Origin of the sequence: Sphingomonas sp. LY29 (genome assembly GCF_035593985.1) — a bacterium.
GTDB lineage: Bacteria > Pseudomonadota > Alphaproteobacteria > Sphingomonadales > Sphingomonadaceae > Sphingomicrobium.
On sequence record NZ_CP141587.1, the window covers coordinates 1 to 111,165 of the forward strand.

A 111,165-nucleotide genomic window follows, 5' to 3' on the forward strand; every position below is an offset into this window, starting at 1 on the left:
TGTCAAGCCGATTTATTTCACCTCGATGAAAATTCGGTGCTTGAACAACGGCGCTCACACTTTCAGAAAGCTGTCTCCGGTAGCGATTTTCGAGCCGGGGGGCACATTTTCCAACGTCGGTTCCGGCGCGCGATCTCATCGTGCGCAAAGTCGATGCGTGTCTGGAAAACACGAGATTGTGGGAGGCGCGGCGTAGTGCAGGAGGGTCGGGAGAATATGTCTGTGTCCGATCCGGAAAGCGTCGCCGAAGTACCCGCACCGCTCGAGGCCGCTTGGGAATCGATTCGCGCCGGCCTTCGCCGTGATTGTGGAGCCCGCACCTTTGACGGTTGGCTGAAGCCCGCCGAACTTGGCGCCTTCGACGGCGACTCGGGCGAGCTCGAAGTCGTCATGCCCAGCAAGTTCATGGCCGATTGGGTCGAAAGCCACTTTGGCGATCGCCTGTCGCTGGCCTGGCGCACGATGCTTCCGATCGTCCGGTCGGTGAAGATCGTGCCGGCAAGCGACGGACCGCGTCCCGCGCCCTTGCTGATTCTGGAAGAAATTCCCGAAGCGCCGCAGGCACCGGCGGTTCGCGACCCCTCCGCTCCCAATTTCGATGCGCGTTATCGTTTCGACACTTTCGTCATCGGCAAGGCGAACGAAGTCGCAGCCACCGCGGCGCGTACGCTCGCCACCGCGGACAGCGTCGCCTTCAATCCGCTCTTCCTCCACGGCGGCACCGGTCGGGGCAAGACCCACCTTCTCCACGCCATCGGGCAGGCTTTCCTGGAAAAGCAGCCGGGCGCGCGAGTCGTGTCGATGTCGGCCGAAAAGTTCATGGTCGAGTTCATTCGCGCGCTAAAGAACAACGATGTCATCAGCTTCAAGGGCCGGCTGCGCTCGGCCGACCTGCTGCTGATCGACGACGTCCAGTTCATTGCCGGCAAGGATTCGACGCAGGAAGAATTCTTCCACACGATGAACGAGATCATCACCGCCGGTCGACGACTGGTGATTACGTCGGACCGTGCGCCGCAGGACCTCGACGGGATCGCACCGCGTATCCTCTCGCGCCTGTCATGGGGCCTCGTCGCGGATATCAACCCGGCCGAGTACGAACTGCGGCTCAACATCATTGAATCGAAGCTCGGCGCGCTTCCGGGCATCTCGATGCCGCGCGCCGTGGTCGAATTCCTGGCCCGTCGAATCGCAAGCTCTATCCGCGAGCTCGAGGGCGCGCTCAACCGCATCGCCGCTTACGCGATGATGACCGGTCGGACGATCGACGTCCCGTTCGTTGAAGAGGTGCTGGCAAACGTCCTGCGCGCCAACCAGCGCCGAATTTCGATCGACGAGATCCAGACGCAGGTCGCGGAACATTATCGCATCCGCAAGGCGGAGATGACCTCTGCCCGCCGTGCGCGCGAAGTTGCCCGCCCGCGCCAGGTGGCCATGTATCTGTCGAAGCAGCTGACACCGAAGTCGCTGCCGGACATTGGGCGCCGTTTCGGCGGCCGTGACCACACGACCGTCATCCATGCGGTCAAGCAGATCGAACGGCTCCGTGCTGGCGACTCTGAGCTCGACGCCGACATCCGCCTGCTGACTCGCCAGCTCGAGGGCTGATCGACCGCGAGCGCGCAACGCGAAAAAAAGGCCCGCCCGGCTTATGCCAGGCGGGCCTTTCTTTTGCCCCGCTCCCGCTCGGGAGACTGTTAGCGGCGGACCTGCTGTTCTGGCGGAACGGTGATCTTCACCACTTCGCCCGACCGTCCCGGGAAGCCCGTGAACATCGCCTGCACCAAGTTCGGCACGAGGACGCCGAGGTTGTCGGTGGTCGACCGCGCCTGCGCCTGGCCCTCGAACAGCGACTGATTGGTCGCGCGGCTGCGGATGTCGAGGTCTAGCTGGCTACGATATTCGGTGTAGCTGTCGACGCGCCCGCCGTAACGGCCGTACCAGAACGGATCCTCCCACCCGTAAAAGAAGGGCGAGCGACGACCGTAATATCCGTAGCGCGAATAATAGGGGCGTCCGTAGAACCCGCCGTAGAAAGGATCGCTGGGGAAGGGATCGCGCACGTAGACCTCACGACCGCGATCAACCCCGTAGCTCAATTGGACGATCATCATGGCACTCTCGGGCGACGTCGCCGGGCGATAGCCCTGCGCGCTCATCGCATTGGTCACCATGTTCGCGTAGCGAGTGAATTCCAGCCCGCCGCCTTGAGCGGCGCCTTGTCCCGGCACGACGTAAAATGTCTGGCCTTGCGGCGCAGGCATCGCCTGATAGCGCGAGACTTTAGTCGGAAAGCCGGTAGCGCACGCCGAAAGGCCAAGCGCGGAAACGCCGAGCAGGACTGCCGCAGCAAATTTGTTGAGACGCATTTCACCACCCATCGAATCGGAAATTTTCCGTTGTAGGACGGGCGTATAGCATGAGCCGTGCTGAATAGGCGATGAAGGCCCTGTGTCGGGCAATCGACATCCTAGTGGCGAAGCCCCACCGCGCGATAGGCCTCGGCAAGGGTCGGGGCGCCGACGGCCGCCGCTTTCTCCGCGCCTCGAGCAAGGATCGCGTCGAGGGCGGCCTCGTCGGTTCGAAGCTCGATCAGTCGCGTTCGCAGCGGCGACAGCAGCGCGATGACCGCGTCGGCAAGCGCCGGCTTGAACGCGCCGAATCCCTGACCCGCGAAGCGCGCCAGGATCGCCTCCCGCGTTTCGCCGGTCACGGCCGACATGATGCCGACGAGGTTGCGCGCTTCGGGTCGGGCTTCGAGCAGCGCGGGGTCGTCGGGCAATGACTCGGGATCAGTCTTCGCCTTACGTACCTTTTGCGCGATGAGGTCGTCGTCGTCGGTCAACTGAATGCGGCTGGCCTCCGACGGGTCGGACTTGGACATCTTCGCCGTTCCGTCGCGAAGCGACATCACGCGTGCCGCGTTCCCGCCGCCGATGAACGGTTCGGGCGCCACGAACAATTCGGTGTCGAAATCATTGTTGAACTTCAGCGCGATGTCGCGCGCCAGCTCGATATGCTGCTTCTGATCCTCGCCGACGGGGACGTGCGTCGCGCGATACAGCAGCACGTCGGCCGCCTGGAGCACCGGATAGGTGAACAGGCCGACGCTCGAGCCTTCCTTGTTCTTGCCTGATTTCTCCTTGAACTGCGTCATCCGGTTGAGCCAACCCATGCGGGCGGTGCACTGGAGGATCCATGCCAGTTCGGCGTGGCCGGGCACTGCGCTCTGGGCGAACAGCGTCGATTTGTCGGGGTCGATGCCGCTGGCGATCAGCGCGGCGGCCATTTCGCGCACGTTGGCGCGCAGGGTCGCCGGACTGCCGTCGACCGTCAGGGCGTGAAGATCGGCAAGGAAGAAGAGGCACTCGGTCTCTTCCTGCATGCGGACCCAGCGGAGGATCGCTCCAAGCAAATTGCCAAGGTGAAGGTCGCCGGTGGGCTGAATGCCCGAGACGACGCGCATGGGGGTGTCGGTCATTCAGCGGCTTTCTTGCGGCGCATCAGCGTGGCGATCGCCTCGCGGTCGATCCCGCCGATGATCCAGGCGACAGCGAAGTAGACGATGGCGCCGGTTCCGACGAGCGCGCCCAGCCCGATCACGCGTTCGAGCACGTTTCCGAAGAACAGGTCCCCAGCGACTGCCTTGATGCCATAAAGAGAGGCAGCCATCGCGGCGGCCGCGATCAACTGCCGGACGACGCGCCCGACCAACCATCCGGGCATTCGGAACTGGCGCCGGGCGTAGAGTATCCCGAACAGCAGGAAGAAGTTCACCCACGCGCTCGCGGACGTCACCGTTGCGAGGCTGTAGATGCCGATCCGATCGATCAGCAGAAAATTGGCGACCACGCCCATCGCCAGCACGCCCATCGCGATCCGCACGGGGGTCTTGACGTCCTTGCGGGCGTAAAAGGCGGGGGTGAGCACCTTGACGAGAACGTAGGCCGGGAGGCCCGTCACCAGGATTGCGAGGATGTTACCGGTGATGCGCGCGCTTTCGACGCTATATTCGCCGCCCTGATAAAGCGCGCCGATGATCGGTCCCGATGCGACCGCCAGCGCCAGGGTGGCGGGGAGGGTGAGCAGCATCGACAGGTCGAAGGCGCGGGCCTGCACGTCGGCGGCCTCAACCTCGTCCTCCCGCGCAATCGCCTGGCTGATCGCTGGGAGGATCGCGACGCCGAGCGCGGTGCCGATGATCGACAGCGGTAGCTGGTTCAGGCGGTCGGCGTAGCTGAGATTGGTCAGCGCGCCTTCGCCCAGCCGCGACGAGAAGTAGGCGTAGAACAATTGGCTGATCTGATAGACGCCGGCGGCAATCGTGGCGGGCAGGATAAGGACGACCAACTCACGCACCGCAGGGGTCATGCGCGGCCGTCCGAAGCGGAGATGGATGCCCGCCTTGCGCACCGCCCACCAGCATAGGGCGAACTGCAAGATACCACCGGCCAGCACGGCGATCGCCATGGTGCGGACAATCTCGATCTTGCCCGAAGGCGCAACCAGCAACGCTACGATCAGCGCAAGGTTGAGCAGCGCAGGCGCGAAAGCCGCGACCGCGAAGCGTGTCAGGCTGTTGAGGACGCCCGACAGGAGGGCGACGAGACTGATGAACAGCAGATAGGGGAAGGTCCAGCGCGTGAGCTCGACGGCAAGGTCGAACTTGCCCGGGACGTTCTGATAATCACCAGCGACCAGCAGCAACACGCTCGGCATCGCGATGACGAAGATCACCGTGACCAGCAGCAGTGCCGGCATAAACACCGACAGGATATCGTTCGAAAATTGCTGCGCTTCCTCATGCCCCCCGGACTGCAGCCGGCGGCTGAACAGCGGGACAAAGCCCGACGAGAAAGCGCCTTCCGCGAACAGGCGGCGGAAGATGTTGGGAAGCAGGAAGGCGAGGTTGAACGCGTCGTTGGCGTGGCTCGCGCCGAGCAGGCGACTGGCGATCATGTCGCGCGCGAATCCAAGCACGCGACTGACCATCGTCAGCCCACCGATCGAGCCGATCGCGCGGTAGAGGTTCATCCCCCGCCTTGCCCGGACTTAGGCGTGGCCGACGGGCGGTTCGCCGTCACCGCCAGGCTGACCCTGGGCCTGCCCCTGCGCGTCCATCTGCGACATGTAAGCCGCGCCGAAATCGATGGGGTCGAGCAGCAGAGGCGGGAAGCCGAGGTTCTGGATGGCATCGGCGACGATCTGCCGCGCGAACGGGAACAGCAGGCGCGGAGCTTCGACCAGCAGGAACGGCGCGAGAGCGTCTTCCGCGATGTTGCGGAAAGCGAACAGGCCGGCATAGCTGAGGTCGACGATGAAGTGCGTGCCACTGTCGGACTTGGCCGAAACCTCGATCTTCAGGATGACTTCGTGGACGTCGTCGGCGACCTTGCCGCCATTGATTCCGAACTGGACGTCCAGCGTCGGCTGTTCCTGCCACTGGAAAACCTGCGGGGCTGACGGGCTCTCGGCCGACAGGTCCTTGATATATTGCGCGACGGTCGATGCCTGGGGCGCGGTGGCCGCATCGGTGGCTTCGGCGCCAAGATCGATGTCGGTGGTGGGATTGTCCTGGTCGGCCATGAAACTTCCTTGTGCGATCAACGTCGTGGAGCAGCGCTAAGGGGAAGGAGATGCCCCAGCCGCAGCGTGCTCGCGCCTAGCAGGCGGTCCTGCACGGTGCAATGCCGCGACGGTGCGATGGACTGCCCTTTGAAACTGCGTCGTTTCTACCCTATGTTGGTGGCCACATTTCCATCGTTGAAACGGACGATCCTTTGGCAACCATCGTTATTCTCGCGCTCGTCGCACTGTTTATCGGCCTTAGGCTCTACAGCGTTCTGGGCGAACGCACGGGGCACGAGCAGCCGATCCTGCGCCCGGCAGACACCGACGCCGATGCGCGCATCGACAAGTCGGCTTCGCCTGTCCGGGCGGCGGTCGCGGGCGTTCCGGTCGATGGGGACGACATGGCCTATCTGCCAACCGCGGGACCCGGCGTCCGCGCCATCCTTGCCGCCGATCCGACGTTCGACGTCGCCCGTTTCCTCGAAGGGGCAAAGTCTGCCTATCGCCTGATCCTCGACTCTTATTGGAAGGGCGACCTCGAAGCGACGCGTCCGTTTGTCGACGGTCACGTCTTCGACACTTTCAAGTCGGCGGTCGATCAGCGTGCCAAGGACGGCCTCGTGCTCGACAATCGCCTCGTGTCGGTCGACGAGGCCGTGATCGCAGGCGCCGAGCTTGAGCGCACGGTCGCGCTGATCACGGTCCGGTTCGAAGCTGATATCGCCGCGGTTACTCGCAATGCCGAGGGTGTGGTCGTCGGCGGATCGATGTCGGACGCGGTGCAGACCCGTGAACGCTGGACCTTCCGCCGCGATCTGGCGCTGGGCGACCCGAACTGGACCCTGGTCGAAACCGACGACGAAGAGTGAGCGTCTTGTTTCGCGCGGCCGCGCTCTCCGCCACGCTGCTTCTTGCTGCCTGCGCGATGCGCACGCCGCCGCCGGCTGAACCAACGCCTCCTCCAGTCGTGGTGGCCCCGCCGCCGGTCGTCGTGCCGCCTGCACCGCCGCCCGCCGCCAACGCTCGGGCTGCAGGCGTCACGCTGGTTGCGCCGACCGCGATCAATCCCGCGCGCGCCGAACGCGCGCTCGCGGCATTTCGCGCGAGCTGCCCGGCAATGCTCAAGCGTCGTGACCAGACGCAATTGACGACGGCGGCCGATTGGCAGCCGCTTTGTGACGAGGCGCGTACATTGGCGCCCGGCTCGGCAGCCGCGTTCTTCCAGAACCGGTTCGACTGGCTGCGCGTCGGTAACGGCGATGCCTTTGCGACCGGATACTACGAGCCTGAAATTCGCGGATCGCGCACCAAGGCGCCCGGTTACGAGACGCCGGTTTATTCGCTCCCCAGCGATCTGACCCGCTGCACCCGCGCCGATGGCCAGACGGGACGGGGCCGCCTCGACGAGACAGGCGCATGCGTCCTCTATTTCACGCGCGCCGAGATCGAGGACGGCGCCCTGGCCGGGCGTGGGCTCGAGATGGCTTGGGTCGCCGACCCGATCGACCTCTTCTTCCTGCAGATCCAGGGCTCGGGCCGACTGCTGCTCCCCGACGGCGGTGTCATGCGTATCGGTTACGAGAACCAGAATGGCCGCGAATATATCGCCATCGGCCGACTGCTGCGCGAGCGCGGCATCCTTGCAGAGGGCAAGGCGGGGATGAAGGAGATCGTCGCGTGGATGCGCGCCAATCCCACCGAGGGGCGCGCGTTGATGCGCGAAAATCCAAGCTACATCTTTTTTCGTGAACTGACCGGCGCAGGACCGCTTGGTGCAATGGGCGTGGCGGTGACGCCGCAATCGACCGTCGCGACCGATCCGTTGTTCGTGCCCTTGGGCGCACCGGTCGTCCTGTCGATGGAGCGGCCGGAAGCGTCGGGATTGTGGATCGCTCAGGATACCGGTGGCGCGATCAAGGGCGCCAATCGCTTCGACACGTTCTGGGGTGCCGGCGCGGCGGCCGAAGCGACCGCTGGCGGAATGTCGTCGAAAGGCTCGGCCATCCTCCTGTTGCCCAAGGGCGCGGCGGCGCGTGCGCAAGCTCTCCGCTGAAGAGGCGGAACTATGGTCGCGGGTCGCCGCGACCATCCGGCCCTTGTCGCGTGATCCGGTCGAACTCCCGACCAAGCTTCCCAATCCCACGCCAGTAGCGCCTGTTCCGCCCAAGACTGTGAAAGGCCGCGTCCCGCCGCCACGCGTCGTGGTCGCTCCGGCGGCAGTACCGCGAACCCTGCAGCAAGCGACCCTGGACGGGGGATGGGACCGGCGGCTCAAGACCGGACGCATCGACCCGGACCGAACGCTCGATCTTCACGGCCACAATCTCGACCGCGCGTGGAATGCCATCGACGTGGCGTTGGAGGACGCCATTCGCCAGGAAAGCCGGGTCCTGTTGCTGATCACCGGTCACGAACGTCGCGGCGAGCCGCCGTTGGTGCGTGGGCGCATTCGCGCGGCCGTCCACGACTGGCTCGCTCATTCGCGGCACGCCCGGCATATCGCGGCGGTGCGCGGCGCCCATCCCCGGCACGGGGGCGGGGGCAGCCTGTACATCATCCTGCGCCGACCCGGCGCTTCCACTTTTTCTTAACCCAGTCTGTTTATGACGATCGCGTCGGCGCCGGTGGGGCGCGAGGGGCGGGATCATCAGGACGGTGAAGGACGGGTCTGCACAGAAGGTCAGCAACGCGATCCTCTCCGGGCTCGCGGGCGTCGCCTCGTTCCTGTTCTCGCTCGGCGCTTTCCTGACCATCACCAGTTTCAACGAGCAGGTCGTTGCCTCGATGTTGGCGGGCGCCTTCTGCCTGTTGATCAGCTACATCGCCTCTGAACGACCGAACAGCGAAAGCGCGCGGGCGCTCAACGCGCTCGGCGATCGCCTCCTGGCGGTCGAGCAGGGAGACCTGACCAGTCCGACGCCGCGGATCGTGCGCGACGCCATGCCTAAGCTCGCCACTGCGGTCGACAGCCTGTTCGCCGAGGTTCGCGCCTCGATCGAGAACGCACACGCGCTGGGGATGTACGACCCCGTCACGTCCTTGCCCAACCGTCTGCATTTCCGTGCCGAGGCCGACAAGCTGCTCGCCGCGCGCAATCCCGACACGATGGCGGCGATGCTGTTCGTCGACCTCGACCGCTTCAAGAACGTGAACGACAGCCTTGGTCATGCCCGGGGTGATCAACTGCTGATCATGGTGGCCAATCGGCTTCGCGTGGTGGTGACGGCGGAAATGGGCGAAAGCAGCGCCGCCCGACCGATCCTCGCTCGATTGGCCGGCGACGAATTCACCGTATTCTTCCCCGACATCGGCAGCAGCGCCAATGCGGAGCGCGCCGCGCGCCGGATCGCAATGGCAATCAGCGAGGCGTTCGAACTGCAGGGCCATAGCATCGACGTGGGGGCCTCTGTCGGGGTCGCGCTCGCCCCGCACCATGGCAGCGCGATCGAGACGCTGATGCGGGCGGCGGATATCGCCATGTACCGTGCAAAGAGTGCGGGTGGAGGGCGATTTTGGCTGTTCAGCGAGGAATTGGCCGAGGAGCATCAGCGCAAGATCGAGACCGAGGCTGCCTTGGGCGAAGCGGTCGAACGCGGCGAGTTCCTGCTGGCCTTCCAGCCGCAGCTTTGCCTGGCAACCGGTGAAATCAGCGGCGCGGAAGCGCTGCTGCGCTGGAACCACCCTCGCGAGGGCCTGCGGCAGCCGGAGACGTTCATTCCCGTGGCCGAGCAGACCGGCTTTATCGGCGAAATCGGCGATTGGGTGATGGCCGAGGTCGCGTCGATGCTGGCCGAGTGGCAGCCGCAGGGTATGGCGCGCCGGATCGCGTTCAACGTAAGCCCGCGTCAACTCGACCGCTCCGATTTCTTCGATCGGCTGCGTGCCGCATTTGCACAGGTGCAAGTCCCGCTATCGCTGATCGAGGTAGAGTTCACCGAGTCGGCAGCGATGCATTGCTCCGACCAAGTTCTCGCGGAGATCGCCTCCCTCCGAGCCGATGGCGCCTGGATTACGATCGACGACTTTGGCACCGGTTATTCAAACATCGCCCGTTTGCGCGCGATGCCGCTCGACCGGGTGAAGCTCGATCCCTCGCTGATCGTCGACCTTGAGAAGAACGAACAGGCGCGCGACGTCGTGCAGGCGGTCATCCAGCTCGTGAAGAGCGTCGGTGCCTCGATCGTTGCCGAAGCGGTCGAGTCGACGGCGCAAGCCGACATCCTGCGGGCGATGGGTTGCGAGACGATCCAGGGCTTCGTGTTCGCCTATCCGATGTTCGAGGAAGAGTATCTCGCCTGGATTGGCAACGCAGAGCGCGGCAACCGCGACGTCGCCTAAACGAATAAGCGTGTCAGGATCGAGCGGTAGATCAGCGCGAGATTGCGGATATCCTCGACCGCGGCATGCTCCCCGACCTTATGCATCGTCGCGTTGGGAAGGCCGAAGTCCACCACCGGGCATAGTTTGATCAGGAACCGCCCATCGGACGTTCCGCCGCCGGTGGAAAGCGAAGGACGTTGTCCCGTCACCTCCTCGATCCCGGCGACGACGAGATCATAGAGTTCGCCGGAAGGGGTGAGGAACGCTTCGCCGGAGATCAGCGCCCTGACGGTCGCCTCGGGCGAATGCTTCGCCACGACGCGACGGACCTCGTCGACCAGATCCTCGCCGCGCTGAAGATTGTTGAAGCGGATATTCAACCGTGCGCCGGATCGGCCCGGGATCAGGTTGGTCGCGCCAGGGGGCGCGGAAATGTCCGTGAATTCGAGGTTCGATGGCGGGAAGGCATCGTTGCCGTTGTCGATGACCCATGCGTCGAGCTCCGCGACAATGCGCGCAAGGACCGGTACCGGATTGTCGGCGCGGTGCGGATAGGCGACGTGTCCCTGCGTGCCCGGGACGTCGATCCACATGTTGACCGAACCGCGTCGGCCGATCTTCACCGTGTCGCCAAGCCGCGCTTCGCTGGTGGGCTCGCCAATCAGGATCATGTCGGGCCGGATGGCGCGCTCCTCGAGCCAGTCGATGATGGCGACCGTGCCGTCAGTGGCAGGACCTTCCTCGTCACCGGTAATCAGCAGCGAGATGGTGCCCTTGTCCTGTGGAAGGTCGGCAACCGCCGCGACGAAGGCGGCGATCGCGCTTTTCATGTCGTTCGCGCCGCGCCCGGTGAGGATACCGTCTTCGATCCGAGGTTCGAAGGCGTCGTGGGTCCAGCCTTCGCCAGGCGGCACGACGTCAAGGTGACCGGCGAAGCCGAAGTGCGGACTTCCCGACCCACGCATCGCGACCAAATTCTCGACTGGTCCATCGGGAGCTTCGCCGCGCAGGAAGCGATGCACCTCAAAACCGAGCGGCCGAAGCGATTCCTCGAGCACGTCAAAGACCTCGCCAACCGCCGGCGTGATGCTGCGGCAGGCGATCAGACGCTGGGCAAGGACGACGGGATCGACGTTAGAAGTCATGCCGATTGCCTAGAAATATGGGCGTTTCGCCGACCGTGTGGAGAGCGTCGAGAGGGAGGGGAGGTCGAGGCACGGCGCTGGAGTGGCAAATCATGCATCGTTCGTAGCGCGCCGGCGGCAGGGAGGACAGGGGGAGGCAGTTGGAGGTTAGTCCTTCGCGGCCGCCTCATATTCCTCAATAACCCATGGCTCGTCCTGAGCGAGCTCGATCCACTCGACGACGTCGGCGCGATGCAGCACTGCCTCCATGTAGGTCGCGGCGAAGGGAGGGACGGGGACGCCATAGGTGACGAAGCGGGTCACGACGGGCGCGAACATGATGTCCGCGGCGGTCCAGTCGCCGAACATATAGTCGCCCGATCCGCCGAATCGCGCGCGCGCCTGCATCCACAGGTTGAGGATACGGATGACTTCCGCCTCGACTGCTGGGGACAGCGGGACCGTTCCAAAATTCTTGCGGACGTTCATCGGCAGTTCGCGGCGTAGATTGCCGAAGCCCGAATGCATCTCGGCGGCCATCGACCGCGCCATGCCGCGCGCGCTTTCGTCGGCGGGCCAATATTTGTCGCCACCGACTCGGTCGGCAAGGAATTCGATGATCGCCAAGCTATCCCAGACGACGCAGTCGCCGTCCCACAGGATCGGCACCTTGCCGAGCGAGGGCGCGAATTCGTCGCCTTCGCGGCGCTGCTCCCATGCTTCGTCGAACAGCGGGACGACCAGTTCCTCGAACTCGATCCCGCTCTGCTTCAGGGCGAGCCAGCCGCGCATCGACCAGCTGGAATAAGCGCGGTTGCCGATGATTAGCTTCACGACAGCACGGCTTCCAGGATCGCGGAACGAAGTTCGGGGATGCCGCGGCCGGTTTCGGCGGACGTCGGCAGGATCAGCGGATGGGCCGCGGGATGCTTGGCCGCTTCGACGCGAACCCCTTCGATCGTGCTTTCCAACTCGGTCGGTTTGATCTTGTCGCCCTTCGTCAGGACGAGATGGTAGCTGACCGCGGCACTGTCGAGCATGGTCATGATCTCGCGATCGACGTCCTTAAGCCCGTGACGCGAATCGACCAGGACCAGCGCGCGCTTGAGTACCTGGCGGCCGCGCAGGAAGTCGTTGATCAGGAAGCGCCAGCGCTTGACCATGTCCTTGGGCGCTTCGGCAAAGCCATAGCCGGGCATGTCGACCAGCCGAAAGACCAGCGGCTTGCCCACGTCGAAGATGTTGAGTTCCTGCGTCCGCCCCGGCGTATTCGACGCGCGCGCCAGCTTGTTGCGGTTCGTAAGCGCGTTGATCAACGACGACTTGCCGACGTTGGAGCGTCCGGCAAACGCGATCTCCGGCGCGTCGGGCGCGGGGAGGTGCTCAAGCGTCGGGGCCGACTTCAGGAAGTCGATCGGCCCCGCGAACAGCTTGCGCGCGCGCTCCGCAAACTCGGCGTCATGCTCGTCGGTCATTTCTTGACCACGGTCGCGACCGCGTCGACCTCGGTCGGCGGGGTCATCTCATGATCGTAGCGGTAATAGAGCCACTTCTGCTGCGCGATCGTGAGTAGGTTGTTGACGAACCAGTAAAGCTGCAGGCCTGCGGCGAACGGCGCCATCACGACGATCAGGACCCACGGCATGATCGAGAAGATCTGCGCTTGAACCGGGTCGGTCGGCTGCGGGTTGAGCTTGATCGAGATCCACTGCGTCACGCCGACCAGGATCGGCAGCACGCCGATCGCCAGCAGGTGGGGCGGGGTGAAGTCGAGCAGGCCGAACAGGTTGACCGGGGTCAGCGGGTCGGGGGCGCTCAAATCGCGGATCCAAGCGACAAACGGCTGATGGCGCATTTCGACGCTGACCATCAGCACCTTGTACAGCGCGTAGAAGACCGGGATCTGAAGCAGGATGGGGAGGCAGCCCGCCGCCGGATTGATCTTCTCAGTCTGGTACAGCTTCAGCATTTCCTGCTGAAGCCGAGGCTTATCGTCCTTGTAGCGTTCTTGGATCGCCTTCATCTTTGGCTGAACGCGGCGCATGCCGGCCATCGAGCGGAACTGCTTGTCGGCGATCGGGAACATCAGCAGCCGGACTATGAAGGTCAGGCAGATGATCGCCACGCCGAAGTTGCCGGTGGCGTGAAACAGCCATTGCAGCAGGCCGAAGATCGGCCGCATGAACCATTCGAACCAGCCCCAGTCGATCGACTTCGACAGGCGGGTGATCCCGCGAGTCTCGGCGGCGTCGAGCTGGCTCTTTTCCTTCGCGCCGGCGAAGAAGTGCGTCTCGCCACTAACCGCCTGGCCCGGCGCGACGATGAACGGCGCACCCGCGTAGTCGGCCTGATAGGCGCCCGACGGCGTGCGCTTCAGGCTGGCGGCGAAGTTGGATCCGTTGGCGGGCGCCAACGCGGTCAGCCAATATTTATCGGTGAAGCCGAGCCAGCCGCTCGACGCGTCGCGGGTGATCCCGGCGCGGTCTTCGTCGAGCGTCTCGTAATTGACGTCATAGTCGGCGGTGCCGTTCAGCACCGACATCGGCCCGACGTGCATCGTCCACCCGTCGGCGTCCGTCGACTTTGCGGCCCGGCTGACGAGGCCGTAGCTGCGCAGACCCACTGCGCTGGGCGACAGGTTGGCGACGCGCTGGCGGATGGTGAAGAGGTAGCCGTCGTCGACCGAGACGATCTGTTCGAAGCGCTGGCCGGTAGCATTGGTCCAGCTGAGCGAGACCGGCTGGGCCGGAGTCAGTACCGGCGCGCTGGCGGTCCAGACGCTGTTGGCATCGGGGGCGGCGACGCCCTGTCCGACCCAGCCAAAACCGCCGAAATAGGCATCGCGCGCGCCGGCCGGGGTTAGGAGGCGAACGGCGGGGGAGTCCTTGGCAAGGCCTTCGCGCTGGCGGACCAGGGTGAGATCGTCGAAGCGAGCGCCCTTCAGGTTGATCGAGCCGTTGACGCTGGGCGTTTCAATGCGGACGCGCGGCGTTTCGGCAAGGACGACGGCGCGGTCGCGGATCGCGCGCGGGCTGTCGGCGGCGGGGTCCGCGGAAGGTTGCGGCAGGGGCTTCACCTTGCCGTTCTCGACGGTCTGGGTCTGCGGGCCCGAGGTCGGCCAAACGCTTTCGGACAGGAAGCTCCAGCCGATCAGGACGAGCGCGCTGAGCACGATCGCCAGCATCATATTGCGATTGTCGTTCACTTCGAATGGCGTCCTTGTCGTGTCACGGGACCGGATCGGGCCCTTGCCCGCCCCAGGGATGGCAGCGCATGATTCGTTTGAGGGCCATCCAGCCCCCTTTCGCGGCGCCATAGCGCCGAAGAGCGGTGATCGCATAGGCCGAACAACTCGGCTGGAACCGGCAGGACGGCGGCAGGACCTTGCTTGGTCCTAGCTGCCACCCGCGCGCAACAAGAATGAGGGCGCGGGCAATCATCGGGAGAGCTTCGCAAGAGCGCGGCGGAGGTCTTCGGCCAGCGTCTGGAAGTCGCGTTCGATCCCGCCGGCCCGGCCGATCAGGACATGGTCGGCGCCGGCGAGCGCATGATCGGGAAAAATCGCGCGGGCGAGTTCGCGGAAGCGCCGCTTCATCCGGTTGCGGACGACGGCGTTGCCAATTTTTTTGGTCACGGTGTAGCCGACGCGGACCGTCGCATCGTCATCGCCGCGCGGGCGGACTAGCAGGACGAAACCGGGCATGGGAGCACGCTTGCCGCGATTGGCGGCGAGGAAATCCGAACGCCGGGTAAGCGTGATTAGGCGCTGAGCTTCTTGCGGCCGCGAGCGCGGCGGGCGTTCAGCACCTTGCGGCCGCCGACAGTCGCCATCCGGTGACGGAAGCCGTGACGCCGTGCGCGGACGAGGTTGCTCGGCTGGAAAGTGCGCTTCATCGCTCATGCCTTCGTAGATCTAATGAAAAGGGCCGCCGAAGCGGCCTCTGTTGCGGGCGCCGATACGGGGGCGTGTGGGCAAAGTCAATGGATTCGATCCGCCGGGCGCTCGGGATCGCCGGGCATTTCCGGTGGTGCGGCGGGCGGCGAGGGGAGGTGCGCGCCGACACCTGAGCCGTCGCTTGCCTCGTCGAGCGGCGGCAGGCCCTCTGCTTCACGCTCCTTGCGGATTTCCTCGCGGCGCTTTGCGCTTTCGCGGCGCAGGCCCCAGTCGGCCCATCGACCCGCCTTCGGCTGCCAGCGTTTGAAATGAACGTAGCGCCGCTTGGCCCACATGCTGGTCTTCAGCACCATCGCCAGGCCGATCGCAAAGACAAAGATGCCGCCCGGACCGGGGATGACGCCAGCCAAAGGCGATAGCAGGATGAGCACCACGCCGACGACGAAGATGCTCCATTCGACGGCAGGGTGATCGATGAACGCCTGCCACTGGTCGCGCGAAATCATCGCCGCCATGTGGGTCGTTTCGTTGGCGGCGACAAGGGGAGTTGCGTCGCGATGCAGGGCCGCTAGGCTGGACGAGCCGAGCCAGGGGGAATGTTGCGTCGAATGATTGAAGGCGGCCGCTGATGGTCGCGACCGTGGCGACCGTCGCCTATCTCGGTCTCGAAGCCCGTGCGGTCGAAGTGCAGGTCCAGCTGTCGAGCGGACTGCCGCGTTTCACCATTGTTGGATTGCCCGACAAGGCTGTTGCGGAAAGCCGCGAACGGGTCCGCGCTGCGCTGTCGGCGATCGGATTGGCCCTGCCGCCCAAGGTCATTACCATCAACCTGTCGCCGGCCGACCTGCCGAAGGAAGGGTCGCACTTCGACTTGCCGATCGCACTTGGGCTGCTGGCGGCAATCGGGGCCGTCGATGCGGAAAGCCTGTCGCACTATGTCGCGGTCGGAGAAATGGGTCTCGATGGACGGATTGCCGCTTCACCAGGCGTGCTGCTGGCGGCGCTGCATGCGAGTTCTCGAAGCATGGGTCTGATCTGCCCCGCGGCGCAGGGCGGCGAAGCCTCGTGGGCGGGGCAGGTCGAAGTGCTGGCCGCCCCGGACCTTCTCGCGCTGATGTCGCACTTCAAGGGGACCCAGTTGCTGCGGCCACCCGAACCGGGCGAAGCGGAGGCGCCGGTGGCTGGCCCCGACCTTCGGCAGGTGAAGGGTCAGGAAGTCGCGAAGCGCGCGCTCGAGATCGCGGCGGCCGGCGGGCATAATCTGCTAATGAGCGGGCCACCGGGCGCGGGGAAATCCCTGCTGGCGTCGTGCCTGCCGGGGATCCTGCTCCCGTTGGAGCCGGCCGAAGCACTTCAAGTGTCGATGGTGGCCAGCGTGGCGGGGGAGTTGGAAGGGGGGCGGCTAAAGCGGCGGCGGCCGTTCCGCAGTTCGCATCACTCGGCATCGATGCCTGCGCTCGTCGGTGGCGGGCTGAAGGTCCGCCCGGGAGAAATCAGCCTCGCGCATCTCGGCGTGCTGTTCCTCGACGAATTGCCGGAGTTCCAGCGTGGGGTTCTCGATTCGCTTCGACAACCGATTGAAACCGGCAAAGTGAGCGTTGCGCGGGCGAACATGCACGTGACATTTCCCGCGCGTGTGCAGTTGATCGCGGCGATGAACCCGTGTCGCTGCGGGCACCTCGGCGATCCGGCGCTGGCTTGTGCGCGGGCGCCGCGATGCGCGGCCGACTATCAAGCGCGGGTGTCGGGTCCGTTGCTCGACCGAATCGATCTTCACGTTGACGTACAAGGAGTCAGCGCGGCCGACTTGACCCTGCCACCGCCCGCTGAGGGAAGTGACCAAGTCGCAGGCAGGGTCGCCGCGGCGCGCCAGGTCCAGTCGCGGCGCTTCAACGGGTCTGGCGTGCGAACGAACGCCGAGGCCGACGGCGAACTGCTCGATTCGATCGCGACGCCCGACGAGCCGGGACGCAAGCTTCTCGCCGATGCGGCGGCGGCGATGCGGTTGTCGGCACGGGGTTTTCACCGCGTGCTGCGCGTGTCGCGGACGATTGCCGACCTCGCCGGGGCCGAACAGGTCGGGCGCATCCACGTCGCCGAAGCGCTCAGCTACCGTCGCCAAGCCCCGCGCAACTAGGACTGGCGTTCGCGATCACACAGGATAAGTTCACACCAATTGTCAGGGGGAAAATGGAAATGTCACCAATCGACTGGGCCACCCGGCCGCTTAAGAAATACGCCACCTTCTCGGGTCGAGCACCGCGCGCCGAATATTGGTGGTTCTACCTTCTCTCGATCATTCTTTACCTCGTGGCGACGGTCATCGACTCCTTGCTCGGCCTCTCGATCATCGGACCGTACGGACCGGTCACGTTGCTCGTCGCCGTGGGACTGCTCATTCCCTACCTCGCCGCGACGGTTCGCAGATTGCACGACCGCGACCACACCGGTTGGTGGGTGCTGGTCCCGTTCCTGCCTTATGCCATCGTCATCGCCCTCGTAGGCCAGGCCGGCGGAGACCTGACGTCGAGCACCAGCGTCGGGGCAGTCGGCATTCTCACCCTCGTCGCCGGGATCGCGGGTATCGCCCTGTTCATCTTTCTCGTCCTGCCGGGCACCAAGGGACCGAACCGCTACGGCGAAGATCCTTACGGTCACGACGTGACGGAGCGCCCACTCGTTTGATTGCTTGTCGCTTGCCCGGCAATTTGTCCGTGCTAAAGGCGACGGAAGTGCCCCTGTGGCGGAATGGTAGACGCGCTCGACTCAAAATCGAGTTCTTCACGGAGTGTCCGTTCGAGTCGGACCAGGGGCACCATTCCCATGACCATAATAAGCGTGGCGGTAGCCATAGGGTCGCTAGCGCCCGTTAAACGGACTGCTAATGTCCGCGAATGGACAGCCATCTTCGTCACTCTCCTGATTCGCACGAGCATGAGATGGAGACGCTCGATCTCAAGCGGGTAAGGCTGCTGGCCTCGCTGACGCTGATCGGCGGCATTGGGCTGATCCTGGCTTTTCCGTTCGCGTTGCGTGCCGGAGCAGAGTTTTTCCTTCCGGTGACCGCGGCGCTGGTGATCGCGATCGCGCTGGTTCCCATGCTCGAATGGTTCGAGCGGCGCGGCCTAAAGTCTGGGTTGGCCGCCGTCCTGTGCGTGCTAATCTTTCTGGCCATCGCCATCTTCGCCTTGGCGGCGATCGTAATCCCGGCGATCGACTGGGTCGTGCTGATCCCGCAGCGGATCGACCGCGTGACGCAAGCGCTGGCGCCCTTGCTCGACCTCTATTCCAACCTCGAGAAATTCGTCGATTCGACTGCCGCCCGGATTTCGATCGAGGCGGACAATGCGCGCACCGTCAGGGTCGAAACTCCCAACTCGATGCTGGGCATCATCACCGCGTCGGCGCCGCACGCCGCGGTGCAGCTATTTTTCGCGCTGCTGGTGATTTTCTTCTTCCTCGCCGGCTGGACCGGCATGCGCAAGCGCACGATCGTCAGCCGGGGCAGCTTCGAAGGCGCGCTGACGACGGCACGAGTCATCCAGCAGGTCGTCGATGCGACCTCGACCTACATCGGCACGATCACCGTCATCAACGTCACGCTGGGCGCGCTCACGGCGCTGATCCTGTGGATGCTCGGCATGGATTCGCCGATCATGTGGGGCGGCATCGTCGCGGTGCTCAACTACATCCCCTACCTCGGCCCGATCGCGGCCTCGCTTCTGCTAGCCTTCGGCGGGCTGATGACCTTTGCCGACCCGTGGGCGGCGCTGCTGCCACCGGCCATCTTCGTTGCGCTTCACATGATCGAGGCGAACGTCATCACGCCGATGATCGTCGGCAAGCGACTGACCATCAATCCGCTCGCGATCCTCGTCTCTCTGTCGTTCTGGGCGTGGGTCTGGGGAACAACCGGCGCGCTGCTGGCCGTGCCGCTGCTGATCATCTTCAAGACGATCTTCGCGGCCGCCGGCGTTCCCGACATCGCTGGCTTCCTGTTCGAGGACGGGACGCTCACCCATGTCGGCGAAGATGAAGAAAAAGAGGATTAGTCTTGTTGACAGGCAATAGGGCCTGACCTAGTTGCCCGCCACACCGCATCAGCGGGTGTAGCTCAGTTGGTTAGAGCGCCGGCCTGTCACGCCGGAGGTCGCGGGTTCGAGCCCCGTCACTCGCGCCATTTTCGCCTTGTGGAAATGGAACGCCGGCGTTTCCGCCGATCCCGATCATTGAGTGGGTTTTGGGCTTTCGGGAGCCTTGCCGAATGCCTGTTGCGGCGCGGCCTGCGGGGCGCTTCCACCGTCGAGCGCATAGCGCAGATTGTCCGACGCCGCGCTACGATCGACGTATGGTGTGACCTTGACCTTTTCGACGGCTTCGCGCGCCTGCGGCGTGAACAGGACGCGGACGCGCCCGCCTTCCTTGGTCACCTTGGCGCCATTGGCCTCCAGCTTCGTGACTTCGGTCGCTTCGGCGGTCAGGATCGCCGACGGAGCGGTCTCGGGGACGCTCAGCGCCGCCATGCGAAGCGCGGCCGGATTGGCCTCACTCGTCGACCAGCGCTGCGTAAACGCCGCGGGACGACCCCAATTGCCCGCCCAGCGGTAGAAGAGGTGCGCGCCCTCGACGCGGGTCTTCGTCAGGCTGGAGGCCCAATACGGAACGACATAATTGGCGTGATAATGGGTGGCGTTGCCGACGGGGGCGTAAACCTCTCCCGATAGCGCCGCCGCGGCGACGCGGCGGGCGCGATCCCACAAAGCCGGGACGGGGCGGCGCGCCATCGATCCGTCGCAAGTGAAGGTAAACTGGCAACCGGTCTGACGGGTCGAACCTTCGTAGACGACGCCGCACACGCTGTTGGGGAAGGCGGGGTGCCGGACGCGATTGAGGACGACCTGCGCGACGCCGCGCTGCCCCTCGGTACTTTCCTGCCCTGCCTCGTAATAGATGGCGCTGGTCAGGCATTCGGTAGCACGAGCGCGCGCCTCTGCGCTGCCGTTGCCAAACACGAATGGCTGGGCAGGAGGAACGGGGCCGCTGATCAGCGGAATCTGGGCATTCACCGCGACCGCGGTTTCCGGCGACAGCGCGCGGATATCGGTCAGAAGCGGTTTCGGCGGCGCGACTTCGTCGACGGAGGGACCGATTTTCAACTCCGGAAGCGTCGGGGTGGCGCCGACTGCGCCCGCGACGGCGAGCATTCCAGCGACGGTCAGCAGTCCAAGCGCCGCCGTTTCACGCGGATGCGTTCGCCATGGCCGCGTGGGCTGGAAGGGAAGGGTCGGGGTCATCAGGCTGAAGCGAAGAAGTGGGTCGCCGATACCCGATTTTCAACGAATCGTCGATGAACGGCCCTTATTGGCCTGTGAACCGCCCGGTCTCGATCCACCGCAGCAACGGCTTTAGCGGTGCGATCCATGCTATTCCTGCGACGAGATAGAAGAGGGCCTGCAACAGGACGGGCCACTCCCCGATCGTGCCCGAGAAGCTGGCGATGACTCCCATCCAGGCGCCGATATAGGCAAGGATCAGGAAGATTCCTGCGGGCTTGCGCCATGACGGCTCGTTCATCGAAACATCTCCAGTCCGTCGGGCGAGGCGAAGCCGTCGAGCGGCACGTCCCAAGGGTCGCGGGCAAAAGCGAAGTCGAGGCGCTGTAATGCCCAGCCAAGACCGATCAATCGCGCGCCTCGCTCACGAAGGCCGGGAAGGACTCGGTCGTAGTGACCGCCTCCCTGGCCGATCCGATAGCCCGCCGGATCGGTCGCGACCAGCGGGATGAGAATGACCGCCGGGTGGAGTTCGGGTCGCTCGACCGCCGGCTGCGGGATGCCGTGCGGACCTTGGTCGGTGGCAGGTCCTTCGCGGAAGACGAAGCTGCTGATTCCGGCGTCGAAGGTTGGCAGGGCGTGGCGTGCAGCGCGGTCAAGGATGAGGGCAGGGTCGATCTCTCCGCCGATGGCGTGATAGCCCCCGACCGCCGAAGCGCCGGCCAGCAGCGGCGAAAGATTATCCGCCAGGCGACGCTCAAGCTCGTCGCGCTGTTCTGCGGACAGCGACGCCACGAACTTCCTGCGCGCGGCGCGGACCGCGCGACGTAGCTCGGCCTTGGTCATGGAGGGGGCAAGTGACGGGACCACCTTGGCCGTTTGCCGGAAATCCTCTGACGCCACAAACGTCAGGTGGGCACCGTGTGCGTCGGACCCCATCGTACCCGATGTAGTCCGGGCAGGGACAGCTCCCTTGGATCGGAAATCGCCTCAGGGATGTTCAAAGCTCGTACGAGGCAGAACCCGTCTTTGCCTATCTAGGCGTTGCGGTCGGCTTCCTCAAGAGTGTCGGCAATCGATTCGAGCCGCTCTGCGATACGATCGGTTCGCTCGACGAGGGCGGGGTCGAGGGCCTTGGGCAATTCGACTTCGCGCCCGTCTACGATTTGGTCGGCGAGAAGCAAGGCCGCAAACAACAGCTGCCGCGATTCGCTCAGTGCTCCGAGGCCTGCAAGCGCCTCCCGGCTCTTGGCGTCGACCAGTGCGCCGGCGGCGCGGAGATTGTCTTCCTCGCCGTCGCGGCACGCGACGCGGTAGGGACGACCGGCGATGGTGAGTTCGACTTCGGCCATTACTCGGCACTTTCACGCAAAAGCGTGTCGAGGTCGGCGAGCGCGCGCGAAACCTTGCCGCGAAGGGCGTCGTCCTTGCCGCGGTGCATGGCTCCGCGCTGGACCGAGCGTTCGATCCGGAGCAAGGCGCGTTCGGCTCGATCGAGCGCCTGTTCTAGCGGTGCGGTGTCCATCCGCCGTGGACTAGGCAGATTGATTGCGTGCCGCAAGGCGGAGGCGAGGTTGACGATGTGCGACCGAGCGACAATAGGCACCAACTTATCGACCCGCCGAGTCCGGCGGGCCGGTATCCCATGGAGAATGCATGCCGACGCAACGCCGACTCGCTAACGCCATCCGCGCTCTTGCGATGGATGCGGTCGAGGCTGCCAATTCGGGCCACCCGGGAATGCCGATGGGAATGGCCGATGCCGCGACCGCGCTGTTCACCCGTCACCTTAAATATGATCCGGCCGATCCGCATTGGCCCGACCGCGACCGCTTCGTGCTGTCCGCGGGTCATGGATCGATGCTCATCTACGCGCTGCTCCACCTGACCGGCTACGCCCGGCCGACGATGGATGACATCCGCAATTTCCGCCAGCTGACCAGCCCGTGCGCTGGCCACCCCGAGAATTTCCTTCTCGACGGCGTTGAGGCGACCACCGGGCCGCTTGGCCAGGGACTGGCGATGGCGGTCGGAATGGCGATCGCGGAGCGGCACCTGAACGCAGTCTACGGCGACGATCTGGTCGATCATCGCACCTTCGTGATCGCCGGCGACGGCTGCCTGATGGAAGGCGTCAATCACGAAGCCGCAGGCCTTGCCGGCCATCTGAAGCTCGGCCGCCTGATCGTGCTTTGGGACGACAACCGCATTACCATCGACGGATCGACCGACCTCAGCCGCAACGAAGACGTCATGGCCCGCCATGCGGCGATGGGCTGGCACACCGTCGAGTGCGACGGCATGGACAGCGCGAAGGTGTCGAAGGCGATCGACGAGGCGACCGCGGACATGCGACCCTCGCTGATCCGCTGCAAAACGATCATCGGCTACGGCGCGCCCAACAAGCAGGGCACGTCGGCGACGCACGGTTCGCCGATTGGCAAGGACGAGGTCGAGGCCGCCCGCAAGGAACTGGGCTGGGCGTCGGAGCCGTTCGCGATCCCCGACGACGTCGCCAAGGGCTGGCGCGATGTCGGCGCTCGCGGTGGCAAGCTGCGCGCCGACTGGACCAAGCGCCTCGAGGCGAGCGGCAAGGCGCAGGAATTCACTGACCGGATGAAGGGCAAGGTCAGCGACGAGTGGCTGAAGCCTTATCTCGACACGCTCATCTCCAATCCACCCAAGGTCGCGACGCGCAAGTCGTCGGAAATGGCGCTCGAGGCGATTAACGAGGTGGTCCCCGCCACGATCGGGGGTTCGGCCGACCTGACCGGGTCGAACAATACCAAAACAAAGGCGATGCTGCCGCTGGATTCGTCCAACTATGGCGGGCGATACATCTATTACGGGATCCGCGAATTCGGCATGGCCGCGGCGATGAACGGAATGGCGCTTCATGGCGGTGTCGTGCCCTACGGCGGCACCTTCCTCGTCTTCTCGGATTACAGCCGACCCGCGATCCGCCTCGGCGCGTTGCAGACTGCCAAGACGATTCACGTGATGACCCACGATTCGATCGGGCTCGGCGAGGATGGTCCGACCCACCAGCCGGTCGAGCATCTGCAATCGCTTCGCGCGATCCCGGGCCTGACCGTGTATCGGCCCGCCGACGCGGTCGAGACCGCCGAATGCTGGGCTGCGGCGCTGGCCGATGACGGGCCGAGCCTGCTTGCCCTGTCGCGGCAGAATCTGCGCCCGGTCCGGACCGAGGCCGCGCCGCAGAATTTGTCGGCGCTCGGCGGATACACGCTGCGCAAGGCTATGGCGGCGCGCCGCGTCATCCTGATCGCGACGGGCTCGGAAATCGAGATCGCGCTCGACGTCGCCGACAAGCTCGAAGACGCTGGCGTGGGCGCCGACGTCGTTTCGCTGCCTTCGTGGGAGAAGTTCCTGGCGCAGCCCCGCGAGTACCGCGATTCGGTGCTTCCCGACGTGAAGCCGGAGGAAATCCTGCGCGTCTCAATCGAGGCGGGCACGACCTTCGGCTGGGAGGCGCTGACGATGGTCGACGGCCTCCGCTTCGGGCTCGATCGCTTTGGCGCCTCGGCACCCGCGCCCGATCTCTACCGACATTTCGGCCTGACCGCCGATGCGATTACCCCCCAAATCCTGGAGACGATCAAGCAATGACCAAAGTCGCCATCAACGGGTTCGGCCGGATCGGCCGCCTTGTCGCTCGTGCCATCCTGGAGCGCGACGACCATGACCTCGAACTGGTCGCGATCAACGATCTGGCCGACGCCAAGGCGAACGCGATGCTGTTCAAGCGCGACAGCGTCCATGGTCCGTTCCCGGGCGAGGTGAGCGCCGAGGGCGACACGATGATCGTCAACGGCAAGCGCATCAAGGTCACCGCCGAGCGCGATCCCGCCAAGCTTCCGCACCGGGAACTCGGCGTCGATATCGCGCTGGAATGCACCGGTTTCTTCGCTGATCGCGATGGTGGGCAGAAGCACCTCGATGCGGGCGCCAAGCGCGTGCTGATCTCCGCTCCGGCGAAGGGCGCCGACCTGACCGTCGTCTACGGTGTCAACCACGACAAGCTGACCGCCGACCACACGATCGTGTCGAACGCCAGCTGCACCACCAACTGCCTGGCGCCGGTCGCGAAGGTGCTGAACGACTTGGTCGGCATCGAGCGCGGGTTGATGACCACGATCCACGCCTACACCAACGATCAGAAGATCCTCGACCAGATCCACAGCGATCCGCGCCGTGCGCGCGCCGCGGCGATGTCGCTGATCCCGACCACCACCGGCGCTGCCCGCGCGGTCGGGGAAGTGCTTCCCGAACTGAAGGGCAAGCTCGACGGATCGTCGGTCCGCGTCCCTACCCCGAACGTCAGCCTGGTCGACCTGACCTTCACCCCGGGCCGCGACACGAGCGTCGAGGAGATCAACGGCGCGCTGAAGGCTGCGAGCGAGAGCGGTCCGCTCAAGGGCGTGCTCAACTTCACCGACGAACCTTTGGTATCGATCGACTTCAATCACAATCCGTCGAGCTCGACGATCGACAGCCTCGAAACTGCGGTCATCGAAGGCAAGCTGGTCCGCGTCGTCAGCTGGTACGATAACGAATGGGGCTTCTCGAACCGGATGATCGACACCGCCGGGGTGATCGCGAAGCTGATCTAATGGCCGGCTTCAAGACGCTCGACGACCTGCCCGCCGACCTTGCTGGCAAGCGAGTGCTGGTGCGGGTCGACCTTAACGTGCCGATGGACGGGGCGTCGGTGTCCGACGACACCCGTCTTCGCGCGCTGATGCCGACGGTGCTCGAATTGTCGGACCGCAAGGCGATTGTCCTGCTGCTGTCGCACTTCGGGCGACCGAAGGGCGAGAACCGCCCCGACATGTCGACCGCGCAACTGGTCAAGCCGCTGGCCGACCTGACCGGTCGATCCGTTCGGTTTATCGAGGACTGCCAAGGACCCGAAGCCGCGCGTGCGCTGACGACGATGCTGCCGGGGAACATCGGCATCATGGAAAATACGCGCTTTCATGCGGGCGAAGAGAAGAACGAACTCGCCCTCGCCAGAGGCATGGCGGCGCTTGGCGACTATTACGTCAACGACGCCTTTTCCGCTGCGCATCGCGCGCACGCCTCGACCGAAGGCGTGGCGCACTTGCTGCCGTCGTTCGCAGGACGAGCGATGGAGGCCGAACTGAGCGCGCTGCAGAAGGCACTTGGCGATTCCGAGCGGCCGGTCGCAGCGGTGGTCGGCGGCGCCAAGGTGTCGAGCAAGCTCGCCGTGCTCGGCCATTTGGTCGACCAGGTCGATCACCTCATAATCGGCGGTGGGATGGCCAACACCTTCCTCGCCGCGCGTGGGGTCAGCGTCGGCAAGTCGCTGGCCGAGCATGATCTGGTCGGAGAAGCCGAGGCGATCTTCAACCGCGCCGACGAGGCGGGCTGCACGATCCACCTTCCGTACGACGTCGTCGTCGCGAAGGAATTCGCCGCCAATCCGCCAAGCGTTCGAACCTGCAACGTCCATGAGGTCGCCGACGACGAGATGATCCTCGACGTTGGGCCGGCGGCGGTCGAGGCGCTGGGAGACGCGATCAAGAATTGCCGGACGCTGGTGTGGAACGGCCCGCTTGGCGCGTTCGAGACGCCGCCGTTCGATGCAGCGACGGTCGCGCTGGCACGGATCGCGGCGGCGCTGACTAAAGACGGTGGGCTGATATCGGTCGCGGGTGGCGGCGATACCGTCGCCGCCCTCAACCACGCCGGCGTCGCGGCGGACTTCAGCTTTGTCTCGACGGCGGGCGGTGCCTTCCTCGAATGGATGGAAGGGCGCGTGTTGCCGGGGGTCGCGGCACTTTCCCGCTAGTCGGTTGCAAGTGTGGGGGGCGCCCGATAGAGGCCTTCGCATACGTATGCACTGACAATGACAGGGGAATTCATGACCGTGACCGCCGACGCCCGCCGCCACCACGACGCCATGCGCGAGCAGATCGCGAAGGGGCAGGGCTTCATCGCGGCGCTCGACCAGAGCGGCGGTTCGACCCCGGGCGCTCTCAAGGGTTACGGCATCGAAGCCGACGGCTGGGCAAGCGACGACGAGATGTTCGGCCTGATCCATGCGATGCGTGAGCGGATCATCACCTCGCCCTGCTTCAACGGCGAAAAGGTCATCGGCGCGATCCTGTTCGAACGCACGATGGACGGCGAGGCGGGCGGAAAGCCAGTCCCCGACGTTCTGTGGGAGCGCGGGGTGGTGCCGTTCCTGAAGGTGGATAAGGGCCTTGAGGACGAGGCCGACGGCGTCAAGCTGATGAAACCGATCGACGGGCTTGGCGACCTGCTCGACCGTGCGGCCGAGAAGGGCGTCTTCGGAACGAAGATGCGATCGGTGATCGAGCGTGCCTCGCCGACCGGAATTGCGGCCGTCGTCGCTCAGCAGTTCGAGGTCGCCAAGACGATTATCGACCACGGCCTGATGCCGATCATCGAGCCCGAAGTGTCGATCAAGAGCGAAGATCGCGAAACTAGCGACCAGATCCTTCGCGACGAAATCCTTAAGCACCTCGATACGCTTCCCGATGACCGCCAGGTCATGCTGAAGCTGACCATCCCGGCGGTGGCGGGCACGTTCGATCCGCTGGTCGACCATCCGCGCGTCCTTCGCGTGGTTGCCTTGTCGGGCGGGTTCAGCCGTGAGGAAGCTTGCGCAAAGCTTGCCCAGAACCGCGGCATGATCGCCAGTTTCAGCCGCGCGCTGCTGTCCGATCTTCGCCATCAGATGAGCGACGAGGAATTCGACAAGTCGCTCGGTCTGGCCATCGACGACATTCACGCCGCATCGGTGGCGTAAGGCCTATCGCTGGAAGGCGAAGGTGAAGCGGTAGGCGACGGGGTCGTTGGGCACGTCGGCCTGCTTGCCCGGTTGTCCGGACACCAGCGTCAGTGTTCCGCCGGTCACTGGCGTCGCCACGCCCAGTGTCATGTCGTGGGTCGTTCGGCGACCTGCCGCCTCGACCTCGGCGCGAACAATAAGGCGCCCGGCCCACACGCACAGCGCGTTGATCGGACAGCGACTGTCTTCGATGACCGCCAGCGGCCGAACTCGAAGCAGACCCGCCTGTGCAGTCTGACCAAGCCCTGCCGTCGGCGAGGCGGCGGTCGGCATGGTGGCGCATGCGGTTAGCGCGAAGGCGGATAGGCTGAGTAGCAGTTTCATTGGACGCATCATCCCCATCGGCTAATGCACGCGCCATGAACGATGACGATTACCTGGACGAAGTCGACCTGTCCGCCTTTCCGGCTCCCGATCGACGCGAGCCGAGCGAACTGTACCTGATCAGCCCGCAGGATGTCGGTGGCGCCTTTCCGGATCGACTGAAGGCCGCCTTTGCCGGCGGTCCGGTGGCGGCGTTTCAGCTTCGCGTGAAGGACAGCGATCCGCACGAACTGGCGCGCTTGGCCGAGCCGCTACAGCGTATTTGCGCTGATCACGACTGCGCCTTTATCGTCAACGACAGTGTCTCGCTCGCCAAGCGGCTTGGCGCGGATGGCGTTCATCTGGGGCAGAAGGACGGCGACGTCCGCGACGCCCGCGCCGAACTGGGGCCGTCGATTCAGATCGGCGTGACCTGCCATGACAGCCGTCACCTGGCGATGGAAGCAGGCGAGGCAGGGGCCGACTACGTTGCCTTCGGTGCCTTCTATCCAACCACGACCAAGCCGACCGAGCATCGCCCTGATCCGCGACTGCTAAGCTGGTGGGGGACATTGTTCGAGATTCCGTCGGTCGCGATCGGGGGGATTACGCCGGATAATGCTGCGCCGCTGGTTGCGGCTGGGGCCGACTTCATCGCCACGTGCGGGGCGGTCTGGAATGGCGATCCGACGAATGTGGTCCGCCGTTTTCACGAGGTCCTGCGCCGCTAACTATAAGCTTGGATCGTTACGGCGACCCAATCGTTCGACCGCAAACCCGCTCGTAGTGTCGGGCTTGTGGAGAAAAACATGCTTCGCTTTTATTTGGCCGCTTCGGTCCTCGCGCTTTCGCTTGGTGCCTGCACCGTTTCCGACGGCAATGACGAGAATAGCGCGGCTCCTGTCGCCGAAACCGCTGAGGCCGGGTCGTCGGTCGATGCGATGGGCTCGAACGACAATGCGACCGCCGCTCCCGCCGCCGAAGACAAGGCTCGCCCGCTGATGCAGGCGCAGGTCGTGCTCGACCGGCTTGGCTTCACGCCGGGCGTCGTCGACGGAAAGATGGGCCTTTCGACCGTCAACGCGATCAAGGGCTTCCAGGAATCGCGCGACATGGAGATCACCGGCAAGCTCGACGCGCCCACGCAGCAGGCGCTGGCCGAGTGGCAGCGCATTCCCGCCACCCGTGTTGTGACGATCACTCCCGAATTCGCGAATGACCAGTACATTCAGATCCCGGAGGACCGTAAGGAACAGGCGAAGCTTCCCAAGATGGGCTATGCCTCGCTGGCCGAGAAGCTGGCCGAGCGTTTCCACACGACCGAAGCCGTCCTCGCCGAGCTGAATCCGCAGATGCTGGCCGGCGGTCAGCCCCAGCCGGTCGATCCGACCGCGACGGAAAATGCTTCGGCTCCTGCTCCAGCTCCGGCAATCGCCTACGCAGCGGGTATGGAAATCCGGGTGCCAAATATCGGCGCCGACCGCTTCGACGCCGCTTCGGTGAAGGATGCGAACTGGTCCAACACGCTGCGCATGCTGGGCGTCGGCACCGCGCAGCCGACCGCCGCGAAGATCGTCGTCGACAAGTCGGACGAGGTGCTTCGCGTGCTCGATGCGAACGGCAAGCTGCTTGCGCAGTTCACCGCCACCATGGGGTCGAAGGAATATCCGCTTCCGCTCGGCACATGGAAAATCCAGGGCACGGCCTACAATCCGCCTTGGCAGTACAACCCGGCCCTGCTGTCGAATGCCGACAAGTCGGATCCCAAGCTCGAAATCCCCGCCGGTCCGAACAATCCGATTGGCATCGTGTGGATGGACTTGTCGAAAGAGCATTATGGGATTCATGGGACCGATAGCCCGGATCGCATCGGCCGCGCCGAATCGAACGGGTGCATTCGTCTGACCAACTGGGATGCGGCCCGGCTCGCCCAGATGATCAAGCCGGGCATCGAGGCGGTCTTCCAAGCCTGAGGGAGCAGCAATGACGGCCTTTTTTCGTCGATTGGGATGGGTCGTCGTTCTTGGCGTGCTGCTCGTCGCGGCGATCGTCTTCTACGTCGGCATTACCGGAAGCGGGATGACTGGCGAGGTCACGGCGGTGCGCGACCGCAGGGTCGTCAATCCTGCCGGCGATGCACCGGCGACCGTCATCCCCGGCGTGACGGTCGGTCCGGCCGGACTGGCCGTCCCCGTTGCTGGCGTAAAACCGCGCGAGTTGATCGACACCTTCAATCAGGCAAGGGCAGGCGGCGCTCGCGTCCACGATGCAATCGACATCATGGCTGCGGAGGGGACGCCAGTCGTCGCCGCCGCTTCCGGTACCGTCGAAAAACTCTACTATTCACAAGGGGGCGGGGGCATCAGCGCCTATGTCCGGTCAGAAGACGGGCGCTGGAACTACTATTACGCGCACCTCAGCGCCTATGCGCCTGGACTCCGGGAAGGTCGGCGCATCTTCCGCGGTTCACCGATCGGCTATGTCGGGCATACCGGCAACGCGTCCCCGGACGGACCGCACCTGCATTTCGCGATCAACCAGATGGCCCCGAGCGAGAAGTGGCACCAGGGATCGCCGATCAATCCCTATCCGCTGCTTGCCGGAAACCGCCCGGCACGCTAGGGCGCGCGTCTTATTTCGACGGCTGTCGGCGACGGCGACCGTCCGGCTCATTCAACCTGTTCAAGCATATAGGCGATCACCCATGAAGATCAGCGGCGTCGACATTCGTCCCGGAAACATCATCGAATATGAAGGCGGCATCTGGCGCGCGGTGAAGATCCAGCACACGCAGCCCGGCAAGGGCGGCGCCTATATGCAGGTCGAGCTCAAGAACCTGATCGATGGCCGCAAGAACAACGTCCGCTTCCGCAGCGCGGAGACGGTCGAGCGCGTTCGCCTCGACACCAAGGATTTTCAGTTCCTGTTCGCCGACGGCGACATGCTGACCTTCATGGACAAGGACACCTACGAGCAGATCAGCCTGCCCAGCGACCTGCTCGGCGACGCGTCGGCGTTCCTCCAGGACGGCATGGACGTCGTCATGGAGCTTTACGACGAGCGCCCGATCAGCGTTCAGCTGCCCGACACGATCGAAGCGACGATCGTCGAGGCCGACGCGGTCGTGAAGGGGCAGACCGCCAGCTCCAGCTACAAGCCCGCCGTGCTCGACAATGGCGTGCGCGTGATGGTCCCGCCGCACATTGGCGCCGGCACCAAGATCGTCGTCGACGTCTACGAGCGCACCTATGTGAAGCGTGCCGACTGATGGTTTCGCATTCCGGTCTGATCACGGTGATGCAGCGGGCGGCGCGTAAGGCGGCGCCGCGGCTTCGTCGTGACTATAATGAAGTCGAACAACTTCAGGTCTCGCGCAAGGGGCCGGCCGACTTCGTGTCGAATGCCGACAAGCGCGCCGAGGCGACGCTGATCGACGAACTCCGCTACGCTCGGCCCGACTGGGCGATCCTGACCGAAGAGTCGGGCGAGCTTGAGGGTGACCCCGACAAGCCACGCTGGATTATCGACCCGATCGACGGAACCACCAACTTCCTCCACGGCGTGCCGCACTTCGCAATCTCGATCGCGGTCGAGGATCGCCGCGCCGATGGCCGGACCGAGATCAGCCACGGACTCGTCTATCAGCCGCTGACCGACGAAAGCTTCTGGGCGGAAAAGGGCCGCGGAGCGTGGCTCAACGAGCGGCGCCTTCGCGTTTCGGCGCGCCGGGAAATGACCGAGGCGCTAATCGGCACCGGAATGCCGCACTTCGGACGCGGCAACGTCGCGCGCTGGTCGCGGATCTTCGGTGCCATCGCTCCCGACGTGTGCGGGGTCCGCCGCAATGGCGCCGCCAGCCTCGACCTTGCATGGGTCGCGGCGGGTCGGTTCGACGGTTTCTGGGAAGACGACTTGGACGTGTGGGACACCGCGGCGGGCGTCCTGCTGGTGAAGGAAGCCGGCGGTTTTGTCAGTGATTATCGCGGACAGGATCGCATGTTCGAGCGGCGTGAATATCTCGCGGCGAATGGCGAGCTTCACACGAGACTCCACAAGCTATTGGCAAACTCACTCCGCTAGCCTGCAGGGACGGGCCGTCGTTCGGGCGGCTCGCTTTCTTGCGAGTCATTCTCACTGCTCGGATGCTTGCCCGCGCGGGGGCGGCGTCCTAGAGAGCCCGCGAACCTGTCACCCCCCGGGAGTCCCCGTCTTGGCCAGTGTTGCCGCCGGATATCTGCCGATCCTGTTGTTCCTGATGGTCGCGTTGGCGCTGTCGGGTGCTTTCGTCGTGCTGCCGATGATCGTCAGCCGCCTGACCGGCACGCATCAGCCGAACCCCGAAAAGCTCAGTGAATATGAGTGCGGCTTCCCCGCGTTCGAAGATAGCCGTGCGCAATTCGACGTTCGTTTCTACCTTGTCGCAATCCTGTTCATCGTGTTCGACCTTGAAGCGGCGTTCCTGTTTCCGTGGGCTGTCAGCCTGGTCGGCACCGGCTGGGCCGGTTGGGGTGCGATGATGATCTTCCTCGCCGAGCTGAGCCTTGGCCTTGCCTATGCGTGGAAGAAGGGAGCGCTCGAATGGGAGTAGCATTGAACCCCACGCCGCCGGTCGACCTGTCGCCCGAAGAGCAGGCGAAGTTCGAGGCAATGCGCGCTGAGCTCGACGAGAAGGGCTTCATCGTCGCGAGCCTTGACGATCTCGTCACCTGGGCGCGGACCGGCAGCCTGTGGTGGATGACCTTTGGCCTCGCGTGCTGCGCGGTCGAGATGATCCACGTCAACATGCCGCGCTACGACCTCGAGCGCTTCGGCGTCGCGCCGCGCGCCAGCCCGCGTCAGAGCGACGTGATGATCGTCGCGGGAACGCTGTGCAACAAGATGGCCCCGGCGCTGCGTAAGGTCTACGACCAGATGTCGGAGCCGAAGTACGTCATCTCGATGGGCAGCTGCGCCAATGGCGGCGGGTATTATCACTACAGTTATAGCGTCGTTCGCGGTTGCGACCGGATCGTGCCGGTCGACATCTATGTTCCGGGCTGCCCGCCGACAGCGGAGGCGCTCCTGTACGGGATCATGCAATTGCAGCGGAAGATCCGCCGCGAAGGGACGATCGACCGGTGAGCGGGCATCTTCCCCGGATCAAGGAGCGCGTCGGCTTCGCTGAGACGTTCGCGAGCGCTCTCGGCGCTTCGTGCCTGTCGAGCACCGACCATGTCGGTGAGCTGACGATCACGGTCGCACGCGATGCGATCGTCGAGGCGTGCCGCATCGCACGCGACCAGTTCGGCTATCAGCAGCTGATGGAGATCGCGGGCGCGGACTATCCCAGCCGGGCGGAGCGGTTTGAGGTCAATTACCACCTGCTCTCGATGACCGAGAACCACCGTCTGCGTTTGAAGGTGACGACCGACGAACAGCTGCCGGTGCCAAGCGTGACCAGTCTCTGGCCGGTTGCGGGCTGGCTCGAGCGCGAGGTGTTCGACCTTTACGGTGTCGCCTTCTCCGGTAATCCCGATCTTCGCCGGATTCTCACCGACTATGGTTTCGAGGGGCATCCGCTCCGCAAGGACTTTCCGCAAACGGGCTATGTCGAGCTTCGCTATTCCGAAGCCGAGAAACGCGTGGTGTACGAGCCGGTCAGCCTGCCGCAGGACTTCCGCAGCTTCGATTTCCTGATGCCCTGGGAGGGCGCCGAATATCGCCTGCCGGGCGACGAAAAGGCCGAGGGTCAGACCGCCGCCGCTCCGTCGCCGGCCGCCGCGCCGACCGGCCCGACCAAGGTCGATGCGAAAGCCGGGCCGGGCGATCCCAAGGTAACCGAGAAGACCGCCGACACTGGCGCCGGCGCTCCGGCCAATGCCGAGGCCAAGAAGGCGGCGCGCAAGCCCGCTGCGGCCAAAGCGGCATCGGCGGGCGGCAAGGCGTCCGCTACCGACGAACCCAAGCCCGCGACACGCAAGCCGCGCGCGAAGAAGGACGACGCATGACGACCAAGGTCGACATCATGGTCGGCGCCCCCGAAGCCGGCGACGTCACCGCCGGCGACGAGGCGGTGCAGAACTATACGATCAACTTCGGTCCCCAGCATCCGGCTGCGCACGGCGTGCTGCGCCTGATCATGGAGCTGGACGGCGAGATCGTCGAGCGGGTCGATCCCCACGTCGGGCTGCTTCATCGCGGTACTGAGAAGCTGATCGAGTATCGCACCTACGCGCAGGCGCTGCCTTACTTCGACCGGCTGGATTACTGCTCGCCGATGTGCATGGAGCATAGCTACGTGCTTGCGGTCGAGAAGCTGATGGGCCTCGAGGTGCCGCTTCGCGCGCAGTATATCCGCGTGTTGATGGCGGAATTGACCCGCATCTCGAATCACATGCTCAACCTTGGCGCGCACGTCATGGACGTGGGTGCGATGACTCCGAACCTGTGGCTGTTCGAAGTTCGCGAAGACACAATGCAGCTGTACGAGGCGGTGTCTGGTGCGCGCATGCACGCCAACTATTTCCGGGTCGGTGGCGTTCACCAGGACATTCCCGAGAAGGTGCTGGCCGACATCGCCGCCTTCCTCGACAAGTTTCCCAAAATTTTCGAGGATGCGATCGGCCTCGTTGCCGACAACCGCATTTTCAAGCAGCGCAACGTCGACATCGGCACGGTCAGCAAGGAAGACGCGCTGGCGTGGGGCTTCAGCGGCCCGATGATCCGCGCGGCGGGCATTCCTTGGGACCTTCGCCGCAGCCAGCCTTACGAAGTCTACGACCGCATGGACTTCGACATTCCGACCGGCACGCGCGGAGATTGCTACGATCGCTTTATGGTTCGGGTCGAGGAAGTTCGGCAGTCGGCGCGGATCATGCGCCAGTGCCTGAAGGAAATGCCGGCCGGCCCGATCGGCAGCCTCGATCGCAAGGTCTTTCCGCCCAAGCGTGCGGAGATGAAGCAGTCGATGGAAGCGCTGATCCATCACTTCAAGCTCTACACCGAGGGCTATCACGTGCCTGCGGGCGAAGTGTACGTCGCGACTGAAAGCCCCAAGGGGGAATTCGGCGTCTACCTCGTCGCCGACGGCACCAACAAACCCTATCGCTGCAAGATCAGGCCGACCGCGTTCAGCCATCTGCAGGCGATGGATTTCATGATGAAGGGCCACATGCTCGCCGACACCACCGCGGTCCTGTCCGCGATCGACGTCGTCTTCGGGGAGTGCGATCGCTAATGGCCGACCGTCACTTCGCTCATGATACTCCCGAGCTTCGCGCCGAGTGGGATGGGTTTGCCTGGGACGCCGTACGCGCCTCGGCGGCGGCGGACATCCTCACCCGCTACCCGGCGGGCCGACAGGCGTCGGCGTCGATCCCGTTCCTCGATCTCGCCCAGCGGCAGGTCGGCGCAATGACGGGGACGCAAGGCTGGCTCCCGATCCCGGTGATCGAGTTTGTCGCGCGTGAACTGTCGATGCCTCCAGTGCGGGTGATGGAGGTCGCGAGCTTTTACACCATGTTCAACCTCGCGCCGGTCGGTCGTTTCCACGTGCAAGTCTGCGGCACCACGCCGTGCATGCTGCGCGGATCGGACGATGTTCTCGCCGCCTGCTTCAAGCGCGGCATGAAGAAAGGCAAGACGACCGCCGATGGGTTGTGGACGCTGACCGAGGTCGAGTGCCTCGGTGCATGCGCCAATGCGCCGATGGTTCAGATCAACGACGACAATTACGAGGATCTGACCGAGGACAGCATGGGCGAGGTGCTCGACGCGCTGGCGTCGGGGCAGAAGCCCAAGATCGGCCCGCAGGTCGAGCGACAAACCAGCGCGCCCGAAGGTGGACCTTCGACGCTCAAGAAGATGGCCGAGCGCAATTACGACTATCGGGGGCAGTGGTAATGGGCGAGGTCCAGAAGAAGGGATTTCCCCTCGTTGGCGCAATCTTCCTCGCGCTTGGCGTCTACAAGCTGTTGACCGGCGGGGACTGGGTGGTGTGGATCATCCTCGGCGCGCTGCTGGGCGGCCTGGGCGCGCTTAGCTGGAAGCGGGACGCAGAGCGGTCATGAGCATCGTTGCCATTCTGATCGCGCTCGTCGCGGCTTTCCTGGTGTTCAAGTTCGTCACGGGTACGATTAAGTTCGTCGTGCTGGCGCTGATCGTCATTGCCGCCATTTACTTCGTCAGCGGAGGGCTCGGCGCATGACCGGCATCACCTCGCTTCAGGACAAAGACCGGATCTTCACCAACCTCTATGGCTTTCAGTCCCCGGACCTGAAGGCCGCGCAGGCGCGGGGCGACTGGGACAATACCGCCGACCTGATCAAGCGCGGGCATGAAGCTATCATCGAGGAAGTGAAGTCGAGCGGCCTTCGCGGACGCGGTGGCGCGGGCTTCCCGACCGGCATGAAGTGGAGCTTCATGCCCAAGGAGCCGACGCCCGGCCGTCCAAACTTCCTGGTCATCAACGCCGACGAAAGCGAACCCGGAAGCTGCAAGGATCGCGAGATCCTGCGTCACGATCCTCACAAGCTGGTCGAAGGCGCGCTGATCGCGGGCTTCGCGATGCGGGCTCGGGCGGGCTACATCTACGTTCGCGGCGAATTTATCGTTGAGACCGCGGCGCTGCGCAAAGCGGTGGCCGAAGCCTACGAAGCGGGCTTGCTCGGCAAGAACGCCGCCGGATCAGGCTGGGACTTCGACCTGTTCGTGCACCGCGGCGCGGGCGCCTACATCTGCGGCGAAGAGACCGCGATGCTTGAAAGCCTTGAAGGCAAACCGGGCAAGCCGCGCCTTAAGCCGCCATTCCCGGCCGGCGCAGGCCTCTACGGTTGCCCGACCACGGTCAACAACGTCGAGAGCATTGCCGTCGTCCCGACGATCCTTCGCCGCGGGGCCGCTTGGTTCAAGTCGTTCGGTCGCGAGAATAATGCCGGCACCAAGCTGTTCCAGATCAGCGGCCACGTGAACAAGCCGACCGTCGTCGAGGAAGCGATGTCGATCAGCTTCCGCGAACTGATCGACAAGCACGCGGGCGGAATTCGCGGCGGGTGGGACAATTTGCTCGCGGTGATTCCGGGCGGCTCCTCGGTCCCATTGGTCCCGGCCGCCGAGATCGCCGATGCGCCGATGGATTTCGACGGGTTGAAGGCGGTTGGATCGGGCCTCGGCACCGCGGCGGTCATTGTCATGGACAAATCGACCGACATCGTCCGGGCGATCAGCCGCATAAGCTACTTCTATAAGCATGAGAGCTGCGGCCAATGTACGCCATGCCGTGAGGGCACCGGCTGGATGTGGCGCGTGATGGAGAAGCTGCGCACCGGCGATGCCGAGGTCGGCATGATCGATCAGCTTTATGACGTAACGAAGCAGGTCGAAGGCCACACCATTTGCGCGCTTGGCGACGCTGCCGCGTGGCCGATCCAGGGCCTGATCAAGCATTTCCGTCCGGAGATCGAACGCCGCATCGCCGAACGCGACGGCGCGATGCAGGAGGCGGCGGAATGAAGCTGATCCTGGGCCTTGCCCTGATTGGGATTATCGTGCTCGCCGTCACAATGCTTCTGCGTCGTAGTGGCCCGCGAATTACCACCATCGAACACCGTCGTGACGACGAGGAAGGCAAGTAATGCGTCTTTTCTCCTATCTGCCGGCCGTTGCCGGTCTGATCTTGTCGATGCAGGCGACCGAGGCTGCTGCGCAAATGGGTGGTGGTCGGTCCGGGATGTCGACGGCCGCTCCGCTCACGAACGTCAAGCCGTACAAGGAATTGCAAAACATGGGCGCGTGCGTGGCGCGCTACGAACGGAAAAAGGCGCTGACGCTGATCGCGACGGTGCCAGGGTCGAAGGATGAGGAGGCGATGTTTGATCGGCTGTTCTTCGGCGAACGTGATACGTGCATGCCCGGCGGCGCGCAGATGGTCATGCCAGTAATTTTTGCGCGCGGTGCGCTTGCTGAAGGACTGTTGAGCGTCGGCGGCGTGCCGGACACCCTTCGTCTCAAGAGCTCGGCGCCGCAGGAGGTCAAGGACCTCCATGGAGCTGCGCGTTGCTACACATCGGGAAACCGCAACGCGGTCGCTGCGCTGCTTAAGACGACTCCGGGAAGCTCTGAAGAGATCAAGGCGGTAGCCGGTCTCTGGAACGACTTCCGTACTTGCATGCCCGGCTTCAACGTTCGCTTGAACGCCCCTTGGATCCGCTTCCTTCTGGCCGAGGCGCTTTTGCGCCTTGAGCCCGGAACGACTGCGTCCGGAGGATAAAGATGCCCAAGGTTACAGTCGACGGCGTCGAGATCGAGGTTCCGCAGGGCGCGACCGTGCTGCAGGCGTGCGAGCTTGCCGGCAAGGAAATCCCGCGCTTCTGCTATCACGAACGGCTGAGCATCGCCGGCAATTGCCGCATGTGCCTGGTCGAGGTTGCGCCAGGGCCGCCCAAGCCGCAAGCGTCGTGCGCGCTGCCGGCCGCCGACGGACAGACCATCCGTACCGACACCGCGATGGTCAAGAAGGCGCGCGAAGGCGTGATGGAGTTCCTCCTGATCAACCATCCGCTCGATTGCCCGATTTGCGACCAGGGCGGCGAATGTGACCTTCAGGACCAGGCGATGGCCTATGGTCGCGGTCATTCGCGTTACGACGAGTATAAGCGCGCGGTCGACGACAAGTATATGGGACCGATCGTCAAGACGGCGATGACGCGTTGCATCCAGTGTACGCGTTGCATCCGCTTCGCCGACGAAGTCGCGGGCACGCCCGAGATGGGCATGCTGTTCCGCGGCGAGGATAGCCAGGTCACCTCCTATCTGGAGAAGGCGCTGGTCAGCGAATTGTCGGGCAATCTGGTCGACCTGTGCCCGGTCGGTGCGCTGCTTTCAAAGCCGTACAGCTTTGAAGCGCGGCCGTGGGAACTCCGCAAGGTCCCGGGCATCGACGTGATGGATGCGGTCGGCACCAATATCCGGATGGATGTGCGCGGGCGTCAGTTGATGCGTGTGTTGCCGCGGATCAACGACGAGGTGAACGAGGAATGGGCGCACGACAAGACGCGTCACCATGTCGACGCATTGGTGCGCGGTCGTCTCGATCGCCCGTGGGCTCGCGTTGACGGCAAGCTCCAGGAGACGACGTGGGGCGAGGCGCTTGACCTGTTCGCGGCGAAGTTTCGTGAGGCAGGAGCGAGCGTCGCCGCGGTCGCTGGCGACCTTCTCGACGCCGAGACGATGTATGCGGCGAAGGCGCTGCTCGCGGGGGCGGGGTCGTCGCTTCTCGAGGGTCGACAGACCGGGTTGGACTATGACGTAACTTCGCTAGGCGCGGTGCGGTTCAACACGCCGCTGGCCGATCTGGAAAACGCCGACGTCGTGCTGCTGGTCGGCAGCAACGTCCGCTGGGAAGCGCCGCTGGTCAACACGCGCCTCCGCAAGGCCGTTCGCCGCGGTGCGAAGGTCTATGCCATTGGGCCGCAGGTCGACCTGACCTATGACGTCGAGTGGCTTGGCGACAATTTGTCGTTGCTTGGCAAGCTGCCGAAGGCGGCCGCCGACGCGATCACGAGCGCCTCAAGGCCAGTGATGATCGTCGGGCCGGGCGCGCTCGGTGCCGGGGCACTTGGCGCCGCGGTCAAGGCGGCAGCTCCCTTCGTCAAGGACGGCTGGAACGGCTTCAACGTCTTGCATACCGCGGCAGCGCGGATGGCGGGGCTCATGCTCGGCTTCGCGCAGGCCGGCGGGATCGCCGACCTTGAGAAGGCATCGCCGAAGTTGGTCCTTCTGCTTGGTGCCGACGAAGTCGCTGCCGGCCACTTCAAGGGCGCTTTCAAGATTTACGTCGGTCACCACGGCGACAAGGGCGCGGCGCAGGCCGACCTCGTGCTTCCGGGTGCCGCCTACAGCGAAAAGCATGGCACTTACGTCAATATCGAAGGCCGTGTGCAGCGGTCGGAGCGCGCGACCTTCCCGCCGGGCGATGCCCGCGAGGACTGGACGATCCTGCGCGCGCTCAGCGACCTCGTCGGCCAGCCGTTACCATTCGACCGCTTCGACCAACTTCGCGCCGCGATGATCGCCGATACTCCCGCGCTGGGTCAGGAAGGCATCGTCGACTTTGGTTGGAGCCCGCCAGCACTTGGTGGCGAGGTGTCGGGCGCGGTCACTTATCCGATCCAGGACTTCTACCTGACCAATGCCATCTGCCGGGCCAGCCCGACGATGCGGCGTTGTTCGGAGGAATTGGTCCGGGGCAACGACTATCTGGAGGCTGCGGAATGACCGCGACGTTCCAGAATTGGGGGATGACCTACGATTGGGCGTGGTTCGTCGCGACCATCGTCGGCATCCTCGTCATCGCGTTGCCCCTGATGCTGGCGGTGGCAATGGTCATATATGCCGAACGCAAGATCTGGGCCGCGATCGCGCTTCGCCGGGGACCGAACGTCGTCGGGCCGTTCGGCCTGTTGCAGAGCTTCGCCGACGGCTTGAAGGTATTCCTGAAGGAAACCATCATCCCGTCGAGCGCGAACAAAGGCCTGTTCCTGATCGCGCCGATTATTACCTTCACGGTCGCGCTAATCGTGTGGGCGGTGGTGCCGTTCGACGTCGGCGTGGTGCTGACCGACATCAACGTCGGGCTGCTCTACATCCTCGCGGCGTCCTCACTGGGCGTGTACGGCGTCATCATCGCGGGCTGGGCATCCAACTCAAAGTATCCATTCTTCTCGGCGCTGCGTGCGGCCGCGCAGATGGTCAGCTACGAAGTGTCGATCGGGTTCGTCCTGATTTGCGTCGTGCTCTACTCGGGCACCTTCAACCTGACCCAGATCGTGCTGCAGCAGACGGGGAACAGCGGATTCGGCTTGCTGAACGGTTTTGGTTTCGAGCCGCTGCTGTTCCCGATGGCGATCGTCTTCCTGATCAGCTCGATGGCCGAAACCTTCCGCACGCCGTTCGATCTGGTCGAAGCGGAGAGCGAATTGGTCGCGGGTCACCAGACCGAATATTCAAGCATGTCCTTCGCGCTGTTCTGGCTTGGCGAATATGCCAACGTCATCCTGATGTGCGCGCTCAATGCGATCCTGTTCTGGGGCGGGTTCCTGCCGCCGCTCAACATCGACCTCATTCCGTGGTTCGACGTTCCGGGAATCGTCTGGCTGCTGCTGAAGATGTGCTTCTTCTTCTTCGTCTTCGGTTGGGTGAAGGCGACGGTGCCGAGGTATCGTTACGATCAGCTGATGCGGCTTGGCTGGAAGATTTTCCTTCCGCTCAGCCTGTTGTTCGTGGTCCTGATCTCGGGCTGGCGGATGTTCACCGTTTACGGAGTGCCGGCATGATCGCGCGCACCATCAAGGCGTTCACCCTGTGGGAATTCCTCAAGGCGCATGTCGTGACCTTGAAGTATTTCTTCAAACCCAAGGTGACGATCAACTACCCGTTTGAGAAGGTGCCGCAGAGCCCCCGCTTCCGCGGCGAGCATGCGTTGCGCCGTTACCCGAATGGGGAAGAACGCTGCATCGCGTGCAAGCTGTGCGAGGCAATCTGCCCCGCGCAGGCGATCACGATCGAGGCCGAACCGCGCGACGATGGTAGCCGCCGGACGACGCGATACGACATCGACATGGTCAAATGCATCTATTGCGGCCTGTGCGCAGAGGCATGCCCCGTGGACGCGATCGTCGAAGGACCGAATCTCGAATTCGCGACCGAAACGCGCGAGGAACTGCTGTACGACAAGGCGAAATTGCTGGCCAATGGCGACCGTTGGGAAGGGGCCATCGCGGCCAACCTTGCCGCCGACGCGGCCTATCGGTAGGGCGCGCGCCAACCCATGATTGCCATCCTCGCCTTTTACCTGTTCGCGACGCTCACCATCGCTTCGGCGGTGCTCGTGATTTTCGCGCGCAATCCGGTTCACAGCGTGCTGTGGCTGATCGTCGCCTTCTTCAACGCCGCGGGCCTGTTTCTGCTGCTTGGGGCCGAGTTCATCGCGATGCTGCTGGTCATCGTCTACGTGGGCGCGGTCGCAGTGCTGTTCCTGTTCATCGTCATGATGCTCGACGTCGACTTTGCTGCACTCCGTTCTGGCTTCACGCGCAACCTGCCATTCGGTCTGCTGATTGCGCTCGTCTTGCTGGCCGAGATTGTGATCGCGGTGTCGGCCTGGAAGGCGGGACCGGTTACCGGCGCACCGGTGCCGACGGGCAACGTCCAGCCCAACATCGTTGCGCTTGGCGAGATGCTGTACACGCGCTTCCTGTTCCCGTTCGAACTTGCCGGCCTGATCCTGCTGGTCGCGATGATCGGCGCGATCGTGCTGACGCACCGCAGCCGCGGCGACGTTCGCGGCCAGAAGGTTTCGCGCCAGGTTGACCGCGTTCCGGGCGAAGCGACCCGCAACATGCAGCCCGGCGTGGGCGAGGGGATGTCGCTGTGATCGGCTTGACTCACTATCTGACCGTCGCCGCGATCCTCTTCACGATCGGCGTGCTCGGTATTTTCCTCAACCGCCGCAACATCATCCTGATGCTGATGGCGATCGAGTTGATCTTGCTCGCGGTGAACATCAACCTCGTCGCGTTCAGCGCCTATTTGGGCGACCTGACCGGCCAGGTATTCGCGATGTTCGTGCTGACCGTTGCTGCGGCGGAGGCCGCGATCGGCCTCGCCATCCTCGTCATTTTCTTCCGTCGCCGCGGCTCGATCGCAGTCGACGACGTCAACCGGATGCGCGGCTAAGATGCACCCCATCGTCCTGATCGTTTTCCTGCCGCTAATCGCCGCGCTGGTCGCGGGGCTAGGCGGTCGCGTGATCGGCAAGCCGGCGGCGAAGATCGTCACCACCGGCGCGCTATTCATCTCCTGTGCGCTCAGCTGGCCGATCTTTCTGTCGTTCCTGGGCGGAAGCGCGGAGGCGCAGGTCGTTCCGGTGCTCGACTGGATCCGGTCGGGCGCCATGGTCGTCGATTGGGCGCTTCGGGTCGACACGCTGACGGCGGTGATGCTGGTGGTGGTCACGACGGTGTCGAGCCTCGTCCACCTCTATAGCTGGGGCTATATGAGCGAGGATCCCAGCCAGCCTCGCTTCTTCGCATGTCTCTCGTTGTTCACCTTCGCGATGCTCATGCTCGTGACCGCGGACAGCCTCGTGCAGATGTTCTTCGGATGGGAAGGCGTCGGCCTCGCGTCCTACCTCTTGATCGGCTTCTGGTATCACAAGCCCTCGGCCAACGCCGCGGCGATGAAGGCGTTCGTCGTCAACCGCGTCGGCGACTTCGGCTTTAGCCTCGGCATCTTCGGAACGTTCCTGGTCTTCGGAACGGTCTCGATCCCGGCGATCCTCGCCGCCGCGCCGTCGATGGCGGGTTCGACGATCGGGTTTGCCGGCATGACCGTCGATACGATGACCTTGCTCTGCCTTCTGCTCTTCGTCGGTGCGATGGGCAAGTCGGCACAGCTCGGCCTCCACACATGGCTTCCCGACGCGATGGAAGGTCCGACCCCGGTCAGCGCGCTGATCCACGCGGCAACGATGGTCACCGCCGGCGTCTTCATGGTCTGCCGCTTGTCGCCGATGTTCGAAGTGTCGCCGACCGCACTGACCGTCGTCACCTACGTCGGCGCCGCGACCGCGATCTTCGCAGCAACCGTCGGCACGGTGCAGAACGATATCAAGCGCGTGATCGCCTATTCGACCTGCAGCCAACTCGGCTACATGTTCTTCGCCGCCGGCGTCGGCGCCTATGGCGCGGCGATGTTCCACCTGTTCACGCACGCCTTCTTCAAGGCGCTGCTGTTCTTGGGCGCGGGCTCGGTCATCCATGCCATGCACCATGAACAGGACATGCGGTTTTACGGCGGGCTGCGGAAGGAAATTCCGCTGACGTTTTGGGCGATGGTTGCCGGCACGCTGGCGATTACCGGCGTCGGCCTGTTCGGGATCGGGTTCGCGGGCTACTGGTCCAAGGACAACATCATCGAGAGCGCGTTCGCCAGCGGCAGCGTGCACGGCGGGTTTGCTTATTTCATCGGCATCCTCGCGGCGCTGTTGACGAGCTTCTACTCGTGGCGACTGATCTTCCTGACCTTCTTCGGCAAGCCACGCTGGGCGGGCAGCGAGCACATCCAGCACGCGACACATCACCACCACGAGGATGAGGCCGAGGAAGTTTCAGATCACGACAGCGCGCACGACCATCCGGTCAAGGCCGTCGATGGGACCGCGGGCTATCACCCGCACGAAAGCCCGTGGACGATGCTGGTGCCGCTCGCGTTGCTGTCGATCGGTGCGATTTTCGCCGGGCAGATCTTCCATCATGCCTTCGTCGATGCCGAAGGCGGACTGGAATTCTGGCGCGGCAGCCTGGCCTTCGACAGTCATCTTGCGCATGCGGCGCATGAAGTACCGGCCTGGGTCAAATATTCGCCGTTCGCCGTCATGCTGATCGGCCTCGCCATTGCCTATCGCAACTATATTGCCCGACCCGACGCGCCGGCGGCGTTCGTCGCGATGTTCGGCGGGATTCACACCTTCCTGATGCACAAATGGTATTTCGACGAATTGTACGATGCGATCTTCGTTCGCCCTTCGATGGCGCTGGGCCGCTTCTTCTGGAAGCGCGGTGACGAACAGACGATCGATCGCTTCGGGCCGCACGGCGCGGCCACCTTGGTGGGCGTCGGCAATCGGGTCACCGCCCGACTGCAATCCGGCTACGTCACCAGCTATGCGCTCGTCATGCTTCTCGGCCTGATCGGCGCCGCCACCTGGGTGTTCTGGTGGGCTCGATGAACGGACTTCCCTTGCTGTCGATCCTGATCCTCGTTCCGCTCCTGGCAGGCGTGATTGCGCTGTTCCTGTCGGCTAGCGGAGCGCGATGGATCGCGCTGCTGGCGACGCTGGTGAACCTTGGCCTCGGCATTCTGATGTGGTCGGCGTTCGACCCCGCCGGGCCACAGTGGCAGTTCGTCGAGAACGTCAGCCTGGGCAGCACGCTGTCGTGGGCATTGGGGATCGACGGCATCGCGCTGATGCTCATCATGCTCAGCGTCTTCCTGATGCCAATCTGTATCGGCGCTTCATGGCGCGCGATCGAGAAGCGCGTGCCAGAATATATGGCAGCCTTCCTGCTGATGGAGGCGCTGATGATCGGCGTCTTCGCGGCGCAGGATCTGCTGTTGTTCTACATCATGTTCGAAGGCGGCCTGATCCCGATGTACCTGATCATCGGCATCTGGGGCGGTGCCGACCGGATCAAGGCCAGCTACAAGTTCTTCCTCTACACGCTCGCCGGGTCGGTGCTGATGCTGGTCGCGATGCTGGCGATGATCCTGACCGCGGGGACCAGCAGCATTCCGGAACTGATGGCCTACGACTTCGCGCCGTCGCTGCAGTGGTGGTTGTGGCTTGCCTTCTTCGCGAGCTTCGCCGTGAAGATGCCGATGTGGCCGGTCCACACCTGGCTTCCCGACGCGCACGTTCAGGCGCCGACTGCTGGCTCGGTCATCCTTGCCGGCGTCCTGTTGAAGATGGGCGGATACGGCTTCATCCGGTTTAGTCTGCCGATGTTCCCGGAAGCATCCGCGCAATTCGTGCCGTTCGTGTTTGTCCTCAGCGGGATCGCGGTGGTTGTCACCAGCCTGATCGCGCTGGTCCAACACGACATGAAGAAGCTGATCGCCTATTCCTCGGTCGCGCACATGGCATTCGTGACCTTCGGCCTGTTCGCCTTCAACCGTCAGGGGATCGAGGGCGCGCTGATCGTGATGCTCAGCCACGGGCTCGTGTCCGGTGCCTTATTCCTGTGCGTCGGCGTGATCTACGACCGCCTGCACACCCGCGAAATTGCGCGCTACGGCGGGCTGGCGGACAACATGCCGATCTATGCGCTGCTGTTCCTGCTGTTCACTATGGCCAGCGTCGGACTGCCCGGGACCAGCGGCTTCGTCGGCGAGTTCCTTAGCCTCGTCGGCACCTATGAGGTGTCGAGCAGGGCCGCGATCGTCGCGACGACCGGGATCATCCTGGGCGCGGCGTACATGCTCTACCTTTACTGGCGCGTCTGTTTCGGGACGCAGCGCAATGCCGACGCGGCGGCGATGAAGGACCTCGACGCACGCGAATTGTGGCTGCTCGCCCCGATCGCGGCTGCGGTGCTGTGGATGGGCGTTTATCCGGAAAGCTTCCTGCGGCCCATGCGTGCCGACGTCGGGCGCCTGCTCGAGCGGATCGAGCGGTCAAAGCCGGAAGGCGACGCGCATATCACGGCCGGAAAGCCGGTCGCGGCCGCACCCCATGACGCGGCGGAGTCGCACTGATGAATTTCGCCGCCATTCTTCCGGAAATGATCCTTACCATCGGCGCGATCGTGCTGATGATGGTCGCGGCCTTTGCCGGCAAGCGCGGAGCGTCGCTCACGACGTGGGCATCGGTCGTCCTGCTGCTGGTCGCCGCAGTGACACTGGCGGGCGCGCCGCAGACCGACGGGCCGCTGTTCGGGGGGCTGATCGTTGCCGACGCCTTCGGCGCGTTCGGCAAGTTGCTAATCTATCTGGCCGCCGCGGTCGCAATTGTGGCCGCGCACCACTGGTTTGAACGCGACTTCGAGCATGCCGCCGAATATCCGGTGCTGGTCTTGCTGTCCGCGGTTGGCATGTCGGTCATGGTCTCGTCGACCAACTTGATGACCCTCTACGTCGGCCTCGAATTGCAGAGCCTGTCGGCCTATGTACTCGCTGCCTATCGCCGTACCGACGACCGGTCGGCGGAGGCGGGGCTGAAGTATTTCGTCCTTGGAGCGTTGGCGTCGGGAATCCTGCTTTACGGCATCTCGCTGCTGTACGGCTTCACCGGAACGACGCAGTTCGAAGGCATCGCCGCCGCCTTTGCGCGCGACGGAGACGCTTCGATCGGTCTTCTGTTCGGCTTGGTGTTCACGCTCGCGGGACTGGCGTTCAAGATCAGCGCGGTCCCGTTCCACATGTGGACGCCCGACGTCTACGAGGGCGCACCGACCCCGGTGACGGCATTCTTCGCGTCCGCTCCCAAGGTCGCGGCGATGTTGCTCGGTGTTCGCCTGTGCCTCGACGCGCTCGGCCCGGCGATCGACGCTTGGCGGCAGATCATGACCTTTGCGGCGCTGGCTTCGATCCTGCTTGGTGCGGTGGCGGCCTATGGGCAGACCAATATCAAGCGGCTTCTCGCTTACTCGTCGATCAACAACGTCGGATTTGCGTTGATCGGCTTGGTCGCGGGCGGCGTTGCGGGAGCAAGCTCGGTCCTCTTCTACATGACCGTCTATGTCGTGATGACGCTTGGCGCCTTCCTTTGCGTCCTCCGCATCCGCGGTGAGGATGGCGAGCCGCTGGAAAGCATCGACAGCCTGTCGGGCTTGTCGCAATCGCGACCGGCGCTGGCGGCGGGTCTCGCGATCTTCATGTTCAGTCTGGCGGGCATCCCGCCGCTGCTCGGTTTCTGGCCAAAGCTCGTCGTCTTCCAGGCGGCGATCGGCGAGGGGCTCTACGCGCTTGCGGTGGCCGGTTTCCTCGGCTCGGTCATCGGTGCTTATTACTACATCAAGATCGTCAAGGTGATGTATTTCGACGCACCCGGCCGCGCGCTGGCCAAGGGCGGTAACCGCCTTGAGGGCGTTCTGATCGCGCTGGCCGCGCTGTTCGTGTCGCCACTCGGCTATCTCCTGATTGGTCCGCTCGGCGACATGACCGATCGCGCCGCGGGGTCGCTGTTCTGAGCCGAATCCGGATCGTCGAGCGAACAGGCTCGACCAATTCGGACCTGTTATCCGACGACCAGGCAATTGAAGGCGATTGGCTGATCGCGCTTGTTCAGGATGGCGGTCGGGGCAGGCATGGCCGCGTCTGGCAGAGCGTCGATGGCAACTTCCTGGGGTCGACCTTGGTTCAGGTCCGCGCTGGCGATCCCTCGTCGCCGGCATTGGCCCTTGCGGCGGGCCTGGCCCTGATCGAGGCACTGGACAGCGTCGCTTCCGCAGCTCCTTTGTCGCTCAAGTGGCCGAACGACCTGATGCTCGGCAACGCCAAGCTTGCGGGCATCCTGCTTGAACGATCAGGCCAGCGGATCGTCGCGGGGTTTGGCGTCAACCTCGCCGCCGCGCCCGAGATTGGCGGTCGCCGTACGACTGCGCTTGCGCCACTGGCGACGATAGCACCGCAGGCATTTGCGCCGCTGCTGGCGGCAAGCTTCGCGCGGATGCTGGCAAGCTGGCGTCACTCGAATCCCGCGTCGTTTGCCCAGGCCTGGCAGGCGCGGGCGCATCCGATCGGCACGCCACTCGAAGTGCACAGCGGGCCCGGGCAGCGCGTTGCGGGTCGCTTCGCGGGGATTGAGCCCGATGGGGCGATGCGCCTCACGCTTCCCGATGGCGCCACCGAGATCGTCCGCGCGGGCGACGTCAGCTTCGCGTGACCCTCGCCATCGCGCACAAGTCGGTCTAGGGGTCCGCCATGCTGCTCGCGATCGATGCCGGGAATACCAATCTTGTGTTCGCGCTGGTCGACGACGGCGGGGAGATTCGTGCCCGCTGGCGCATCGCCACCGATGCGCGCCGGACGGCCGACCAATACGCCGTGTGGCTCTTCCAACTGCTCGAACTCGAAGGCTTTCCCAAGGACGCGGTGACAAAGGTCATCATCGGCACCGTGGTCCCTCGCGCGCTTCACAATCTCGAGGTGCTCGCACAGAAGTACTTCAAGGTGACGCCGCAGGTTGCGGGGCAAGGCGAAGCGGGATGGCCGATCGCACTCGACGTGCCTGATCCTTCCAGTGTGGGTGCGGATCGCGCGCTCAACGCCATCGCGGCGCATTCGGTCCATGAGGGCGACCTTGTCGTCATCGACTTCGGCACCGCGACGACCTTCGACGTCGTCGATTATTCGGGCGCCTACAAGGGCGGCATCATCGCGCCCGGGATCAATCTGAGCCTCGATGCGCTCGTATCCGCGGCTGCCAAGCTGCCGCGCATCGCCATTGAAGCGCCGAAAGACGATAGCGTTGTCGGGCGCACCACCGAACACCAGATGCAGATTGGCGTCTATTGGGGATATATCGCGATGATTGAAGGATTGGTTGGCAGGCTGAAGGCCGAGATCGGGCGGCCCGTCACGGTCATTGCCACCGGAGGACTCGCCATCCTGTTCGACAAGCACACGAACGCCTTCGACGCGGTCGAGGATGACCTGACCATTCGCGGCCTCGCAATGCTCGCGCAGAGGACCGTGCGATGACCCCGGGCGAAGAGCTGCTGTTCTGCGCGCTCGGCGGGTCGGGCGAGATCGGCATGAACGTCAATCTCTACGGCTGCCGCGGCAAGTGGATGATGGTCGACCTCGGCATCAGCTTTGCCGATCACGACTATCCGGGCGTCGAACTGATACTGCCGGACCTAGAGTTCATCGAAAAGCGGATGGACGACCTAGTCGGCATCGTGCTGACGCACGGTCACGAAGATCACATCGGCGCGCTGCCCTACATGGCCGCCGACCTCAAGGTGCCATTGTACGCCACGCCATTCACGGCCGGGCTGATCGCGGGGAAGCTGGAGGAAGAGGGGCTCACCGGTCAGGTGAAACTCCGCGTCATCGAACGTGGCGGCTCAATCGACCTCGCGCCGTTCCGCGTTACCTACGTTCCGCTCGCGCATTCGATACCCGAATCCAACGGGCTGGTCATCGAGACGCCGCTCGGCACGGTGTTTCACACCGGCGACTGGAAGCTGGACGAAGCGCCTGTCCTCGCCACGCCCGCTTCTCCGAAGCAATTGTCGGCGATCGGCGATGCGGGCGTGCTCGCACTGGTCTGCGATTCAACCAACACTTTCCAGGCCGAGCCCTCTGGAAGCGAATCGAGCGTCTACGACGGCCTGCTGCAGGAAGTGACGAATGCGCTCGGCCGCGTCGTCGTCACGACCTTTGCGTCCAACGCGGCGCGGCTTGATACGCTCGGCCGCGTTGCCGAGGCCGCCGGGCGGCGGATCTGCGTTGCGGGGCGGAGTCTCGATCGGATCCTGAAGGTCGCCAAGGCTACCGGATACCTGCGCGACTTCCCTGAGCCCATCCGCTTCGACGAGGCGATGCGGCTGCCGCGCAACGAGGTGCTGATCGTCGCCACGGGCGGGCAGGGTGAACCGCGCGCGGCGCTCGGTCGGATTGCGTTCGACACGCACGAGATCAAGCTCAAGGAAGGCGACACGGTCATCTTCTCGTCGAAGCAGATCCCGGGTAACGAGGTCGCGATCGGCCGGATCATGAATGCCCTCAGCGAGCTCGGCGTCCTGATCGTGACTGAGCGCCAGGCACACGTCCACGTGTCGGGCCACCCCGGTCGGCCGGAACTTGCGGCGATGTACAAGTGGATCCGGCCGCAGATGCTCGTTCCTGTTCACGGCGAACCGCGCCATTTGCGCGAACAGGCACGCTTCGGTCTGTCGAACGGAATTCCCCAGGCCATCGTGCAGGAAAATGGCGACGTCATCCGCTTGGCGCCCAAGGGCCCGAGGAAGATTGGCGACGCGCGCGTTGGCCGATTGGTCCTTGATGGCGACGTTATCCTTCCGGCCGACGGCGCGACGATCGGTGAGCGGCGCAAGATCGGCGTCAACGGCCTGATCACCGTCACCATTCCGATGAGTCGCAACGGGCGCTTGGCCGGTAATCCGCTGGTTCGACCGTTCGGCGTACCGGTCGAGGCCGATCGCGAAGACTTCGTTGCTGACGCTTCCGACGCGGCCGCGAAGGCGATCTCGGGCGATCAGACCGATGAGCGGATGCGTGAGGCGGTGCGGCTTGCGGTCCGGCGCTGCGCAACCTTGTGGACCGGCAAGAAGCCGATCGTCGACGTGACGCTGCTCACGCTCGACTGATGGGCATCGGTTCGGCCCTCGCGGTCTATTTCCTGTTCTGGGTCGGCGCGGCTTTCCTGCTGCTTCCGTTCGGCGTTCGCACCGACGAGGAAGTCGGTGCCGAGCTCGTGCCGGGTCAGGCCGATAGCGCGCCGCATAAATTCGATCTGAAGCGCCACATGCTGCGCGCGTCGATCGTCGCGCTGGTGCTGTTCGCGATCTACTATGCGAACTGGGCGTTCGAGTGGGTCACCGTCGACGATCTCGACTTCTTCAACCCGCCCGCCGCGCAGGACACGATCTAGCGGCGGCGTTCGACGGCTTGGGCGAGGGCGGCATAAAGCTTGCCCATGTCGCTCGACATCAGGGTCACCGCAATCATCCCGCCGTCGCGCTCTGCCAAGACCCGGCGCAGCATTGATTCGAAATCGTGGACGTAGCGGTCGACCGACCCCTTGAACTCGACGTCGCTTTCATATTGCGCGGCGATCGGACGGCCTTCGCTATTGTCGAGAAGACGCACCGCTCGGCGGGTGAAGATCCCGCGATTGCCCTTGAGGTAGCTGGTCCATGCCTTTTCATCGACCTCGTCGCTCAAGATTTTCTGGACGTCGATCGAGGCGCTGTTCATCGAATCCATCAACAGCGAAACCCGGCGCGCGAACTCCTCGCCGCTGTCCTTGCGCTGCGCTTCGCGGTTGCGCTCGATATGCGCTTCGAGCGCGGAGGCGCTCTGGCCGATCGAAAGCATTTGCGAGGTCAGGCGATCGGATGCTTCTCGAGCCGTCTCGACCGCGCGCGTCGCGACTTGGTCGAGCTCGATCAGTTTCGATTCGACGCCTTCGCGGACCGCCGCTTCCAGTGCCTCGCGAGTGGCACGTCCCAAATGATCCGCGCTGTCTGGGATAATCTTGGCGATTGCCTCGCGCGCTCGTTCGGCGGCATGGCTCGCGGCCTCGCGCACCTGCATCAGCGCGGCGACCAGAGCCGGGCCGGTTTCGCCTGACAGACGGCCGGCTTCGCCGCTCGTCGCGACGATGGCCGCGCTTAGCTCGGCAAGACGCTGCTCTGCTTGTCCAACGCCAAGGTCCACCGTCGTCATCAGCGCCGCGAGGCGGTCCTGCTGCTCGGAGATGTTGGTGGCACCCGCCTCGATCCTTTCGGCCGCGACCGACGCGTCGCTACGCATCGCATCGAGGTGAGGACGCGCGGCCTCGGCCGAATGGAGCACGCGCGCCGCGCTCTCTTCGGCGTCGCCAAGAACCTTTGCGAGTTCGTCCTGCAGGACGAGACCGAGACGGCCAACTCCTTCCTGCAGATTGGCGGTTCGCTGTGCCAACCCATCGATCGAGCCGTCCTGCGCAGCTGTTGCGCTGGTCAATTGCTCCAATTCGCCGCGAAGACGATTGAGCGCGACCTGAACATGGCTAGCACGCTCGTCACCCGCCTTCGCCAATTCGAAGAAGCGTTCGTCGAGGGCGACGAGGCCCGCGTCGAGCTCTGAAATCATGCGCTGCGACAGTCGCTCCTGCTCGGCAATGCGGCTCGACAGTCCGTCGAGCGAGCTGCCGGCACTAGACAGGCGCTGACCGAGTAGTTCGGATGCTTCGATCCCGGCGCGACCAATGCTTGCCTGGCTTTGCGCGATCAACGCCGTCACGGCTTCGGCTTGCGTATCGATGCCCGAGCGCACTTCGCTCAGCGCGTCCGCGGCACGCGCGAGTAGTGCATCCACGGCGGCGGCGGTCTGCGACCCGGCTTCATTCAGTCGAAGCGAGGCGGCAGCTCCAGCGCTTTCGATGTGCGTCAGGTGGGTGAGCAGACGTTCGGAAGCTTCGTGTACAACGGTGTCAGCACTCTTGGCTCCGGCCGCCAGACGATCCACCTGTTGCTCGAAGCCGGCGGCCTGGGCCGACGCTTCCTGCCCGGCGTCGCGCAAGGTGGCAGCCATTCGGGTGGCGACGGCTTCCGCCTGTGGAAGGTCGGCAAGGATGACCCCGATATCGCTCCGCGCGGCTTCGGCGGCGCGGTCGAGCGCGGCGCCATGCTCGGCCAGCTTGCGCGATCCGGCATCGAGATCGGCAGTCACCGCGCCGAGCTTCGTCGCGGTCTGGTCGCCAAGGCCGACGAGTTCGCCCGCCATGTGGCCAAGGCTCTGGTGATGGGCCTCGATCTGCCGCGACATCGCGCCAAGCAGGTCGTGAAGCGAGCGCGCCTCGGTCCGCATTGCGACCACCGAGCGGGTGAAGCGCTCGGCTTCCTTCCGCCGGGTCCGGCCAAAGATCATCCATACTAGGCCCATCAGCGCAAGCGGCCCCGTCAGGATGGCGACCCATTGGGCGACGGCGGGGCTCGACAGCGGCTGATCGGAAAGGACGCGGCCCGCCGACCAAGCGGTATAGCCGGTCCAGAGGACCGCCAGCAGCGCAAGTGCCCACCCCAGCACCTGGCGGCCGCCGGGACTGGCGACCTCATCCTCATCCTGCCTCGCCGACCAGTCGACGGGGGAGAAATCGCCCATGGGCTGATAATCTCCGCTCTCGACCCGCTCGGGTTCGTCGGTGTTCGGGGCCGAAGGCTCGCTCTGGACGCGATAAGGGCTGATGCTCATGAGCAGGGAGTTTACCAACATTGTTGGGCGGGGGAAGCGACAAACCGTCTCTGGCGGGGTGGAAAGTTGGGGCGGCGGTGGCCTATGTATCGGCAGGGCAGCGGGCCCGCTGCGTGGGGGAATGAAGAATGGCGCTCGGCGCCCTCATCGGTGCTTATCAGGAAGATGACGCGGGCGGTTTGCGCGCGCTGCTACCGCTCGCCGGCCGGACGCTGATCGAATATCAGGCGCGTTGCCTCGCCGCCGCTGGTGCCGCGCCGCTGGTGGTCCTGGTGGAACGCATCCCCGTTGCGCTCAACGAGGCGTTCGAACGCCTGCGCGGCGAGGGGATCTCGGTCATCCCGGTCAGCGACGGCATGGAGGCCTCTAGCCGCTTCGAGGCGGGCACCGATATCCTGCTGTTGGCGGACGGAGTCGCGCCGGACATGGGCGACCTCGCGCTTCTGGCCGAAGAGGTCGATCCGGCGATTCTGACCGTCCCCGACGCCAGCGAGAATGAGCCATTCGAACGGATCGACGGAAGCCAGCGCTGGGCGGGGCTCGCCCGCGTCGACTCGGCGATGCTCGGTGCGACCGTCGCGATGCTTGGCGACTGGGATTTGCAGTCGACGCTGCTTCGCCGCGCGATCCAGGCAGGCGCGAAGTTACGACCATCCGCGACCGGAGACGGGCGCGGACCATTTCTGGCGATCGACGCGCAATCGATGATTGGGTTCGAACGGCGATTGATCGTCGCCTCGCGAACGGCGCGAGAGGACGTCGTGGCGCGCTATCTCCTGCCGATCGTCGAGGAAGTCGCGACCGAAAAGCTGATGGAGACACGGCTACGGCCCGACTGGCTACTCCACGGCGCGCTTGTGCTGACGGTCGTGGCTGCCTTCTGTTTCACGCGCGGCTGGCATTGGCCAGCGCTCGGACTGCTGCTGCTGTCGACGCCGCTCGACTTGGTAGCGGAGCGGCTTGCCCATCTTCGCCTACGTCCGTTGGCTCCCGGCAAGCCGGCGCGTCGTCTGCTGTGGCCCGCCGCAGGCCTCGCGCTCCTTGCGCTCGGCTGGTTCGAGGCTCGGCACGGGTCGGGGTGGGGCGCGATGGTGGCGGCGCTTTCGGCAGGCGCTTTTGCAGAGGCCATGCGGGTCGAGCGACAAGGGCGCACGATCCCGGCCGGCGAGTGGCTCTTTTCCCGTCGGACGGCGATCTGGCTCGCCGTGCCATTCGCAGCGTTGGGCTGGTTCAGTGCGTATCTCGGCGCAGCGGCGCTTTACGCGGCGGCGAGTTTCTTCACCGCCCAGCACGTTCGGCACCGGCTCGATCGCGATTGACTGGCCGTTAACTCCATTTGTTTTATGACGCCCGGCATGCCCGTGGACTGGCCCCTTGCTGACACATCGACCGGCCGTCCGGTTTCGCCTGCGCGTCGCGCGCGGGCGAACCGGCTCGACACCGTGCGAGCCGATTTCTTCCTGGACGAGCAGGAACGGCTGAGCGACGAGGAACGATCGCTGATGTCGGCGATGCTACGCGGACTGATCGCCGAGGTTGCTGACGAACTGATTGCGGGCATGCCTGCACTGACCGCTGCCCGAGCCGAGCAGGGGCGCGACTTGGCCTACCGTCGCCTGCGCAATGCTCGCCTGCTCGACCGACCCGAGCTTCTATCTTTGCTGTTGCGCCGCGCGGACGAGCAGCAATTGTCGGGTCGACACGAAGCAGGGTCAGACGGAGTGGTGGCGCAGATGGTCTCCGACGCCGATCCGAACGTGTCTGCGGCGGCCATGGCGTTGACAATCGCAAGGGGGCGACGGCGCGATCGCTTCGGTCGTCTGGGCTTGGAGTTCGACGATCTTTCGGCCGAGGACGCCGTTGCGGTCGTTCATGCAACCGCGGCCGCCCTGCGCGAATCGCTCGACGACGATGCTGATCTTCCACTCGCGCAGTCGGCGGCGGGATTTTTGTCGCGTCACGACGAGGGCCGTCGGCTCGACGCGGCGGTCGCGGCGCTTGCGCGGGTTCTCGATGCGTCCGGTCGCGCTGGAGACGACACGGTCGTTCGCCTCGCCAACGAAGGTGAAGCGCCTTTGCTCGTCGCCCTCCTATCTCGCCGAGCCGGTGTCGATCTGGTCGACGGATGGTCGCTGTTCAGTGGTGGCCAGGCGATGATGCTTGCGCGCATGGCGGGGTGCGCGCGGACGACGGCCGCTCAGATCCTTGTTGCCTTCGAAGCGCTTCTGGCCGGATCGGCTCCAGAGGGCGCGATCGGCGAGTTCGAACAGATTGAGGAAGGTCGCGTCGAGCGGTGTCGGCAATGGATGCGGCTGGACCCGCATTATCGGGCGGCACGCGACCAGATCGAAGCGTCGAATGGCTAGCGTCCCCCTCAATGGAGATCCGGTGAGTGGGCGGGTCGACCGCGATGGTCGGCTGATCGAAGCCGATCCGCGACTCCTCCGATTGCAGCGCGAAGCGGGGTCCGACCTCGGCGCGCTGATTGCGTTGCCGCAACTGGCGATGGTCGTCAGGACTGCAATCCGGCTCGGGGTGCCGCTATCCCGGTCGATCATCGCGGCCTCCTCGACCGAAGATCTGGACCTATGGGTGAAGGCGGTGCCTGACCAGGAGGGAGTGTCGCTGGCAATTGAAGGATGGACTGCGCGGTCACCGCTGCCGCCACGATTGACGCTGGTCGGTAATGAGCCGGAACTGGGCGCTGATACCGCGGCAAGCAACTCCCTTCGCCTGTCGACAGATCCTCAATTGCAGGTGTTGAGTGCTGACAATGGCCTGCTCGCCCTCTTGGGCATGGACGAGGGCGAGGTCGTCGGCGAACCGCTTACCCGTTTCTTCCAACTGCGAGATGACGCGCAGGGCGCGATGCCGTTGCTTTCCGCCCTTGGGACCGGGCAGGCATTCGCAGGGCAGATGGCGCACCTTCGGAATAACCCCGAGCAAATCGTTAGCCTCTCAGCAAATCCCAAGGAGACTGCTGGCGGGAAGTTCGCAGGCTTCGAGATCGACGCGCACTTCGAGGGAGCCTCGGACCAGCGCGACGGCCAGGCATCTTTCGATCCTGCGCTGAACGAAGCGTTGCGGTCGCCTCTCGATCGCATCATTTCCGCGGCGGACCGGATCGTCGAACGGACCGAGGGTCCCTTGCGTAGCGACTATGCAACCTATGCCGGGGACATCGCGGCGGCGGGCCGGCATCTGCTCTCGGTAATCAAGGCGATGACCGAAGAGCAGCCGACGAGCGCCGACGTCATCGATCTTCGCGGCCCCATTGCCGAGGCGGTGCAGTTGACAGAGGCGCGCGCCGAGGAACGGTCGATCATCGTCGCGGTGACGGGTGCGGCCGATGCGCTGCTGGCGCACGGAGAGCCGCGTGCAATCGTCCAGATCCTCGTCAACATCGTCAACAATGCGATCCGCCATTCGCCCGACGGCGGGCTGGTCGACATCGCTGCACATCGGCGCGGCGAGGAAGTGGCCATAACGGTCACCGACCAGGGTCCGGGAATCGCCCTCGTCGACGAGAAACGAATCTTCGAACGCTATGAGCGCGTCGGCGAAGCGCCTGACGGGACCGGACTTGGCCTCGCCATCGCGCGGCGCCTTGCCCGGTCGATGGGCGGCGAGATCGAGCTGGACGGGCGCCCCGGGCGAGGCGCCTGCTTCACCCTGACGCTTCGCAGCGCCTAGATCAGCGTTCGCCGACCGGCACGTAATCGCGCTGGGTTGCGCCGACGTACAACTGGCGCGGGCGGCCGATCTTCTGCTCAGGGTCGGAAATCATCTCGTTCCACTGCGCAACCCATCCGACCGTGCGCGCGAGCGCGAAGAGCGCGGTGAACATGTCGGTCGGAAAACCGATCGCGTTGAGGATAATGCCTGAGTAGAAATCGACGTTCGGATAGAGCTTCTTCTCGACGAAATACTCGTCGTGGAGGGCGATCTGCTCCAGTTCCTGCGCGACGTCGAGGACCGGGTCGGACAGGTTGAGTTCCTTGAGAACCTCCTTCGCGGTCTGCTGCATCACCTTCGCGCGCGGATCGTAATTCTTGTAGACCCGGTGTCCGAAGCCCATCAGGCGGAACGGATCGTCCTTGTCCTTCGCGCGGGCGATATATTCCGGGATCCGCTTCACCGAACCGATTTCGCGAAGCATGTTGAGCGCGGCCTCGTTGGCGCCGCCATGCGCCGGGCCCCACAGACAGGCGATGCCCGCGGCGATGCAGGCGAACGGGTTCGCGCCTGACGAACCGGCAAGGCGGACGGTCGACGTCGACGCATTTTGCTCATGATCGGCGTGCAGAATGAAGATGCGACGCATCGCATTCTCGATGATCGGATTGACCTCATACTTCTCGGCCGGAACGCCGAAGGTCATCCGCAAGAAGTTGCCGGTGTAGCTGAGGTCGTTCTGCGGGAAGAGGAACGGCTGTCCGACCGAATATTTATACGCCATCGCCGCGATCGTCGGCATCTTGGCGATCAGCCGGTGGGAGGCAATCAGCCGCTGGTTCGGATCGGTGATGTCGGTGGAATCGTGGTAGAATGCGCTCAACGCACCAACCACGCCGCACATGATCGCCATCGGGTGCGCGTCGCGGCGGAAACCGCGGTAAAAGGTCGCCAACTGTTCATGAACCATCGTGTGGCGAGTAATGGTGTAGCTGAAGTCGCTGAGTTCCTTCTCCTTCGGCAGGTCGCCGTGAAGCAGCAAGTAGGCGACTTCCATGAAGGTCGACTTCTCTGCCAGCTGGTCAATCGGATAGCCGCGGTGAAGGAGGATACCCTCGTCGCCGTCGATGTACGTAATCGCGCTCTGGCACGAAGCCGTCGACGTAAAGCCGGGATCGTAGGTGAACTGACCGGTCTGACCGTAGAGCTTTCGGATATCAATTACGTCGGGGCCGACGGATCCGTTCAGGACGGGGTAGTCATATTCCCCGCCAGCAGTGGTCAGGTGCGCGGTCTTGTCGGTCATGCAGTCGGCTCCAGCATTTGATCGGCGATCCGGGAAAGGCTTTCGTCTCGGCCCAACAGCACGAGGACGTCGAAGATGCCCGGAGAGGTCGTCTTGCCCGTTAGCGCCGCTCGAAGCGGCTGAGCGAGTTTTCCTAGCTTAAGTCCGTTGCTCTCCGCAACCTCCCGCACTGCAGCATCGGTCGAATCATGCGTCCAGTCGACGAGGGCGGAAAGTGCCGCGTGGGCGGACGCGAGGTGCTCGCGAGCCTCCGCAGTCAGCAGGGAGGCGGCCTTCTCTTCCATCGGCAATGGACGGGCGGCGAACAGGAATTCCGCGCCCTCGGCAAGCTGGTTGAGATCATGCGCGCGGGGCTTCAGTTCAGCCATCGCCTTTAGGAGCAAATCGCGCTGGGCGTCGTCCAGGTTCATCCGCGGCGCCAGCAGGTCGGCAAGGCGCGCGTCGTCGGCTTCGCGGATGTAATGGCCGTTGAGATTTTCAAGCTTCTTCAGGTCGAACCGCGACGGCGACTTGCCGACGTGGTCGAGGTCGAACCATTCGACCGCCTGATCGCGCGAAATGATCTCGTCATCGCCGTGACCCCAGCCAAGGCGAAGCAGATAGTTCGACAGCGCTTCGGGCAGGATGCCGAGTTCGTCGCGATAATTGTCCACGCCAAGCGCACCGTGCCTCTTCGACAGCTTCGCACCGTCGGCGCCATGGATCAGCGGAATGTGGGCGTAGACCGGCTCAGCCCAATTCATGCTGCGGAGGATGGCAAGCTGCCGGAACGCGTTGTTGAGGTGGTCGTCGCCACGGATCACGTGCGTGACCCCCATGTCGTGGTCGTCGACGACGACCGCTAGCATGTACGTCGGCGTCCCGTCCGAGCGGAGCAGGACGAAGTCGTCGATCTCCGCGTTGGAAACCGTGACCCGGCCTTGCACCAGATCGTCGATGACTGTCTCGCCTTTTTCCTCCGTGCGGATGCGGACGACGAAGGGCTTTCCTTCCTCCGACGCGCCGGGCGCACGATCTCGCCATTCGCTGACGATACGGAAAGGGCGACGTTCGGCCTGTGCCGCCGCGCGGCGCTCGGCCAGCTCCTCGTTGGTCAGGTAGCAGCGATAGGCGGCGCCTGAATCAAGCAACTGCTGGGCGACCTCGGCATGACGCTGGCTCCGCTCGAACTGGAACACGGGGGGCTCGTCGCCTTCGATTCCCAGCCACGACAGACCATCGAGGATCGCGTCGATCGCTGGCTGGGTCGAGCGGGCCCGATCGGTGTCCTCGATCCGGAGCAGATAGCGGCCGCCGTGGTGGCGGGCGAACAGCCAGTTGAACAGCGCCGTGCGGGCGCCGCCAATGTGCAGATAGCCGGTCGGCGACGGCGCGAAACGCGTCACGACGGGGGTCGGGGAAGGGGTGGCGCTGGTCATCGATTTGTCGCTTGCGCCGAAGCGCACTTTCCTTTGTCTTGTGCCCGGATGGATTGGGTCAGCGCCCCTAACATAGAGGATGCCGGGGCGGAACAGGCCGAAGAGGGCGTTCGCGGCCGAGGGTTCCGCCTGCTGGCTCGCATCGAAACATTCCTCGAACTCGAACGAGCGCAGCTTCCACTTTGGTTTGCCGTCGCGTTCGGTAGCGGCATTGCGGCGTGGCTCTGGCTTCCCGGGCCGTCGCAATGGGCGGCCTTCCTCGCTTTTGCAGCCGCGGTGGCCGCCGCAGGCCTGACGGGGAGGGGAAGTCGGCTCGGACGATCGGCGCTCGTCGCGGGACTGGCGATGATGGCCGGTTGCGCGCTGATCTGGTGGCGCGCGACCGATGTCGCGGCGCCCCGGTTGGATCGGCCGCAGGTTGTCAACTTCACCGCAAGCGTTGAGCGGGTCGAAACACGGGCGGCGAAGGGAGACTTGCGCCTTACGCTAGCGCCGCAGGGCAGCACACTGCCACCTCGCGTCAGGGTTTCACTGCCCATCGAAGACGCGCCTAGAGGAGTATCCGCGGGCGCCGTGCTGGAACTTCGAGCGCGGCTGCAGCCGCCGCCGCCGATGGCCTTGCCGGGAGGACATGACTTCGCCCGCGACGCATGGTTTCAAGGCATTGGCGGGGTGGGCCGCGCCCTAGGCAAGCCCCGCTTGGTCGAGGCAGGCCGATCGCACAGCCTCGATTCCTTTCGCGAACGGCTTGGTACGCACATCCAGACGCAGCTTCCGGGCGCGTCGGGAGGAATCGCCACCGCCTTGGCGACCGGCGATCAGGCGGCGATCGGGGAGGAGGATGCCGAGGCCATGCGGCGGTCGGGCCTCGCACACCTGCTGTCGGTCAGCGGGCTGCATATTGCCGCGGTCGTCGGCGCGGCGATGTTGCTTTCGCTCCGCCTGCTAGCGTTAAGCGAGCGCCTCGCGCTACGGGTCAATCTGGTGCTGGTTTCGGCGGGGTTCGGTGCCATTGCCGGGATCGGCTACACGCTGTTGACGGGAATGCAGGTGCCGACCGTCAGGGCCTGTATCGCGGCCGTGCTCGTCTTGGCCGGCATCGCCCTGGGGCGCGACGCCATCAGCCTGCGGCTGTTCGCGGTCGGTGCGATCATCGTCATGCTCCTCCGTCCGGAAGCGATCGCCGGCGCGAGTTTCCAGCTGAGTTTTGCGGCGGTGACGTCGATCATCGCACTTCACCACTGGACGCCCGTCCGCACGGCGCTGTGAGGAGATATGGCCGGCCAAGCTCCTTCGCGGCCTTCTCAGGTTGCTCCTGACGAGACTGGTGGTCGAACTCGCGTTGATGCCTTTCGCGCTTTACCATTTTCACAAGGCCGGGCTTTACGGCGTCGTCGCCAACATGGTCGCGATCCCGCTAACGACGTTCGTCATCATGCCGCTCGAAGCGGGCGCGCTGTTGCTCGACACCGTCGGTGCCGGAAAGCCGCTGTGGATCGCGACCGGCTGGGTCACGGAGTGGATGCTGGATCTTGCCCACGCGGTCGGATCGGCCAAGGGCGCGGTTGCGATGCTTCCCACCATGCCGCGGAGCGCTTTCGCAATGTGCGTGTTTGGCGGACTTTGGCTCGGGCTTTGGCGGAGCCGCATCCGGCTGTGGGGCAGTCTACCGATTGGGCTGGGGCTGGTCGGCGCCGTATCCTCGCCGACACCGGATATCCTGGTCACCGGCGATGGTCAGCATCTGGCCTTGGTCCGCGACGATGGCGTTCCGGTCCTTCTGCGTAGCCGCAGCGGTGACTTCGTTCGCGACCTGATGAGCGAGGCGGCCGCCTACGACGGCGACCCCTTGGCGTTGCAGGAGCAACGCTTCGCCCGCTGCAACCGTGACAGCTGCGTCGCCGACGTCGCATCGGGCAGTCACGCATGGCGATTGCTCGCGATCCGCAGTCGCGACCGGATCGACTGGACCACGCTGACGCAGGCATGTGCCGATGCGGACATCGTCGTGGCGAGCCGGCGGTTGCCCGAAGGATGAATGCCGCGCTGGCTCAAGCTCGACCGCGCCGCCCTCGAGAAAAGCGGGGGCGTGTCGATCTATCTCGACGACGGTCCCCGGATTGACAGCGTAGCGGACCGGATCGCCGCACATCCGTGGGCGGCGGTGTCCGCTCCACGAATGCTTGCTAAGCCCTAGCGGTCGCTCCAGACGGCGAGTTCGCTGCCCGACGGGTCGATGAAATGAAAGCGGCGACCGCCGGGAAAGGAAAAGATTGCCTTGGCGATCACGCCCCCCGCCTTGCCGACCTGGTCGAAAGCGGCGTCGATATCGTCGACCCGGATCACCGGCAGCGGTGCCGAAAGGGATTCCTCGTCATGCCCGTTAAGACCGACATCGACGTCGCCGGTCGACGTCGCCGAATAATCCGAGCCATAATCGGTGAAGGTCCAGCCAAACGCTTTGTTGTAGAACGCGCGGGTCAATTCATGCGCCGTCAGGCTCGGCAACTCCACATAGTCGATCCGCGCCATGTCAGTAACGACGGATCAGGCCGGCGAGGCGACCTTGGATCATGACTTGGTCGGGGCGATATCGCTGCGCTTCGTAGCGGCGGTTGGCGGGGTCGAGCCGGATCATCTGGCCCTCGCGGCGGAAGGTCTTGAGCGTGGCCTCCGCTTCGTCGATCAGCGCCACGACGATCTCACCGTCGCGCGCGGTGTCGACCTTCCGGATCAGCGCGAAGTCGCCATCGAGAATGCCCTCCTCGACCATCGAGTCACCGGAGACTTCGAGCGCGTAATGTTCGCCCGGGCCCAGCAGCGCCGCTGGAACGGCAAAGCCTTCGGTTCCCTGCAACGCCTCGATCGGCGTACCCGCCGCGATCCGGCCATGCATCGGAATCTCGATCGTGTCGTTCGCCGCTGCGGGGATGATCGGCTTGGGGGCAGGAGCGGTCACGGCGACGTCTGGCATCCGCGTGACTTCGAGCGCCCGCGCGCGATTGGGCAGACGGCGGATGAACTGACGCTCTTCCAGCGCACTGATCAGGCGATGGACCCCCGACTTGGACTTAAGGTCGAGCGCTTCGCGCATCTCGTCGAAACTGGGGCTGACGCCAGTCGCGGAAAGACGTTCGTGAATGAAATTCAACAGCTCATGCTGCTTGGAAGTGAGCATTGGTGTCTCCGTGTCGGAACGAACGGGGAACGTGTAGGAAACATATGGATGGCCGTCAAGCGTTGGTCGAGGCGATCCGCAGAAAGGCGTCGAGAAGGGCGTGTCCGTGATCCGAAGCGACGCTTTCAGGGTGAAATTGAACCCCGTGCGCCGGCGCGTCGACGTGGCGCATCCCCATCACCACGCCATCGCTACTCCATGCGTTCGCGATCAACGGAGGTCGCGGGTCCGGCACGGCGAGCGAATGATAACGTGTCGCCGGCATCGGTGACGCCAGCCCTTGGAACAGGCCGGTGGCGTCATGCGAAACCGTCGCGATCTTGCCATGGACCGGGCCGCTTCGGGAGACGCTCGACCCGCACGCGACCGCAAGCGCCTGATGGCCGAGGCAAATTCCGAGCAGCGGATGACGCCGCTCGACGCATGCTCGCGCGAGGTCGACGGAAATGCCCGCATCCTCGGGGCCGCCGGGGCCGGGGGAAATGACGACGCCGTCGCGACCGATCGACAAGGCGTCGGGCACGGAGACTGCGTCGCTCCGGACGACCATCACGTCGGCACCCAGATGACGCAGATAATCGACCAGCATGAAGGTGAAGCTGTCGACATTGTCGAGCATCAGGATGGCAGGCGCCGTCATCCCGCCATCCGGGCGATCGATCGCTTAGTTCCCGGTGCCGGTAATGCGCTGGCGAGAAGCGGTGATCGCTTCCTCGTTCCGACGGACGCCTTGATCGGCCTTCATTGCGGCGAGCAGCTGCTGCGCGAGTTCGTCGGCGGCGGTCTGCTGGAAGGCCTGCTGGGTCTGCGCGATCAGCGCGGGATTGCTGAGCGCATTGCCCGGTACGATCTTGTCGGTCTTCACCACGAAATACCCGCGTCCCTGAGGATCGGCAACGAGGCGGCTCTTCCCCTGCGCCAGCGTGAACAGCATCCGAAGCGGCGCGACCGCGTCCGGATTGGCTTCCGAAAGTTGGAGGCGACGGGCGCTGATCGGCTGAGCGGCCTGAAGGGGGACGCCAGCCCCGGCAATCGCTTGCTGGAAGCTCGAGCCGCGAGCGACCTTGGTCGCGATGCCGTTCGCAACGGCGCGGGCGCGATCGGACGCCTTCCGCGTGATCCAGTCGGCACGAACCCGATCGCGGATCTGGGCGAGGGGGGCAGGCGCTGCCTCCATCACGCTATCCACGCCGACCAGGACGTATCCCGCGTCGCCGGGCAAGGTTACGACTTCGGGGTCATCGCCGGCTTCCTGCGCGAAAGCCGCCTTCAGCGCCGGCGCCAGATCGGCAGGAAAGCGGTAGGCCGCATCCGAACGAGCAGCGCCCGCTCCGGTGATTGCCGGCGTCGTAACGACGGGCAGGCGCGCCGCGGCGGTGGCTTCGGCGAAGCTGGCGCCGTCGGCGATAGCTTCTTCGACCTTGGTCACGGTGTCGGCGAGCGCTTCCTTGCTCTTGTTCGCCGCTAGCAAGGTGGAAATTTCGCCTCGTGCCTGCTCGAGGCTGCGTCCAGACGCAGCGCGGACTTCGTCGACGCGGATGACGTGCCAGCCAAGGTCCGAGCGGATCGGCCCGACGATGGCGCCGTTCGCGGCCGCGAATGCCGCTGCCGCAATGTTGTCACCGGCGAGCGAAGCGAAGTCCGCGCGCGATTGCGGGCCGACGCTGACATCTTCGGCGCTGAGCCCGGCTGGCGCGGCAGCGGCGGCGAAGGCCGCTCCGCCGCGGGCACGCGACGCGATGGCATCGGCGACGGCCTTGTCCTGTACCACTGCCTGGCTGAGCACTCGGGTCTCTGCACCGCCATATCGCGCCTGATTGGCGCGGTAATAAGCGGCGATCTCCGCATCCGTCGGCGCTGCGGTGACGGCAGCGGGCGTGATCCGCGCCATACGGAGGATGCGCTGCTCGGGAACCATGTAGCGCTGCGAATTTTGCGCGTAGAAGGACTGGAGGTCGCCGTCGGTCGGATTAAGGCCTGCACGGAAGCGGTCAGTTTCGACCAGCGCAATCTGTCCCGACCGCTGTTCCAACAGCATCGACGCATAAGGACGCGCCACGCCGACCGGGATGCGCGCCTCGACCGCGGCCGGCGCCAGCACCAGCCGCTGCATGATCGCGGCGTTCAGCAGCCGGCGAATGTCGGCGTCGGTCATCTGCTGCTGCTGAAGGAAGGCGTCGAAGGCCTGCTGGTTGAACTTTCCGTCGAGCCCGCGTGTCTGCGGGATGTTGGCAATCTCAGCATCGACGACGCGCTTCGACAGGACGAAGCCATGGTCCTGGGCGAAAGCCAACAACGCGCGTTCGTCGATCTGGCTGTTCAGGATCGCGCCGAAGTCATTGGCGAGGTCCGCATAAGTCGCTTCGGGATTCTGCTGCTGCAGGCGATTGAGCGCCTGGCGCATCGCGCTCGTCATGTCGCGGTCCGTGATCTCTTCGTCACCGACTTCCGCCAGCGATCCGCCGACGCCTCCGCCGAGCGGCCCCGACCGGACGTTGCTGATGTCCGCCAGCGCGAAGGACGCGGCAATGGCGAGCAGGAAGACGACGAGGATGATCGTCCCGAGCGTGGACTTCGACGACTTGCGGAAGAAGGAAAGCATGGAAGGCGGGTTCTCGCGAGGGACGGGCGGCCATCCTTTAGAGAGGCCCGCCGCAAGGTTCAACGCCTTGGCGCATGGCGCGCCGCTTGCTACCCGCCGCGTCGAACAACCTTCAAGGGGGCAACATGGCACGGCGGATGATGGTGGCGGGCAATTGGAAGATGAACGGTCTTGCCGCGGACCTGCCCGAAATTGCCGCGATCGACGGCGGATGCCGGTTCGAAACGGTCGACGTCGCGCTCTGCCTTCCTGCAACCCTGATCGAACGGGCCGCCAGAGCGGCGGAAACGCCGATCGGCGGGCAGGATGTGCACTCCTCAGAGAAAGGCGCGCACACCGGATGTGTTTCGGCCTCGATGCTGCTCGATGCGGGCGCGGCACTGACGATCGTCGGGCACAGCGAACGGCGGGAAGCGCAGGGCGAGACCGACGCCGATGTTCGCGCCAAGGCGACCGCGGCACTCGCTGCCGGCCTGAAAGTGATCCTCTGCGTCGGCGAAAGCGATTCGGTTCGCGAGAGCGGTGACGCCGTCGCCACGGTGGCGGCGCAACTCGACGCGTCCTTGCCGCCCGCAGCGGGCGACCTGCCGAAGATGCTGGCGATCGCCTACGAACCGATTTGGGCGATCGGCACTGGCAAGGTCCCGTCGACGCAGGACGTGGCCGAAATGCATGCCGCGCTCCGGGCGCGATTGGTCGCTGCTTATGGCGAGGACGGCGAGAAGATGCGCATTCTCTATGGCGGTTCGGTCAAGGCCTCGAATGCCGCCGACATGTTCGCGCTAGCCGATGTCGACGGCGCGCTGGTCGGGGGAGCAAGCCTCACCGCGGCCGACTTCGTGCCGATCGTGGGGGCGGCGGCGGTCGCGCGTTGAAGTTTCGGACGTCCGCGTCTATCTGCGCGCCACATCATCTTTTTCCAGGCTGCTATCCGACATGTTCACATTTCTGCTGATCTTCCAGACGCTGGTCGCCGCGGCGCTCGTTGCCGTCATTCTGATGCAGCGCTCGGAAGGCGGCGGTCTTGGCGTCGGCGGTTCGTCGGGCGGCCTGATGACGGCGCGCGGCGCGTCGGATTTTCTGACGCGCGCTACCTCGATCCTCGGCGGCTTGTTCGTGGTCCTGTGCATCGTGATGGCGGCAGTCGCCGGCGTGTCGCGCGAATCGACCACGGTCGACACGTCGCTTGCTCGCGAGCAGCCACTGCAACCCGTCCAGCAGGCTCCCGCGCAGCCGGGCGCGGTTGCTCCGACGGGCAACGACGCCGTCCCCGCGGTCCCGGTCGCCCAGTAACCCAACCGCGACTTTTTTCATCGCTTTCTGATTCGGGCGCTTGCCAGCAGGCGGGCCCCATCCCTAAGGCTCGTCTCCCATGGCGCGGTATATTTTCATCACCGGCGGCGTGGTCTCTTCGCTTGGCAAAGGCCTGCTGGCCGCTTCGCTCGGGGCACTCCTCCAGGCTCGTGGCTTTTCGGTCCGGATTCGCAAGTTCGATCCTTATCTGAACGTCGATCCGGGGACGATGTCCCCTTATCAGCACGGCGAAGTCTTCGTGACCGACGACGGCGCGGAGACCGACCTCGATCTGGGTCACTACGAACGTTACACCGGCGTCTCGGCTCACCAGTCGGACAACATCACGTCGGGCCGCATCTACCGCGACATCATCGCACGTGAACGCCGCGGCGACTATCTCGGCGCGACCGTACAGGTCATCCCGCACGTCACCAACGCCATAAAGGAATTCGCGCTCGCCGACGTCGCCGGCCTCGACTTCGTCATCTGCGAAATCGGCGGGACGGTCGGCGATATCGAGAGTCTTCCCTTCGTCGAAGCGATTCGCCAGCTGAAGAACGACCTTGGCCGCGGCCAGTCAGTCTTTGTCCACACGACGCTGGTTCCCTATCTCGCCGCCGCCGGCGAGCTGAAGACCAAGCCGACCCAGCACAGCGTGCGCGAGATGACGAGCTACGGCATCCAGCCCGATGTCCTCCTGTGCCGCGCCGAACGACCGATCCCGGAGGCCGAGCGCGCCAAGATCGCCTTGTTTTGCAACGTCCCCACGTCGGCGGTCATCCAGGCCCTCGACGCCCGCTCGATCTACGACGTTCCGCTGCAGTATCATGCCGAGGGACTCGACGACGAGGTTCTACGAGTCTTCGGGATCGAGGATGCTCCCGATCCCGAGCTGACGCGCTGGCAGGACATCATGGACCGTGTCGACCATCCCGAAGGGGAGGTGACGATCGGCGTCGTCGGCAAATATGTCGGACTTCAGGACGCCTACAAGTCGCTACGCGAAGCGCTCGTCCACGGCGGCCTCGCCAACCGGGTCAAGGTCAACATACGCTGGCTCGACGCCGAGCTGTTCGAACGCGACGGCGCCGACCTCGCGGCCGAACTGGAGCCGCTCCACGGTGTTCTGGTTCCGGGCGGGTTCGGAGAGCGCGGCAGCGAGGGCAAGATCGCGGCCGTCAAGTTCGCGCGAGAACGCAAGGTGCCATTCTTCGGCATCTGCCTCGGCATGCAGATGGCGTGCATCGAAGGTGCGCGGAACACCGCAGGCATCTCGGAAGCGTCGACCACCGAATTCGGCCATACGCCCGAGCCCGTCGTGGGCCTCATTACCGAGTGGATGAGCGAAGAGGGCTTGCAAAAGCGATCCGCCGACACCGACCTTGGCGGAACGATGCGCCTTGGCGCCTATCCGGCCAAGCTGAAGGGCAACAGTCACGTCGCCACTATCTACGGTGCGACCGAGATTAGCGAGCGTCACCGTCACCGCTACGAGGTCAACTCGCACTACCGCGAGTCGCTCGAGCAAGGTGGTCTCGTCTTCTCTGGCCTGTCGCCCGACGGCGAGTTGCCGGAAATCGTCGAGCGGCCTGACCATCCGTGGTTTATTGGCGTCCAGTTCCATCCCGAACTGAAAAGCCGGCCTTTCGAACCACATCCGCTGTTCGCCGGTTTCGTCGGCGCCGCGCTCAAGCAATCGCGTCTGGTCTAGGTCCTCGACGATTCATTTGCCGTTCAGGCTCGCAGGCGTTACCTTGCCGTTATGCGGGGGACATTCACCATTGCCTTGATGGCAGCCGCGGCCTTCTTGCCGGGTGCGGTGCTGGCTGCTGAGCCAGCGAAGAAGCAGGTGTGTGCGAAGCCTGATCCCCAGCGGCAGGCGACTCCGGCCCAGCAGCGACTTCGTGCGCAGCAGTGCCGCGCGGTTAGGGTGCCACCGGTCGTCGATCCGACCCCGATTTTCATTCTCTAGGCCGACGCGACTTTTTAGTCGCTGACCCGTTAGGCTTCTCGATCGAATTCGAGGAGCTTTTGCATGTCGTTATCTGCCGTCGCTATCAATGCCACCCTCAAAGCCAGCGATGGCGAGTCGAGTTCGACCGACGCGATGATCGACCTGATCTCCTCCTATCTCAAGAAATCCGACGTGACGGTCAAAGAGACGATTCGGCTCGCCGACCATGACATTAAGCCGGGCGTGACGTCGGACGAGGGCGATGGCGATGCCTGGCCGGGCATTCGCGAGAAGATCCTCGCCGCGGACATCCTCATTTTTGGAACGCCCATCTGGATGGGGCAGCCGTCGAGCATCGCAAAGCGCGTCATGGAGCGGATGGACGCTTTCTTAAGCGAAACCGACGACGCGGGCCGGACTCCCGCCTACGGCAAGGTCATGCTGTTCGCGATCGTCGGGAATGAGGACGGTGCCCACTTCTCGACTGCGGCGATGGGCCAAGCACTGAATGACGTCGGCTGGACGATCCCCCCGGCCTCGGCCTGCTACTGGGTCGGCGAGGCGATGAATAAGAAGGACTTCAAGGACTTGAAGGAAGTCCCGAAGGTCACGCGCGAAACCGCGCAGATGGCGGCGGCGAATGCCGTGCACCTGTCGACCCTGCTGAAAAAGGATCGCTTTCCGGGCATGGCCGACTGACCATTGCGGCAATGCCGTGCCAACCTTAAGTGGCGGGCATGACCAACATTGTTTCGACCCGCCTGCTTGTCCTGGGCTCCGGCCCGGCCGGCCTGACCGCCGCCATCTATGCTGCGCGCGCGGGCCTTTCGCCCGTCGTGGTCCAGGGAATCCAGCCGGGCGGCCAGTTGACCACGACGACCGACGTCGAGAATTATCCTGGCTTCCGTGATGTGATCCAGGGCCCATGGCTGATGGAAGAAATGCAGGCGCAGGCCGAGCATGTTGGTACCCGCATGATCTGGGACCATATCAACGAGGTCGATTTTTCGCGTCGCCCCTTCGTCCTCAAAGGCGACAGCGGCGAATATCATGCCGACACGCTGGTAATCGCCACGGGCGCGCAGGCGAAGTGGCTCGGGCTGCCCTCGGAAGAGCATATGAAGGGCCGCGGCGCCTCGGCCTGCGCGACGTGCGACGGTTTCTTCTATCGCGGCAAGAAGGTGGCGGTGATTGGCGGCGGCAATACCGCGGTCGAAGAAGCGCTCTACATGACCAATCACAGCCACGACGTGACGCTGATCCACCGCCGCGATTCGCTTCGGGCGGAAAAGATTCTGCAAGATCGCCTGTTCGCGCATCCTGGCATCACCATGATGTGGGACAGCGAAGTCGCGGAGTTCGTCGGCGGCGGCGAACCTGAAGCACTGGTCGGGCTCGATGTCCGCAACGTGAAGACGGGGGAGATCACGCGCCTGGATGTCGATGGCGCCTTCGTGGCGATCGGCCACAAGCCCGCCACCGAACTATTCGCCGGTAAGCTCGAGTTGGACGAAGACGGCTACCTCGCGGTCGAGACAGGAAGCACCCGCACCTCGATCCCTGGCGTGTTCGCTTGCGGGGACGTGATGGACAAGATCTACCGCCAGGCGGTGACCGCGGCGGGAACCGGTTGCATGGCCGCGCTCGACGCCGAGCGTTTCCTGGCCGAGCAGGAATTCAAGCAGCTCGAAGCCGCCGAATAAGCCTTAGCGCAGCGCCAGTCGTTCGGCGAAGGCGAGAAGACGACCGTACGACGCAAAGTCCTCGGCCTCGACGTCGTCGTCGTCGATGACGACCGCGAGCCGCTCCTCGATCCCGGTGAGCAGGTGCGCGACCGCCATCGAGTCGAATTCGGGAAGCGCCCCGAACAATTCGGTTTCGCCATCGAACGAGGCGATGCGGGACTCGCTGAGTCCGAGTGTATCGGCAAGAAGCGCGCGGAGCGTAACGTCGACGTCGCTTGCGTCACTGGGCGCGGCGGTGAATTTCCCCTGATCCATCGCCAGCGCCCCTAGGGACCATCTTCAAGTGAGGCAAGCTTTGCACCGGCGAGCGCCGTTCAGTAGGCAGTCGCAGTGACCAGTCCCGATCCAACGCCTTTTCCGCTCGATCATCTCACGCAACGGGGGAGGGCAGACTCGCCCGCGCTGACGGTCGGCGACGTGACGCTGACCTATGCCGAGCTGGAGGATGCGGTTGGGCGAAATGCCGCCCACCTGCTCGCCTTGGGTCTCTCGCCCGGGGATCGGATCGCCAGCTGGATGGGCAAGACGATGCTTGCTTGCGTGCTGCCGCTGGCGGCGGCTCGCGCCGGCCTGATCCATGTGCCGATCAACCCGGTCCTTCGTCGTGCGCAGGCTGCTCATATCCTTGCCGATAGCGGGGCCCGGTTGCTGGTCGCCAACGCGGCGCGTCTCGGCACGCTGACCGACGGCGACCTCGGTCAGGCGAGGGGCGTTGCGCTCGAGGCGTGGCTGGCGCTTGGACCCGCATTGCCACCGTCCGACCATGATCCGGACGACCTCGCGGCGCTGCTCTACACCAGTGGATCGACGGGACGCCCCAAGGGCGTGATGCTCACCCATGCGAATCTGTGGTTGGGTGCGATCAGTGTTGCTCATTATCTCGGCCTGACTCCTCAAGACCGGGTGCTGGCCGTACTCCCGCTCGCCTTTGACTATGGTCAGAACCAGCTTCTGTCCGCCTGGGCTGCGGGTGCCGATGTCATCGCGTTCGACTACCTTTTGCCGCGCGACGTGGTGCGAGCAGTGGGGCGTCATGACGTCACGGTGCTGGCCGGCGTCCCTCCGCTGTGGCGGCAGTTGGCCGACCTGGATTGGGAGGAAGCGGGCGGCTCCCTCGGAACCCTGACCAACAGTGGTGGGCATTTGCCCGAGCCGCTGGTCAGACGGCTTCGATCGCTGTTTCCGACGGCGAGACTGCACCTGATGTATGGACTGACGGAAGCGTTCCGCTCGTCGAGCCTCGACCCTGCTCTGGTCGACACGAATCCCGACAGTGTCGGCACCGCCATCCCCTTTGCCACGCTTCATGTTCGACGTCCGGACGGAAGCGAGGCGGCGCCGGATGAGGAGGGGGAGCTCGTCCATTCGGGACCGCTCGTCGCCGCAGGTTATTGGAACGACCCCAATCGGACCGCCGAGCGTTTTCGCGACGGCGAATTATGGTCGGGCGACCGGGTCGTGAAGGGCGCGGACGGATTGCTCCGCATCCGCGGCCGCGACGATGCGATGATCAAGGTCAGCGGCAATCGAATCAGTCCGACGGAGATCGAGGAAGCCGCGCTTGCAAGCGGCGCGACCGGCGAAGCGGTCGCTTTCGGTGTGCCCGATGAACAACTCGGCCATTCGATCACGCTGGTTGTCGTCGGATCGAACGAGGCGGAATACAAGTTACGCGACTATTTCAGGCGAGAGATGCCCGCGCACATGATGCCCAAGCGGATCATGTGGGTTGATACGCTTCCATTGGGCGCGACCGGTAAAATCGATCGCGCCAGCCTGCTGGCTTCGCTCGCATGAAGCCGCTCGGTCCTATTCCGGATAGATTTTCTTCCAACGAACGCGGGGAGCTTATCATTGGCGGTAGGGGGGTCTCTGACTTGGTCGAGGCCGCCGGGAGCACGCCCCTATTCGTCTATGACCGACACATGGTCACGGCGCAGGTCGCTCGCTTCCGGGCCGCTTTTCCCGCGGACGTCTCGCTTCATTATGCCGTGAAGGCAAATCCTTACGCACCGTTGCTGGCCGAGCTTGCGAAGCTCGTCGACGGGTTCGACCTCGCCTCGATCGGCGAATGGGAGAAGGTGCGTGACCTTGGCCTGCCGGTGAGCTTCGCTGGACCTGGCAAAGACGACCGCGCGCTCCAAACGGCCATTCGCGCCGGCTTGACCATCAACGTCGAAAGCGAGGGCGAAGCCGATCGGATCGCTCGGATCGCTCGCGACGACGATGCGCGTCCCCGCGTCGCCGTTCGCGTCAATCCGCCGTTCGGCCTGAAAGGGTCCGGGATGAAGATGGGCGGGCTCGCCAGCCAATTTGGCGTCGATCATGATCGCGTGCCCGAACTCGTCCGCTCACTCCAGGGTGCGGGCGCCGAATGGCATGGGCTGCACATTTACGCGGGCAGCCAGTCATTGTCGGCCGACGCCATCATCGAGCTTCAGCAAGCGACGATCGACCTCGCCGCAGAAATCGCGTCGGACGTCGGTGCGGCGCCGCCGACCATCAATCTGGGTGGGGGCTTCGGCATTCCGTACTTCGACCGGGACCAACCTCTGGACGTTGAAACGATCGGAACTGCGCTACAGAAGGCACTGGAAAACCGTCCAAACCCGCTCGTCGGCAGCAAGTTTGCGATCGAACTCGGGCGGTGGTTGGTCGGCGAGGGGGGGGTCTACCTCACGCGGATCGTGGATCGAAAGGTCAGCCGGGGCAAAGCCTTTCTCGTCACCGACGGCGGACTGCAGCACATGCTCGCGGCGTCTGGAAATTTCGGCCAGTTGCTCCGTCGAAACTATCCGGTCGCGATCGCGAACCGCATGGGCGGAGCGGACGAGGTTGAGGAGCAGACGATCGTCGGCTGCCTCTGCACGCCGCTCGACCTGCTCTCGGACGAAGCCGTCCTGCCACGGGCGGCCGAGGGAGACATCGTCGCGATCTTCTGTGCCGGTGCCTACGGGCTGAGTGCCAGCCCGCAGGCCTTCCTCAGCCAGCCCGAGGCCCACGAAATCCTCGTTTAAGGATAGGTTGCCTCGACAAAGTACAGGCCCTGTGGCGGCGCATTGAGCCCGAGTGCGGACCGATCCTTTGCCGCCAGCGCCTCGGACATGTCCTCGACGGTCCATCGCCCGCGCCCGACGAGCGCCAGGCATCCGGTCATCGACCGTACCTGGTGATGAAGAAAACTGCGCGCGGCCGCATGGACCTGTAACTCGTCACCAACGCGTTCGACGGTCAACTCGTCGAGCGTTTTGACGGGGCTGGCCGACTGGCAATGCACCGATCGAAACGTCGTGAAATCATGCAGTCCGACGAGGATCGACGCTGCCTCGGTCATTGCCACCAGATCGAGCGGTTCGGCGATATGCCACACCTTGCCACGAAGAAGGGCGGGCGGCGCACGGCGGTTGAGGATTCGATAGACGTAGCGCCGGCCAGTGCAGGAGAATCGGGCGTGCCAATCGTCCGCGACCGGGGCGACCGCGGTCACGCTGATCGGCGCGGGGCGGACGAGGGCGTTGACGCCTTCGCGAAGGCGATGCTCGGTCAGCGGCTTGGCGATATCGACATGCGCGCTCATCGCCAGCGCGTGGACGCCTGCATCGGTCCTTCCCGCCGCATGAACGGTAACCGTCTCGCCCGTCATTCGACCGATAGCTTGCTCGAGCGTTTGCTGGATACTGTCGCCGATCGCTTGCCGCTGCCAGCCGACGAATAACTCTCCGTCATATTCGACCGTCAGTCGCCAGCGGGTCACGACAGGATGGTCCCCGCAGGGATCGCGTATCCGCGCAACAGATCGCTGGTCGGAAGCGGAGCCTTGCCGGCACGCTGCAGACGCGAAGGACGGAGTGCACCGACACCGCAGGCGATCATCATCTGATCGTCGAGCACCGTGCCCGGAGGTCCAGAGCCTTCCGTCGGGTCGGCGGCAAGGATCTTCACTCGCTCGTCACCAAGCTGGAACCACGCACCTGGAAAAGGGGAGAGGCCCTGAATGTGCCGGACCAGTTCGCTTGCCGGTCGTCGCCAGTCGATCCTCGCTTCGTCCTTGCTGATCTTTGCGGCGTAGGTGGCCCCGTCCTCCGGCTGCGGCGTCGAGGGGTGAGCGGCAAGGTCGGCGAGCACCTCGACCATCTTCCGCGCACCCAATTGCGACAATTCCTCAGTGACTTGCGCGGCATTCTTCGTTCCGATGGCAAGCGCTTCCTTGGTAAGCATCGGGCCGGTGTCGAGGCCGGCCTCCATCTGCATGATCGTGACTCCGGTCACCTCGTCGCCAGCCATGATCGCGCGCTGCACGGGCGCCGCGCCGCGCCAGCGCGGCAGGAGCGAGCCATGGACGTTGAGGCATCCGTGCCGGGGCGCGTCGAGGATCGCCTGCGGCAGGATCAGCCCATAAGCCGCGACCACCGCGACATCGGCATCGAGTGCAGCGAAGGCCGCCTGCTCCTCTTCATTGCGCAACGACTTCGGGGTCCGCACTTGCAGGCCAAGCGACCTAGCGCGCTCTTCGACCGCCGTCGGACGGTCCGCCTTGCCGCGGCCCGCGGGGCGGGGGGGCTGGGTGTAGACGCACACGATCTCGTGGCCCGCCTCGACCAGCGCATCGAGGGTGGGGACCGCGAAGGCCGGGCTGCCCATGAAGATGATCCGCATGGCCGCGCTATGCCGTGGCTTGCGCGGCTCGCCAAGCGCCCTATCTCATCCACCCATGGCATCGCAGCAGATCGAAGCGCTCACGCAGGCGCTGGCACGGCTTCCCGGGCTTGGCCCGCGCTCGGCGCGCCGGGCGGTGCTTCACCTGATGAAGAAGCGCGAGGGCGCGCTCCAGCCATTGCTCGGCGCGCTGCAGGCGGTGTCGGAATCGCTGTCGACCTGCTCGACCTGCGGCAACGTCGATACCAGCGACCCTTGCAGCATCTGCCGGGACACTCGCCGCGACGAGCGCTTGCTGTGCGTGGTCGAGGAAGTGGCAGACCTGTGGGCGCTGGATCGTTCGCGCCTCTTTCCAGGGCGCTTTCATGTGCTTGGGGGACGATTGTCCGCACTGGAGGGCATTCGTCCTGAGGATTTGACCATCGATACGCTCGTCGCGCGATTGAGCGCAGGCGGGGTCGATGAGGTCGTCCTCGCCATGAACGCCACGCTGGAAGGCCAGACGACCGCTCACTACCTGGCCGAACGTCTGGAGAAATTCCCCATTCGGATCACACAGTTGGCGCACGGCCTTCCCGTTGGCGGTGAGCTCGATTATCTCGACGAGGGGACGTTGGCGCAGGCGTTGCGGGCGCGGCGACCCGTCGCCTGACGCGCACGCTTGAAAGCCGGGGCCGCGAGGGGTAATTCGCCGCCATGGCCATTCTCCACATCCTCGAAATTCCCGATCCCGTCCTCCGCGAAATCTCGACCCCGGTCGAAAAGGTCGACGGCGAGATCAAGACCCTGATCGCCGACATGTTCGACACCATGTACGATGCGCCGGGAATCGGCCTCGCCGCGGTGCAGGTTGGCGTAACCAAGCGACTGCTCGTCATCGACCTGGCCGAGCCTGAGGAAGAAGGCGGTGAGCCGGTCCGCAAGCCGCAGGTTTTCATCAACCCGGAAATTCTCGAGGAATCGGACAGCAAGGCGCCCTACAACGAGGGCTGCCTGTCGATCCCCGACCAATATGCCGAAGTCATGCGCCCAGACCGCATCCGCGCCCGCTGGATGGACGAACATGGCAAGACACATGAGGAAGAGCTGACGGGCTTGCTAGCCGTCTGCCTCCAGCATGAGATCGATCACCTCAACGGCGTGCTGTTCATCGACCATTTGTCGAAGCTGAAGCGCGACATGGTCGTCAAGAAGCTCGCCAAGATGCGGAAAGAGCGGAGCCTTCGCGCCGCTTAACCGATCGAGAGCGCCGCCTTGCGGCAATCCTCGGCGCATTCGCGGCAGATCTGCGCGCACAGCTTGCAATGATCATGGTCGTGGCGTTCGCATTCCGCGGCGCACTGCTCGCACATGCGCGCGCATACTTCGAGCAATTCGCGGAGCATCGGCTGATCGTCGCCGGTGCGGCGCGCGCCGAGCTTGGCGGTCGCTTCGCAGATGTCGGAGCAATCGAGGCACAGGCGGATGCACTGCGTCATGTCCATCGACTCGGCCATGCAGGCATCGGCGCACGACAGGCTCATTTTCGAACAATACATCAGGTGGTGGACCGCATCGGCCAGCGCCTGATTGTTATGATCCTTCGACGCCGGGTGCAGCGAGATCATCTTGCGAATGGACATGCTCTCTCCTCTTTGTTGTCACATCAGCGAAGCAGGGCGCAGCCGGTTCCGCAAGTCTATTGCGACAATCAATGATCGGCGAATTCCCGCGATTTTTCGAGGATCGTCAGCTCGCGCAGCAGGTTGTCGACGCTTTCGGTCAGTTCGGGAAGAAAAGTGAACTGATGCCGCGCGCCGCGATAGGATTCGACCATCAGCAGCGCGTCGATGAGGATCGGGACCACGACGCTTTCGGGATCGTCGAGCTGGGCCAGTTCGTGCAGCTTTGCCAACGCCTTGCGACGCGCGCTTTCCGGGTCGGCCATCGCCGCGGTTCGTCCGATCATCCACGCCATTTACGCACTCCATGTCTTTGAACCGCCAAGATAGGCGCGTGTCGGAATCTCGATAGTTCGGGCGGACGCAAGCCCTGTGCGCTTCGCCGGAAACGACGATTATTTTTCCTCTCATTCTCGACCTTGAGGCAGCGCTCAAACCTCTTTAGGTTCGCATTTCGTTCCGCCACAGGAGGTCCCGTTGGACGCTACCGTCATCGTCGCCGTCATTGCCGCACTCGCCGTGGGCGCACTCCTTGGGTGGTCGATCGGCTCGCGTGGCGCCGCCGAGGGGAAGGGCGTTGCCGAGTCGCTTCGCCTGCAACTGGACGGCGTTCGGGAGGAGCGGGACGGGCACGCGCGGACGATCGAACTGCTTCGGTCTGATCACGCTCGTGCGGTTGATGCGATGCGCGCGGACCATGAGGCCGCAATTTCCTCGATCCGCGCCTCTCATCTCGACCTCACCGCTCGTCACTCCGCGCTGGTGGCGGCGCAGGACGAGCGCGATCAGGCGCACCAGAAACAACTCGACGCGCTCGAAACCAAATTTGCCGAGGTCGGTGGCCAGATGCTCGAGCGGGCCGAAAAGAAGTTTCTCGAACGCGCCGACCAGCGGTTCAAGGAATCAGAGGCCACCTCGGGCAGCAATCTCAAGGCGTTGCTTCAGCCGGTTCATGAGCGATTGAAGCGCTATGAGGAAGTCGTCGGCAAGGTCGAGGAAGATCGCCGAAAGGACTTCGGGCTCCTCACCGGGCATATCGAGGCGATGAAGAACGGCACCGAACGCGTCTCTGCCGAGGCTGCCAAGCTGGTCAACGCACTTCGCAATGCTCCCAAGGCTCGCGGCCGGTGGGGGGAGCAGCAGCTCCGCAACGTGCTCGAAAGCTGCGGGCTCAGCGAGCACGCCGACTTCGCCACCGAAGTCAGCCGATCGGACGAGGAGGGCGGGCGCCTCCGCCCCGACGTGATCGTCCGCGTGCCGGGCGGCCAGAGCCTGGTGATCGACGCGAAGGTGAGCCTGAATGCCTATCAGGATGCGTTCGGCGCCGTTGACGAGGCCGAGCGTGGCATCCACCTCGCGACCCACGCCGCTGCAATCCGCGCGCACGTCAACTCACTCGGCAACAAGGCCTATTGGGCGCAGTTTCCGGACGCGCCGGATTATGTCGTCATGTTCATCCCGGGCGAACATTTCCTGTCGGCCGCGCTGGAGCAGGATTCAGCCCTGTGGGACTACGCCTTCGACAAGCGCGTTCTCCTTGCGACTCCCACCAACCTCATCGCCATCGCGCGAACGGTCGCGGCGGTCTGGCGCCAGGAGAAGCTGGCCAAGGAAGCCCGCCAGATCGGCGAATTGGGCAAGGAACTGTACGATCGCCTTGCCAAGGCGGCGAGCGACCTTCGCAAGGTCGGCAGCGGCCTGACCAGCGCGGTCAATAATTACAACAGCTTCGTGTCGAGCTTTGAAAGCCGGTCGCTGGTGACGGCACGCAAGTTCCGCGATCTGAACATCGAGCCGAGCGCGCGCGAGATCGAGGCGGTCCCGCCGGTCGAAGCGCTCGCGCGTTACGGCGACGACAAGGTACTCCCGCCGCCCTCGGCGAATGAAGATGAAGCCGCCGCCTAGCGGGCGCGGACGAGTTCGATCTTTCCGACGCTGTTGGACATTGTCATCGTCGGCCCGCCACCCGTTACCGTCATCGGCTGCGCCATGATGCGTGACCCGTCATTCTCGAAGCTCATGTCGGGACAGGCCATCCGCGTCATCATCAGCGCGCCGGCCGACAGCGTCGATCCGCTGAGGCTGTAGCCGCTTCCGATCGAGTTGCAGCCAAACTTCGCCTGGACCCGATCGGGCTGGAAATTGATATAATAATTGGAAGGCGGCGTCGCGCGTCCGTTGATGGCAGCTACCCGCCAATTGCTGCCGACCAGATTGATCGGGGCCGGATTGGGCAGTCCCGTCTCACCGACTTGGCTGTAGAAGCCAACCGCTGCGCCGCATCCTCGATACTCGCGGCCGTCGACCCGGACCTGGACAGTATCGGGGTAGGTCCGGTCACTCATTCCGTCGCTGCAGGGCGTGTGGACGACATTCACGTTGATCCGCGGCGTCTGATAGATCTCGCCGGCAATTCCATTGATCGGACGCGGCGTGGGCTGCACCACCTGCACGTTATTGCCGCGATCGGTGAAGACGAGGTCGCGGCCGATCGTCAGGTCCCAAAAAGGCTCGGTTCCGATTGCGCGATAGCTTCCCTCGGTCGTCGGCGGGCCCGGCTCGAACGGGCCGGGCGAATAGGTCTCGCAGGCCGTCAGGCTAAGGGCGAGAAGCGGCACAGCAATGAGCGATTTCGTCATGCACGAAAAACCGACGAAAGAGGTCAGCGGTTCCGCCAGCTTGCACGCACCTGATAGGCCATGACCGCCGCCGCGATTGCCGCATTCAAGCTATCGGCGCGGCCCAGCATCGGCATTTTTACCATTAAGTCGCACGCCGCGGCGTAATCGGCGGGAAGCCCCTGGCTCTCGTTGCCGATCAACAGGAAGCAGGGCTGCTCGTAGGTCGCGTCGAGATAGTCGAAATCGGTATCGAGGCTGGTGCCGACCAATTGGCCCGCTCCGCCGCGAAGCCAAGGCAGGAATTCGCCCCACGTTGCGGTCGCAATGCCTTGAGTGAAGATTGCACCCATCGACGCGCGCACCGCTTCGACCGAGAAGGGATCGGCGCAGTCGTCGATCAGGATCAGGCCACCGGCGCCGGTCGCGTCGCCCGTGCGGAGGATGGTGCCGATGTTGCCCGGGTCACGAAGCGCCTGCGCGACCAGCCACAACGGCGACGAATCGCGATCAATCGCGGTCAGGCTCGTATCAGGCTGGCGAAAGGCCCCAAGGATAGCCTGCGGATTATCCTTGCCCGACATCTTCGAAAGAATGTCGGGCGTCGTTTCGATCACTTCGGCACCGGCAGCCTCGGCCGCGACAATGATCTCCTCGGCGAGTGGATGAACGCCGTTATGCGCCGAATAAGCCACGATGACCGGGAGGCGTCCTACGTCGCGGGCTTCGGTCACGATGCGCAGGCCCTCGGCCAGGAACAGTCCGGTTTCGCGACGCGCCTTCTTGTCCCGCAGTGACCGCAGGAATTTTACCGTATCGTTCGAAAAGGATGTGACTTGGCGCGGCATTCAGTTTCTCTCGACGGCAATGGCGCGGCGGGCAAGCCCGGCCTCGGTCAATCTTCGCCGAAGCGGTTTTCAACCAACGCGGCCAGCTGCCCCATGGCTTCGTCGCACTCGTCGCCTTCGCAATGGATCACGATGGTATCGCCCATCGCGGCGCCAAGCATCATCAGGCCCATGATCGAGGTGCCGCAGACGCGGTTGCCGTCTTTCTCGACCTCGACCTTGGCCGGAAGGCCGGCCGCGAGGTTCACGAATTTCGCGCTCGCGCGCGCATGCAGCCCGCGGCGATTGGTGATCGCCAGCGTCCGGGAACAGCTCAAGCCGCTGCCTCGCCCAGGATTTCGCTGGCAACCGAGATATATTTGCGCCCCGCCTCGCGCGCGGCAGCAACCGCGGCGCGAACGCCCATCGCCTTGCGCGCGCCTTCAAGCCGGATCAGCATCGGCAAATTCACCCCCGCGATGACTTCGACATTCTCGCTCTTCATCAGGCTGATGGCGAGGTTCGACGGCGTGCCCCCGAACAGGTCGGTCAGAATGATGACGCCCTCGCCCTGGTCGCAGCGCTGAATCGCGTCGGCGATGTCCTGGCGGCGCAATTCCATGTCGTCGTCGGCATCGATGCAAATGCCTTCGATCGCCTGTTGCGGACCAACGACATGTTCCATGGCAGTGATGAATTCGACCGCCAGACGGCCGTGGGTCACCAACACTAATCCGATCATTCACTCACTCGTTTCGTCTTCGCCTCGCGCAATTCGTTGGCGGGCGTTCCCTCGATCGTGTCGCTTGGCGGAGAAGCGAGGTCGCGATGCCGGACAATCGGCGAAAAACCCGCGCCTTGCAACCGCTTCGCCATTTCGACCGTCGCCGCGACCGAGCGATGGCGGCCACCTGTGCAGCCGAATGCCACGGTCAAATAGCTTTTGCCGGCGGCCCAATAGCGGGGAATCAGGCGGGTTAACAGGCCCTCGACATCGTCCATCGTGGAGGCCCACTCGGGGTCGGACGAGACGTAATCCTGGACCGCCTTGTCTTCCCCGGTCAGTGGCCGAAGCGAGTCGATCCAGTGCGGATTGGCGACGAAGCGCATGTCGAATACGAGGTCCGCGGTGCGGGAGATCCCGCGCGCAAATCCGAACGATGAGAGGGTGATAACAGGCTGGTCGACCGCGCCGCCGTACCGCTCGCGAAGCTGGTCGCGAAGCTCGGCGGGCGTGAGGTCGGTCGTGTCGAGCACGATGTCGGCCATCTGCCGAAGCGGAGCGGTGGCGCCGCGCTCGCGGGCAATACCGTCCTCGGCGGGCCGATCGGGGGCCAGAGGATGGCGACGTCTCGTCTCGTCGTAGCGGCGGATGAGCTCCGACCCCGCGCAATCGAGGTAGAGAAGCTCGGGCGTGACCCCTTCGATCGAGCGGAACAGCGCGGGCAAGGCCTTCGGGTCGAAGCCGCGGCTGCGCACGTCCATGCCCACCGCGACGGGCATCGACTGGCGAGCCGCGCGCTCGCCGTTGACGAACTGGTCGAGCAGGGCGGTGGGGAGGTTGTCGACGCAGTCCCAGCCCATGTCCTCCAGCGCGTCGAGCACCGTCGACTTGCCGGCCCCGGACATTCCCGTGACCAGCAACAGCCTCGGCAAAGAAGGGCGGCGCTCGGCCACCGTCAGACCGCCAGGCCGAGTCGGTCGAGCGCGATCGCGACCTTCGAGGGTGCCGAGGCGGTGGTCGCATCGATGCTCACCAGCGGCACCGCGATCCCGAGGATCGTCCGCTCACGGCTGTCGTCGGGCAGGCGCTCCATCGTTCCCGTCAGCTCGACGACCAGAGCGACCGCCGTGTCCTCGGCGGGCGGCACGTCGACGATCCCGATCCCTCGGACTTCGAGCTTGCCGCGGATTGTGTCCGGCGCACTGGCGACCAGCATCCCGCCTTCCTTGCGGACAATCGTGCGGTCGTCGCTGACCAACCGGAAACCGCGATCGAGCAGCCGCAGCGCAAGGTCGGACTTGCCCGATCCAGACGGACCCGAAAGCAGAACGGCGCGCCCGTCGATCGCGACACTGGTAGCATGCAGATTCTCGGAACTCAGGCGGCTGCCGTTCATGCGCGGTCGGCTGCCTTCAACTTGATCGTAAAGCGCGCACCCGAAGGCGCGTCGTCGCGGTCCGCCACGTCAATCTCCCCGTCGTGACCCTCAACGATTGCCCGGGCGATCGCAAGGCCGAGGCCACTATGTCTTCCGAAAGATTCGCTGGCGGGTCGGACCGAGTGGAAACGATTGAAGATCGCCTCGCGCTGCTCGGGCGGCACGCCGGGACCCTCGTCGTCGATCCGGATCAGGATGTCGTCGCCGACGTGCGTTGCCGCGATCTCGACGAGCCCGCCGGGCGGCGAGAAGCTGATCGCGTTATCGATCAGATTGTCGATCGCGCGGACCAGTCGATTGGGTTCGGCCATGACGATCGCGCTGGCCTTTCGTGGGCGGGCAAAGGCAAGGCGGACGCTTCCGGTTTCGCGGCGGCCTTCCCATGCCTTGACCAGCTGACCGATCAGGATGCCGAGGTCGACCGGCTCGAAGCGTGCGCGGGCGAGCTCGGCATCGGTGCGGGCCGCTTCACCGACGTCGCCGATCAAGCGGTCGAGGCGGACCACATCCTGCCGGATGACGTCGATCAATTGCTTGCGGAGCGCAGGATCGTCGACCCGCTCGAGGCTGTCGACGGCGCTGCGCAGCGACGCCAGCGGGTTCTTTAGCTCATGCGTCACGTCGGCGGCGAACGCCTCGATATTGTCGATGCGCTGGCGAAGCGACTGGCTCATGTCGCTGACCGAACGGGCGAGCAGGCCAATCTCGTCGCGCCGCGAGGGAAGGCGGGGCACCTTGACCTCGCGCGCTCGGCCAAGGCGAACGCGGTGCGCCGCGATCGCGATCCTTCGAAGCGGCCGGACGATCGTGCGGGCGAGGAACAGCGACAGAAGCACCGACAGCGTCGCGACGACACCAAGCGCGAGCGCCAACGAGCGGCGCTGCTTGCGCACCGTCCGCGTGAAGGCGCGATCGTTGTCGGTGACAAACAACGTACCTAGCCCCGCCACCGGCGCGGCGGCGGAGAAGACCGGGGTCAATTCCGGAGCCTCTCGCGTCTCGCTCTGCAGGCGCCCGGTCGCGCGCGATTCGACGACTTCCTCCCAAGCGTCGGCGCGGTCGACCGCCGGTTCTGCAAACTCCTGCTCGCTGTCTTGCCCGACAACGGCATTGAACCCTCGGTCGATCGCGCGAGCGACATCCTTGGTCCAGCGCTGCGTCGACGGATCGCGAAGCCGGTAGGTCGGGCCGGTCACGCGCCAGCTGTCGAGCGTCAGGCTGCCGTCGGGCGCGTAAAGGCGGATGCGGCTGTCGTTCCGCCGCGACAATTGGCCCAGCAATTGTTCGCGCGCACTGGCGTCGACGGCGGGAAGAGCGGTCGCGGCCATTGCCGCCTCCGCGATCACCTGGCGAAGGCGCTCCTTCTGAAGGCGGTTGCGATAGCTGTCGAGGAACAGGATCGCGAGCAGTACCAGCGCGAGCGTTAGGATGTTCACCGCGAGGATGCGGTGCGACAGCGTCCAGCGTCCCGACCAGGTCAGGACTAGGTCGGTGTCGTCACTCTTCGCCGAAGCGGTAGCCGACGCCATACAAGGTCTCGATTGCGTCGAATTCACCGTCGACAGTCCGGAATTTGCGGCGGATCCGCTTGATGTGGCTGTCGATCGTTCGGTCGTCGACATAGACGTCGTCCTGATAGGCGACGTCGAGCAGCTGGTTGCGCGACTTCACCACGCCGGGCCGCTGCGCCAGCGCCTCCAGAATCAGGAACTCGGTGACGGTCAGCGTGACGTCCTTGCCGTCCCAGCGGACCTTGTGCCGCGCCGGGTCCATCACCAGCCGCCCGCGATCGAGCAGGACCGCTTCCTCGGCCGCTTCGCCCGACGGGACAGTGCCGCGCGCGAGGTCTTGTCGCCGAAGCAGTGCACGGATGCGCGCGATCAGCAGGCGCTGCGAGAAGGGTTTCGAAATATAGTCGTCGGCGCCCATCGCGAGGCCCAGCGCTTCGTCGAGTTCGTCGTCCTTGCTGGTGAGGAAGATGACCGGCATCGTTCCCGCGGGACCGCCGAGTTCGCGAACGCGGCGGAGCAATTCCATTCCGTCCATCCGCGGCATCTTGATGTCGAAAACGCCGAGATCGGGCGGATTGTCGCCGAACGCCTTTAGCGCTGCATCGCCGTCGGTGTAGACCCGAGTCAGGAATCCCTCGGCCTGAAGCGCGATCGACACCGAGGTCAGGATGTTGCGGTCGTCGTCGACGAGCGCGATCACGTGGCTCATGTCTGCTCCGTTGCGAGGCTGGCCTTGGATAGCCAGCGGGGCATGACGAAACAAGGGCGGCAAAGCTGCTTTTGACCGGCCCGTGTCGCTTGCGTATAGGCCCTTCGCATACGTATGCGAAAACGTGCCGTCCTTGAGCGACGCCGTTGAATATCTGGGAGAATCTGCGTGACCGACCGTACCCCCGGCTTCTTGCTGGACGCACAGGGAATCGAAACCGGGGCGAAGGTCCACTGGAACCTGACGACGGCCCCGCTGGTCGAACAGGCGGTTTCGCGCGGTGAAGGCCATCTCACCAAGGACGGCGCGCTGCTGGTCGACACCGGCAAGTTCACCGGCCGCAGCGTCAAGGACAAGTTCGTCGTCCGCGACGCGACGACCGAGGACACCATCAATTGGGGCCCGATCAACCAGGAAATGAGCCCCGAGCATTGGGCGAACCTGAAGGCCGATTTCATGACCGCGCTGAAGGGTCAGGACGAACTGTTCGTCGCCGACCTCTATGGCGGTAGCCAGCCGGAATATCGCGTCAACGTTCGCGTCATCAACCAGATGGCGTGGCATAATCTGTTCGTCCGCACGCTGCTGGTCCGCCCGGATGCGAGCGAGCTGGCCGACTATGTGCCCGAATACACGATCATCAACCTGCCGAGCTTCAAGGCCGATCCCGCGCGCCACGGCTGCCGCAGCGACACGGTGATCGCGGTCAACTTCACCGAGAAGATGATCCTGATCGGCAACACCGAATATTCGGGCGAGATGAAGAAGGGAGTGTTCGGCCTGCTGAACTTCCTGCTCCCCGCGCAGGGCGTGATGCCGATGCATTGCAGCGCCAACATCGGGGCCGACGGCAAGAGTGCCATCTTCTTCGGCCTGTCAGGCACCGGCAAGACGACGCTGTCGGCCGACGCCAGCCGCACGCTGATTGGCGACGACGAGCATGGCTGGTCGGACACGGCGGTCTTCAATTTCGAAGGCGGCTGCTATGCCAAGATGATCAACCTGTCGGCCGAGGGCGAGCCGGAGATTTACGCGACGACCAAGATGTTCGGCACGATCCTCGAGAACGTGGCGATGGACGAGGAAACCCGCGATCTGGACTTCACCGACGCGAGCAAGACCGAGAATACCCGCGGCGCCTATCCGATCGAATTCATCCCGAACACGAGCGCCGAGAATCTCGGGCCGCCGCCGTCGACGATCATCTTCCTGACCGCGGACGCGTTCGGCGTGTTGCCGCCGATCTCGCGACTGACCCCGGACCAGGCGATGTATCACTTCCTGTCCGGCTACACCGCGAAGGTCGCGGGCACCGAGATCGGCGTGACCGAGCCGACCGCCACCTTCTCGACCTGCTTCGGCGCCGCCTTCATGCCGCGTCCGCCAAGCGTCTACGGCAACCTGCTCAAGAAGCGCATCGCCGACGGCGGGGCGCAGTGCTGGCTGGTCAACACCGGCTGGACCGGCGGCAAATATGGCGTCGGTAAGCGCATGCCGATCAAGGCGACGCGCGCACTGCTCAACGCGGCGTTGGACGGCAGCCTGAACAAGGCCGAGTTCCGCAAGGATCCGAACTTCGGCTTCGAAGTTCCGGTCGCGGTGCCGGGTGTGGATTCGGACATCCTCGACCCGCGTTCGACCTGGGCCGACAAGGCCGAATATGACGCCACCGCGGCGAAACTGGTCGACCTGTTCGTCGATAATTTCGCCGAATTCGACGCGCATGTCGAAGAGGGCGTTCGCCAGGCCGGCCCGAAGGTCGCCGCGGCGGCTTAATCGATTGTCCGGAGCGCGGCGACGTCGCGCTCCGGAAGTCCTTAAGTTCGCAAAGTTCGTGGAGTGAGGCGCTTTTTCGGGCCCGATATGCGAACTTAAGGATCGGGCGGCGGTCGGACCCTGTCGGCGACGCTGAAACCGCCGAAGCGTCGCACGAATGCCGACGTGTAGGACAGCGTTACTTGTCGTGCCGGTCGGCGCGGCGATTCCTGATCAGGACAGCGAGAAAGACGAGCGCGGCGAGGCCCATGCCGATGACAATCGGCACCGCAAGGCCGTCGCTGTTACGCTGATAATCGCGCCAGAACCCCCACGCGAGCAGCGCGACGAACGACGCCCAGCCCAAGCGGACGACGGTCTTGCGCGTCCGGCTCTGCACGACGTCGGCTTTGCGATATCCCATGGCAGACCGTCACACGGGAACCGACCGGGTGCAATGGCGACGAGTTGGTGTGAGCAATGGGGGAAAGAAGTCTCCAGCCTCGCTAGCCTCCAACTTGTCACAATCGGGGGATGGTCATGCTATTGCGTAGTTCTGCGTTCTTGTCGCTTTTGCTTATCTCCACGCCCACGCTTGCTGAAGGCTGGAAGCTTGTTGGCGCGGGGAATGGCCACGGCGAGACCATGACCTTAGCGATCGATCCGGAGAGGTCGTATATCTTCGAATGCGCGCCAGACGCGGTGGCCATCACTTACACCGGCGCCACAGACCTTATCGACATTCGTCGTAAGGGTAAGGTCGGCGACGTGCCGGGTTCTGACATGCCCGACGGCGCGGCGATGATGGCTCTGTATACCGGCAAGGGCAACCCGCAATTCCTTCCCGCCTAATACAAGCCCAATCCTGCAAAGGGCTGGGATCTGACACTGCGCATGGCAAAGAATGACAAAGCGCTGAAGGGGTTGGAAAAGGCGAGCATGCTGTCGCTTTTCACGACGGGATTTACGGCCGCAAACGAAATTGATGAAGACACCCGGGCGCAGTTCTCCGGTTTCCTTGCGCGCTGCCGGGACTAATCGCGTCTGCATTTGACGGTGCGCTAATGACCGGAATGGGTGGAAAACGGACATTCCTGCTGTAGCAGGACGCATGGCGAATCCCGCAATCAGTGACGTTCAACGATCCGTAGTTGACCGCGTTCGCGTATTCTCCGGTTCCAAAATTGCAAACATCTGGGACTGCTATTTGGACCGCGATCTTCAAATAGACCCGGATGACTTCGTCGACCTCTGCGAGGATTTAGAACGAACATATCGGATAGATTTGCGGCCTATTTTTGAAGCGGAGCAGCCGGTGCGCCGATGGTGGTTTTTCTGGACGCATCCGGTCGCCCGGGACATTAGCGTCGGTGAACTGGCAACCCATGTTGAACGGGCCGCCTCCTCAGAAACCTGATGTCCGCAATGGGTCGAAAGCGGACATTCCGCTTCCCCATCACCCCCGGCTGCTCGCGACGTAATCGGCGACGTTTTTCGCGAGCACGTCCATGGGCACGTTGCCGCCCTTAACCACCGCGTCGTTGAAGTCGCGGCGGTCGTAGCGGGGGCCTAGCGCGGCCTGTGCGAGGCCGCGTTGGCGGACGATTTCGCTGTGGCCGACCTTGTAGCCGCAGGCCTGGCCGGCCCAGCTGCAATAGCGGTCGACTTCGCTGGCGACTTCCTCGGGCTTCGAGCCGTTGGTCTCGACGAAGTAACGGACGCCCTGCTCGCGGGTCCAGCGCTTGACGTGGAGGCCGGTGTCGACGACGAGGCGGCACGCGCGGAAGGCGAGACTCTGCAGATAGCCGAGGCGGCCGACAACGAAGTCGTCATAAACGCCAAGCTCGTCGGCCAATTGCTCGGCATAGAGCGCCCAGCCTTCGGAATAGGCATTGAACGCCAGCATCGCGCGGATGGTCGGAAGCTGGTTGCTATATTCGCCCTGCCAGACGTGGCCCGGGATTGCCTCGTGATGGGCGAGGTCGGGCAGGTCGTACTTGCGGTGCAGGTCGGTGGTGCGAAGGTTGATCCAGAACTTGCCGGGGATCGAGCCGTCGATCGAGCCGGCGCCGCCATAGGCGCCGGGCGCGCCGGGCTCTTCCTCCGGAGGAAGGCGGCGAACCTCGAGGTTGCCGCGCACGAGCGTGCGGAAGCCGCGGGGAAGCTGGGCGCGGATGATGCGTAAGCGTTCCTCAATGAAGGCCATGATCTCGGCGCGGCCCTTGTCGCCGGGGGCGAACTTGTAGCGCGGGTCGTTCGAAAGCGCGGTCATGCGCGCGCCGACCGAGCCCTTGGTGTAGCCGAGCGAGGCGAGGATCGGCTCCATCCGGCCATGCAGCTCCTGCACCTGCTCAAGGCCCATGCGGTGGACTTCGTCGGGCGACATGGTGGTGGTGGTCGAGGCACGCAGCGCCCAGGCGTAATAGGCTTCGCCGCCGGGCCGCGCCCACATGCCGGCGTCGTTGGTGGCGCGGCGGCGCTGGAGCCGCATCTCTGCGATCTGGCGGTCGATCGCGGGGGCGACCTTGTCGCGGGCGATGGCGCGGGCGTGGCGGGCGTAGTCGCCGGGGAACACCTTGGCGCGGCGCTCGATGCTTTCGACGAGGCCGCCGCCCGCCCGGGCCGAGGCGGCGCTGGCGGTCATCTGCGGAAGCGCCTTGTCGATCAGGAAGGCGGGCGGGATCAGCCCGCGCGCGGCGGCGGACTGCATTCGGCCAAGCTCGCCGTCCAGCTGCGCGGCCATGCCTTCGAGGCGGGCGAGATAGGCGTCGGCGTCGGCGGCGTTGCGGACGGGATGGTCGCTGTCGAGGAAACGCGGCACGTCGAGATAGGCGCCGACGTTCTGGATGACGACGTAGGGCGTGTTGCGCCAGCCCCCGACCGCGACGTCGCCGTAGGGCTGCGCGAAGCCGTCGAGCGCGGTGCGATAGGCGGAGCGGACGACCTCGACGCTGGTGCGCGTCGAATGAGTGAGGCGGCTGGTGTCGACGGCCAAGGCGCGCGCGAGGTCGCTGCGAAGGACGGCGGCGATGCGGTCCTGGCCGGCGCGGCTGCGGTCGGAGAGGCGGTAGCGAAGGCCGGCGCGGGGGCCGGTGTCGAGGCCGAGGGTGGTCGCGCTTTCGGGCATCAGCTGGAGCAAATTCTCGCCGAAGGAATCGAGCAGCGCGGTGACTTCGGGCTCGCTCGACAGGCGGCGCGGGCCGGCAAGCGAGGCGCAGCCGGGCAGGGTGGCGGCGGCGACGCCCGCGGAAAGGACGCCGAGCGTCTGGCGGCGCGAAAGATCGTGGGTCAACTACACTCTCCCGATACTGTTCGTTGGGTCTATTCGCTGGGAAGCGCGGGCATCGGCTCGACGGTCAGGCAATTGCCGTCGACCCCGGTGATGGTGACTCGCTCGCCCGCTGCGGCAGGGCCGCCGCGCGCGGTCCATTCGCTGTCGCCGACGCGGACCCGGCCGCCATGCTGGTCGACCGGATCGACGACGATGACCGAGCGGCCAATCAGGCGCTTGCCGGGTTCGTTGAGGTGGACGTTCTGGTCGGCGGTGTCGGGCTGCGCATAATATCGCTTGCCGATCAGCAGCGCGAGGCCGGTGTAGATCGCGAACAGCACCAGCTGCGGCGCGGTGCCGAGATCGAACATCAGCGTGAAGGCGCCGGTGGCGATGGCGGCGACGCCGATGAAGAACAGGAAGAAGCCGGGGGCGAGCAGCTCGGCGATCAGCAGGACGACGCCCGCGATCGCCCAGATCCAGCCCGCGTCGAGATTGTCGAACATCAGCCGTCGTTCCGTTCGATCTTGGGCACCGACGGCGCCTGTCGGACCTGCGGCGTGGCCGTCGCGTCCTTGCCGAACACTTCGCGCGAAAGTTCACCGATGCCGCCGAGCGTACCCATCAGCTGGGTCGCCTCGACCGGGAAGAGGATCGTCTTGGCGTTGGGGGAGGTGGCGAACTTGCCGAGCGCTTCGACATACTTTTGTGCGATGAAGTAATTGATGGCCTGGCTCGATCCGCCGGCGATGGCGTCGCTGACCGACTTAGTTGCATTGGCCTCCGCCTCGGCGGCGCGCTCGCGGGCCTCGGCGTCGCGGAAGGCGGCTTCCTTCTGCCCCTCGGCCTGAAGGATGCGCGCGGCCTTTTCGCCCTCGGCCCGAAGAATCTCGGACGCGCGCATGCCTTCGGATTCGAGAATGGCGGCGCGCTTCTCGCGCTCGGCCTTCATCTGGCGGGTCATCGCGTTGACGATGTCGGCGGGTGGGCGAATGTCCTTCAACTCGACGCGGGTGATCTTAACGCCCCAGCTTTCGGTCGCATGATCGACCACCGCGAGGAGGCGCGCGTTGATCTCGTCGCGCTTCGACAGCGTTTCGTCGAGGTCCATCGAGCCCATCACGGTGCGCAGGTTGGTGGTCGAAAGCGCGAGCAGCGAGGGGTAGAGGTCGCTGACTTCATAGGCGGCCTTGGCGGCGTCGAGCACCTGGAAGAACACCACGCCGTCGACCGCGACCATGGCATTGTCCTTGGTGATGATTTCCTGGCCCGGAATGTCGAGGACCTGCTCCATCATGTTGATCTTGCGGCCGACGCGATAGAAGAAGGGCGGGACGTAGTTGAAGCCGGGTTCGGCGACGCGGACGAAGCGGCCGAAATGCTCGATCGTGTAGCGATACCCCTGATGCACGATCTTGACGCCCATGATGGCGAACAGCAGCACGAGGACCACGATGGCGGTCAGGAATGTCTCTAGCATGATCTCTCCCCAGTTCTGGGAGCATGATGAAACGGCTTTGGCCGCTCGGGAAGGAAAATCGGCATGACGGCTTCGCTATTCGACCGACGGGCGGTGCTGTTCCTGCCCGCAAGCAACGAGCGCGCGATCGCGAAGGCGCGGGCGAGCGACGCGGATATGGTGATCCTCGACCTGGAAGACGCGGTGAAGCCCGGGGACAAGGAGGCGGCGCGGAGTGCGGCGGTCTCGGCTGTGGCCGGGGATTGGCCGATGCCGGTGGCGATCCGCATCAACGGGGTCGGGACCGAATGGCATGGCGGCGACCTGGCGGCGGTGCTGGGGCTGGCGGGACTGCCGATCGTGGTCCCGTCGATCCGCAGCGTGGCGGACCTGCACGGCGTGGCATCGGTGATCAGCCGGCGCCCACTGGCGATGATCGAGACGGCGAGCGCGGTGCTCGACGTGCGCGAGATCGCGCGGCAGTCGGCGGCGGTGATCGTGGGGACGAACGACCTTGCCGCCGACCTGCATCAGCCGGCGGGGGCGGGGCGGTCGGCGATGGCCTATGCGCTGCAGTCGGTGGTGCTGGCGGCCCGAGCGGAGCGAGTGCCGGTGTTCGACGGGGTCTATAACAAGATTGACGATGCCGAAGGGTTTGCGCGCGAAGCGGCGGAGAGCCGGGCGCTTGGGTTCGACGGCAAGACGCTGATCCACCCCTCGCAGATCGCGCCGTGCCATGCGGCGTTCGCCCCATCGACCGAGGAAATCGACCGCGCCCGGCGACTGGTCGAGGCGGCGAGCGGCGGGGCCGAACGGTTCGAAGGCGAGATGGTCGAGGCGATGCACGTCGACGCGGCGCGGCGGCTCCTGGACCGGATCGAGCGCTAGCGGGGTTGGCGAATCGGCCGCGTCCTGCCAAAGGCGCGCATGGCCGACCATCTTCACGACGACATTCCGCTGGGTCTCACCTTCGACGACGTGCTGCTTCAGCCGCTCGAATCCAGCACTCTTCCAAGCGGTGCCGACACGCGCACCTTCCTGACCCGGGAAATCCCGCTCAACATTCCGTTGCTGTCTTCGGCAATGGACACGGTGACCGAAACCGACATGGCGATCGCGCTGGCGCAGCTTGGCGGGATTGGGGTGCTTCACCGCAACTTCGACGTTGCCGGGCAGGCGGCGGCGGTGCGCGCGGTCAAGCGGTTCGAAAGCGGCATGGTGGTCAATCCGATCACGATGCGGCCCGAGCAGACGCTCGCCGAGGCGCTCGAGCTGATGAAGAGCAACCGCATTTCCGGCATTCCGGTGGTCGAGGCGTCGGGCAAATTGGTCGGCATCCTGACCAACCGCGACGTCCGCTTCGCCGAAAACCCGCACCAGCCGGTGCGAGAGCTGATGACGTCGGAAAATCTCGCGACTGTGCCGCTGGGCACCGGGCAGGAAGAGGCGCGGCGGCTGCTCCACCAGCGGCGGATCGAAAAGTTGCTGGTGGTCGACGATTCGCATCACTGCGTCGGGCTGATCACCGTCAAGGATATTGAGAAGGCGGTCGCCAGCCCGCTCGCGACCAAGGATGCGCAGGGGCGGCTTCGTGTCGCGGCGGCAAGCACGGTCGGCGACAGCGGCTTCGAGCGCAGCGCCGCGCTGATCGACGCCGGCGTCGACTGCGTCGTGATCGACACCGCGCACGGACACAACATCGAGGTCGCGCGCGCGGTCGAGCGGGTGAAGGCGCTGTCCAATTCGGTCCAGGTCGTTGCGGGCAACGTCGCCACCGCCGACGCGGCTCGCGCGCTCGCCGATGCCGGCGCGGATGCGATCAAGGTTGGGATCGGCCCGGGGTCGATCTGCACCACGCGGATCGTCGCCGGCGTCGGGGTGCCGCAACTGTCGGCGATCATGGCGGCGGCCGGCGCAGCGCGCGATCGAGGCGTCCCGGTCATCGCCGATGGCGGAATCCGGACGTCGGGCGATATCGCCAAGGCGCTCGCCGCCGGTGCGTCGACGGTGATGGTGGGATCGCTGTTGGCGGGCACCGAGGAAGCGCCGGGCGAAACCTTCCTGTACCAGGGGCGCGCCTACAAGGCGTATCGCGGAATGGGCAGCGTCGGCGCGATGGCGCGCGGCTCGGCCGATCGGTATTTCCAACAGGACATTCGCGACCAATTGAAGCTCGTTCCGGAAGGGATCGAGGGGCAGGTGCCGTTCAAGGGACCGGTGCGCGACATCGTCCACCAACTGGTCGGCGGCGTGAAGGCGGCGATGGGCTACACCGGGTCAGAGACGATCGAGCAGCTGCAGCGTCGCGCCAAGTTCGTGCGGATCACCAATGCGGGCCTGAGCGAGAGCCATGTCCACGACGTGTCGATCACGCGCGAGGCGCCCAATTATCCGACGCGCTAGGAAGCCCGAATGACACCCCCCGCCCGCGTTCAGGCCGCGATCGAGATCCTCGACGAGGTCATTGCCGCCGCTCGGGAGGAAGGAGCGCCCGCCGACGCGCTCGTGCAGCGCTATTTCAAGACGCGTCGCTACGCCGGATCGAAGGATCGGCGCGCGGTCCGCGAACTGGTCTTCTCGGCGATCCGTCGGGCCGGGGACATTCCGGCCAGTGGACGGCAGGCGATGCTTGGGCTCGCCGACGACCATCCCGCAATCGCAATTGCCTTCGATGGAAGTGGGCATGGTCCGCCAGCGCGCGGCGAGCAGGAGAAAGGGGCCACCGCCACTCTGCTCCCACAGTGGATCGAGGGCGAGCTCTCTCCGTTGGTCGATCCGACCGAACGAGCGGCGTTGCTCGATCGCGCGCCGCTCGATCTGCGGGTCAATGCGGCGAAGGCGACGCGCGAAGAAGTGCTGAGCCAGTTCGAGGGCGCGGAACCGACGACATTAAGCCCGTGGGGGCTTCGTCTTCCGGCGGGCACTCGGATCGACGAGCATCCTGCCTTTCAGACGGGCGCGGTCGAGGTGCAGGATGAAGGCAGCCAGTTAATCGCGCTCGCCTGCTCGGTTGTCGACGGAGAGGTAGTCCTCGACCTGTGTGCCGGGGCGGGAGGCAAGGCGCTGGCGCTTGCCGCCGCCGCGCCGGGCGCGACCATCCTCGCCAGCGACACCAATCGCGCCAGACTGTCCCAGCTTGCACCGCGTGCATCGCGCGCGGGCGCCTCGATCAAAACGCGCCTGCTCAATCCCGGCCGTGAGCGCGAGCAACTGTCCGGGCTGCTGGACCGCTGCGACGTGGTGCTGGTCGATGCGCCGTGCAGCGGGTCGGGAACGTGGCGACGCAATCCCGAAGGACGCTGGCGGCTGACGTCCGACCGGCTCGAGCGCCTGACCCAATTGCAGGCGCGCCTACTCGATCTGGCCGCGCCCCTCGTTCGCCCCGGCGGTCGGCTCGTCTACGCCACCTGCTCGATCCTGACCCGCGAAGGGGCGGGGCAGGTCGGTGCCTTCTTAGGGCGGCATTCAGGTTGGGAAGCGCAGAAGGTTGGCTTCGACGGCGGACGGGACCAGGGCGGCGGACGATTGCTGACCCCGGGCCACGATGCCACCGACGGCTTTTTCGTCGCGTGCCTGCAAAGGCCGTGCTAGGCCGGACGGAGACTTTGGAGACGATCATGCGCGTGACCCCGCTTGTCCTTTGCCTCGGCCTTGCCGCCTCGACCTTGGCGGTTGCCGTCAACGGGCAGCGTCCCGACGACCAGATCGCGCCGCAATCGGTCGCGCTGATGAAGCAGGGCGAGAGCCTTTATTTGCAGGGCAAGCTGGTCGAAGCCGACGATGCCTTCGAGACCGCGCTGGTGGTCGATCCGAAGAACCGTGCCGCCTTCGTTGCGATGGCGCGCGTGGCGATAAAGCAGAAGCTGTACGGTCAGGCGATCAAGCAGACCAACAAGGCGTTGTCGCTCGAGCCTACCGATCGCAGCGCCTTGCAGGTGCAGGGCGAAGCGATGGTCGAGCTTGGCGCGCTTCCGCGTGCGCGTGAAAATCTGGCGAAGCTCGAGAAGCTGTGCGCGCAGGGTTGCCCCGAAAAGACCGCGTTGAGCACGGCGATCTCTCGCGGGCCGGCGATGGCGGCGGTCAAGCCGGCCACCGGGACCAAGAACAACTAACTTAGTTTTTTCGCGAGGGCGATGAAGTCGGCGACGGCGAGGGTTTCCGCGCGCCGATCGCTGTCGATGCCGAGGTCGGTAAGCGCGTCGAGCGCGCCGGGGACGGGCTTGAGCGTCGAACGAAGCATCTTGCGCCGCTGTCCGAAGGCGGCCGCAGTGACTTTCTCGATCACGGCCGCATCGACGCCGTCGGGCGCGGTGGCCGGGACGATGTGGACCACCGCCGACGCGACCTTGGGCGGCGGGACAAACGACGAGCGATGGACCGCCATCGCGATGCGCGGGGTCGAGCGCCACTGGGCCGCGACGGCGAGCCGTCCGTAAGCATCGCTTCCCGCCTTCGCGACGATCCGTTCCGCCACCTCGCGCTGGAACATCAGGGTCAGCGACGACCACCACGGCGGCCAGGGACCGCCCAGCCATCGAAGCAGCAGCGCGGTGCCGACATTGTAGGGAAGATTGGCGACGATGTGCGCGCCGTCGCCGACCTCGGCCAGTTCGTCGATGGCGAGCGCGTCGCCGGAAATGACGCGTAGCTTGCCGGGGTGCCTGGCCTCGAGCTCGGCCAGTGCGGGAAGGCAGCGCCGGTCGCGCTCCACCGCGACGACATTCGCGCCTGCGTCGAGCAGGGCGTTGGTCAGGCCGCCGGGACCGGGTCCGACTTCGTAGACCGTCTGTCCGTCGAGCGAGCCGGGGATAGCCGCGATGCGCGCGAGCAACTGTCGGTCGAGAATGAAATTCTGGCCGAGCGCCTTGGTCGCCTTAAGGCCGTGGCGCGCGATGACGTCGCGAAGGGGCTCGGATCCTTCGCTCACGCCGCGGCGCGGATGCGGTAGCGCGCCGCGTCTGCGGCCATGCGGATCGCGGCGGCCATCGCGCGCGGGTCGGCGCGGTCCTGCCCGGCGATATCGAAGGCGGTACCGTGATCGGGGGAGGTGCGGACGATCGGCAGGCCGAGCGTGATGTTGACGCCGTCTTCGAAATGCAGCGCCTTCAGCGGGATCAGCGCCTGGTCATGATACATGCACAAGGCCGCGTCATACTGGCTGCGCGCCCCGCCGTGGAACATGGTGTCGGGCGAATGCGGGCCGGTAACTCGCCAGCCCTCGGCCCGAAGTGCCTCGATCGCGGGCATGATCAGGTCGATTTCCTCGCGGCCCAGCGCGCCGCCTTCGCCGGCATGCGGGTTGAGGCCGGCGACGGCGAGCCTTGGCTCGGCAATCCCGAAATTGCGCTGGAGTCCGCGAAGGGTCACGCGCCCGCGCGCCTCAATCAGGTTCGCGCTAAGCGATCCCGCTACCGCCGCGAGGGGAATATGGGTCGTGACCGGAACGGTGCGAAGGCTCGGTCCGGCGAGCATCATTGCCACGTTTCCAGGCGAAATGCCGCAGCGTTCGGCGACGAACTCGGTCTGGCCGGGGTGGTTGAAGCCGATCGAGTAGAGCTGTTGCTTCGACACCGGGCCGGTCACCACCGCTGAAGCGGAGCCCGACCGCGCAAGGCCGACCGCGAGTTCGAGCGCATCGAGCGAGCAATGCGCACCGTGCCCGGTGGGGCGACCAGGAATGTCCGGTTCCAGCGACGCGGTAGTGAGGATCGGCAGACCGACGTCGAACGCGCTATCGGCCTCGGATGGATCGTCGATCGTCGCGATCGGGCCGTCCCACACGGCGGCAAGACTGCGCGGGTCGCCGATTGCGACGAACGGCGGGAGGCCAAAGCGGTCGCGATGGTCCCAGCACTTGCCGACGACTTCCGGGCCGACCCCGGCAGGATCGCCAAGCGATACCGCCAGTGGCCGGTTCGGGTTGGTCATGCGTCGATGGAGGCCGTGATCAGCGGTAGTCGATGACCGCGTCGCGGCGAAGGTCGCGCAGGTAACGACGCGAGCGCGTGTTGACGCGTTCCTCGTTCAGTTGCGCATAGACCTGGTCGAACGACGGTGCGCTGGCATCGACTTCGTCACGGCCGCACATCACGAGGACGCGGATGCCTTCGTCGAGCGAGCCGAACGGCGGCGTCGATTGCCCGACCTGCATCGGCAGCATCATTTCCTGAAGCGCCGGCGGAAGATCGCGCATCTTCACCTGGTCCGATGCGACGACTTCACCCTTGAAGTCGGCCGCGAGCTTCTCCGCCCCACCGCAGCCGCCGACGTTCTGCGCGCCCTGCGCGAAACGGGCGAGGATCGGTTCGGCCTGCGCGCGGCCAGTGCCCTTCGGGAAGGCGATCGACACCTGCTTCAGGCTGAGGACGGCATCGCGCGGATCGGCGACGCCGCGCTTGCGCACGTCCTGAACCGCGACGATCGAATAGCCGCCCGGCACCTTGATCGGCGCGGAGACCATGCCGGGGCGCATCTGCCGAAGCGCGGCGGCGAGTTGCTCGGGAAGCTGCTCGGGACGAACCCAGCCAAGGTCGCCGCCGACCGCGGCGGTCGAGGCTTCGGAGAACTGGCGGGCATAGCCGACGAACGATCCGCCCTGCTGGAGAGCGGCGTGGATCTTGGCAGCATTGGCCTGTGCCTGCTGCTCGTTCGCAGTCGTTGCCGACAGATAGATTTCGCCGACGCGATATTCTTCGGTGCCTTTGGCGGCGTTCATCTTCGAGAGGATCGCCTGGACCTCGTCGTCGCCGACGTTGATCCCGCTTTCGATCTTCTTTGACTGCAGGCGGCGCCACGCGAGTTCGCCCATGATCTGGCGGCGGATCGATTTGATCGAGGAGCCGCGCTCCTTCAGATACTGCTCCATCTGCGCCGGGGTCTGCTTGATGTTGCCCGCGACGCGCGCGACGGTCTTTTCGACGTCGGCGTTCTTGATGTCGATTTCTTCACGCTTGGCGGCCTGGATCTGCAGCGTCTCGTCGATCAGGTTGCGGAGAACCTGTTGGCGGAGCGTCTCGATCTCATTCGCGGGGATCTCGCCGCCGTTGGCGATCGCCAAGAGGGCAAGGCGCTGATCGATATCGGTCTGTGTCAGGACTTCGCCGTTGATGATCGCAGTCGCCTTGACGACTGATGGCAGGCGCGTGCCGAACAGTTGCGGGTTCTGCGGCAGGTTGAGTGTCGCAGTCGAATTGACGGGCTGCGCGGCGGTCTGGGCCACCTGCTGCTGGGCGACGGCGCCACCAGTAACCGCGGCGATCATGCCGATCGTCAGCGCAGCGCGCTTGGAAATCATCGAACGCTTTGAATTCATCACTGCCACCGCAAAATTTCCTCATGTGCCAACGGGTTGGTCAAACGCCCTTTACGCGGGCGGCCTGAACGGCAGCTTAGCGGCCGATCCCCTTCAGGGCGAAATTGATCGAGAACGTGCTGCCCTTCCGCAATTCCCCGATCCGTTCATAGTCGCGCTTCCACGCTACGCCAAGCTCAAGGCATTCGTCTTCGTACGTGATGCCAAGACGATGGCGAACCGGCTCGAATCCGTCGGCGAGGCTGAGCGGATCTTCTTCGGCATCGCTGAGGTCGAGGACGGTCGAGCCGTAGACGGCCCAATAGCGGCGGAATTGCCAGCGCCCGGCAAGGCGAAGTTCTTCCTTGTCGCGCAAATCCTCGATCGCGGTCGAAATGTCGCGGTTGAGGCGTAGGTAGCCGACCTGCGCGTAGGTCAGGCTCGACCCGACGGTGAGGTCGAGTTCGTTGCGGCGGACCGCGAAGCTGTCCTTGTCGATGCGGTACCGGTGGGTGAGGTCGACGAAATTGCCGAACCGAACGCGGGTTCGGCCGACAACGTCGGACAGGCGGTCGGTGAGGCCGGTGCCGTCGGGATAGATGTTGGTGAATTTTGCGAGGCGATAGCTTTGCCCGACGACGGTCTGGATCGACCAGTTCGGCCGGTCGTAATCCCATTGCACGCCGTAGGTGATGCGCGACCCGTCTTCCCAGCGGTCGTGCCCGGGGAAGCGATTCAGCGCGAACAGATTGCTGTCTTCAAGGTCGACGGCGCGGCTGTCCTCGTTGGGGATCGACAGGTTCGGCGTCGGCGGGGACAGCACCAGCTGGACGCGGGGGGTCAGGCGCTGGGCACCGCCCCACAGCTCGCCAATGAAGGGCCAGCGCATGTCGGCGGCAAGGGCGCCGATCCCGCGAAATTGCCAGCCCTCTTCGCCGCGATAAAGGGCGACCGTGGTCTTCTCATTCTCGTCGCTGTGATAGGCATCGGCGCGGCCGAAGGCGGTCAGCGTCAGTTCCTGGCCCAAGCCAGTGACCCGGCGCAGATTCCATTGGGCGCTGGCGAAGGCCCGCTGCGTGTCCTGACCGTCGCGGCGAAGGATCGCGAGGCTGTTCGCTTGCACTTCGACCTGTCCTCCGAGCACCGGGTCGGCGAGGCGGAAACGCGCATCGATCGCGGGCAGGGCGATCGGGATCTGGCGCTGGACGTCGTCGGCCCGAAGTCCCTGGAATGCCCAGCCGGCAATCGAGACGTAGCTGTTGAGCGAGATCCGCTCGGCGTTGATGAAATTGCGGAACTTGTCGTCGCGCGTAAGGTCGTAACGGCGCGCGACGGTCTTGTCCGACGCGACGCGGAGCGCGGCGTTGATGGTCCAGTAGGGATCGAGCTGGAAGCGACCATTGCCTTCGACGTAGGCGCGCAGGCCCCGATTGGTGCCGCTGGACGTTGCGGTCGCCGTGTCGGGGTCCTCGATGTCGCCGTAGGTGACGAAGGCGCCAAGCTGGTAGGCGCCGATCGAGGTCAGGTGACGAAACCGACCTTCCAGCGCGGGCGCCGCGCCGGTGTAGAGATGCGGCGTGACGGTCAGGTCGCGATTGCGATCCATCCGGAAATAATAGGGCAGGCTGACTTCGAGCCCGTTGTTGCTGTCGAGGCGGATGCCGGGAAGCAACGCGCCCGACACGCCGCCTTTCTGGCTGCCGTCGCCGATGACGAAGATCGGAAGCAGCGGCAGGCTGAGCCCGAGAATGTTGATGCGGCCGCCGGTGAAGCGGATTCGCCCGGTGCTTTCGTCGCGGACGACACGGGCGGCGGTGATCTTCCAGCTCGGGTTTCGCGGGCAGCCAGTCTCGTTGACGACGGGGCAGGCCGAATAGACGGCGTTGGTCAGCGTCATCTTGTCGCCGCGGCGTTCGCCCTTCGTCGCGGCGATCCGTCCGCCGCTTTCCAGGACGACGAGCAGATTGTCGATCGTCCCGTCTTTGAGCGAATCGGTCAGGTCGATCCGGTCTCCGATCAACTTGTCGCCCTGCGGATTGACGATGACGACATTGCCCTCGGCAACGACCTTTCCGCTGTTGCGGTCCCACCCGACGCGGTCGGCGGCAAGATAATTGCCGTCGCGCGAGAGGCGGACCTGCCCGGTCGCAGTGACGACATCGGCCTGGCTTTCGTAGACGACCTCATCGGCGCTGAAGTCGATGACCGGTTCCGGTTCGGCCGGAACGGCCGGCGCAGGCGCGATCGGGGCGGCGGGAAGCGGGACAGCCACGTCCTGCGCCAGGGCAGGCGTCGCCCATGCCATCGCCAACGCGCTCGCGCCGAGACCCATCCTACGCACTGCCCGCAATTGATCCCGCCCGGTCGTCATGAAGTCGAAGCGCCAGCCTATCGCACCAAGTCCGACAGGCGGCAATCCGGCTTGGCGCGACGGGCTTGCGCTTTTGCACCCCTTTGCCTTGGCACGAGCCTGCGCCTAAGGGGCTGGCAACGCTTCCCAAGTCCCGAGGTTTTCCATGCAGATCCGCTTCGCCACCACCCGCCCCAGCGGCGACTATGTCCTCGTCCTTCCGGCCGCCGGTTCGCGCCGTCCGGGCATCGATGCCCTGGGTGAAGGCAAGGCGACCGCCGAGGCGGCACTTCGCCGCCATCGCTTCGAAGGCGAATCGGGTGCGGCGTGCGAACTGTTCGTCGAGGGCGACAAGGGCGGGCGCCTGCTGGTGATCGGCATCGGCGCCGACGCCAAGCCGACCGACGCGGCCGAAAAGCTGGGCGGCGCTGCCGTCGCGAAGCTGCTGACTTCGGGTGAGAGCGAGGCGGTGATCGACCTCAGCGGGCTCGACTATGACGCCGACGCGGCGGCACGCGTTGCACTGGCGGCGGCACTGCGCGGATGGCGCTACGACTTGTATCGTACGCGCCTGAAGGACAAGCAGAAGCCGACGTTGAAGACCGTCACGATCGTCGCGGGCGAGGGCGCCGAGGCACGCTATTCCGAGCGCTATGCGGGGCTGGTCGACGGCGTGTCGCTAACCCGCGAACTGGTCACCGAGCCGGCAAACATCATCTACCCCGAAAGCTTCGTCGAGCGGGTGCGCAAGCATGCCGAGGGCAGCGCGCTCGAGATCGAGGTGCTGGGCCAGGCCGAGATGGAGCAGGCCGGGATGGGCGCGCTGCTGGGCGTGTCGCAGGGTTCGGTGCGCAAGCCGCAGCTGCTGGTCATGCGCTGGAACGGCGGCTCCGAGGCTGAGAAGCCGGTCGCGTTCGTGGGCAAGGGCGTCACCTTCGACACCGGCGGGATTTCGATCAAGCCGGCGGCGGGCATGGAATCGATGAAGTGGGACATGGGCGGCGCGGGCGCCGTCGCCGGCGCGATGCTGGCGATCGCCAAGCGCAAGGCCAAGGCCAACATCGTCGGTATCTGCGGGCTGGTCGAAAACATGCCCGACGGCAATGCGCAGCGCCCGGGCGACGTTGTCACGTCGATGTCGGGGCAGACGATCGAAGTCATCAACACCGACGCCGAGGGGCGGCTGGTGCTGTGCGACGCGATTACGTGGACGCAGAAGAATATTGGTCCGCGCACCATCGTCGACCTGGCGACGCTGACCGGCGCGATGGTAATCAGCCTGGGCCATGAATATGCGGGCATCTTCGCCAACGACGAGACGCTTGCGGCGAATCTGATCAAGGCGGCCGATGCCAGCGGCGACAAATTGTGGCGCCAGCCGCTTGGCGAAGCCTACGATCGCCTGATCGATTCGCCGATTGCCGACATGAAAAACGTCGGACCGCGCGAAGGCGGGTCGATCACCGCGGCGCAGTTCATCAAGCGGTTCGTCGACGACGGCGTGGCGTGGGCGCACCTCGACATCGCGGGCATGGCCTGGTCCGACAAGGACAAGCCGACCTGGGCGAAGGGCGCGACCGGCTATGGCGTGCGACTGCTCGACCAGTACGTGCTCGACACGCTGGAGCGCTAAGCGAGGCTGACGGTGCGGGTCGACTTCTACCAACTCGGCCAGGCGCCGCCCGAGGGCATCATCGCCGCGCTGGCGTCGAAGCTGATCGCCGAGGGCCAGCGATTGCTGGTGGTGGCGGCGGAGGAGGCGACGTTGGCGCGGCTCGACCGGATATTGTGGGACCAGGGGGCGACGAGCTTTCTGCCCCACGGTGTTTCCGGAGGCGTCGACGATGCCGCGCAGCCGATCCTGCTGTCGAGCGGGACTGACGCCCCCAATCTTGCCCGCAACATGCTGATCGCCGACGGTGAATGGCGCGAAGCGGCGCTCGGCTACGACCGCGCTTTTTATTTGTTCGACGACGTAACGCTGGAAGGCGCTCGGATGGCGTGGAAGCTGCTTGCAGGGCGCGACGGGGTCGAGCGCAACTTCTGGGCGCTTGACGCGGGACGCTGGACGAAAAAGGCCTGAGCCTTGCCTGATGTGGCTGCGGCGGCTAGGGGCGCGGCCAATCCCAACCACCGAACATCTGGAGCTTTTCATGGCGGTTACCCGCACCTTTTCGATCATCAAGCCCGACGCCACGCGTCGCAACCTGACCGGCGCGGTCACCAAGATGCTCGAGGAAGCCGGCCTTCGCGTCGTCGCGTCGAAGCGCATCCAGATGACCAAGGAACAGGCTGAAGGCTTTTACGGCGTTCATCGCGAGCGTCCGTTCTTCAACGACCTCGTCAGCTTCATGATCTCGGGCCCGGTCGTCGTGCAGGTGCTCGAAGGCGAAGACGCCGTGAAGCGCAACCGCGACATCATGGGCGCGACCAATCCCGAGAACGCCGATGCCGGCACGATCCGCAAGGAACTGGCCGAATCGATCGAGGCCAATTCGGTTCACGGTTCGGACAGCGACGAGAATGCGGCGACCGAAATCGCTTACTTCTTCAATGACGACGAGATCGTCGGCTAAGCCGATCTCCGCTTTTCAGATCGGGGCCGTCGGAGCGATCCGGCGGCCCTTCTTCGTCAGGCCCGGCTCAGGCCGACGATCCTGAGGTCGCGGTCGTCGAACAGGCCGCCACCGACCCAGCGATAGGCTAGGCGGTAGCGACCGTTGGCACGCCGGTCGTCGCCGGCCTCGACGTAGCGCGAGGCGATCGCGACGGTGAGCACGCCGTCCTTCTTTTCCTTGACCTCACCAAGCAGCGTCTCGACGTCCGCCGCCGCAATCCTGCCATCGCTTCCGATCGAGACCGAGCGGCCGTCGGCGGTCAGAGTAGCGGAGTCCAGCGCGTGGCCCGCTTCGACCGGGGAGAGGACGAGCGCCTGGCCTTCGTCCTGAACCTGCCCGCGTAGGGCGAGGGGAATGCGTTTGGTCTTTTCGATCGCGACGACGGGCTTTTCGGCCTGATCGCCACGCCAACTGTTCCACAGCCCCAGTGCCGAGATGGCGAGCGCGGCGATGGCGATCGTCTCGCCCAGGGAAATCCAGCGGCGACGACGGCGCGCGGCTTCGGGGGACGGGTCACTCACGGCGGCGGCTCCTTAGAATTCGTCGGCGGCGCGCATCAGCTTGGTCAGGCGGGCGGGCGCACACAAGCCCCAGCTGCGCTGCAGCCATTCGCCGACATGGCCCCAATCGACGCGCGCGCGGTCGAGGCGGATGCCGATCCAGTCCGACGGGCCGTAATAGGCTGGGCGGAAGTAGAGATCGGGTTCGGCCTCGATTAGCTGTGCCATTTCGTCCTGGCCGCTGCATTTGACGAGCAGGCCAATGCTGTCCTCGCCGTGATGGCGGTTCCACATGATCGCGAAGAACTTGTCGCTCGACGGGCTGCCGACTTTCCAACCGGGCGCGCCGTGGCTGGTCTTGAAGCGCGTTTCTGGCAGCGCGAGCGCGAGCGCGCCAACGCGTTCCTCAAGCCACGCCGGGTCGCGCTCGCGCGAGGCGAACTGGGCGAGGATGCGCGGGTAGAGCTGGTGCTCGGCGATGAGGACGCGGGTGGCGAGGTCGTCGGGTGTGTCGTCAGCAAGAACGGCGACTTCGACCTGTCCGAGGATTTCGCCCGAATCGAGTTCTGGCGTGACGAGATGGACGGTAGCGCCGGTTGTTGATTCGCCGGCCGCTAAAACTGCCTGGTGCGTGCGCAACCCTTTGTGGCGTGGGAGCAGCGAGGGGTGGATGTTGATCATTCGGCCCGCCCAGCGGCAAACGAATTCATCCGGAATGATGCGCATGAAGCCGGCAAGCGCGATGAGGTCGATCCGCGCCGCGTGAAGGCTCGCTTGGAGATCGGTCCAGAAGGTTGGACCTGAAGCGAGGCGATCGACTGAGATGCCTTCGGCTTCGGCGAGGGCAAGCCCGGGGGCGTCGGGCTTGTCGCCGGTGACCAGCGCGACTTCGAAGGGGCAATCGTCGGCGCGCGCGGCGTAGATCAGCGCCGCCATATTCGACCCGCGTCCCGAGATAAGGACGGCGACGCGGGTCCGGTCAGCCATGGTGGGTGGCCGACCAGGGTTCGCGCGCGCTCCACGTGTCTGTGCTGCCCGTGACGGTGCAGCCTTTCTCCCCGGCCTCGACGCTGCCGATGCGGTGAACGGTCTCGCCCGCGGCGTCGAGGTCCGTGGTGACCGAGTCGGCATCAGCTGGATCGACGACGACCACCATGCCGATCCCGCAATTGAAAGTGCGGGCAAGCTCGGACGGTTCGATCGCGCCGCCGGCCTGAAGGAAGGCGAACAGGCGGGGCAGGGACCACGTATCAGCGTCGACGCGGGCGTGGCAGCCGTCGGGCATCACGCGCGGAATGTTTTCCAGCAGCCCGCCGCCGGTGATGTGGGCAAGCGCAGCGATGCGGCCGTCGCGAACGAGCGGAAGCAGGCTCTTCACGTAGATGCGTGTTGGCTCGAGCAGATGATCGGCGAGCAACCGGTCCTGGTCGAACAGCGCGGGGCGGTCGAGCGCCCAGCCGTTGCGTTCGATCAGCTTGCGGACGAGGCTGAAGCCGTTCGAATGCACCCCCGAACTGGCGAGGCCGAGGAGCACGTCGCCTGGGCTCACCCGTCCGCCGGTAAGGACCTTGGCGCGATCGACCGCGCCGACGCAAAACCCGGCCAGGTCGTAGTCACCGCCCGAATACATTCCGGGCATTTCGGCAGTCTCTCCGCCGATCAGCGCGCAACCGGCCTGGCGGCAGCCGTCGGCGATCGACGCAACGACCGCGGTCGCGACCCCGGAGTCGAGTTTGCCCGTGGCGTAATAGTCGAGAAAGAATAGCGGCTCTGCGCCCTGCACGATCAGGTCATTGACGCACATCGCGACGAGATCGATGCCGACGCCGTCGTGGCGGCCGGTGTCGATCGCCAGCTTCAGCTTCGTGCCGACGCCATCATTCGCCGCAACCAGCATCGGGTCGTCGTAGCCGGCCGCTTTGAGGTCGAAGAAGCCGCCGAATCCGCCAAGCTCCGCGTTCGCACCGGGTCGCGCGGTCGACTTGGCAAGCGGCGAGATGGCGCGGACGAGATCGTTTCCCGCCGCGATCGAGACGCCCGCATCGGCGTAGGTGAGTGGCTTTTGCGTCATGCCTGGCGCAACTAGCCACATCGCACTTGGAATTCCACGCCATTGTCGCCAAAAGCGGCGCGATGCTGTTTCCCCGGCCGATCCTTCTCGCCATCGCTGCCTTGCTTGTCCTGTTGGGGACGGGCGGCGCGCTCTATGCCCAGATGGAAGGCGGCGATCGCGGCATCCTGCCCATCGACAGCAGCGGAACGCTGGAGATCGGCGGGATCAAGGTCGACGTGTCGGGCAAGAGCGCCGAGGAAGCGCGCTTCGCCGGGTGGCGGGTCGCACAGCGCGAAGGCTTCAAGGCGCTGTGGGCGCGGACCAATCGCCGGCCGATTTCCGAAGCGCCAACTTTGTCGGATTCGACGCTCGACGGCCTGGTGAGCTCGATCGTGGTCGAGCGCGAGCAAATCGGCCCCAATCGCTACATTGCCGAACTCGGCGTCCTGTTCGACCGGTCGCGCGCCGGCGAAATGCTGGGCGTTCCGGGACAGGCGCGGCGGTCGGCACCGATGCTGCTGATCCCGGTGATGGTGTCAGGCGGAACGGTTACCGGCGTCGAGCTTCGCAATCCGTGGCAGCGCGCCTGGGCGCAATTCCGCACTTCGCAAAGCCAGATCGATTACGTTCGCGTCAGCGGTCTCGGCACCGACCCATTGCTGATCAACGCCAGCCAGAGCCGCCGGCCCGGGCGCGGCTGGTGGCGCAATATCCTCGACCTCTACGGGGCTGCCAACGTGCTGGTCGCCGAGGTCCACCTCGATCGCGTCTATCCGGGAGGGCCGGCCAAGGCGACCTTCGTCGGGCGCTTCGGTCCCGATGGCGAGCGGCTGGGATCGTTCGAATTGCTGGCCAAGGACAGCGCCGACCTGCCGCGCATGATGACCGAGGGCGTGCTGCGCATGGACGAGTTGTTCACTCGCGCGCTGGCGGCGGGCATTGTTCGCGGTGATCCGGACCTGGTCATCCAGCCGCCGCCCCCAGTCGTCGAGGAAGAAACGGTCGAGGAAGACAAGTCGGCCACCACGCAGGTGTCTGTCCAGATCGCGGCGCCGGACGCCGCCTGGAACAGCTACGCGCTACGCCAGATCCGGTCGATCCGCGGCGTGATCGGGGTCAGCGAGACTAGCCCGCCGGTCAATGGGACGAGCATGCTCAGTGTGACCTATCGTGGTGATGCGGGGGCGCTGCGCAACCAGATCGTCGCGCGTGGTTTTGCGGTCAACGTGAACGGCAACGTGCTCCGGACCTTGGTCACCCCATTCCGGACGCCGCCACCGGCAGCAACGCCGGCGCCGGCGCCGACCGCACCCGAACCCGCAGCGCAATCGAGCCCTGCGCCGTGAGCGCACCCGACCAGTTCGCGCTTCCGCTCGACTGGCCGCAGGGTAAGGACGACAGCCGATTCATTCTGGGTGACGCCAACCGCGAGGCGTTCGAGCATTTCAGGACCTGGTCGATGTGGCCGGTCCGCGCGACATTGCTGACCGGGCCGCGCCGTTCGGGACGATCGCTGCTTGCGCGCGCGTTTGTCGAACGGGTCGGTGGTCGCCTGTTCGACCTTGCCGAGCGGCATGACGAGGAAGAATTGTTCCACGCCTGGAATGCGGCGCAGGAAAGCAAGAAGCCGATCGTCCTGGTGGTCGACGAGGTTCCGCCAGCGTGGGAGATTGCGCTGCCCGACCTTCGTACCCGATTGGCGGTCACTCCGATCGCGCGGATCGGCCAGCCCGACGACGAGTTGTTCCGGGCGATCATCCGCCTTCGCTTCGCCGATCGTGGCTTGCACGTTCCCGAAGATGCGCTCGACTTTGTCGCGTCGCGGGTCGAGCGCAGCTACTTCGCCGCCGAGCGCGTGGTCGAGGCGATCGACCGCTTCGCGATCGCCGAGCGCGCGCGCCTGACCATGCCGACGATCCGGCGCGCGCTGGCCGAAGGCGGACTGATCGACGCGAGGAAGGTCGCATGACGACGTCGGCGAAGGTCGCGCCGAAGGTCGATGCCCCGCGCCTGTTCAACCGCGAGTTGAGCTGGCTGGCGTTCAACCGGCGCGTGATCGAGGAAGCGACCAATCCGGCGCATCCGTTGCTGGAGCGGCTGCGCTTCCTGTCGATTTCGGGCTCGAACCTCGACGAATTCTTCATGGTCCGCGTGGCGGGATTGAAGGGCCAACAGCTTCGCGGGATCGAGAATCTCAGCATGGACGGCCTGACCGCCAACCAGCAGCTGGAGGCGATCGTCGATGAAGCCGACGCGCTGGTGATCGCGCAGCAGGCCGAATGGATGATGCTTCGCGAACAGCTCGACGAGCGCGGGCTCGACGTGGTCGGAGCCGAGGAACTCGACGAGCCCGAGCGCAAGTGGGTCGAGGCGCAATTCCGCGAACAGATCCTGCCGGTGCTGACGCCGCAAGCGATCGATCCGGCGCACCCGTTTCCGTTCATTCCCAACGGCGGCTTCAGCCTTGTGTTCGACCTTCGGCAGGGGCGCGAAGCCGAACCGGTGATCGAATTGCTGATGATCCCCAGCACGTTGCCGCGCTTCATTCGCCTGCCGGGGTCGCGCAGCCGGTTCATCCCGATCGAGACGATCATTCGCGCGCACTTCGACCTGCTGTTTCCGGGTTTCGAGCAGGTCGGATCTGGCGCCTTCCGCGTGCTTCGCGACAGCGATATCGAGGTGGAAGAAGAGGCCGAGGATCTCGTCCGCTACTTCCGCAGCGCGATCAAGCGGCGGCGACGTGGGCGCGTCATTCGACTGGAATTCGCCGCCGATACGCCGGCGAACCTCGAGGAGATGGTCCACCGTGGTCTTGGCGCCGACAGCGCGCTGGTCGCGGAGAGCGCGGGCTTTATCGGCATCGCCGACCTGGCGCAGCTGGTCGAGGTCGATCGTCCTGACCTGAAATTCCCGCCCTACACGCCGCGCTTCCCCGAGCGCATCCTTGAGCATGACGGCGATTGTTTCGCCGCGATCCGCGCCAAGGATATCGTCATCCACCACCCCTACGAAAGCTTCGAGGTGGTGGTCGCTTTCCTTCGGCAGGCGGCCGAGGACCCCGACGTCGTCGCGATCAAACAGACGCTTTACCGCGCGGGCAAGCAGTCGGCGATCATCGACGCGCTGGTGGCCGCCGCGGAAGCGGGGAAGTCGGTAACGGCGGTCGTCGAATTGAAGGCGCGCTTCGACGAGGAGCAGAATCTGCTGTGGGCAAGCCGGCTCGAGCGCGCCGGGGTTCAGGTCATCTACGGCTTCGTCGAGTGGAAGACCCACGCCAAGGTGTCGATGGTGATCCGCCGCGAAGGCGGGGTGATGCGGACCTACTGCCACTTCGGCACGGGAAATTATCATCCGACGACGGCGCGAATCTACACCGACATCAGCTTCTTCACCGCATCGCGGAGGGCGGCGCGCGATGCGGCCAAGCTGTTCAACCTGATCACTGGGTATGTCCCGCCCAAGGGGTTGGAACTGCTGACGGTCAGCCCGCGCGGTCTGCGCGACAAGATATTGTCGCTGATGGACGCGGAGATCGCCAATGCGCGAGAGGGCAAGCCCGCCGCGATCTGGGCGAAGATGAACAGCCTGGTCGATCCGGCGGTGATCGAGAAGCTCTACGCCGCGAGCGAGGCGGGGGTGTCGATCGACCTGGTCATTCGGGGCGTATGCTGCCTTCGTCCCGGCGTGCCCGGGCTGTCGTCGAACATCCGTGTGAAGTCGATCATCGGCCGCTTTCTGGAGCACAGCCGCATCTTCGTGTTTGCCAACGGCGGACGGCTGCCGCATCGGCAGGCCAAGGTCTACATCTCGTCAGCCGACTGGATGCCGCGCAATTTCGACCGGCGGGTGGAATATATGATGCCGATGGAAAACCCGACCGTGCATGCGCAGATCCTGGATCAGGTGATGATCGCGAATTTGATCGACAACGAGCAGAGCTGGGCGCTCAATCCCGACGGGTCCTACACGCGGATGAAGCCCGGCAAGCGCCACTTCAACCTGCACCGCTATTTCATGACGAATCCGTCGCTGTCGGGACGCGGGCAGGCGCTTGGCGGCAAGGCCGTACCCAAGCTCCGACTGACTCAGCGCGGCTGAGCGGATGACCGCAACCAGCTTCGGCCCGGTGGGCATCATCGACATCGGGTCGAACTCGGTGCGGTTCGTCGCCTATGGTGGCACCCCTCGCGTGCCGTCGGCTCTGTTCAACGAAAAGGTGATGGCGGCGCTCGGTCGGGGCGTGGCGAAGGACGGTCGGCTCGACGAGGAGGCGATGGCCAAGACGCTGGCGGCGCTTGCCCGCTTCCGCCTGCTGGCGCGCGAGATGGGGCTGAAGAAGCTTCACACCGTGGCGACTGCGGCCGTTCGCGATGCGTCGAATGGTCCTGCGTTCATGCGCGAGATTGCGGCGCTTGGGCTGAAACCGCGGCTACTGCCGGGACCCGAGGAAGCCGAGCTGTCGGGACTTGGCGTCGTATCGGCCATCCCTCGCGCCAACGGCATCGTCGCCGACCTCGGCGGGGGCAGCCTGGAATTGATCGGCGTTGCGCGCGGCGGGGTGGGTGAGGGAGTGTCCTTGCCGATCGGTGTGCTCCGCCTCGGGACGTCGCCCGATCGTGCCAAGATCGCCAAGGACATCCGCGCGGCGATCAAGGATAGCCGACTGAAGGATGCGGCGCGCGGGCACGGGCTTTACTTGGTCGGCGGGTCGTTCCGGGCGCTGGCGCAATTCGACCTCAAGAGCGCGAACCATCCGCTGCCGATCGTTCACCAGCACAAGATCGCGCCTGAGCGATTGGACGAACTTCAGCGCCTGCTGGCCACGTCGCCGGTCGAGGAGATCAAGGCGCTGTCCGGCGTATCGGCCTCGCGAGCGCCCAGTTTGGCGCCCGCGCTGACGGTGCTGCAGGCGATGGTCGAAGTGTTGGGACCACGCCGAGTGATGACCTCGGCATTCGGGCTTCGCGAGGGATTGCTCTACCGCGACCTTCCGCAGTCCATTCGCGACGAAGACCCGCTGCTGGCGGGGGCACTGGAAGTGGGCGAGCGGCTTGGGCGTTTCGGCGACCATGGCGCGGCACTGGACCAATGGATGGCGCCGATCTTCCCCGACGATCCGAGCGACATGCAGCGGCTTCGGCTTGCGACGTGCCTACTGGGCGATATTGCCTGGAACGCGCATCCCGACTTCAGAGCCGAACGCGCGGTGGATATGGCGATCCACGGCAATTGGGTCGGCATCAGCCCGCACGGCCGTGCGGTGATCGGCCGAGCCTTGTGCAGCGCCTTTGGCGGCGACGGCGGTTTCGGATCGCGATTGCGGACCCTGCTTCGGCCGGGCGAGGAAGATCGCGCGATGGCGTGGGGCAAAGCCTTGCGTCTGGCGCAGCGATTGAGCGGCGGCACCGAGACATTGCTTCGAAAAACCACGCTTTCGATCGACTCGAAGCGCTTGTCGCTAACCGTTCACGCGCGGCATCGGAACTTGCTCACCGACCCGGTCGAACGGCGTCTTCAGCAGCTGGCGAAGGCGATCGGCCGGACGTCCGACATCAGGATCGCCTAGCCGCAACTGGCGCGCTCGACCCGGTTAGCCTCATCGAGTTGGACGGTCAGTCGATCGCCGCGGAAATCCATCGTGACCATGCCGCCTTTGGGCACCCAACGGATCGTCCGCGCGCCGGTCTCGCGAAGCATGCGTGCGCCGAGGTCCTGGGTCGCTGGTCGACCGACGTAAGAGG

At 65.0% G+C, this 111,165-nt stretch carries 121 protein-coding genes and 2 tRNA genes (1 of these 123 only partly in view); 73 read left to right on the forward strand and 50 right to left on the reverse strand.

Features of this window, described 5'->3' with window-relative positions:
- The first annotated feature begins 216 nt into the window (after positions 1–216).
- On the forward strand, positions 217–1,608 hold the full coding sequence (gene dnaA, locus SH584_RS00005; RefSeq protein ID WP_324807565.1) for a chromosomal replication initiator protein DnaA: 1,392 nt from the start codon (positions 217–219) through the stop codon (positions 1,606–1,608).
- A gap of 89 nt (positions 1,609–1,697) precedes the next feature.
- Here the strand turns inward: dnaA and SH584_RS00010 are convergent, their stop codons facing one another.
- From SH584_RS00010 to secB, 4 genes are all read right to left on the reverse strand, one after another.
- Positions 1,698–2,369, reverse strand: a complete 672-nt coding sequence (locus SH584_RS00010) for a DUF4136 domain-containing protein (protein ID WP_324807567.1) — start codon at positions 2,367–2,369, stop codon at positions 1,698–1,700.
- 101 nt (positions 2,370–2,470) lie between these two features.
- Positions 2,471–3,466, reverse strand: coding sequence for a tryptophan--tRNA ligase (gene trpS / locus SH584_RS00015; RefSeq protein WP_324809568.1), 996 nt, complete (start codon positions 3,464–3,466; stop codon positions 2,471–2,473).
- Between the two features lie 11 nt (positions 3,467–3,477).
- Positions 3,478–5,034: a murein biosynthesis integral membrane protein MurJ gene (gene murJ / locus SH584_RS00020; RefSeq protein ID WP_324807569.1), complete on the reverse strand. Its 1,557-nt coding sequence runs from the start codon at positions 5,032–5,034 to the stop codon at positions 3,478–3,480.
- Positions 5,035–5,052: 18 nt separating this feature from the next.
- Positions 5,053–5,586 carry a protein-export chaperone SecB gene (secB, locus tag SH584_RS00025; protein WP_324807571.1) on the reverse strand — a complete coding sequence of 178 codons (534 nt, stop codon included), beginning with the start codon at positions 5,584–5,586 and terminating at the stop codon, positions 5,053–5,055.
- A gap of 194 nt (positions 5,587–5,780) precedes the next feature.
- Here secB and SH584_RS00030 point away from each other — a divergent pair, with 194 nt between their 5' ends.
- The 4 genes from SH584_RS00030 to SH584_RS00045 all read left to right on the forward strand — a co-directional run bounded on the left by SH584_RS00030 (position 5,781) and on the right by SH584_RS00045 (position 9,909).
- Complete coding sequence (locus SH584_RS00030) at positions 5,781–6,440, forward strand: Tim44/TimA family putative adaptor protein (protein WP_324807573.1); 660 nt, start codon at positions 5,781–5,783, stop codon at positions 6,438–6,440.
- Positions 6,437–7,624: a murein transglycosylase A gene (mltA, locus tag SH584_RS00035; protein WP_324807575.1), complete on the forward strand. Its 1,188-nt coding sequence runs from the start codon at positions 6,437–6,439 to the stop codon at positions 7,622–7,624. Before SH584_RS00030 ends, mltA begins: the two co-directional genes overlap by 4 nt.
- On the forward strand, positions 7,605–8,162 hold the full coding sequence (locus SH584_RS00040) for a Smr/MutS family protein (RefSeq protein ID WP_324807577.1): 558 nt from the start codon (positions 7,605–7,607) through the stop codon (positions 8,160–8,162). Before mltA ends, SH584_RS00040 begins: the two co-directional genes overlap by 20 nt.
- Before the next feature lie 64 nt (positions 8,163–8,226).
- The gene (locus tag SH584_RS00045) at positions 8,227–9,909 is read left to right on the forward strand and encodes a putative bifunctional diguanylate cyclase/phosphodiesterase (protein WP_324807579.1); all 1,683 of its coding nucleotides are present in this window, start codon (positions 8,227–8,229) and stop codon (positions 9,907–9,909) included.
- Here the strand turns inward: SH584_RS00045 and dapE are convergent.
- From dapE to SH584_RS00085, 8 genes are all read right to left on the reverse strand, one after another.
- Positions 9,906–11,036, reverse strand: coding sequence for a succinyl-diaminopimelate desuccinylase (gene dapE / locus SH584_RS00050; protein WP_324807580.1), 1,131 nt, complete (start codon positions 11,034–11,036; stop codon positions 9,906–9,908). The genes SH584_RS00045 and dapE overlap by 4 nt on opposite strands.
- Positions 11,037–11,183: 147 nt before the next feature.
- On the reverse strand, positions 11,184–11,849 hold the full coding sequence (locus SH584_RS00055; RefSeq protein ID WP_324807582.1) for a glutathione S-transferase family protein: 666 nt from the start codon (positions 11,847–11,849) through the stop codon (positions 11,184–11,186).
- Positions 11,846–12,490, reverse strand: a complete 645-nt coding sequence (gene yihA, locus SH584_RS00060; protein ID WP_324807584.1) for a ribosome biogenesis GTP-binding protein YihA/YsxC — start codon at positions 12,488–12,490, stop codon at positions 11,846–11,848. Before yihA ends, SH584_RS00055 begins: the two co-directional genes overlap by 4 nt.
- The gene (gene yidC, locus SH584_RS00065) at positions 12,487–14,220 is read right to left on the reverse strand and encodes a membrane protein insertase YidC (RefSeq protein ID WP_324807586.1); all 1,734 of its coding nucleotides are present in this window, start codon (positions 14,218–14,220) and stop codon (positions 12,487–12,489) included. The genes yihA and yidC overlap by 4 nt, the downstream gene beginning before the upstream one ends.
- Positions 14,221–14,242: 22 nt before the next feature.
- A complete protein-coding gene (gene yidD, locus SH584_RS00070; RefSeq protein WP_322840796.1) occupies positions 14,243–14,455 on the reverse strand; it encodes a membrane protein insertion efficiency factor YidD in 213 nt (70 codons plus the stop codon).
- The gene (gene rnpA / locus SH584_RS00075) at positions 14,452–14,775 is read right to left on the reverse strand and encodes a ribonuclease P protein component (protein ID WP_324809569.1); all 324 of its coding nucleotides are present in this window, start codon (positions 14,773–14,775) and stop codon (positions 14,452–14,454) included. The genes yidD and rnpA overlap by 4 nt, the downstream gene beginning before the upstream one ends.
- Positions 14,775–14,909 (reverse strand): 50S ribosomal protein L34, encoded by a 135-nt coding sequence (gene rpmH, locus SH584_RS00080; protein WP_166412229.1) that lies wholly within the window; start codon positions 14,907–14,909, stop codon positions 14,775–14,777. Before rpmH ends, rnpA begins: the two co-directional genes overlap by 1 nt.
- A gap of 84 nt (positions 14,910–14,993) precedes the next feature.
- On the reverse strand, positions 14,994–15,425 hold the full coding sequence (locus tag SH584_RS00085) for a hypothetical protein (RefSeq protein WP_324807590.1): 432 nt from the start codon (positions 15,423–15,425) through the stop codon (positions 14,994–14,996).
- 113 nt (positions 15,426–15,538) lie between these two features.
- Between SH584_RS00085 and SH584_RS00090 the strand changes: the two genes are divergently transcribed.
- The 5 genes from SH584_RS00090 to SH584_RS00110 all read left to right on the forward strand — a co-directional run bounded on the left by SH584_RS00090 (position 15,539) and on the right by SH584_RS00110 (position 19,090).
- Positions 15,539–17,047: a YifB family Mg chelatase-like AAA ATPase gene (locus tag SH584_RS00090; protein WP_324807592.1), complete on the forward strand. Its 1,509-nt coding sequence runs from the start codon at positions 15,539–15,541 to the stop codon at positions 17,045–17,047.
- 53 nt (positions 17,048–17,100) lie between these two features.
- Positions 17,101–17,595, forward strand: a complete 495-nt coding sequence (locus SH584_RS00095; RefSeq protein ID WP_324807594.1) for a DUF805 domain-containing protein — start codon at positions 17,101–17,103, stop codon at positions 17,593–17,595.
- A 49-nt stretch (positions 17,596–17,644) separates the two neighbouring features.
- A tRNA-Leu gene (locus SH584_RS00100) sits at positions 17,645–17,728 on the forward strand.
- Between the two features lie 76 nt (positions 17,729–17,804).
- Positions 17,805–18,962, forward strand: a complete 1,158-nt coding sequence (locus SH584_RS00105) for an AI-2E family transporter (RefSeq protein ID WP_324807596.1) — start codon at positions 17,805–17,807, stop codon at positions 18,960–18,962.
- Positions 18,963–19,013: 51 nt separating this feature from the next.
- Positions 19,014–19,090: transfer RNA gene (locus tag SH584_RS00110), tRNA-Asp, on the forward strand.
- A 46-nt stretch (positions 19,091–19,136) separates the two neighbouring features.
- Here SH584_RS00110 and SH584_RS00115 read toward each other — a convergent pair.
- The 5 genes from SH584_RS00115 to SH584_RS00135 all read right to left on the reverse strand — a co-directional run bounded on the left by SH584_RS00115 (position 19,137) and on the right by SH584_RS00135 (position 21,708).
- A complete protein-coding gene (locus SH584_RS00115; RefSeq protein ID WP_324807598.1) occupies positions 19,137–20,204 on the reverse strand; it encodes a cell wall hydrolase in 1,068 nt (355 codons plus the stop codon).
- Positions 20,205–20,268: 64 nt separating this feature from the next.
- On the reverse strand, positions 20,269–20,484 hold the full coding sequence (locus SH584_RS00120) for a DUF2842 domain-containing protein (protein ID WP_324807600.1): 216 nt from the start codon (positions 20,482–20,484) through the stop codon (positions 20,269–20,271).
- Positions 20,481–21,029, reverse strand: coding sequence for a 5-formyltetrahydrofolate cyclo-ligase (locus SH584_RS00125; RefSeq protein ID WP_324807602.1), 549 nt, complete (start codon positions 21,027–21,029; stop codon positions 20,481–20,483). Before SH584_RS00125 ends, SH584_RS00120 begins: the two co-directional genes overlap by 4 nt.
- Before the next feature lie 191 nt (positions 21,030–21,220).
- Positions 21,221–21,535, reverse strand: a complete 315-nt coding sequence (locus SH584_RS00130; RefSeq protein ID WP_322840788.1) for a cell division protein ZapA — start codon at positions 21,533–21,535, stop codon at positions 21,221–21,223.
- Positions 21,535–21,708 carry a hypothetical protein gene (locus SH584_RS00135; RefSeq protein ID WP_322840787.1) on the reverse strand — a complete coding sequence of 58 codons (174 nt, stop codon included), beginning with the start codon at positions 21,706–21,708 and terminating at the stop codon, positions 21,535–21,537. Before SH584_RS00135 ends, SH584_RS00130 begins: the two co-directional genes overlap by 1 nt.
- Positions 21,709–21,839: 131 nt before the next feature.
- Here SH584_RS00135 and tkt point away from each other — a divergent pair, with 131 nt between their 5' ends.
- The 4 genes from tkt (at position 21,840) to SH584_RS00155 (ending at position 27,003) form a co-directional block, all read left to right on the forward strand.
- Positions 21,840–23,813: a transketolase gene (gene tkt, locus SH584_RS00140; RefSeq protein ID WP_324807605.1), complete on the forward strand. Its 1,974-nt coding sequence runs from the start codon at positions 21,840–21,842 to the stop codon at positions 23,811–23,813.
- The gene (gap, locus tag SH584_RS00145) at positions 23,810–24,817 is read left to right on the forward strand and encodes a type I glyceraldehyde-3-phosphate dehydrogenase (protein ID WP_324807606.1); all 1,008 of its coding nucleotides are present in this window, start codon (positions 23,810–23,812) and stop codon (positions 24,815–24,817) included. The genes tkt and gap overlap by 4 nt, the downstream gene beginning before the upstream one ends.
- Positions 24,817–26,019, forward strand: coding sequence for a phosphoglycerate kinase (locus tag SH584_RS00150; protein ID WP_324807607.1), 1,203 nt, complete (start codon positions 24,817–24,819; stop codon positions 26,017–26,019). Before gap ends, SH584_RS00150 begins: the two co-directional genes overlap by 1 nt.
- 72 nt (positions 26,020–26,091) lie before the next feature.
- Entirely contained in the window at positions 26,092–27,003 is a 912-nt protein-coding gene (locus SH584_RS00155; RefSeq protein WP_324807609.1) for a fructose bisphosphate aldolase, read from the forward strand.
- Between the two features lie 3 nt (positions 27,004–27,006).
- Here the strand turns inward: SH584_RS00155 and SH584_RS00160 are convergent, their stop codons facing one another.
- A complete protein-coding gene (locus tag SH584_RS00160) occupies positions 27,007–27,369 on the reverse strand; it encodes a hypothetical protein (RefSeq protein ID WP_324807611.1) in 363 nt (120 codons plus the stop codon).
- A gap of 35 nt (positions 27,370–27,404) precedes the next feature.
- Here SH584_RS00160 and thiE point away from each other — a divergent pair, with 35 nt between their 5' ends.
- From thiE to SH584_RS00295, 27 genes are all read left to right on the forward strand, one after another.
- The gene (thiE, locus tag SH584_RS00165; protein WP_324807613.1) at positions 27,405–28,079 is read left to right on the forward strand and encodes a thiamine phosphate synthase; all 675 of its coding nucleotides are present in this window, start codon (positions 27,405–27,407) and stop codon (positions 28,077–28,079) included.
- A 78-nt stretch (positions 28,080–28,157) separates the two neighbouring features.
- A complete protein-coding gene (locus tag SH584_RS00170; protein WP_324807614.1) occupies positions 28,158–29,321 on the forward strand; it encodes a L,D-transpeptidase family protein in 1,164 nt (387 codons plus the stop codon).
- Positions 29,322–29,331: 10 nt separating this feature from the next.
- The gene (locus SH584_RS00175; protein WP_324807616.1) at positions 29,332–29,970 is read left to right on the forward strand and encodes a M23 family metallopeptidase; all 639 of its coding nucleotides are present in this window, start codon (positions 29,332–29,334) and stop codon (positions 29,968–29,970) included.
- Between the two features lie 82 nt (positions 29,971–30,052).
- Positions 30,053–30,616 (forward strand): elongation factor P, encoded by a 564-nt coding sequence (gene efp / locus SH584_RS00180; protein ID WP_322840778.1) that lies wholly within the window; start codon positions 30,053–30,055, stop codon positions 30,614–30,616.
- Positions 30,616–31,428, forward strand: a complete 813-nt coding sequence (locus SH584_RS00185) for an inositol monophosphatase family protein (protein WP_322840777.1) — start codon at positions 30,616–30,618, stop codon at positions 31,426–31,428. Before efp ends, SH584_RS00185 begins: the two co-directional genes overlap by 1 nt.
- A 175-nt stretch (positions 31,429–31,603) precedes the next feature.
- Positions 31,604–31,936 (forward strand): NADH-quinone oxidoreductase subunit A, encoded by a 333-nt coding sequence (locus SH584_RS00190; RefSeq protein ID WP_324809570.1) that lies wholly within the window; start codon positions 31,604–31,606, stop codon positions 31,934–31,936.
- Positions 31,927–32,469, forward strand: coding sequence for a NuoB/complex I 20 kDa subunit family protein (locus SH584_RS00195; protein ID WP_324807619.1), 543 nt, complete (start codon positions 31,927–31,929; stop codon positions 32,467–32,469). The genes SH584_RS00190 and SH584_RS00195 overlap by 10 nt, the downstream gene beginning before the upstream one ends.
- Positions 32,466–33,335, forward strand: a complete 870-nt coding sequence (locus SH584_RS00200; protein WP_416385135.1) for an NADH-quinone oxidoreductase subunit C — start codon at positions 32,466–32,468, stop codon at positions 33,333–33,335. The genes SH584_RS00195 and SH584_RS00200 overlap by 4 nt, the downstream gene beginning before the upstream one ends.
- A 17-nt stretch (positions 33,336–33,352) precedes the next feature.
- Positions 33,353–34,564, forward strand: a complete 1,212-nt coding sequence (locus SH584_RS00205; RefSeq protein ID WP_324809573.1) for an NADH-quinone oxidoreductase subunit D — start codon at positions 33,353–33,355, stop codon at positions 34,562–34,564.
- The gene (locus tag SH584_RS00210) at positions 34,564–35,229 is read left to right on the forward strand and encodes a complex I 24 kDa subunit family protein (protein WP_324807621.1); all 666 of its coding nucleotides are present in this window, start codon (positions 34,564–34,566) and stop codon (positions 35,227–35,229) included. Before SH584_RS00205 ends, SH584_RS00210 begins: the two co-directional genes overlap by 1 nt.
- Positions 35,229–35,396: a hypothetical protein gene (locus SH584_RS00215; RefSeq protein ID WP_324807623.1), complete on the forward strand. Its 168-nt coding sequence runs from the start codon at positions 35,229–35,231 to the stop codon at positions 35,394–35,396. The genes SH584_RS00210 and SH584_RS00215 overlap by 1 nt, the downstream gene beginning before the upstream one ends.
- Positions 35,393–35,533: a hypothetical protein gene (locus SH584_RS00220; RefSeq protein WP_324807624.1), complete on the forward strand. Its 141-nt coding sequence runs from the start codon at positions 35,393–35,395 to the stop codon at positions 35,531–35,533. Before SH584_RS00215 ends, SH584_RS00220 begins: the two co-directional genes overlap by 4 nt.
- The gene (gene nuoF / locus SH584_RS00225; protein WP_324807625.1) at positions 35,530–36,837 is read left to right on the forward strand and encodes an NADH-quinone oxidoreductase subunit NuoF; all 1,308 of its coding nucleotides are present in this window, start codon (positions 35,530–35,532) and stop codon (positions 36,835–36,837) included. The genes SH584_RS00220 and nuoF overlap by 4 nt, the downstream gene beginning before the upstream one ends.
- On the forward strand, positions 36,834–36,959 hold the full coding sequence (locus SH584_RS00230) for a hypothetical protein (RefSeq protein WP_324807627.1): 126 nt from the start codon (positions 36,834–36,836) through the stop codon (positions 36,957–36,959). Before nuoF ends, SH584_RS00230 begins: the two co-directional genes overlap by 4 nt.
- Positions 36,959–37,594, forward strand: coding sequence for a hypothetical protein (locus SH584_RS00235; protein WP_324807629.1), 636 nt, complete (start codon positions 36,959–36,961; stop codon positions 37,592–37,594). The genes SH584_RS00230 and SH584_RS00235 overlap by 1 nt, the downstream gene beginning before the upstream one ends.
- A gap of 2 nt (positions 37,595–37,596) precedes the next feature.
- Complete coding sequence (gene nuoG / locus SH584_RS00240) at positions 37,597–39,600, forward strand: NADH-quinone oxidoreductase subunit NuoG (RefSeq protein ID WP_324807631.1); 2,004 nt, start codon at positions 37,597–37,599, stop codon at positions 39,598–39,600.
- Entirely contained in the window at positions 39,597–40,658 is a 1,062-nt protein-coding gene (nuoH, locus tag SH584_RS00245) for an NADH-quinone oxidoreductase subunit NuoH (protein WP_324807633.1), read from the forward strand. The genes nuoG and nuoH overlap by 4 nt, the downstream gene beginning before the upstream one ends.
- Entirely contained in the window at positions 40,655–41,137 is a 483-nt protein-coding gene (gene nuoI, locus SH584_RS00250) for an NADH-quinone oxidoreductase subunit NuoI (RefSeq protein WP_324807635.1), read from the forward strand. Before nuoH ends, nuoI begins: the two co-directional genes overlap by 4 nt.
- Before the next feature lie 15 nt (positions 41,138–41,152).
- The gene (locus SH584_RS00255) at positions 41,153–41,758 is read left to right on the forward strand and encodes an NADH-quinone oxidoreductase subunit J (protein ID WP_324807637.1); all 606 of its coding nucleotides are present in this window, start codon (positions 41,153–41,155) and stop codon (positions 41,756–41,758) included.
- Entirely contained in the window at positions 41,755–42,060 is a 306-nt protein-coding gene (gene nuoK / locus SH584_RS00260) for an NADH-quinone oxidoreductase subunit NuoK (protein ID WP_322840765.1), read from the forward strand. Before SH584_RS00255 ends, nuoK begins: the two co-directional genes overlap by 4 nt.
- Before the next feature lies 1 nt (position 42,061).
- Entirely contained in the window at positions 42,062–44,113 is a 2,052-nt protein-coding gene (nuoL, locus tag SH584_RS00265; RefSeq protein ID WP_324807639.1) for an NADH-quinone oxidoreductase subunit L, read from the forward strand.
- Positions 44,110–45,639 (forward strand): NADH-quinone oxidoreductase subunit M, encoded by a 1,530-nt coding sequence (locus SH584_RS00270; RefSeq protein ID WP_324807641.1) that lies wholly within the window; start codon positions 44,110–44,112, stop codon positions 45,637–45,639. The genes nuoL and SH584_RS00270 overlap by 4 nt, the downstream gene beginning before the upstream one ends.
- Positions 45,639–47,072: an NADH-quinone oxidoreductase subunit NuoN gene (gene nuoN, locus SH584_RS00275; protein ID WP_324807643.1), complete on the forward strand. Its 1,434-nt coding sequence runs from the start codon at positions 45,639–45,641 to the stop codon at positions 47,070–47,072. The genes SH584_RS00270 and nuoN overlap by 1 nt, the downstream gene beginning before the upstream one ends.
- An 11-nt stretch (positions 47,073–47,083) precedes the next feature.
- Positions 47,084–47,767 (forward strand): biotin--[acetyl-CoA-carboxylase] ligase, encoded by a 684-nt coding sequence (locus SH584_RS00280; protein WP_324809575.1) that lies wholly within the window; start codon positions 47,084–47,086, stop codon positions 47,765–47,767.
- A gap of 38 nt (positions 47,768–47,805) precedes the next feature.
- Complete coding sequence (locus tag SH584_RS00285) at positions 47,806–48,585, forward strand: type III pantothenate kinase (RefSeq protein WP_324807645.1); 780 nt, start codon at positions 47,806–47,808, stop codon at positions 48,583–48,585.
- Positions 48,582–50,219, forward strand: a complete 1,638-nt coding sequence (locus tag SH584_RS00290) for a ribonuclease J (RefSeq protein WP_324807647.1) — start codon at positions 48,582–48,584, stop codon at positions 50,217–50,219. Before SH584_RS00285 ends, SH584_RS00290 begins: the two co-directional genes overlap by 4 nt.
- Complete coding sequence (locus SH584_RS00295) at positions 50,219–50,503, forward strand: DUF1467 family protein (protein WP_324807649.1); 285 nt, start codon at positions 50,219–50,221, stop codon at positions 50,501–50,503. Before SH584_RS00290 ends, SH584_RS00295 begins: the two co-directional genes overlap by 1 nt.
- On the opposite strand, the gene SH584_RS00300 is transcribed toward SH584_RS00295, so the two are convergent.
- Positions 50,500–52,809: a coiled-coil domain-containing protein gene (locus SH584_RS00300; protein ID WP_324807651.1), complete on the reverse strand. Its 2,310-nt coding sequence runs from the start codon at positions 52,807–52,809 to the stop codon at positions 50,500–50,502. The two genes, SH584_RS00295 and SH584_RS00300, sit on opposite strands and share 4 nt — an antisense overlap.
- Before the next feature lie 128 nt (positions 52,810–52,937).
- Here SH584_RS00300 and SH584_RS00305 point away from each other — a divergent pair, with 128 nt between their 5' ends.
- The 3 genes from SH584_RS00305 to SH584_RS00315 all read left to right on the forward strand — a co-directional run bounded on the left by SH584_RS00305 (position 52,938) and on the right by SH584_RS00315 (position 56,502).
- Positions 52,938–54,128 (forward strand): response regulator, encoded by a 1,191-nt coding sequence (locus tag SH584_RS00305; RefSeq protein ID WP_324807653.1) that lies wholly within the window; start codon positions 52,938–52,940, stop codon positions 54,126–54,128.
- 123 nt (positions 54,129–54,251) lie between these two features.
- The gene (locus SH584_RS00310) at positions 54,252–55,175 is read left to right on the forward strand and encodes a hypothetical protein (RefSeq protein WP_324807655.1); all 924 of its coding nucleotides are present in this window, start codon (positions 54,252–54,254) and stop codon (positions 55,173–55,175) included.
- Entirely contained in the window at positions 55,168–56,502 is a 1,335-nt protein-coding gene (locus tag SH584_RS00315; RefSeq protein WP_324807656.1) for a PAS domain-containing sensor histidine kinase, read from the forward strand. The genes SH584_RS00310 and SH584_RS00315 overlap by 8 nt, the downstream gene beginning before the upstream one ends.
- A 1-nt stretch (position 56,503) precedes the next feature.
- Here SH584_RS00315 and SH584_RS00320 read toward each other — a convergent pair whose 3' ends face one another.
- Entirely contained in the window at positions 56,504–57,790 is a 1,287-nt protein-coding gene (locus tag SH584_RS00320; protein ID WP_322840754.1) for a citrate synthase, read from the reverse strand.
- The gene (gene gltX / locus SH584_RS00325; RefSeq protein ID WP_324807660.1) at positions 57,787–59,208 is read right to left on the reverse strand and encodes a glutamate--tRNA ligase; all 1,422 of its coding nucleotides are present in this window, start codon (positions 59,206–59,208) and stop codon (positions 57,787–57,789) included. The genes SH584_RS00320 and gltX overlap by 4 nt, the downstream gene beginning before the upstream one ends.
- Positions 59,209–59,256: 48 nt before the next feature.
- Here gltX and SH584_RS00330 point away from each other — a divergent pair, with 48 nt between their 5' ends.
- From SH584_RS00330 to SH584_RS00340, 3 genes are all read left to right on the forward strand, one after another.
- Positions 59,257–60,477, forward strand: coding sequence for a ComEC/Rec2 family competence protein (locus tag SH584_RS00330; protein ID WP_324807662.1), 1,221 nt, complete (start codon positions 59,257–59,259; stop codon positions 60,475–60,477).
- A 76-nt stretch (positions 60,478–60,553) separates the two neighbouring features.
- Complete coding sequence (locus SH584_RS00335; RefSeq protein WP_324807664.1) at positions 60,554–61,246, forward strand: ComEC/Rec2 family competence protein; 693 nt, start codon at positions 60,554–60,556, stop codon at positions 61,244–61,246.
- Positions 61,247–61,405, forward strand: coding sequence for a hypothetical protein (locus SH584_RS00340; RefSeq protein ID WP_324807666.1), 159 nt, complete (start codon positions 61,247–61,249; stop codon positions 61,403–61,405).
- Here the strand turns inward: SH584_RS00340 and SH584_RS00345 are convergent.
- From SH584_RS00345 to SH584_RS00360, 4 genes are read right to left on the reverse strand one after another with little or no spacing between them, the layout of a single operon-like run.
- Complete coding sequence (locus tag SH584_RS00345) at positions 61,402–61,740, reverse strand: VOC family protein (RefSeq protein ID WP_324807668.1); 339 nt, start codon at positions 61,738–61,740, stop codon at positions 61,402–61,404. The genes SH584_RS00340 and SH584_RS00345 overlap by 4 nt on opposite strands.
- A 1-nt stretch (position 61,741) precedes the next feature.
- A complete protein-coding gene (gene lexA, locus SH584_RS00350) occupies positions 61,742–62,386 on the reverse strand; it encodes a transcriptional repressor LexA (protein WP_324807671.1) in 645 nt (214 codons plus the stop codon).
- Between the two features lie 55 nt (positions 62,387–62,441).
- The gene (locus SH584_RS00355; protein WP_324807673.1) at positions 62,442–63,026 is read right to left on the reverse strand and encodes an anthranilate synthase component II; all 585 of its coding nucleotides are present in this window, start codon (positions 63,024–63,026) and stop codon (positions 62,442–62,444) included.
- A 24-nt stretch (positions 63,027–63,050) separates the two neighbouring features.
- The gene (locus tag SH584_RS00360; RefSeq protein WP_324807675.1) at positions 63,051–64,988 is read right to left on the reverse strand and encodes a peptidylprolyl isomerase; all 1,938 of its coding nucleotides are present in this window, start codon (positions 64,986–64,988) and stop codon (positions 63,051–63,053) included.
- A gap of 125 nt (positions 64,989–65,113) precedes the next feature.
- On the opposite strand from SH584_RS00360, the gene tpiA reads away from it, so the two are divergent.
- From tpiA to trxB, 6 genes are all read left to right on the forward strand, one after another.
- On the forward strand, positions 65,114–65,863 hold the full coding sequence (gene tpiA / locus SH584_RS00365; protein ID WP_324807676.1) for a triose-phosphate isomerase: 750 nt from the start codon (positions 65,114–65,116) through the stop codon (positions 65,861–65,863).
- Between the two features lie 61 nt (positions 65,864–65,924).
- Positions 65,925–66,281, forward strand: coding sequence for a preprotein translocase subunit SecG (secG, locus tag SH584_RS00370; RefSeq protein WP_322840746.1), 357 nt, complete (start codon positions 65,925–65,927; stop codon positions 66,279–66,281).
- Positions 66,282–66,360: 79 nt separating this feature from the next.
- Positions 66,361–67,995, forward strand: coding sequence for a CTP synthase (locus SH584_RS00375; protein WP_324807678.1), 1,635 nt, complete (start codon positions 66,361–66,363; stop codon positions 67,993–67,995).
- Between the two features lie 78 nt (positions 67,996–68,073).
- Positions 68,074–68,256 carry a hypothetical protein gene (locus tag SH584_RS00380; protein WP_322840744.1) on the forward strand — a complete coding sequence of 61 codons (183 nt, stop codon included), beginning with the start codon at positions 68,074–68,076 and terminating at the stop codon, positions 68,254–68,256.
- 63 nt (positions 68,257–68,319) lie between these two features.
- The gene (locus SH584_RS00385) at positions 68,320–68,937 is read left to right on the forward strand and encodes a flavodoxin family protein (protein ID WP_324807681.1); all 618 of its coding nucleotides are present in this window, start codon (positions 68,320–68,322) and stop codon (positions 68,935–68,937) included.
- Positions 68,938–68,975: 38 nt separating this feature from the next.
- A complete protein-coding gene (gene trxB / locus SH584_RS00390) occupies positions 68,976–69,941 on the forward strand; it encodes a thioredoxin-disulfide reductase (protein ID WP_322840742.1) in 966 nt (321 codons plus the stop codon).
- 3 nt (positions 69,942–69,944) lie between these two features.
- Here trxB and SH584_RS00395 read toward each other — a convergent pair whose 3' ends face one another.
- A complete protein-coding gene (locus tag SH584_RS00395) occupies positions 69,945–70,238 on the reverse strand; it encodes a phosphopantetheine-binding protein (protein ID WP_322840741.1) in 294 nt (97 codons plus the stop codon).
- A gap of 75 nt (positions 70,239–70,313) precedes the next feature.
- On the opposite strand from SH584_RS00395, the gene SH584_RS00400 reads away from it, so the two are divergent.
- Positions 70,314–71,780 (forward strand): AMP-binding protein, encoded by a 1,467-nt coding sequence (locus tag SH584_RS00400; RefSeq protein WP_322840740.1) that lies wholly within the window; start codon positions 70,314–70,316, stop codon positions 71,778–71,780.
- A complete protein-coding gene (locus SH584_RS00405) occupies positions 71,777–73,000 on the forward strand; it encodes a pyridoxal-dependent decarboxylase, exosortase A system-associated (protein WP_324807685.1) in 1,224 nt (407 codons plus the stop codon). The genes SH584_RS00400 and SH584_RS00405 overlap by 4 nt, the downstream gene beginning before the upstream one ends.
- On the opposite strand, the gene truA is transcribed toward SH584_RS00405, so the two are convergent.
- Both truA and fmt read right to left on the reverse strand, forming a co-directional pair.
- Positions 72,997–73,737: a tRNA pseudouridine(38-40) synthase TruA gene (truA, locus tag SH584_RS00410; RefSeq protein WP_324807687.1), complete on the reverse strand. Its 741-nt coding sequence runs from the start codon at positions 73,735–73,737 to the stop codon at positions 72,997–72,999. The two genes, SH584_RS00405 and truA, sit on opposite strands and share 4 nt — an antisense overlap.
- Positions 73,734–74,639, reverse strand: coding sequence for a methionyl-tRNA formyltransferase (fmt, locus tag SH584_RS00415; RefSeq protein WP_324807688.1), 906 nt, complete (start codon positions 74,637–74,639; stop codon positions 73,734–73,736). Before fmt ends, truA begins: the two co-directional genes overlap by 4 nt.
- A gap of 55 nt (positions 74,640–74,694) precedes the next feature.
- On the opposite strand from fmt, the gene recR reads away from it, so the two are divergent.
- Together recR and def are read left to right on the forward strand one after the other, a co-directional pair.
- Complete coding sequence (recR, locus tag SH584_RS00420) at positions 74,695–75,291, forward strand: recombination mediator RecR (RefSeq protein ID WP_322840736.1); 597 nt, start codon at positions 74,695–74,697, stop codon at positions 75,289–75,291.
- A gap of 44 nt (positions 75,292–75,335) precedes the next feature.
- Positions 75,336–75,875 carry a peptide deformylase gene (def, locus tag SH584_RS00425; RefSeq protein ID WP_324807690.1) on the forward strand — a complete coding sequence of 180 codons (540 nt, stop codon included), beginning with the start codon at positions 75,336–75,338 and terminating at the stop codon, positions 75,873–75,875.
- Here the strand turns inward: def and SH584_RS00430 are convergent.
- Together SH584_RS00430 and SH584_RS00435 are read right to left on the reverse strand one after the other, a co-directional pair.
- The gene (locus tag SH584_RS00430; protein WP_322840734.1) at positions 75,872–76,261 is read right to left on the reverse strand and encodes a four-helix bundle copper-binding protein; all 390 of its coding nucleotides are present in this window, start codon (positions 76,259–76,261) and stop codon (positions 75,872–75,874) included. The genes def and SH584_RS00430 overlap by 4 nt on opposite strands.
- A 68-nt stretch (positions 76,262–76,329) precedes the next feature.
- The gene (locus SH584_RS00435; RefSeq protein ID WP_324807693.1) at positions 76,330–76,596 is read right to left on the reverse strand and encodes a hypothetical protein; all 267 of its coding nucleotides are present in this window, start codon (positions 76,594–76,596) and stop codon (positions 76,330–76,332) included.
- A 181-nt stretch (positions 76,597–76,777) separates the two neighbouring features.
- Here SH584_RS00435 and SH584_RS00440 point away from each other — a divergent pair, with 181 nt between their 5' ends.
- Positions 76,778–78,205 carry a DNA recombination protein RmuC gene (locus tag SH584_RS00440; RefSeq protein WP_322840732.1) on the forward strand — a complete coding sequence of 476 codons (1,428 nt, stop codon included), beginning with the start codon at positions 76,778–76,780 and terminating at the stop codon, positions 78,203–78,205.
- Here SH584_RS00440 and SH584_RS00445 read toward each other — a convergent pair.
- The 8 genes from SH584_RS00445 to SH584_RS00480 are packed head-to-tail and all read right to left on the reverse strand — an operon-like array spanning position 78,202 to position 84,127.
- Positions 78,202–78,939 carry an META domain-containing protein gene (locus tag SH584_RS00445; protein WP_322840731.1) on the reverse strand — a complete coding sequence of 246 codons (738 nt, stop codon included), beginning with the start codon at positions 78,937–78,939 and terminating at the stop codon, positions 78,202–78,204. The two genes, SH584_RS00440 and SH584_RS00445, sit on opposite strands and share 4 nt — an antisense overlap.
- 23 nt (positions 78,940–78,962) lie before the next feature.
- A complete protein-coding gene (locus SH584_RS00450; protein ID WP_324807696.1) occupies positions 78,963–79,766 on the reverse strand; it encodes a TrmH family RNA methyltransferase in 804 nt (267 codons plus the stop codon).
- A gap of 47 nt (positions 79,767–79,813) precedes the next feature.
- Entirely contained in the window at positions 79,814–80,083 is a 270-nt protein-coding gene (locus SH584_RS00455; RefSeq protein WP_324807698.1) for an HPr family phosphocarrier protein, read from the reverse strand.
- Positions 80,080–80,487 (reverse strand): PTS sugar transporter subunit IIA, encoded by a 408-nt coding sequence (locus tag SH584_RS00460; RefSeq protein WP_322840728.1) that lies wholly within the window; start codon positions 80,485–80,487, stop codon positions 80,080–80,082. Before SH584_RS00460 ends, SH584_RS00455 begins: the two co-directional genes overlap by 4 nt.
- The gene (gene rapZ / locus SH584_RS00465; protein WP_322840727.1) at positions 80,484–81,422 is read right to left on the reverse strand and encodes an RNase adapter RapZ; all 939 of its coding nucleotides are present in this window, start codon (positions 81,420–81,422) and stop codon (positions 80,484–80,486) included. Before rapZ ends, SH584_RS00460 begins: the two co-directional genes overlap by 4 nt.
- A 2-nt stretch (positions 81,423–81,424) precedes the next feature.
- Entirely contained in the window at positions 81,425–81,865 is a 441-nt protein-coding gene (locus SH584_RS00470; protein ID WP_322840726.1) for an HPr kinase/phosphorylase, read from the reverse strand.
- Complete coding sequence (locus SH584_RS00475; protein ID WP_322840725.1) at positions 81,862–83,436, reverse strand: sensor histidine kinase; 1,575 nt, start codon at positions 83,434–83,436, stop codon at positions 81,862–81,864. Before SH584_RS00475 ends, SH584_RS00470 begins: the two co-directional genes overlap by 4 nt.
- Positions 83,405–84,127, reverse strand: coding sequence for a response regulator transcription factor (locus SH584_RS00480; protein WP_322840724.1), 723 nt, complete (start codon positions 84,125–84,127; stop codon positions 83,405–83,407). Before SH584_RS00480 ends, SH584_RS00475 begins: the two co-directional genes overlap by 32 nt.
- A 168-nt stretch (positions 84,128–84,295) precedes the next feature.
- On the opposite strand from SH584_RS00480, the gene SH584_RS00485 reads away from it, so the two are divergent.
- Positions 84,296–85,903: a phosphoenolpyruvate carboxykinase gene (locus SH584_RS00485; protein ID WP_324807704.1), complete on the forward strand. Its 1,608-nt coding sequence runs from the start codon at positions 84,296–84,298 to the stop codon at positions 85,901–85,903.
- A 178-nt stretch (positions 85,904–86,081) separates the two neighbouring features.
- On the opposite strand, the gene SH584_RS00490 is transcribed toward SH584_RS00485, so the two are convergent.
- Positions 86,082–86,306: a hypothetical protein gene (locus SH584_RS00490; RefSeq protein WP_324807706.1), complete on the reverse strand. Its 225-nt coding sequence runs from the start codon at positions 86,304–86,306 to the stop codon at positions 86,082–86,084.
- A 116-nt stretch (positions 86,307–86,422) separates the two neighbouring features.
- On the opposite strand from SH584_RS00490, the gene SH584_RS00495 reads away from it, so the two are divergent.
- From SH584_RS00495 to SH584_RS00505, 3 genes are all read left to right on the forward strand, one after another.
- Positions 86,423–86,734: a hypothetical protein gene (locus SH584_RS00495; protein ID WP_324807708.1), complete on the forward strand. Its 312-nt coding sequence runs from the start codon at positions 86,423–86,425 to the stop codon at positions 86,732–86,734.
- Between the two features lie 42 nt (positions 86,735–86,776).
- Positions 86,777–86,920, forward strand: coding sequence for a hypothetical protein (locus SH584_RS00500; RefSeq protein ID WP_324807710.1), 144 nt, complete (start codon positions 86,777–86,779; stop codon positions 86,918–86,920).
- A 73-nt stretch (positions 86,921–86,993) separates the two neighbouring features.
- Entirely contained in the window at positions 86,994–87,299 is a 306-nt protein-coding gene (locus SH584_RS00505) for a hypothetical protein (protein WP_324807712.1), read from the forward strand.
- A gap of 39 nt (positions 87,300–87,338) precedes the next feature.
- Here the strand turns inward: SH584_RS00505 and SH584_RS00510 are convergent, their stop codons facing one another.
- The 3 genes from SH584_RS00510 to SH584_RS00520 are packed head-to-tail and all read right to left on the reverse strand — an operon-like array spanning position 87,339 to position 90,633.
- Positions 87,339–89,174: a DUF885 domain-containing protein gene (locus tag SH584_RS00510; protein ID WP_324807714.1), complete on the reverse strand. Its 1,836-nt coding sequence runs from the start codon at positions 89,172–89,174 to the stop codon at positions 87,339–87,341.
- A 29-nt stretch (positions 89,175–89,203) separates the two neighbouring features.
- Entirely contained in the window at positions 89,204–89,659 is a 456-nt protein-coding gene (locus SH584_RS00515; protein ID WP_324807716.1) for an NfeD family protein, read from the reverse strand.
- Entirely contained in the window at positions 89,659–90,633 is a 975-nt protein-coding gene (locus SH584_RS00520; RefSeq protein ID WP_322840719.1) for an SPFH domain-containing protein, read from the reverse strand. Before SH584_RS00520 ends, SH584_RS00515 begins: the two co-directional genes overlap by 1 nt.
- Before the next feature lie 63 nt (positions 90,634–90,696).
- Between SH584_RS00520 and SH584_RS00525 the strand changes: the two genes are divergently transcribed.
- The 4 genes from SH584_RS00525 to SH584_RS00540 are packed head-to-tail and all read left to right on the forward strand — an operon-like array spanning position 90,697 to position 94,724.
- Positions 90,697–91,500 carry an HpcH/HpaI aldolase/citrate lyase family protein gene (locus tag SH584_RS00525; protein ID WP_324807719.1) on the forward strand — a complete coding sequence of 268 codons (804 nt, stop codon included), beginning with the start codon at positions 90,697–90,699 and terminating at the stop codon, positions 91,498–91,500.
- A 39-nt stretch (positions 91,501–91,539) separates the two neighbouring features.
- Positions 91,540–93,015: an IMP dehydrogenase gene (gene guaB, locus SH584_RS00530; protein WP_324807721.1), complete on the forward strand. Its 1,476-nt coding sequence runs from the start codon at positions 91,540–91,542 to the stop codon at positions 93,013–93,015.
- A 9-nt stretch (positions 93,016–93,024) separates the two neighbouring features.
- A complete protein-coding gene (locus SH584_RS00535) occupies positions 93,025–94,203 on the forward strand; it encodes an RsmB/NOP family class I SAM-dependent RNA methyltransferase (RefSeq protein WP_324807723.1) in 1,179 nt (392 codons plus the stop codon).
- 26 nt (positions 94,204–94,229) lie between these two features.
- A complete protein-coding gene (locus tag SH584_RS00540) occupies positions 94,230–94,724 on the forward strand; it encodes a tetratricopeptide repeat protein (protein ID WP_324807725.1) in 495 nt (164 codons plus the stop codon).
- Here SH584_RS00540 and rsmA read toward each other — a convergent pair.
- The 4 genes from rsmA to SH584_RS00560 form a co-directional block, all read right to left on the reverse strand.
- On the reverse strand, positions 94,721–95,539 hold the full coding sequence (gene rsmA / locus SH584_RS00545; protein ID WP_324807727.1) for a 16S rRNA (adenine(1518)-N(6)/adenine(1519)-N(6))-dimethyltransferase RsmA: 819 nt from the start codon (positions 95,537–95,539) through the stop codon (positions 94,721–94,723). The two genes, SH584_RS00540 and rsmA, sit on opposite strands and share 4 nt — an antisense overlap.
- Positions 95,536–96,540, reverse strand: coding sequence for a 4-hydroxythreonine-4-phosphate dehydrogenase PdxA (gene pdxA, locus SH584_RS00550; protein ID WP_324807729.1), 1,005 nt, complete (start codon positions 96,538–96,540; stop codon positions 95,536–95,538). Before pdxA ends, rsmA begins: the two co-directional genes overlap by 4 nt.
- Before the next feature lie 19 nt (positions 96,541–96,559).
- Positions 96,560–97,924, reverse strand: coding sequence for a peptidylprolyl isomerase (locus SH584_RS00555; protein WP_324809577.1), 1,365 nt, complete (start codon positions 97,922–97,924; stop codon positions 96,560–96,562).
- A 76-nt stretch (positions 97,925–98,000) separates the two neighbouring features.
- On the reverse strand, positions 98,001–100,274 hold the full coding sequence (locus SH584_RS00560) for an LPS-assembly protein LptD (protein ID WP_324807731.1): 2,274 nt from the start codon (positions 100,272–100,274) through the stop codon (positions 98,001–98,003).
- A 145-nt stretch (positions 100,275–100,419) separates the two neighbouring features.
- Between SH584_RS00560 and SH584_RS00565 the strand changes: the two genes are divergently transcribed.
- From SH584_RS00565 to ndk, 3 genes are all read left to right on the forward strand, one after another.
- Positions 100,420–101,886, forward strand: a complete 1,467-nt coding sequence (locus SH584_RS00565; RefSeq protein ID WP_324807733.1) for a leucyl aminopeptidase — start codon at positions 100,420–100,422, stop codon at positions 101,884–101,886.
- A 12-nt stretch (positions 101,887–101,898) separates the two neighbouring features.
- Positions 101,899–102,336: a DNA polymerase III subunit chi gene (locus SH584_RS00570; protein ID WP_324807735.1), complete on the forward strand. Its 438-nt coding sequence runs from the start codon at positions 101,899–101,901 to the stop codon at positions 102,334–102,336.
- A 70-nt stretch (positions 102,337–102,406) separates the two neighbouring features.
- On the forward strand, positions 102,407–102,829 hold the full coding sequence (gene ndk, locus SH584_RS00575; RefSeq protein ID WP_322840708.1) for a nucleoside-diphosphate kinase: 423 nt from the start codon (positions 102,407–102,409) through the stop codon (positions 102,827–102,829).
- 56 nt (positions 102,830–102,885) lie between these two features.
- Here the strand turns inward: ndk and SH584_RS00580 are convergent, their stop codons facing one another.
- From SH584_RS00580 to purM, 3 genes are read right to left on the reverse strand one after another with little or no spacing between them, the layout of a single operon-like run.
- A complete protein-coding gene (locus tag SH584_RS00580) occupies positions 102,886–103,392 on the reverse strand; it encodes a hypothetical protein (protein ID WP_324807739.1) in 507 nt (168 codons plus the stop codon).
- 12 nt (positions 103,393–103,404) lie between these two features.
- Positions 103,405–104,358 carry a phosphoribosylglycinamide formyltransferase gene (gene purN, locus SH584_RS00585; protein ID WP_324807741.1) on the reverse strand — a complete coding sequence of 318 codons (954 nt, stop codon included), beginning with the start codon at positions 104,356–104,358 and terminating at the stop codon, positions 103,405–103,407.
- A complete protein-coding gene (gene purM, locus SH584_RS00590) occupies positions 104,351–105,442 on the reverse strand; it encodes a phosphoribosylformylglycinamidine cyclo-ligase (protein ID WP_324807743.1) in 1,092 nt (363 codons plus the stop codon). Before purM ends, purN begins: the two co-directional genes overlap by 8 nt.
- Positions 105,443–105,468: 26 nt before the next feature.
- Between purM and SH584_RS00595 the strand changes: the two genes are divergently transcribed.
- The 4 genes from SH584_RS00595 to SH584_RS00610 are packed head-to-tail and all read left to right on the forward strand — an operon-like array spanning position 105,469 to position 110,990.
- A complete protein-coding gene (locus tag SH584_RS00595; RefSeq protein ID WP_324807745.1) occupies positions 105,469–106,770 on the forward strand; it encodes a heavy-metal-associated domain-containing protein in 1,302 nt (433 codons plus the stop codon).
- Positions 106,767–107,393, forward strand: coding sequence for an HdaA/DnaA family protein (locus SH584_RS00600; RefSeq protein WP_324807747.1), 627 nt, complete (start codon positions 106,767–106,769; stop codon positions 107,391–107,393). Before SH584_RS00595 ends, SH584_RS00600 begins: the two co-directional genes overlap by 4 nt.
- A complete protein-coding gene (locus SH584_RS00605; protein WP_324807749.1) occupies positions 107,390–109,522 on the forward strand; it encodes an RNA degradosome polyphosphate kinase in 2,133 nt (710 codons plus the stop codon). Before SH584_RS00600 ends, SH584_RS00605 begins: the two co-directional genes overlap by 4 nt.
- Positions 109,523–109,526: 4 nt before the next feature.
- Entirely contained in the window at positions 109,527–110,990 is a 1,464-nt protein-coding gene (locus SH584_RS00610; protein ID WP_324807751.1) for a Ppx/GppA family phosphatase, read from the forward strand.
- On the opposite strand, the gene SH584_RS00615 is transcribed toward SH584_RS00610, so the two are convergent.
- On the reverse strand, positions 110,987–111,165 hold the 3' portion of the coding sequence (locus SH584_RS00615) for an I78 family peptidase inhibitor (RefSeq protein ID WP_324807753.1). It continues 115 nt past the right edge of the window; only the last 179 of its 294 coding nucleotides appear in the window; the start codon falls outside the window, past its right edge; the stop codon is at positions 110,987–110,989. The two genes, SH584_RS00610 and SH584_RS00615, sit on opposite strands and share 4 nt — an antisense overlap.

Coding starts and splice junctions, on each gene's coding strand:
- dnaA (WP_324807565.1), top strand. CDS start 217: ATGTCTGTGTCCGATCCGGAAAGCGTCGCCGAAGTACCCGCACCGCTC.
- SH584_RS00010 (WP_324807567.1), bottom strand. CDS start 2,369: ATGCGTCTCAACAAATTTGCTGCGGCAGTCCTGCTCGGCGTTTCCGCG.
- trpS (WP_324809568.1), bottom strand. CDS start 3,466: ATGCGCGTCGTCTCGGGCATTCAGCCCACCGGCGACCTTCACCTTGGC.
- murJ (WP_324807569.1), bottom strand. CDS start 5,034: ATGAACCTCTACCGCGCGATCGGCTCGATCGGTGGGCTGACGATGGTC.
- secB (WP_324807571.1), bottom strand. CDS start 5,586: ATGGCCGACCAGGACAATCCCACCACCGACATCGATCTTGGCGCCGAA.
- dapE (WP_324807580.1), bottom strand. CDS start 11,036: ATGACTTCTAACGTCGATCCCGTCGTCCTTGCCCAGCGTCTGATCGCC.
- yihA (WP_324807584.1), bottom strand. CDS start 12,490: ATGACCGACGAGCATGACGCCGAGTTTGCGGAGCGCGCGCGCAAGCTG.
- yidD (WP_322840796.1), bottom strand. CDS start 14,455: ATGATTGCCCGCGCCCTCATTCTTGTTGCGCGCGGGTGGCAGCTAGGA.
- rpmH (WP_166412229.1), bottom strand. CDS start 14,909: ATGAAGCGCACTTTCCAGCCGAGCAACCTCGTCCGCGCACGGCGTCAC.
- SH584_RS00085 (WP_324807590.1), bottom strand. CDS start 15,425: ATGGCGGCGATGATTTCGCGCGACCAGTGGCAGGCGTTCATCGATCAC.
- SH584_RS00090 (WP_324807592.1), top strand. CDS start 15,539: ATGGTCGCGACCGTGGCGACCGTCGCCTATCTCGGTCTCGAAGCCCGT.
- SH584_RS00095 (WP_324807594.1), top strand. CDS start 17,101: ATGGAAATGTCACCAATCGACTGGGCCACCCGGCCGCTTAAGAAATAC.
- SH584_RS00105 (WP_324807596.1), top strand. CDS start 17,805: ATGGACAGCCATCTTCGTCACTCTCCTGATTCGCACGAGCATGAGATG.
- SH584_RS00115 (WP_324807598.1), bottom strand. CDS start 20,204: ATGACCCCGACCCTTCCCTTCCAGCCCACGCGGCCATGGCGAACGCAT.
- SH584_RS00120 (WP_324807600.1), bottom strand. CDS start 20,484: ATGAACGAGCCGTCATGGCGCAAGCCCGCAGGAATCTTCCTGATCCTT.
- SH584_RS00125 (WP_324807602.1), bottom strand. CDS start 21,029: ATGACCAAGGCCGAGCTACGTCGCGCGGTCCGCGCCGCGCGCAGGAAG.
- SH584_RS00130 (WP_322840788.1), bottom strand. CDS start 21,535: ATGGCCGAAGTCGAACTCACCATCGCCGGTCGTCCCTACCGCGTCGCG.
- SH584_RS00135 (WP_322840787.1), bottom strand. CDS start 21,708: ATGGACACCGCACCGCTAGAACAGGCGCTCGATCGAGCCGAACGCGCC.
- tkt (WP_324807605.1), top strand. CDS start 21,840: ATGCCGACGCAACGCCGACTCGCTAACGCCATCCGCGCTCTTGCGATG.
- gap (WP_324807606.1), top strand. CDS start 23,810: ATGACCAAAGTCGCCATCAACGGGTTCGGCCGGATCGGCCGCCTTGTC.
- SH584_RS00150 (WP_324807607.1), top strand. CDS start 24,817: ATGGCCGGCTTCAAGACGCTCGACGACCTGCCCGCCGACCTTGCTGGC.
- SH584_RS00155 (WP_324807609.1), top strand. CDS start 26,092: ATGACCGTGACCGCCGACGCCCGCCGCCACCACGACGCCATGCGCGAG.
- SH584_RS00160 (WP_324807611.1), bottom strand. CDS start 27,369: ATGAAACTGCTACTCAGCCTATCCGCCTTCGCGCTAACCGCATGCGCC.
- thiE (WP_324807613.1), top strand. CDS start 27,405: ATGAACGATGACGATTACCTGGACGAAGTCGACCTGTCCGCCTTTCCG.
- SH584_RS00170 (WP_324807614.1), top strand. CDS start 28,158: ATGCTTCGCTTTTATTTGGCCGCTTCGGTCCTCGCGCTTTCGCTTGGT.
- SH584_RS00175 (WP_324807616.1), top strand. CDS start 29,332: ATGACGGCCTTTTTTCGTCGATTGGGATGGGTCGTCGTTCTTGGCGTG.
- efp (WP_322840778.1), top strand. CDS start 30,053: ATGAAGATCAGCGGCGTCGACATTCGTCCCGGAAACATCATCGAATAT.
- SH584_RS00185 (WP_322840777.1), top strand. CDS start 30,616: ATGGTTTCGCATTCCGGTCTGATCACGGTGATGCAGCGGGCGGCGCGT.
- SH584_RS00190 (WP_324809570.1), top strand. CDS start 31,604: ATGGTCGCGTTGGCGCTGTCGGGTGCTTTCGTCGTGCTGCCGATGATC.
- SH584_RS00195 (WP_324807619.1), top strand. CDS start 31,927: ATGGGAGTAGCATTGAACCCCACGCCGCCGGTCGACCTGTCGCCCGAA.
- SH584_RS00205 (WP_324809573.1), top strand. CDS start 33,353: ATGGTCGGCGCCCCCGAAGCCGGCGACGTCACCGCCGGCGACGAGGCG.
- SH584_RS00210 (WP_324807621.1), top strand. CDS start 34,564: ATGGCCGACCGTCACTTCGCTCATGATACTCCCGAGCTTCGCGCCGAG.
- SH584_RS00215 (WP_324807623.1), top strand. CDS start 35,229: ATGGGCGAGGTCCAGAAGAAGGGATTTCCCCTCGTTGGCGCAATCTTC.
- SH584_RS00220 (WP_324807624.1), top strand. CDS start 35,393: ATGAGCATCGTTGCCATTCTGATCGCGCTCGTCGCGGCTTTCCTGGTG.
- nuoF (WP_324807625.1), top strand. CDS start 35,530: ATGACCGGCATCACCTCGCTTCAGGACAAAGACCGGATCTTCACCAAC.
- SH584_RS00230 (WP_324807627.1), top strand. CDS start 36,834: ATGAAGCTGATCCTGGGCCTTGCCCTGATTGGGATTATCGTGCTCGCC.
- SH584_RS00235 (WP_324807629.1), top strand. CDS start 36,959: ATGCGTCTTTTCTCCTATCTGCCGGCCGTTGCCGGTCTGATCTTGTCG.
- nuoG (WP_324807631.1), top strand. CDS start 37,597: ATGCCCAAGGTTACAGTCGACGGCGTCGAGATCGAGGTTCCGCAGGGC.
- nuoH (WP_324807633.1), top strand. CDS start 39,597: ATGACCGCGACGTTCCAGAATTGGGGGATGACCTACGATTGGGCGTGG.
- nuoI (WP_324807635.1), top strand. CDS start 40,655: ATGATCGCGCGCACCATCAAGGCGTTCACCCTGTGGGAATTCCTCAAG.
- SH584_RS00255 (WP_324807637.1), top strand. CDS start 41,153: ATGATTGCCATCCTCGCCTTTTACCTGTTCGCGACGCTCACCATCGCT.
- nuoL (WP_324807639.1), top strand. CDS start 42,062: ATGCACCCCATCGTCCTGATCGTTTTCCTGCCGCTAATCGCCGCGCTG.
- SH584_RS00270 (WP_324807641.1), top strand. CDS start 44,110: ATGAACGGACTTCCCTTGCTGTCGATCCTGATCCTCGTTCCGCTCCTG.
- nuoN (WP_324807643.1), top strand. CDS start 45,639: ATGAATTTCGCCGCCATTCTTCCGGAAATGATCCTTACCATCGGCGCG.
- SH584_RS00285 (WP_324807645.1), top strand. CDS start 47,806: ATGCTGCTCGCGATCGATGCCGGGAATACCAATCTTGTGTTCGCGCTG.
- SH584_RS00290 (WP_324807647.1), top strand. CDS start 48,582: ATGACCCCGGGCGAAGAGCTGCTGTTCTGCGCGCTCGGCGGGTCGGGC.
- SH584_RS00295 (WP_324807649.1), top strand. CDS start 50,219: ATGGGCATCGGTTCGGCCCTCGCGGTCTATTTCCTGTTCTGGGTCGGC.
- SH584_RS00300 (WP_324807651.1), bottom strand. CDS start 52,809: ATGAGCATCAGCCCTTATCGCGTCCAGAGCGAGCCTTCGGCCCCGAAC.
- SH584_RS00305 (WP_324807653.1), top strand. CDS start 52,938: ATGGCGCTCGGCGCCCTCATCGGTGCTTATCAGGAAGATGACGCGGGC.
- SH584_RS00315 (WP_324807656.1), top strand. CDS start 55,168: ATGGCTAGCGTCCCCCTCAATGGAGATCCGGTGAGTGGGCGGGTCGAC.
- SH584_RS00320 (WP_322840754.1), bottom strand. CDS start 57,790: ATGACCGACAAGACCGCGCACCTGACCACTGCTGGCGGGGAATATGAC.
- gltX (WP_324807660.1), bottom strand. CDS start 59,208: ATGACCAGCGCCACCCCTTCCCCGACCCCCGTCGTGACGCGTTTCGCG.
- SH584_RS00330 (WP_324807662.1), top strand. CDS start 59,257: ATGGATTGGGTCAGCGCCCCTAACATAGAGGATGCCGGGGCGGAACAG.
- SH584_RS00335 (WP_324807664.1), top strand. CDS start 60,554: ATGCCTTTCGCGCTTTACCATTTTCACAAGGCCGGGCTTTACGGCGTC.
- SH584_RS00340 (WP_324807666.1), top strand. CDS start 61,247: ATGCCGCGCTGGCTCAAGCTCGACCGCGCCGCCCTCGAGAAAAGCGGG.
- SH584_RS00345 (WP_324807668.1), bottom strand. CDS start 61,740: ATGGCGCGGATCGACTATGTGGAGTTGCCGAGCCTGACGGCGCATGAA.
- lexA (WP_324807671.1), bottom strand. CDS start 62,386: ATGCTCACTTCCAAGCAGCATGAGCTGTTGAATTTCATTCACGAACGT.
- SH584_RS00355 (WP_324807673.1), bottom strand. CDS start 63,026: ATGACGGCGCCTGCCATCCTGATGCTCGACAATGTCGACAGCTTCACC.
- SH584_RS00360 (WP_324807675.1), bottom strand. CDS start 64,988: ATGCTTTCCTTCTTCCGCAAGTCGTCGAAGTCCACGCTCGGGACGATC.
- tpiA (WP_324807676.1), top strand. CDS start 65,114: ATGGCACGGCGGATGATGGTGGCGGGCAATTGGAAGATGAACGGTCTT.
- secG (WP_322840746.1), top strand. CDS start 65,925: ATGTTCACATTTCTGCTGATCTTCCAGACGCTGGTCGCCGCGGCGCTC.
- SH584_RS00375 (WP_324807678.1), top strand. CDS start 66,361: ATGGCGCGGTATATTTTCATCACCGGCGGCGTGGTCTCTTCGCTTGGC.
- SH584_RS00380 (WP_322840744.1), top strand. CDS start 68,074: ATGGCAGCCGCGGCCTTCTTGCCGGGTGCGGTGCTGGCTGCTGAGCCA.
- SH584_RS00385 (WP_324807681.1), top strand. CDS start 68,320: ATGTCGTTATCTGCCGTCGCTATCAATGCCACCCTCAAAGCCAGCGAT.
- trxB (WP_322840742.1), top strand. CDS start 68,976: ATGACCAACATTGTTTCGACCCGCCTGCTTGTCCTGGGCTCCGGCCCG.
- SH584_RS00395 (WP_322840741.1), bottom strand. CDS start 70,238: ATGGATCAGGGGAAATTCACCGCCGCGCCCAGTGACGCAAGCGACGTC.
- SH584_RS00405 (WP_324807685.1), top strand. CDS start 71,777: ATGAAGCCGCTCGGTCCTATTCCGGATAGATTTTCTTCCAACGAACGC.
- fmt (WP_324807688.1), bottom strand. CDS start 74,639: ATGCGGATCATCTTCATGGGCAGCCCGGCCTTCGCGGTCCCCACCCTC.
- recR (WP_322840736.1), top strand. CDS start 74,695: ATGGCATCGCAGCAGATCGAAGCGCTCACGCAGGCGCTGGCACGGCTT.
- def (WP_324807690.1), top strand. CDS start 75,336: ATGGCCATTCTCCACATCCTCGAAATTCCCGATCCCGTCCTCCGCGAA.
- SH584_RS00430 (WP_322840734.1), bottom strand. CDS start 76,261: ATGTCCATTCGCAAGATGATCTCGCTGCACCCGGCGTCGAAGGATCAT.
- SH584_RS00435 (WP_324807693.1), bottom strand. CDS start 76,596: ATGGCGTGGATGATCGGACGAACCGCGGCGATGGCCGACCCGGAAAGC.
- SH584_RS00445 (WP_322840731.1), bottom strand. CDS start 78,939: ATGACGAAATCGCTCATTGCTGTGCCGCTTCTCGCCCTTAGCCTGACG.
- SH584_RS00450 (WP_324807696.1), bottom strand. CDS start 79,766: ATGCCGCGCCAAGTCACATCCTTTTCGAACGATACGGTAAAATTCCTG.
- SH584_RS00460 (WP_322840728.1), bottom strand. CDS start 80,487: ATGATCGGATTAGTGTTGGTGACCCACGGCCGTCTGGCGGTCGAATTC.
- SH584_RS00470 (WP_322840726.1), bottom strand. CDS start 81,865: ATGAACGGCAGCCGCCTGAGTTCCGAGAATCTGCATGCTACCAGTGTC.
- SH584_RS00475 (WP_322840725.1), bottom strand. CDS start 83,436: ATGGCGTCGGCTACCGCTTCGGCGAAGAGTGACGACACCGACCTAGTC.
- SH584_RS00480 (WP_322840724.1), bottom strand. CDS start 84,127: ATGAGCCACGTGATCGCGCTCGTCGACGACGACCGCAACATCCTGACC.
- SH584_RS00490 (WP_324807706.1), bottom strand. CDS start 86,306: ATGGGATATCGCAAAGCCGACGTCGTGCAGAGCCGGACGCGCAAGACC.
- SH584_RS00495 (WP_324807708.1), top strand. CDS start 86,423: ATGCTATTGCGTAGTTCTGCGTTCTTGTCGCTTTTGCTTATCTCCACG.
- SH584_RS00500 (WP_324807710.1), top strand. CDS start 86,777: ATGGCAAAGAATGACAAAGCGCTGAAGGGGTTGGAAAAGGCGAGCATG.
- SH584_RS00505 (WP_324807712.1), top strand. CDS start 86,994: ATGGCGAATCCCGCAATCAGTGACGTTCAACGATCCGTAGTTGACCGC.
- SH584_RS00515 (WP_324807716.1), bottom strand. CDS start 89,659: ATGTTCGACAATCTCGACGCGGGCTGGATCTGGGCGATCGCGGGCGTC.
- SH584_RS00520 (WP_322840719.1), bottom strand. CDS start 90,633: ATGCTAGAGACATTCCTGACCGCCATCGTGGTCCTCGTGCTGCTGTTC.
- SH584_RS00525 (WP_324807719.1), top strand. CDS start 90,697: ATGACGGCTTCGCTATTCGACCGACGGGCGGTGCTGTTCCTGCCCGCA.
- guaB (WP_324807721.1), top strand. CDS start 91,540: ATGGCCGACCATCTTCACGACGACATTCCGCTGGGTCTCACCTTCGAC.
- SH584_RS00535 (WP_324807723.1), top strand. CDS start 93,025: ATGACACCCCCCGCCCGCGTTCAGGCCGCGATCGAGATCCTCGACGAG.
- SH584_RS00540 (WP_324807725.1), top strand. CDS start 94,230: ATGCGCGTGACCCCGCTTGTCCTTTGCCTCGGCCTTGCCGCCTCGACC.
- pdxA (WP_324807729.1), bottom strand. CDS start 96,540: ATGACCAACCCGAACCGGCCACTGGCGGTATCGCTTGGCGATCCTGCC.
- SH584_RS00555 (WP_324809577.1), bottom strand. CDS start 97,924: ATGAATTCAAAGCGTTCGATGATTTCCAAGCGCGCTGCGCTGACGATC.
- SH584_RS00560 (WP_324807731.1), bottom strand. CDS start 100,274: ATGACGACCGGGCGGGATCAATTGCGGGCAGTGCGTAGGATGGGTCTC.
- SH584_RS00565 (WP_324807733.1), top strand. CDS start 100,420: ATGCAGATCCGCTTCGCCACCACCCGCCCCAGCGGCGACTATGTCCTC.
- ndk (WP_322840708.1), top strand. CDS start 102,407: ATGGCGGTTACCCGCACCTTTTCGATCATCAAGCCCGACGCCACGCGT.
- purN (WP_324807741.1), bottom strand. CDS start 104,358: ATGGCTGACCGGACCCGCGTCGCCGTCCTTATCTCGGGACGCGGGTCG.
- purM (WP_324807743.1), bottom strand. CDS start 105,442: ATGACGCAAAAGCCACTCACCTACGCCGATGCGGGCGTCTCGATCGCG.
- SH584_RS00605 (WP_324807749.1), top strand. CDS start 107,390: ATGACGACGTCGGCGAAGGTCGCGCCGAAGGTCGATGCCCCGCGCCTG.
- SH584_RS00610 (WP_324807751.1), top strand. CDS start 109,527: ATGACCGCAACCAGCTTCGGCCCGGTGGGCATCATCGACATCGGGTCG.